The sequence below is a fragment of the Pseudomonas sp. NPDC087697 genome, assembly GCF_044743155.1.
In the GTDB taxonomy this organism is placed as follows: Bacteria; Pseudomonadota; Gammaproteobacteria; order Pseudomonadales; family Pseudomonadaceae; genus Aquipseudomonas.
In genome coordinates, this window is the sequence record NZ_JBIUVW010000015.1 from 1 (window position 1) to 105,155 (window position 105,155).

Consider the following 105,155-nt stretch of genomic DNA (forward strand, 5'->3'; position numbering starts at 1 on the left):
GAAAGTATGCTCGCGGATTTTAAAGCCGATGTTTTCATTTCTCAAGTCAGACTTGGCACGAAAACCGCTTTGATTGAGAGTTTTTTCAACTTCGGCGGCAAAATCTGCCTGTTTATCAGTGATATTCATGATCACTGCCTGAGTCGGAGCCAGCCACGCAGGGAACGCACCCTCGTAGTGCTCGATCAGAATCCCGACGAAACGCTCGAAGGAACCGAGAATCGCCCGGTGCAACATAACCGGATGCTTGCGACTGTTGTCTTCGGAGACGTATTCGGCTCCCAGACGGATCGGCAGGTTAAAATCGAGCTGCAAGGTACCACATTGCCAGACACGACCGAGGCAATCTTTTAGCGAGAACTCGATTTTCGGACCATAGAAAGCCCCCTCGCCTGGCTGCAGATCGTACGGCAGGCCTGCATTATCAAGGGCTGCGGCCAGCGCCGATTCTGCGCGATCCCACAACTCATCGGAGCCAACACGTTTTTCCGGACGAGTGGACAGCTTCATTTCGACGTCTGTAAAGCCGAAATCGGCGTAGACATCCATGGTCAGCTTGATGAACGCGGCGGATTCGGCCTGCATCTGGTCTTCAGTGCAGAAGATGTGAGCATCGTCCTGAGTGAACGCACGCACACGCATGATGCCGTGCAACGCACCGGACGGCTCGTTACGGTGGCAAGCACCGAACTCGGCCAGACGCATCGGCAGTTCACGGTAGCTTTTCAGGCCTTGATTGAACACTTGCACGTGGCAAGGGCAGTTCATCGGCTTGATCGCATAGTCGCGGTTTTCCGACTGCGTGGTGAACATGTTCTCGGCGTAGTTGGCCCAGTGCCCGGATTTCTCCCACAAGCCACGGTCAACCACTTGCGGAGTCTTGATCTCCAGGTAGCCGTTTTCACGCTGAACCCGGCGCATGTACTGCTCGAGCACCTGGTACAGGGTCCAGCCGTTCGGGTGCCAGAAAACCATGCCCGGCGCTTCTTCCTGAGTATGGAACAGGCCCAGACGCTTGCCGATCTTGCGATGGTCGCGCTTTTCAGCTTCTTCGATACGCTGGATGTAAGCTGCCAGTTGCTTCTTGTCAGCCCAGGCTGTGCCGTAAACGCGCTGCAATTGCTCGTTTTTCGCATCGCCGCGCCAGTAGGCGCCGGACAGCTTGGTCAACTTGAAGGATTTCAGGAAGCGGGTGTTCGGCACGTGCGGACCGCGGCACATGTCGACGTATTCTTCGTGATAGTACAGACCCATGGCCTGCTCGTTCGGCATGTCTTCGACCAAACGCAGCTTGTAGTCTTCGCCACGGCTGGTGAACACGTCGATCACTTCGGCGCGCGGAGTGACTTTCTTGATGACGTCGTAATCTTTTTCGATCAGCAGGTGCATGCGCTGTTCGATGGCCGCCAGGTCGTCCGGAGTGAAAGGACGCTCGTAGGCGATGTCGTAATAGAAGCCTTCATCGATGACCGGACCGATCACCATTTTCGCCGTCGGGTACAGCTGCTTGACCGCGTGGCCAATCAGGTGGGCGCAAGAGTGGCGAATGATCTCCAGCCCCTCTTCATCCTTTGGCGTGATGATTTGCAGGGACGCGTCGCTGTCGATGACATCGCTGGCGTCAACCAGTTTGCCATTGACCTTGCCTGCCACGGTGGCCTTGGCCAGACCGGCACCAATGGATGCGGCGACCTCGGCTACGGAAACCGGATGATCGAAGGAACGTTGACTGCCGTCGGGAAGAGTAATAGTGGGCATGGCGCCTCCTCTCCTAGTGGTGACCCCTACCAAAGGTCACGTGGGTTGGGATGAGCAGCCAGTACGCGATTCAGTCCAGGCCATTCAATAATGAACGCCTGCCTTACAGCGGCAGGAGCCTTGCGGGCCAACCGGAAACCGAACCAGAGTGACTGGAGATCAAATCAGGGTTATTCGGGTATTGGCCGCCGCTGGAGAACAGATCGTCCAGAGCCTGAAAATACCCAAGCGCTGGATCCTAGCACAGATGAACGGTCATCGCCGCGACCTTGTTTCGGCAACGCCGAATTCAGCGTTTTTGCATCAAAAAGTGAACTTGAGATGTACGGCCAACCTCAAATAGGCTGAGAATCGCCACAAATTATCGACCTCCCGGAGTTTCAGTCATGCGTCTTATCCGCCTTATCGCCCTTGCCTCCCCACTGGTAATGCTGCTCCCGCTGAGCGCGCAGGCCGCATGGCCCGCCGGCGCCAAAGAAAATTACATGAAAGATTGCATTGGCGCGGCCAGCCAGAGCGTCAACCAGACCGTCGCCAAGCAACACTGCACCTGCGGCGCCGATGTCCTGGAGAAGAAGTTCACTACCCAGGAAATCACCCAGCTGATGAACCCCAAGACGCTGCCGCCTGCGGACCTGCGGACCCGAGCCCTGAACGAAATCGCCGCCTGCAAGGTGCAGAAGTAACCCGCGGCCACGAGCCTTTTGGGCCTCAAGCAGGGTGAAAACCGCTCGAAAGCATGATTTTTATCAATATTTACGCAGCTTTTATGGGTTTTTTTAGGGGCTGTCGTTTCGACTGAAAGCCTTTAAAACCGGGGCTCACAGCCAATCAGACGGCTAAAAAAAGCGCGACTGATGGGCAATCCGCCGCCAGAGGGGGCTCCCAAGTCGAACATTTCGACTATGATACTCCGGTGTGCCCAGTTGGCCTGAGCAGCACAGTACTACTGAAAATATATGTTTCTTGGAGATACACCATGTCTAATCGCCAAACCGGCACCGTAAAATGGTTCAACGATGAAAAAGGCTTCGGCTTCATCACTCCTCAAGGTGGCGGTGACGACCTGTTCGTACACTTCAAAGCTATCGAAAGCGACGGTTTCAAAAGCCTGAAAGAAGGCCAAACCGTTTCCTTCGTGGCTGAGAAAGGCCAAAAGGGTATGCAAGCTGCTCAAGTTCGCCCAGAGTAACTTCCAGGCGCACTAAAAAAACCCCGTCCATGTGACGGGGTTTTTTATGGGCGCAACAAAAGCCTGATGCGATCAGCCGCAGTTGACGCGGGTAATCACCAGGTTGGAGTCGGTATTGAGGTTCAAACGATCTGAGCGGTATTCCAGAGTGATCATGTCGTTTGGCCCGAGGACTCGTGCAGTCTGCGACCCAGAGCGCGTGCGGGCCTGCTCCAGCAACTCTGGCGAAGCCTTTTTGCCAATGGCGAATTCGGCAGCCTTTGCCTCACAGCGGCCGTGACCGGCCTCGGCTACCACAGGGTCTTTCGCCGACTCGGAGGTACTGCTGCAACCCGCCAACATGACGGCGGCCAGCAAAGTACCCAATGACGCGAGCTTCCAAGGCATGACGCCTCCTTTTCTATAGTTGAGCTGAATTTGTGCGACAGCCGTTTTGGCGTTTGGTTTCATGGTCACTGCCATCACCCTGCCTTCAAAACCGTCAAGCGCGCAAGTCTGCCTGAGCTATCACGTGCTGTTCAGCGCGCAATCGTGACTGAATATGAGCAGGCTCAGTAGATATCGATGTAATCGAAAGGTGGTTTCGGCCAGTTCTGCTTCAACGCGTTGAATATCTGCATGACCCAGACCTCATCACTGGCGGCAACCATGCCTACATACCCGGAGCCTTTGGCCCACGTCTCAAGGCGAAACAGCAACCCGTCGATATCCGTTCCGCCAACGACACCCGACGAAATATAGGTAATACCTGACTTGGTAACCCGCAACTGGGTGTGCGTATCGTCGCTGGCAGACGCCAGCAACTGGCGCACAGCCTCAAGCGTCAAGCCGTCCGGGGTATTCAAATCGATCTGCACAGCACTTTCCTTGAAATCTACAAAGCCCAAGTGTCGCATAGCGCTCCGTTCATGCCTAAGTCAGAGTGCCAAAAGCTGCGCAAGGTGGTTAACTCAACACACAGACTTCCCGACCTCGCGAGACCATCATGACCACCGTGACCATCGACGCCGATATCAAAGTCAGCTGGCCCCAAGGCCACAGTTCTTACAGCCCCAGCAGCCCGGAAGAGTTGGCGATTATTGGCATAGACCTGCTGGTCAAGGACCTGGGCACAAAAGCCGCGCAACGGTTCATCGAGCAGATATTCGAGAAGTACCCCATCGACGACATGGGCGCACCCCACACGGAAAGGGAGTAAAACCCCGCAGGCTGGCACCTGCGGGGGCAGACTTACTTAAGACGAGCGAGTCGCGCCGTCAGCAAGTCGAAGAAGCCCTGAGCATCGCCGTTCGCGATCCAGAATGCATTTTTCGGGGCTTTCAGGCCGTCGTACCAGTCAACGATGGTCTGGCCGAAGGTTGGCCCTTCGCGACTGTCGACCACCACATTCACTGCACGCCCGGTAAACAGTTCAGGCTTGAGCAGGTACGCGATCACCGTGGCGTCATGCACCGGGCCACCGGGAATACCGTAGTGCTCCATGTCGCCTTTGATGTATTCGTTGAGAATGTCGCCCACCAGTTTGCTGGCGTTGTTGTTCAGCGCGGCAATCTGCTTCAAGCGGGCGTCACTGGTCAGAATCTTGTGGGTGACGTCCAGCGGCAGATAGGTCAGCTTGACGCCGCTCTTGAGGACAACTTCAGCTGCCTGCGGGTCAGCGAACAGGTTGAATTCAGCGACCGGAGTAATGTTGCCGCCGTTGAAGTGCGCGCCCCCCATGATCACCACCTCCTTGATGCCTTGGGTGATTTCCGGATCCTGAATCAGCGCCAACGCCAGGTTGGTCTGCGGCCCAAGCATCGCAATGGTGATGCTGTGAGGTTTAGCCGCGCGTAAAGTCTCGATCAGGTAACTGACCGCATCGCCTTTGGCCAGCCCTTTCTTCGGCTCATGCACAGTGACACCCGACAGACCTTCCTTGCCGTGAATATTCTCGGCATAGATCGGCGTGCGCATCAGTGGTTTCGGTGCACCCGCATAAACCGGCACCTCTTCGCGTCCTGCCCACTCACGGGCCAAGCGCGCGTTACGCGAGGTTTTGTCCAGCCGCACGTTACCGGCAACGGTGGTGAGTGCGCGGATGTTCAGTTCTTCGGGCGACGCCAGGGCAAACAGCAGCGCCACCACATCGTCGGCACCCGGATCGGTGTCGATGATCAGATCAATCTTTTCCGCCGCGTGGGCGCCTGTAGCGGTGAGCAAGGACAAGAGCAGCAGACTCCGGATCAGGTGATGCAGTCTTTGAGCATAGCGGTGCATGGCACACTCCTTGTGCATGGGTAAATCGAACCTGGATAAATCGAATCGGGATATAGCGGAATTAGAACGTTACACCGGCGACCAGCACGACATTGCAGTACGGCTGACATTCTCCCGTACGAACAATCGCCCGCGCCTGTCGGCTGAGGAGCTTGAATTCTTCATGACTCAGCAACCGCCGCTGGCCCATTGCGGCATTAGCCGTCAGCTCGTCGATCGCCTGCAGCGCCGGCGGCTGCTTGAGCAGGATTTCTTCGGCCAGCACATGGCTCTCCACCTGCATTTCACTGAGCACGACGTTCAAGGTACTGACAAAGTCCGGAATGCCTTGGGTCAACGCCAGGTCGATCAACTCAACCCCGGGCGGCACGGGCAGACCAGCATCGCCAATCACCAGCATGTCGCCATGGCCCAGAGAAGCAATTAGCCGCGACAACGCGATATTGAGCAAAGGTGTTTTTTTCATGATGCTTTAAAGGCCTGTACGTCTGACAAGGAAGGAATCGAGGGTTGCGCACCGGCCCGCGTCACCGACAAGGCTGCCGCGACCTGACCAAAACGAATCGCATCGGCTTCGCTTTTGCCAGAGGCCAACGCCGCTGCAAATCCGCCGACAAAGGTGTCACCGGCCGCCGTGGTGTCGACTGCCTTGACCTTGGGCGCCGGAAAATGCTCAACGCTCTGCCCATTGGCGAACAATGAGCCCTGGGCACCCAAGGTGATAATAACCTTGCCTGCACCGGCGGCGATCAATCGGCTCGCGGCCAGCTCGGCGCTCTCCAGAGAGTCCACCGGCAAACCGCTCAGGGCCGACGCTTCGCTTTCATTGGGGATCAGGTAATCGATTGACGAGTACCAGTCGGCCGGCAATGGGCCGGTAGCCGGCGCCGGATTCAGGATCACCGTTTTGCCCAGCTCACGACCGCGCTTGAGGACATAACCGACAGTCTGCATCGGCACTTCAAGCTGACAAATGATCACGTCGGCTGCCGTAAGCACCGCATCGAACCCGGCAACCACGTCAGGTGTCAGCAGACCGTTAGCGCCCGCAACGATGACAATCGCATTCTGGCTGTTGTCATCGACCACGATCAGCGCCACACCGCTGGAACCCTCGACCGATGTCAGCGCCTGGCAATCGATCTGTTCTGCCAGCAGCGCAGCACGCAACTGCTCGCCATAAGCATCGTCACCCACGCAACCGATCATCGACACCTGCGCACCAAGCCGGGCAGACGCGACCGCCTGATTAGCGCCCTTGCCGCCCGACACGGTGGCAAACGACTCACCCTGCAGCGTTTCTCCGGCATGCGGCAACCGCTGGGCGCGGGTCACCAGGTCCATGTTCAGACTGCCTACAACCACTACTTTTGCTGGCATACATCACTACTCATCAATTCACTTCAGCGGTATTGGTCGAATGCGCCGGCCAGCGGCGCGGTCGACTCTCGCATGACAATGCTGGGCGTCACGATCCGCTGATCGGTCGCCAGTTCAGGTGTCGCGATCCGTCGCAGCAGTACTTCCGCAGCCATTTCGCCAAGCTGCAGGATCGACTGGCCGACCGTGGTCAGCGCCGGATGGACATAACGGCTCATCTGAATATCGTCGAAACCGATGACTGAAAGCTCGCTCGGCACCCGGATATTGCGCTCGGCAGCCGCCCGCAGTACGCCGATACCGATCATGTCGTTACCGGCAAAGATCGCGCTGGGCGGGTTCTTTTCCAGCAAGATGGCCGCCGCGTTGTAACCGCCGGTGCTGGTGAAGTCGCTTTCGAGCATCCGCTCTCTCGACACTTCGACGCCCGCCTCTTTCAAGGCCCGGCAGTAACCTGCCAGACGCATCTGCGCCACACTGGTATGCGCCGGCCCGCCGATGTGGGCAATGTCCAGGTGACCCAGCTCCAGCAGATGCCGGGTCGCCAGGTAAGCACCATATTCATGGTCGATGCGCACCAGGTCGGCATCGAGCCCTTCCAGCCCACGGTCGACGATCACCATCGGCGTACGCACGCCAGCCAGCCCTTGCGCCAATCCGCTATCGCCCCCTGCGGACGCGACAATCAGCCCGTCGATGCGTTTTTCCAGCAGCACGCGCAGGTAACTGCGCTGCTTGTCCGGGTTGTCGTCGGAGTTGCAGAGGATCACGCAATAGCCATTACGCTCACAGTAATCCTCAATGCCACGGGCCAACTCCGCGAAGTACGGGTTGAGGCTATTGGGCACCAGCAGGCCGATGGTCGCGGTGGTCTTCGCTTTCAGCGAGCGCGCCACGGCGCTGGGCACGTAGTCCAGGCTTTTGATCGCGGCCTCGACCTTGAGCCGAACCTCTTCACTGACCGGCCGGGTCTTGTTCACCACATGGGAAACCGTGGTGTAGGAAATCCCCGCGAGCGCTGCCACATCCTTGATCGTTGCCATGATTCAGCTCCGTCGACTTGCACGTTGGCTACGGTAGGTGTCCAGCACCACCGCGACCACGATCACCGCGCCGGTGATGATGCGTTTGGTCGGTTCGGTCGCACCGATCTGCGCCAGCCCGGCAGCCAGTACAGAAATGATCAGGACGCCGAAGAAGGTGCTGATCACCGAGCCACGACCGCCCATCAGGCTGGTGCCTCCGATCACCACGGCAGCAATGACTTGCAGCTCCAGGCCGGAACCGGCATTCGGGTCCGCGGCTTCCAGACGCGAGATCTGGAACAGTGCGGCAACACCCGCCAGCAACCCCATCAGACTGAACACCAGAATTTTGTAGGGTTTTGGGTTGATGCCTGCCAGACGCACGGCCTCTTCGTTGGTGCCGATACCGATCAGGTAGCGACCGAATACGGTGCGGGTCAACACTGACTGAGCGATGAAGATGACCAGCAACGCGATGATGAACGATGGCGAAATACCAAAGGCAATCGGATTGGACAGCCAGGCAAAGGCATCACCAATGTAGGCCGTGCGTGAGCCGGTCATCTGGTAGGCAACACCGCGAGCCATTTCCAGCACGCCCAGCGAAACGATGAACGACGGAATACGCCAGGCCACGGTAATCGAACCGGTGATGGTCCCCACCACTGCTGCGGCGGCCATACCCAACAGCGCTGCCGGCAAGACACTCCAGCCCCAGCCAAGGATCGCCACACTGACAGTCGAGGCCGCCAATGCCAGCACCGAACCCACCGAAAGGTCGATGCCGCCGATGATCAACACGAATGTCATGCCGACCGCCAGCACCATAAGGTCCGGAATCTGGTTGGCCAGGGTGCTGAAAGTGTCATAAGAAAGGAAATGGCTGCTCAATACCGAGAACAGCGCAATCATCGCCAGCAAGGCACCGGCCAGGCCCAGGTAGGTGCCGAGGCCGTAAAAATTGCCACTACGTTTGCCAGCAGACAGTGCAGTTATCATGGGAGATCCCTAGGCGCCGCTTCATGGAGCAACGCATCACGTTTTTGGTAGCCGGCAAAAGCGGCGGCAAGCAAATCATCCTGAGTCCAGCTGTCGCGCTCGAAGGTGTCGATCAAGCGCCCGGCCGACAACACGCCGATACGGTCGCAGATCAACATCAGTTCGCGCAGATCGCTGGAAACCACAACCAGCGCCTTGCCCTGACGCGTCAGCTCGCCGAGCAACCCATAAATATCGAACTTGGCACCGACATCGATGCCGCGAGTCGGCTCATCGAACAACAGCACCGAACACTCACGCTCAAGCCAGCGACCTATCACGACCTTCTGCTGATTGCCGCCCGACAGCTCGGAAACCAACTGCGCAGGACTGGAACTGCGAATGCGCATGGCGTCGATCTGACGCTGCGCCAGCGCCATCTCATCACCCGGATTAACGATGCCGCCACTGGAGATCACCGGCATATTGCCCAGGGCAATATTGGCGCTGATCGACTGAGTCAGCAGCAGGCCCTCGCCTTTGCGATCTTCGGTGATCAGGGCAATGCCGTGACCGACCGCGTCGGCGGGCGAACGGATGCTCACCACTTGCGCCGGTGAACCGAGAGCGACCGTGCCGCTGTCTGCTGCATCGGCGCCGAAGATCAGGCGCAGCAGTTCCGTACGCCCTGCCCCGATCAAACCGGAAATCCCGAAAATTTCCCCGCTGCGCACCTCGAAAGACACATCGCGAACCTTGTCCGAACGGCTCAACCCTTTGACCGTCAGGGCTGGCGCACCGATTTGCCGTGGGCCGAGATCAATGTGCTCGCCCAGTTCACGCCCCACCATCAGATTGACCAGTTGCTCGCTGTTGTAATTGGCCATTGGCTCGACGCAGACCAGATTGCCGTCACGCAACACGGCAATCCGCTGAGCAACCCGCGCCAGCTCTTCCAGTCGATGGGAAATGTAAATGATCGCCACGCCGCGGGCTTGCAGGCGGGTGATTTGCTCAAAGAGCATCTCGACTTCACGGGCCGTCAGCATCGCGGTCGGCTCATCGAGAATCAGTACATGACAGTCGCCGATCAGGTTGCGGGCGATCTCGACCATTTGCTGATGACCGATCCCCAACTCACCGACCAGCGTGTCCGGATCGATCGCATCAAGCCCGACCTGAGCCATCGCTGCGATTGCCGCTTTGCGCAGTTGCTTGCGGCTGATCCATCCGCCATTGCTGGGCAGGTTATCGAGAAACAGGTTTTCCGCGACGGACAAGGTTGGCAGCAGATTGAGTTCCTGCATGACCATGCGAATGCCCAGCTCTTCAGCCTGGGTTCGGCTGCCAGGACGGTAATCGCGCCCCTGGAATTGCATCTGGCCGGTGGTCGGAGTGACCAGCCCGCCAATGATTTTCGACAGTGTGCTTTTGCCAGCACCGTTCTCGCCGGTCAACGCCAGCACTTCACCACGCATCAGCGTCAGATCAATGCCGGTCAACACCGGTTGCGCGTACGTCTTGCCGATACCGCTGACCGAAAGGACCGCGTTCGGGGCACAAACTGACATAAAAAACTCTCCATGCGCTCGCCCTTGCGAGCGAGCGCCGTTGTGTCGCCAGAATGATTACTTGGTAACCAGCTCAACTGGAGTTTCGATTACGCCGTTGGTGCCGCCGTCGATCTTTTCACCCTTGAGCATTTTCAGCGCGGTTTCAATGCCGAACACCGCTTGCCTGGCAGCGAACTGATCGGCAGTCGCCAATACACGACCGTCCTTGAGCATTGGTTTGATGGCATTGATGTTGTCGTAACCCACCACTTGCACCTTGCCCGCCTTGCCTGCTGCGCGCACCGCCGAAACGGCACCGACTGCCATGCTGTCGTTACCCGCCAACAGCGCCTTGATTTGCGGGTATTCGCTCAGCATCGACGAGGCAACCTGGTTGCCCTTGTTGATTTCCCAGTCGCCGGATTGCAGGGACACGACCTTGATCTGCGCCGCCTCCATCGCATCCTTGAAACCCGCGGTGCGTGCCTGGGCGTTAGTGGTCGTGGAAACGCCTTCGATGATGCCGACTTCGTCGCCGGCTTTCAGTTGCCTGGCCAGGTACTCACCGACCAGACGCGCACCTTTGCGGTTATCCGGACCTACGAAGGGCACACTGAGGTTTTTGCTTTTGAGCACAGCCGGGTCGAGCTGGTTATCGATGTTGATGACTGTGATACCCGCGTCGACGGCTTTCTTGATCACCGGCACCATCGCTTTCGAATCAGCGGGGGCGATCACCAGCGCATTGACCTTGGAGACGATCATCTGCTCGACAATGCGGATCTGGTTGGCGGTATCGGTTTCGTCCTTGATCCCGTTGGAGATCAGCTCGAAATCGGCAGGATGTTCTTTCTGGTAAGCCTTGGCGCCATCTTCCATGGTCAGGAAGAATTCGTTGGCCAGAGACTTCATGACCAACGCGACTTTAGGTTTTTCAGTGTCGGCGAAAGCCGAAGAGAGGGGCAAAGCAGCGGATGCGGCAGCCAGCATAGCGACAGCGAGAACACGTCCAGCGAATGGCAGCTTCATGAGTTCACTCCGATCTTATGATTATTGTGAGCAACGCTTGCACTGCATACGCTTCAGATCCGTTCGCCAGCGCTTTGATACGCCGGAACGAGGATCGCCATGCCAACTGAATCAAACCGCCGGCATGACCGCGCAAACGTTTGCGTAGACCGAACTATGCGAACCCTGCTGACATTTGTCAACGGTCAGAAAAAGCCGTTTTGTGGTCTGGCTGGCAAAAAACGGCAATACCTATTATGCCGTCGTGTTGACCACCGATCCGCTGCTGGAGCCCTTGGCCAGCTCCTTGACCAGATTGCCAGCCACCTCCATTAGCGCGCCGTTGGTGCTAGCGATCTGCGCCTGAATCGCCATGACCACAGTGGTCTTGGCTTCCGGCGTCGGGTATGACGCTGCCTGGGCCGCAGCCAGCTGCTGCTGTTGTTGACGCAGTTGCTCTTGCAGTTCTTTCATGCGCTTGAGCAGGGTCTTCACCGTGATGCTGGCGTTACCGCCGTCATCCGCGTTGGTCTCCGAACCCTGACTTTGCCCGACCGGGCCTGTCCTGACTTGCTTGCTGTCACCCTCCTTGCCACCCCCCAGTTGCGTCGCGGCTTCTGCCGTGGCGTCGTTCAATGCTTTGAGGGTAGCGAGCGACTTGCCGCCGATGGTGATGCCGCCAGCGTTTGGAATACCGACAGTTATGGACATATGAGCTCCTGCACAAAAAAAGATCCTTAAAAGACCATCGACCTCCGAGCGGTTTTCTTTAGCGTTAATGCCCTGTCAAAAATGCGGGAATCTTCGGCTCGTGCTGTAGGCATTTTCGGACAGCCGAACACTCCCTTTGCACATGTTCGGAAACCCGGACGGCGATCGCCTTGAGCGCAACCATCACTCAACAATAAATTGATATAAATCATAAGGTTAAAAAATTTTTTAATCCAAAGTATGACTGGTACAGATCCTGCTCTTACCTGGATACCCCGGCATACAGATCTGTTTGGGGTGTTTCTAGATGAACCTGCATCAGCACCGTCATCACTATTAGAGAGAAAATAATGAAATCTGCCTTCAACACCTTTGTTCCGGGCGCTTTGGCCCTCCTGCTGCTCCTCCCGACTGCACTGCAAGCAAAAGAAGTCGAAACCCAACAGAAACTGGCGAACGTGGTAATCCTCGCTACAGGCGGCACCATTGCCGGTGCTGGCGCCAGTTCAGCCAACAGCGCTACGTACAAGGCTGCAAAAGTCGGGATCGACCAATTGATCGCCGGCGTCCCTGAACTGAGCCAATTGGCCAACGTTCGCGGCGAGCAAGTGATGCAAATCGCTTCCGAGAGCATCACCAACGAAAACCTGCTGCAACTGGGCCGCCGCGTAGCCGAATTGGCCGACAGCAAGGACGTCGATGGCATCGTTATCACTCACGGCACCGATACCCTGGAAGAAACCGCCTACTTCCTGAACCTGGTGGAAAAAACCGACAAGCCCATCATCGTGGTTGGCTCGATGCGCCCAGGCACCGCGATGTCGGCTGATGGCATGCTCAACCTGTACAACGCCGTTGCCGTAGCCAGCAGCAAAGACGCTCGCGGCAAAGGTGTGCTGGTGACCATGAACGACGAGATTCAGTCGGGCCGCGATGTCAGCAAAATGATCAACATCAAGACCGAGGCGTTCAAAAGCCCTTGGGGTCCATTGGGCATGGTGGTCGAAGGCAAATCCTACTGGTTCCGCTTGCCAGCCAAGCGCCACACCATGGATTCGGAATTCGACATCAAAACCATCAAGAGCCTGCCTGACGTCGAAATCGCCTACTCCTACGGCAATGTCGACGGCACTGCTTACAAGGCCCTGGCCCAATCTGGCGCCAAAGCCATCATCCATGCCGGTACCGGCAATGGCTCGGTGTCTTCGCGTGTCGTTCCAGAATTGCAGGCGCTACGCAAGGATGGCGTGCAGATCATTCGCTCGTCTCACGTCAATGCCGGCGGTTTTGTCTTGCGCAACGCCGAACAGCCAGACGACAAGTATGACTGGGTCGTTGCGCATGACCTGAACCCGCAAAAAGCTCGCATTCTGGCGATGGTTGCGCTGACCAAGACTTCGGACAGCAAAGAACTGCAACGGATGTTCTGGGAATACTGATGCATTGCGTCTGACCTGATCAGGTCAGACGCTCTCCACACTCACTCGCCCGCTCGGGCGAGTGATCTACCCTCCCGTCCTCCTCGCAACTTCCTCGGAAAAACTTCCAATCGGTTTACACCAAGCGGAAAAACTCGCTGTCAGACGATCCTCTTGAATTTTAAGCAGTTGCGAAATTGCTTACAGTTAAATACTGTATGCACGTACAGCTTAATAAGGATTACTCCGTGGCCACGACCTCTTCAGCAGCGACTAACCCTCCAGGCTCTTACGAACGACTCGGTTTGCGCGTTCAAAAAATCATCAATTCCCCGACCGCCCAAAAAGCCAAAGCCGCATTGATCTTCCGCCTCCCCGACGAGCCGGTAGATGAATGGGAACGCTTGCTCGAGGAAATCGCCGAAAACGACAACGTCACCCTTGCTTATCGCGACGATGGCGGCGTGCAGATTTTCTGGGTTGTGCCGAAGGAAGACTGAGTCAATGATTGTTCGTTGTTTGGCTTTGCTGTTGCTCTTCGTTGTCGCGGGCGCTCAGGCCGATGCACCACGTACCTTCAACGAAGCAAAAAAGGTCGCCTGGAAACTGTACGCCCCACAGTCCACCGAGTTCTATTGTGGCTGCAAATACACGGGTAATCGGGTCGATCTGAAAGCCTGCGGTTACGTGCCACGAAAAAACGCCAATCGCGCCGCACGCATCGAGTGGGAGCACATCGTTCCCGCATGGCAAATCGGTCACCAACGCCAGTGCTGGCAACAAGGTGGGCGCCAGAACTGCACACGTCACGATCCGACCTACCAACGTGCCGAGGCCGATCTGCACAACCTCGTGCCAAGTGTCGGCGAGGTGAACGGGGACCGCAGCAATTTCAGCTTCGGCTGGCTCCCCGTGCAATCAGGCCAATACGGTTCGTGCCTGACCCAAATCGACTTCAAGGCAAAGAAGGTCATGCCCCGCCCTTCCATTCGCGGGATGATCGCTCGTACCTATTTCTATATGAGCAAGCAATACGGTTTGCGACTGTCCAAACAGGATCTGCAACTCTTCGAAGCCTGGAACAAGACTTACCCGGTGCAAAGCTGGGAGCGCCAACGCAATCAGAACGTGGCGTGCGTGATGGGACGCGGTAATGAGTTCGTCGGCCCCGTCGACATGAAGGCCTGCGGCTAGCAGGCACCAGAATCAGTTATTGAGCCGCGCTGTGCTCAACGACCATTGATTCGATATTCATCTTCTTCGCCTTGGCCAGGGCTGCGATCAGCTCGACCTGCCTTGCCTCGGCTTCGGCTTTTGAGTTGAACGGCCCGACCAGCACGCGCTGTTTGCCGTCTTGCGTTACCACGTAGGAAACAAAACTGTGCTCGATCAGCCAGCCGGTGAGATCACTGATCGCCTGCATGGTCTCGCCCTGAACCAGAACATCCCATTGTGGTGCAGCAGCCGCTGCGGGTGCAGAGACAACCGGCACCTGAGGTTTTTTCGACTCCCCGGTCTGTTCCTGGCCACATCCAGTCAATACCAATACCGCAACCACCAACGCCATTTTGCGCACAACTTTTCCCTCAGAATGCCAAAGCCAGGATTTTATCACCCAAAAATGCCTCACGACCCAGTAAACAGGCGTCAAAACAACGAGAATGATGTTTCTCGCCTCTGTATAGTCGCACCTTGGGAATTAATGCAGCGTCTGCACGTCAGAAAGAGGCACCCAAACCGTGACACTTCGCACTAATCTATAGGTACTACCGACATCTGCATTGTCTGAGTCAGGTGCCCTACAAAGCTATCAAGGAGAAGATCATGCTGATACTCACCCGCAAAGTCGGTGAAAGCATAAACATCGGTGATGACATTACAATCACCATTCTGGGCGTTAGCGGCCAGCAAGTCAGAATCGGCATCAATGCCCCGAAAGACGTTGCGGTGCATCGCGAAGAAATCTACCAGCGTATTCAGGCCGGTCTTACTGCGCCGGACAAGCGCGAAACCCCCTGAGCCCCGTCAGCAATCAGTAGCCAGCCCTTTCTCTTACAGCAACGGCTGGCTAAAGATTCTGTGCACTACCGCTCCGCTCTCCTTTCTCCATGGCAACCACGCACGCCCAATCGGCCTCAGACTGTCGCTGAAAAGGTGAAGCCGATATTAACGACATCACCATGAGCCTTGCTGTCAGACAATTCGGATTCAGCCCGGTGAAAACCTCACAATCGGCCTGGGCACTTCAGTCCATTGCGCAACGACAGCCGACTATCCGAACGCCACACCTCGCGCCATGCCTGTCGCAGCCACGACTATCAAGATAATCAACAGCGCCTCGATATGACTGATGCGCGCAAAAAGCCTGGACCTCCCGACATCAATCGGCGCACCTCGGCTCAAAGCGATCCGCCATTTGATCAAGGCCACCATCGGCGCAATCTCGAGCAACAGGATGATGACGAACAAGGTCATTTTCAGATGGAACAGCGGCTGATGCAGGTAATAGTCCGAACCCTTTTCGTACCCGCCAAAGGCACGGATCCCACCGGTAATCAGAAGAATCGCTGCGGAGATTCCCCAGAAGTTATCTGCCAGCAGGACGCTACGAGCCCCCGTGCCATCCGAGGCAACTCGACGAAAAGCCATACCGCGCGTTAGCACTCCCCAGAGTGCCAGGGCATAGGCCAAGAGATGAACCGCTGCAAGAAACCAGTGAACCAGCATCGATTTGCTCCCCATTCAAGACGAAAAAATATCGGCCTGTCAGTAGTAGCCCAAAACGCCCGGCTTCGCTCACAAGACAAACCAGCATCCCGCTCCTGACTTCAATTGGTCGCGATCAAACCGGCACACAACTGCTTTTTATTCTGGCGTTTCGTCGCCATTCGATTGATTGGGCTTGAGCCTCGGAGCACACTTCAACGAGTTGAAGGATCAACGCCCCCATCGATAAAAAGCCCGCCCACACGCGGGTTTTTTTTCGTCCGTGCAATGGTCGTGACCCGAAGCATATGAAGAACCCAGCGCGATGGCTGGGCTCTGTTTATTGCCTGTGTTCCATCATCTTTTCAGCAAGAAGTTCAGCCCTATCGACCAACAGGTTTTGCCTGTCTTCGTGATTCGATTTTGCTCCCCTACCGTCGGTGCCGTGAGATTGCTTTGCGCTATCAGCGCACGACGAGACACGTGCCCGATCAGGCGTTGCTCACACCCTTTCCTCCCATTTTGGATTGACCGGTGGGAAGCACTCGAGAGTGGCCAGATCAATCAGCGTGAAGTGGCCGCCCATCCCGCCGCCAGTGTCGATGTGGTAGACGTTGCCCAGCACCGCCGGCTGATAGACCACCGTGTGGCCAACGATCACCGCCCTGATGCCACTGACGCCGGTGTCGTTTTCGTTGGTAATGCGAGTGCGCGACCACTGGCAGATTGTTTGGACACTACGCTGCATCGCGCCTTGCTCGAGCTCAAGGGCGCCAAGCATTTGCGCCCAATCATCGAACGGGCAATCGGCATGCACGATCCCCACCAGGCCAATAGGTGTCATCACCTCAATTGCGATAGGCAGTTCGGCGAACAGATCGACATAGAAGGCCTGTTCAGCGGTGGACAGACCATACAGCCAGGCGCCACCGTTGATAATGTGCAGGTAACTGGCCTGGCCTTTATGGCTGAGCCGATGGGCATCGACCGCCATTTGCTCATGATTGCCCTGCACGGCAAAGAACCATGGCTTGGCCAGCCACACGTCAACGTCAGTAGATTCGGGACCGCGGTCGACCATATCGCCAACACTGAAGAGGCGGTCGGTCGCGGGGTTGAAGCCGACAGCATCAAGCGCAGCTTGAAGCTTGGTGAAATGGCCGTGAATATCACCAACGGCAAAGTCGCGGCCGGCGGTGTTGATTGTGAAACGCTGAACCTGGGTCATGCTGCCACCCCCGGTACCTTCATAAGGCCCTTTTCAATCCAGTGCATTCGGGTTTCGGCCAGTGCTCGGATCAAATCGCGGTCGGTGTATTCGCCTCGCTTACGGCTCTTATGCTAACTCCTTGAACGCTTCGAACTCAGTCATTTCCGAAGGTAAATGGCCGGCCTGACGATGTAACGCAATGGTGGCTTTGCAGAAGTTTTTAAATCGCAGACACAAAAAAGGGCCAACCTTTCGGTTGACCCTTCTAGACCGCCCAGCAGAGCGGATTTTGTTTGGTAGGCGCGATTGGACTCGAACCAACGACCCCCACCATGTCAAGGTGGTGCTCTAACCAACTGAGCTACGTGCCTGCTGTGAGGCGGCATTCTACGGAATTCCGAAGGGGTGTCAACACCTTTTTTTCACCTAACCCTATGAATATGCAAAATATTTAATTTTGGTACCGCAAAGAAGGTATTCGGGTCGCTGGCAGTCGATTTTTAACTCAGGTAGGATCGGAGCACTCGTAAAATATATTAAACAGAGGCTGCAGGATGGCGAACACCCCCTACCCGGAATCCTATTACGCCGCGTCGGCCAACGCCGCCCCGTCGCGCCCTTCGCTACAGGATGACGTAGAGACCGATGTCTGTGTAATTGGCGCAGGCTACACCGGCCTGTCCAGCGCACTGTTTCTGCTGGAGAACGGATTTCGGGTGACGGTCCTGGAGGCAGCCAAAGTCGGCTTTGGCGCCTCGGGCCGCAATGGCGGTCAGATCGTTAACAGTTACAGCCGCGATATCGATGTCATCGAGCGCAGCGTTGACCCGAAGCAAGCGCAAATGCTCGGGCAAATGGCGTTCGAAGGCGGCAAGATCATTCGCGACCGCGTGGCCAGATACCAGATCCAGTGCGACTTGAAGGACGGCGGCGTGTTTGCAGCCATCACCAGCAAGCAGATGGGCCATCTGGAGTCGCAGAAGCGCCTGTGGGAACGCTACGGCCACACTCAACTGGAACTCATGGACAAGCGCCGCATTCGCGAAGTCGTCGCCTGCGATCAATACGTGGGCGGCATGCTCGACATGAGTGGCGGCCATATCCACCCGCTCAACCTCGCCCTGGGCGAAGCTGCGGCTGTCGAGTCGCTGGGCGGGACCATTTATGAGCAGTCGCCGGCGGTACGGATCGAGCGTGGCGCCAATCCGGTAGTACACACACCTCAAGGCAAGGTCAGAGCCAAGTTCATCATCGTCGCCGGCAACGCCTACCTGGGTAATCTGGTTCCAGAGCTGGCCGCCAAATCGATGCCGTGCGGCACACAGGTGATTACCACCGAACCCTTGAGCGAAGAACTGGCGAAGAGCCTGCTGCCACAGGATTACTGCGTCGAGGACTGCAACTACTTGCTCGACTACTACCGCCTTTCTGGCGACAAGCGTCTGATCTTCGGTGGTGGCGTCGTGTACGGCGCTCGGGATCCGGCAAACATTGAAGCGATTATTCGACCGAAGATGCTAAAGGCCTTCCCGCAGCTTAAGGATGTGAAGATTGATTACGCCTGGACCGGCAATTTCTTGCTGACTCTGTCGCGTTTGCCGCAAGTCGGACGCCTGGGCGACAACATCTATTACTCTCAAGGCTGTAGCGGCCACGGGGTGACTTACACGCATCTGGCAGGCAAAGTCCTGGCCGAAGCCTTGCGTGGCCAGGCAGAGCGCTTTGATGCCTTTGCGGACCTGCCGCACTACCCTTTCCCGGGCGGCCAACTGCTGCGTACGCCATTCGCCGCGCTAGGCGCCTGGTATTACGGCCTGCGAGACAAGTTCGACTTCTGACTTATCGCGCCCACAAAAAACCGCCTGTTCAGGCGGTTTTTTGTGGAAGAGCAATTGAGCACCACCTTGACATGGTGGGAGCCAAAATTCGGATTCCGAAATCCAGAAACAAAAAACCCCGGTCTTTCGACCAGGGTCTTTGCTATCGACTCGAAGTAGCCAGTGGCTTTCTTCGTAGCTTCAAGGCGTTCAGTGGGCCTTGAGGCAGATATGGCGCAGCGGACGGGACTCGAACCCGCGACCCCCGGCGTGACAGGCCGGTATTCTAACCGACTGAACTACCGCTGCGTATCGCTCAGACTTGCGTCTGTGTGAACCTTTGTCGGACTGAAGAGCTTGTAAGCTTTTCAATCTCAAACCGGGAAAACCCGATCTGGAAAATATGGCGCAGCGGACGGGACTCGAACCCGCGACCCCCGGCGTGACAGGCCGGTATTCTAACCGACTGAACTACCGCTGCGCGTCGGTGGAGGCTTTTTACAGCTTCCTTCCTGCTTTCGCAAGACTCTCAAAGTGGTGGGTGATGACGGGATCGAACCGCCGACATTCTGCTTGTAAGGCAGACGCTCTCCCAGCTGAGCTAATCACCCTTTGCATCTCTGAGGCCGCGAAATTTACGCAGATACCGAAGCTAAGTCAATAGCAGCGTTAGAGTTTTTTCAAAAACAGTTTTTAGTGGCAAGCTTGAAGCAGCAAGCAAAAGCAGTTACGCGCAGACAGGCACAACACTGATCCGCTTTTACTTGCCGCTTGTAGCTTAAAGCTGCCTTTCACTGCTGGTAGACCATTTTCTTGGTCATGCCACCGTCGACCACAAACTCCTGGCCCGTGACAAACCCGGCATTCTTTGACAGCAGCCAGGCCACCATCGCCGCCACGTCCTCGACCGTCCCTACCCGGCCCGCCGGATGCTGGGCATGATCAGCGTCGCTCAACGGTTCGGCACGCCGCGCCACTGGATCACGCGCATCAATCCAGCCGGGGCTGACCGCATTGACCCGAATTTCCGGTCCCAGACTGATGGCCAAAGCATGAGTCAATGCCAGCAAGCCACCTTTGCTCGCCGCGTAAGCCTCAGTATCCGGCTCCGACTGCGCGGCTCGGGTTGAGACCAGATTGACGATCGCCCCGCTGTGAGCACGCAAATAAGGCGCGCAGTGCTTGGCCAGTAACATGGGCCCACTAAGGTTCACCGCCAACACACGATTCCAGTAAGTCAGATCGAGACTTTCCAGGGTGATGTTGTGCGGATCAGCGACCGCCGCATTACACACCAGCGCATCGATACGACCGAATTGCCCAAGCACCTCGGCAACACCTTGAGCCACTTGCTGCTCGTCGGCCACGTCCATGGTGATGAACCAGGCGTTTTCACCCAGCACCCTGGCAACCTTTGAGCCGCGCACCCGATCAAGATCGGTCAGCACCACCTGCCAGCCCTCACTGATCAGCCAGGCGGCAATCCCCAGGCCAATGCCACGCGCGGCACCAGTGACCAGTGCAACCCGGCCATTAATGCCACTTGCAGGCGTGGACAACTCGATCACAAGGCAGCCAGCCCGCGCGCCAGATCCGCCTGCAGGTCAGCCACATCTTCCAGGCCGACCGCAATGCGGATCAAGCTGTCACGGATCCCGGCCGCCTCACGTTCTTGCGGCGCCAGGCGACCGTGAGAGGTGGTGCTCGGATGGGTAATAGTGGTCTTGCTGTCACCGAGGTTGGCGGTGATCGAAATCAAACGCGTGGCATCGATAAAGCGCCAGGCGCCCTCTTTACCACCCTTGACCTCGAAACTCACCACTGCACCAAAACCCTTCTGCTGACGCTGAGCCAACTCATGCTGCGGATGGCTCTTGAGACCGGCGTAATGGACTTTCTCAATACCGTCCTGCTGCTCCAGCCACTCGGCCAACTGCTGGGCATTGGCGCAGTGCGCCTTCATGCGCAGGCTCAACGTTTCCAGGCCCTTGAGGAAGATCCAGGCGTTGAACGGACTCAAGGTCGGCCCGGCAGTGCGCAGGAAGCCAACGATTTCTTTCATCTGCTCGCTGCGACCGGCCACTACGCCGCCCATGCAACGGCCCTGGCCGTCGATGAACTTGGTAGCAGAATGCACGACCACGTCCGCACCGAGCTTCAGCGGCTGCTGCAAGGCAGGCGTGCAGAAACAGTTGTCGACTACCAGCATCGCGCCTTTGGCGTGAGCGATTTTGGACAACGCAGCGATGTCCACCAGCTCGGCCAAAGGGTTGGAAGGCGACTCGACAAACAGCAATTTGGTGTTGGCCTTGATCGCCGCGTCCCAGCCGGACAGCTCCGCCAGAGGCACGTAGTCGACTTCTATACCAAAACGCTTGAAGTACTTTTCGAACAGGCTGATGGTCGAACCGAACACGCTACGCGACACCAGCACATGATCGCCAGCACTGCACAGACTCATCACCACCGCGAGAATCGCCGCCATGCCAGTGGCCGTCGCCACTGCCTGCTCAGCACCTTCGAGGGCGGCAATACGCTCTTCGAACGAGCGAACGGTTGGGTTGGTGTAACGCGAGTAAACGTTGCCCGGCACTTCGCCAGCGAAGCGCGCCGCCGCATCGGCAGCGGTACGGAACACGTAGCTTGAAGTGAAGAACATCGGATCACCGTGTTCGCCTTCCGGCGTGCGGTGCTGACCGGCGCGTACGGCCAGGGTATCGAACGCTACGCCATCGAGGTCGCTGTCCAGCCGACCGGCATCCCAATCCTGACTCATGCTGTCACTCCTTGCCCCGTGCTTGATAGATACAAATTCTTTGATAGATACAAAACCGGCCCCTCAGGGCCGGTAGAAACTCAGTTGTTGTACAGATCGATGATCGCACTGACTGCCTGCGTCTTGACCTTGGAGGCATCGTTGCGCGCCTGCTCGATCTTGTTCAGGTAAGCCTCGTCAATGTCGCCGGTGACGTACTTGCCGTCGAACACTGCGCAGTCGAAGTTCTCGATCTTGATCTTGCCGCCACCGACCGCTTCGATCAAGTCAGGCAGGTCCTGATAGATGAGCCAATCAGCGCCGATCAAATCAGCTACGTCCTGGGTCGAACGGTTGTGGGCGATCAGCTCATGAGCGCTCGGCATGTCGATGCCGTAGACGTTAGGGTAACGCACGGCTGGAGCTGCCGAGCAGAAGTAGACGTTTTTGGCGCCGGCTTCGCGGGCCATCTGAATGATCTGCTTGCAGGTGGTGCCGCGCACGATGGAGTCGTCCACCAGCATCACGTTTTTGCCGCGGAATTCCAGCTCGATGGCGTTGAGCTTCTGGCGTACGGACTTTTTCCGTGCAGCCTGGCCCGGCATGATGAAGGTCCGGCCGATATAGCGGTTCTTCACGAAGCCTTCGCGGAACTTGACACCCAGATGGTTCGCCAGCTCCAGCGCTGCAGTACGGCTGGTGTCCGGAATCGGGATGACCACGTCGATGTCGTGCTCTGGACGCTCGCGCAGGATCTTCTCGGCGAGTTTCTCACCCATGCGCAGGCGAGCCTTGTAGACCGAAACGCCGTCGATGATCGAGTCCGGACGCGCCAGGTAGACGTGTTCGAAGATGCACGGAGTCAGCGATGGGTTGGTCGCGCACTGACGGGTGTGCAGCTTGCCGTCTTCAGTGATGTAGACCGCTTCGCCCGGTGCCAGGTCGCGAATCAGGGTGAAACCGAGCACGTCCAGGGAAACGCTTTCGGAGGCGATCATGTACTCGACGCCTTCGTCGGTATGACGCTGACCGAAGACGATCGGACGAATACCGTGCGGGTCACGGAAACCGACGATGCCGTAACCGGTCACCATTGCCACGACCGCATAACCACCCACGCAACGGTTGTGCACGTCGGTGACGGCCGCAAACACGTCTTCTTCGGTTGGCTGCAACTTGCCGCGCTGGGCCAGTTCGTGAGCGAACACGTTGAGCAGCACTTCCGAATCGGAGTTGGTGTTGACGTGGCGCAGGTCGGATTCGTAAATCTCCTTGGCCAACTGTTCAACATTGGTCAGGTTACCGTTGTGCGCCAGGGTGATGCCATATGGCGAGTTGACGTAAAACGGTTGAGCTTCGGCCGAAGTCGAGCTGCCTGCAGTCGGATAACGCACATGGCCAATACCCATGTGACCGACCAGACGCTGCATGTGACGCTGATGAAACACGTCACGAACCAGGCCGTTGTCCTTGCGCAGGAATAACCGGCCATCATGGCTGGTCACGATACCGGCAGCGTCCTGGCCGCGGTGCTGGAGGACGGTTAGCGCGTCATACAGCGCCTGATTGACGTTCGACTTACCGACGATACCGACGATGCCACACATGCGACGCAACCCCTACTTAATGAAACTGAACTGAACACATCTCACTGCGGCGTTTTGGCCGTCGGCAAGAGGTGCTCCTTGAACGGTATGTCAGCGGGTACGCTGATACCGCTGGCCAGCCACTGACTACTCCACCCTAATATGAGGTTTTTGGACCAGTCTGCAACCAATAGAAATTGTGGCACGAGCCTTGACTCCTGCCACCACTTATCCTGCTGTACCGGGCCCAGACTCAAGAGCCCGACGGCGGTGACCACCAGCAGCGCGCCACGCGCCGCGCCGAAGGCCATGCCGAGAAAACGATCGGTCCCGGACAGGCCGGTGACACGAACCAGTTCGCTGATAAGATAATTGATCATTGCGCCTACCATTAAGGTGGCGACAAACATGATGGCACAGCCCGCGATCACGCGAGCCGACGGTGTTTCGATGTATCCGGCGAGGTACTCGGACAGTGAGCCGCCGAACATCCAGGCAACAGCTCCTGCGATGATCCAGGTCAGCAGCGATAGTGCTTCTTTAACGAAGCCGCGGCTCAGACTGATCAATGCGGAGATGGCGACGATTGCAACGATCGCCCAATCAACCCAGGTAAATGGCACAGTGCAGCCTACAGACGGATAAGGCGGCGCATTTTAGCAGAGCCCATGGCTGTCGGTAAGCTGCGATTGCGAGTGCATTTGAAATCAGTCAGTTAGCGTCAGCCGCGCTCAGGCTGGAAGCGAACGACAAAGCCCTTGAGGTTCTGCTGACGACCCAGCAGGTCACGCAGGCGATCGGCTTCTGCACGCTCGATCAACGGCCCGACAAACACCCGATTCTTGCCATCGGCAGTACGGATATAGGCGTTGTACCCTTGGCTACGCAGGGTTTTCTGCAAGCTTTCAGCGCTTTCACGGCTCGACAGGCTGGCCAACTGCACCGACCAACTGACCGACAGGCCATTGGCGTCGACACGACTCTGGTTGGTGTCAGGCTTGCTCGGCGCCGCAGCGATCGGTTGCGTGGGAGCAGGTGCCGGCTTGGGCGCAGGCGGCGTTACCGGCTTGGCGACAACCGGGGCCGGCGCGATGGGAGCGCCAGGAGCAACCGGCTTGGACGGCGCTTGCTGCGCAGCAATCTCTTCATCGGTTGGAACCGGCTCCTGAGGCAGCGCTTGCGGCTCCGGCACCACCACGGGCTCGACCTGTACTTTTGGCATTGCCGCGGCCTGAGGTGCAGCCGGGGCCTGAACCACCACCTGACGCTGCTCATCTTCCCGGGAAAACAGCATCGGCAAGAAAATCACCGCCAATGCCACCAGAACCAGAGCCCCAACCATCCGCTGCTTGTACGCGTTATCCAGCAAAGCCATGTGCAGCTTCCTCCGTGGAGCGCCGAGCCAACCATTCGAGGGCCTCGGCAACACAATAAAATGATCCGAACAGCAGAATTTCATCTTCCGCCGTTGCCAGCGCGCACTGCCCTTCCAGGGCATCCGCGACACTTGCATAGGATGTAACCGACGCCCCAAGGTTCTGCAACGCAACCTGCAAATCCGCTACCGGACGTGCGCGCACAGAATCGAGCGGGGCGACAGCCCAATGCTGGACACTACCACTCAATTCGCCGACAACTCCATCGAGATCCTTGTCAGCCAACAAACCAAATACCGCCAAACGTCGACCCGCCACCGGCCGGCGAGCCAAACGCTGAGCCAGGTACTCGGCCGCATGCGGGTTATGCCCCACATCCAGCATCAGGTTCAGACGCTTGCCGTGCCAGTTGAACTGGCGGCGATCCAAACGTCCAACCACTGATGTTGCTTTCAATGCCGCGACAATCTGCTCGGCCTGCCATGGCAAACCCAACAGCGCATAAGCCTGCAACGCCAGCGCGGCGTTTTCCATCGGCAGATCGAGCAGCGGCAAATCGTGCAGCTCAATCGCACGCCCCTGGGCATCGACGCCCCGCCACTGCCAGTTCTGCTCGGTGACGCCCAAATCAAAATCACGACCACGCAGGAAGAACGGGCAATTGAGCTCGCGCACTTTATCCAGCAGGGGTTGAGGCGGATTGAGATCACCGCAGAGCGCAGGCGCGCCCTGACGGAAAATGCCGGCCTTTTCGAAGGCGACGGATTCGCGGGTATTGCCGAGGTAATCTGCGTGATCAACGCCAATACTGGTGACCAGCGCGACGTCGGCATCCACCAGATTGACGGTATCCAGACGTCCGCCGAGGCCGACTTCCAGCACCACCGCATCAAGACCTGCACGCTGAAACAGCCAGAACGCCGCCAGGGTGCCCATCTCGAAATACGTCAGGGAAATTTCACCGCGACCGGCTTCGAGCGCGATAAAGGCTTCGCACAACTCGGCATCAGTGGCTTCAACACCATTGACCTGCACCCGCTCGTTGTAACGCAGCAGGTGCGGAGAATTGTAGACACCGACCGCAAGCCCTTGCGCCCGCAGCAATGAAGCCACGAACGCACAGGTAGAACCCTTGCCGTTGGTGCCGGTGACCGTGATCACCCGAGGTGCCGGCTTGCCCAATCCCATCCGGGACGCTACCTCTTGCGAGCGCGCAAGCCCCATGTCGATGGCTGACGGATGCAACTGCTCAAGGTAGGCGAGCCAGTCGCCAAGGGTACGTTCGGTCATAGGTTTGCAGGCACCGGCGGAACCACGACTGGCTCGACTGGCGCGGCCACGAACTCAGGCGTCGGCAAGCCCATCAGTTGTGCCAGCAGATTACCCAGGCGTGGACGCAGTTCCTGACGGGCAATGATCATGTCGATGGCGCCGTGCTCCAGCAGGAACTCGCTGCGCTGGAAGCCTTCCGGCAGTTTTTCACGCACGGTCTGCTCGATAACGCGCGGACCGGCAAAGCCGATCAGGGCTTTCGGCTCACCGACGATGACGTCGCCGAGCATCGCCAGACTGGCGGAAACACCGCCGTAGACCGGATCGGTCAGCACGGAAATGAACGGAATGCCTTCTTCGCGCAGACGCGCCAGTACCGCCGAGGTCTTGGCCATTTGCATCAGCGAGATCAGCGCTTCCTGCATCCGCGCACCGCCGGAAGCGGCGAAGCAGATCATCGGGCAACGATTTTCCAGCGCGTAGTTGGCCGCACGCACGAAGCGCTCGCCGACGATCGCGCCCATCGAACCGCCCATGAAGGAGAATTCGAACGCCGACACCACCACCGGCATGCCCAGCAGGGTACCGCTCATGGAGATCAGCGCGTCTTTTTCACCGGTCTGCTTCTGTGCAGCGGTCAGACGGTCCTTGTACTTCTTGCCGTCACGGAATTTCAGACGGTCAACCGGCTCCAGGTCAGCCCCCAGTTCGGCACGACCTTCGGCATCAAGGAAGATGTCAATCCGCGCACGTGCGCCGATGCGCATGTGGTGATTGCACTTGGGGCAAACATCCAGGGTCTTTTCCAGCTCCGGACGATACAGCACCGCCTCGCAGGATGGGCACTTGTGCCACAGACCTTCAGGCACCGAGCTTTTCTTCACCTCGGAACGCATGATCGAAGGGATCAGTTTGTCTACTAACCAGTTGCTCATGCTTTCTTTCTCCAGTACCGGCGGCCCGAACGCTTTGGTTCGCAGCCCCGCGTATGCCCTTGAGCTAAATTCATGTGTGCGGCGATGATCGGTGGATGGCCGGGTCAGCAGGACTGACCTTCGTACAACCCAAAAACCCTCAGCCATACCTGCCTTATGCAGTACACCTGTTTGTACAGTGCAGTGGACGGCGGCAGTCTGCCAGCCGTCACATCGAGCTACTGCGTACAGCCTTGATAAATGCGCGAATCTTCGCGTGATCCTTGATGCCCTTGCTCTGCTCTACCCCACCGCTGACGTCCACCGCGTAAGGGTGAACCCGGGCAATGGCCTCGGCCACATTGGCCGCCGACAACCCACCTGCGAGGATGATCGGTTTGCTCAATCCTTGCGGTATCAATGACCAGTCAAAGGCCTCGCCGGTTCCGCCGGGAACACCTTCAACATAGGTATCGAGCAAAATGCCGCTGGCTTTAGCGTAGGCATCGCAGCTGGCAGCAATGTCGTCGCCCGCCTTGACCCGCAACGCCTTGATGTACGGCCGATGGTAACCCTCGCAATCGGCCGGGGTCTCGTCGCCGTGAAACTGCAACAGATCCAGCGGCACCGCATCGAGAATCTCACCCAGCTCGCAGCGGCTGGCGTTGACGAACAAACCCACCGTGGTCACGAATGGCGGCAACGCGGCGATGATCGCCCGGGCCTGCTGCACCGTCACCGCCCGTGGGCTTTTGGCATAGAACACAAAACCAATCGCGTCTGCCCCGGCATCGACCGCCGCCAACGCATCTTCAATGCGGGTAATCCCACAAATTTTGCTGCGAACGGCTGACATGTCGTTTAAACCTCAGGGCAAATCCGGGGAAGTCCCGGATGGTAGCAAATGCATTCGAGGGCGTCAGCCGTCAAGTTCCGAGAAACCGGTCAGGAAATGCGGACCAATGTAACGCTCGGGCAATTGGAACTCATCGCGATACTCGACCTGCACCAGATACAGCCCGAATGGATGGGCCGTGACACCACCAGTACGGCGAATCCGGCTTTCCAGCACTTCCCGAACCCACTCCACCGGACGCTCGCCAGCGCCGATGGTCATCAGCACGCCGGCGATATTGCGCACCATGTGGTGCAGGAACGCGCTGGCGCGGATATCCAGCACGATCATCTTGCCGTGCTGGGTGACTCGCAGGTGATGGATTTCCTTGATCGGCGACTTGGCCTGACACTGACCGGCACGGAAGGCGCTGAAATCGTGGGTGCCGACCAGATGCTGCGCCGCCTCGGCCATGCGCTGGACATCCAGTGGCCGATGATTCCAGGTGACCTCTTCGTTGAGGTGCGCCGGACGGATCTGATCGTTGTAGATCACATACCGATAACGACGGGCAATCGCCTTGAAGCGCGCATGAAAATGCGCCGGCATGACCTTGGCCCAACTGACACTGATGTCGTGGGGCAAGTTGATATTGGCGCCCATGACCCAGGCTTTCAACGAGCGGTCGACTTGAGTATCGAAATGCACCACCTGGCCACAAGCGTGCACGCCGGCGTCGGTGCGACCCGCGCAGTGCAGGGACACCGGCGAATCCGCGACCTTTGACAGAGCCGTTTCAAGGGTTTGCTGCACGGTAGCCACACCGGACGCCTGACGCTGCCAGCCGCGATAGCGCGAGCCTTTGTATTCAACGCCCAACGCGATCCGGAAAAAGCCGTCGGCCGCCATTTCGGCGGCCGGGTTATCTATATTTGCCAAGGAGTGACAGCCTGCTGATGTACGCAAAGGCGGGCATTATAAGGCCGTCGGGGCGGGACGCCATGTTCACGGTGTTTTTTGTTCGCGCCCTGGCAAACCAATGAGTATTTGCAACAGCCTTCGCTGTTTCGCTATATAGATAAATACATAACGAAGATCGACCACCCGATGAGAACTGATCAATGAGCGCCATACAAAAGGAAGCCGTTGGCTTGGCCTACAGCCTGGAGGGAATGCTCCACGCCAAACGCAAGACGTGGGAAGCTATCGATGAAATGGCCCGCCGGATCAAACCCGGCATGCTGGAGTCCGAAGCCCTGCTGATGGGGCTTGAAGTACTGACCGAACTGGGCATGGACCGCATTTGGCACCCGACCAAAATCCGCTTCGGCGAAAACACCTTGAAAACCTTCAAGCAGCCCTCCAGTGGCGATCCGGTGCTGGGCGAAAACGATATTTACTTCATTGACCTCGGCGTCGTGTGGGATCGCCACGAGGGTGACTCCGGCGCCACATTCACCACTGGCAACGACCCTGAAATGATCGCCTGCGCAGCGGCCGCAAAAACCCTGTTTGACCAGGTTCAAGACTATTGGCGAACCCATCAGGTCGCCGGCCCAGAGCTGTATCGCTACGCAGAAGAACAGGCGGCCGCGATGGGTTGGGTGTTGAATCTGGACATCAAGGGCCACAGGGTCAGCGACTTCCCCCATGCGATCTATCGCGCCGGCGACCTGGGCAATTTCGAAGCCTGCCCGAATGTCGGACTGTGGATTCTGGAAATCCAGCTGGCCCACCCTACCCGGACATTTGGCGCGTTTTACGAGGATTTGCTGGCTTAAGATCAAAAGATCGCATCACATCACCGCCAAAACAAAACGGCAGCCTCAATGGGCTGCCGTTTTGTTTACAGCTTATCGATCACTCAAGCTATACGCGCCAACATTTCCTTGGCTTCGCTTTTCTGACCGTCATTACCTTCACTGATTACTTCACCGAGGATGTCCCGCGCGCCATCGTTGTCGCCCATATCGATGTACGCCTGCGCCAGATCCAGCTTGGTCGCGACTTCGTCAGTACCCGAAAGAAAATCAAATTCAGGTTCATCCATCCCTACCGCAGCATCTTCAGCAGTGAAGCTTGGCTCGGCAATGGCCGGATGTTCCAGGCTACCGGACAAACGATCCAGCTCAGCATTGACGTCATCCAGCTCGGACATGAAGTCATCCGGCTCAGGCTTGGCTTGAGTATCGATTTCATCCTCCAGGGACAGGTCGAAATCAGCCGGCAACTCCAGATCATCAAGCGCCGCTTCTGTAACCGCAGGCGACTCGGCCGCTGGCAGATCTTTCAGATCGTCGTCGAGGTTAAGCAGAAACTCGTCGTCAGCCAGGATCGAATCCGGCACATCGCCACCCAGATCAAGGTCGAAATCCGACAGGTCATCCAGGCTGTCCTTGGCTTCGGCCTGCTGTTGCAAAACGGATTCGAAGCTCAGATCGTCGTCGAGCGGGAAAGCGTCCAGTTCCAGCGCGGGCTCTGGAGCGACTACCGCCGGCGATGCAGCTTCCAGATCATCCAGACTCAGGTCGAAGGCGCTGTCGAAGTCATCATCGGCAGGTGCCGGGGCTGGTGCAGCTTCAGGTGCCTTAGGCTCCTCGTGCAGCAGGTCCTTGACGTACTGCGCATCCAGTTCGGCGGCAACCGCGGCGGCGGCGATACCACCAACGGCTGCCACGGCTACCATTGCCGGGAAGCGGCTTTTCAGCTGCTCGACGTCAGCATGATTTTTGCCATTGGCAACCAGCTGACGCTCTTGCGCCACGAACGCACTGCGATCGCCCTGCTGGCCGTAGACTTCCATCAGCTTCAAGCGCAGGTCGCTGCGTTGCGGCTCTTGCTTGATACCGTCCTCAAGCAGGCTGGCTGCCTGATTCAGACGCCCTGCACTGATGTGCGACTGGGCTTGCACCAGAACATCGTCCGAGCGCTCGGCCGCAGGCGCTATCAATGGCGCAGCAATCGGTGGCGTCACCACCACTGGCGCCACGACTGGAGCTGGAGGCGTTGCAAGCTTGACGACTGGCGGCGGCACTTCAAGGCCTTCAAAGCTGCTTTCCGGCAGATCGAGGTCTTCAGTCAAGTCCGACTCTTCAGCCAAGGCCTTCGCCATGCGCTTGTGCTTCTCGGCTTCCTGTTGAGCCTTGCGACGACGCGCCAGCAACAGCAGAAGCAACAACAGCACTACAGCACCACCGCCCACCAGCCCCAACAACACCGGATTGGTCAGCAGTTCGTTGTACTTTTGCTCGTCACTCGCCGCTGGGGCTGCCTGAACCGGCGCCTCGGCTGGCACTGCAGCCGGCGTTGCGTCTGGCACTACCGCGGGCGTTGCTGGCGCCGCAGCAGGCTGGGCGACCAGATCGACCGACATCGCCGCCGAAGGTTGAGCAGCAGCACCTGCCCCCGCGCCTTCTGCCTGCATCTTGGCCAGTTGATTATTCTTCAGCTCGATCAAGCGTTGGAGCTTGTCCAGCTGACTCTGCAAGTCAGTCATGCGGCTTTTCAGCTCGGCATTGTCGCGACGCGTCGTATCGAGGCTTTCCTGGGTCACCGCCAGCTTGTTGCTGATGACCTTGCTATCGCCGGCAGCGCCCTTGCCACCTTTCTTGCCGGACTCCGCCGACACCAGGCTCAGATTGTCCTTGGCGTTACCTTGCGGCGCGACAACATCACGTCCGTGCCTGGTTGCGTCGAGCTGTTGCGCCTGCGCCCGATGAACCGAGCGACGCCCATGACGCCAGGCAGTGTTCTGCGCGGCGACTTCGGCAATAGCTTTAGGCTGCGGCAGGCTGGCGCTTTGTGCGGCGTCCGGCAGGCGCAAGACCTGACCGGTTTTCAGTCGGTTGATGTTGCCATCGATAAAGGCGTCCGGGTTCAGTGCCTGAATCGCCAGCATGGTTTGCTGGATCGAGCCGCCATTGCGCGCCTTCGCGGCGATTTCCCACAAGGTGTCGCGTGGCGTGGTGATGTGCTGCGCAGGCTTGCTTGCGCCAGTCACGGGGGCGCTGACTGCTGGCGCTTGAGACGGCGCAGGTTGCGCGGCAGCGTTAGCCGTCTGCGGCGAGAATTTGGACGGATCGAGCAGCACGCTGTAGTCGCGCAGCAGTCGGCCGTTTGGCCACATCACCTGAACCAGGAATTTCACCATAGGCTCGGAGAGTGGTCGACTTGAAGTCACCCGCAGGATGCTTTTACCACTGGCATTGAGCACTGGCGTGAATGTCAGGTCATTGAGGAACGCCTGACGATCAACCCCGGCCTTGGCGAAGTCGTCTGCCGACGCCAGACTCGGCACCACTTCGGCAGCGGTGAGGTCCTTGACGTCGAGCAGCTCGATTTCTGCCACCAGAGGCTGGTTCAGGGTCGACTTCAGGGTCAATTCCCCAAGCCCGAGGGCATGCGCCATACCGGAGGACAGCGCTGAGGCGGCCGCTATTGCTAACACCAGTTTGCGAACTTGAACCATAGCCTCATCCTTTGTTGAACTTTCCTCGGCAAGCGAGAAGGTGTTGATACCGCTGCCGGAAGGCATTGCGCGCAGCCTCGAAGAGTCCCTGCGCGCGCTTATTTCACTTATGCCCTTGGAAGCCCCTGATGGTGGCTCGCCTCCAGCATTCGGGCCAAGCATAACGCTCGACTGGAATCATTCTGCAAATTGTTGCCAAGTATCTTTTACACAAGGTCTTTTATCAACAACTCAGCCACCTGCACCGCGTTGAGTGCAGCGCCTTTGCGTACGTTATCTGACGTCAGCCACAAATTAAGTTCCGCCGGATCGTCGACACCGCCGCGAACCCGACCAACGTAGACCACATCCTGCCCTACCGCATCGCCTACCGGCGTCGGGTAATCACCCGCCTCGACCAGCTCGACACCAGGCGCCGCCTCAAGCGCAGCATTCACCGCCGCCAGGTCGACAGCCTTGGCTGACTGCAAGGTCACGCTAAAGCTATCGCCGAAAAACACCGGGGCTTGAACGCAAGTGACAGAAATCTTTAATAAAGGCTGCGCCATGACCTCGCGCAGCTCTCGAACCAGGCGCTTTTCCAGCAGCGTATGGCCCTGAGCATCCGGTGTGCCGACTTGTGCCAGCAGGTTGAAGGCCATTTGCCGATCAAAGAAACGCGGCTCCAGCGGGCGAACATTCAGCAGTTCAGCCGTTTGCCGGGCCAGCTCGGTGACCGCTTCGCGGCCTTGGGCGGAAACGGCCAGGCTTGCGGTGAGGGTCACTCGCTGCAAGTCGAGCAAATCGCGCAACGGCGCCAACACCACGGCCAGGGTCGTGGCCGATGCACTTGGGCTGCTCACCTGAAACGGCTTTTTCAAACCGGCGAGCACCTGAGCATTGGCTTCCGGTACCACCTGCGGTGCCTGTGCGGCCGGCAAGGCGCCGGACAAATCAATCAGCGCGCAACCGGCGGCCGTCGCACGCGGCGCAAAGCTCAGGGTGACCGCCGGGCCGGCGGCGAAGAACACCAGTTGCACCTTGCTGAAATCAAACTCGTCGACTTCCCGCACCCGTACATTCTTGCCACGAAACGGCACCGAATGCCCGGCCGATTCACTGCTGGCCAGCAGGTGTAGATTGGCAACCGGGAAGTCGCGCTCTTCAAGAATCTGGACGAGGGTTTCGCCGACAGTACCGGTGGCGCCGACAACGGCGATATCAAAGGACTGGCTCATGGATCTACCTCAGGCGAAACGGGGGGAGCGGCACTTTACCGGGCGCATTGAACGCAGGCAATTGATAGACGATATCCGTAGCAGCTGGCGAAGCCTGCGTTCGGCTGCGCAGCAGTCGTAAATTATAAGCGCACGGTCTGCCAGAGTAATCCGCGTGATCGCATTGGCGAGGACTTCGTCCTCGAACGCAGCCTTCGGCAGCTGCTACGGGAACCGATCGGCCCCAAATAAAAAACCCGCAGCTCTTTCGAGATGCGGGTTGTTTCATTGCATCAGCAGATCAACGTTCCAGCAGAATCCGCAGCATGCGACGCAGCGGTTCGGCCGCGCCCCACAGCAGTTGGTCGCCGACGGTGAAAGCACCGACGAACTGCGACCCCATGTTCAGCTTGCGCAGACGGCCAACCGGTACGTTCAGGGTGCCGGTGACCTTGGTCGGGCTCAGCTCCTGCATGCTGATCTCGCGCTGGTTCGGCACCAGTTTGACCCACGGGTTGTGCTGGCTGATCAGCCCTTCGATATCGGCGATCGGCACGTCTTTGTTCAGCTTGATGGTCAGCGCCTGGCTGTGGCAACGCATGGCGCCGATGCGTACGCAGATGCCGTCCACCGGGATCGGGCTCTTGAAGCGACCAAGGATCTTGTTGGTCTCGGCCTGGGCCTTCCACTCTTCACGGCTCTGACCGTTCGGCAGCTCTTTGTCGATCCACGGGATCAGGCTACCGGCCAATGGCACGCCGAAGTTTTCGGTCGGGTAGGCATCGCTGCGCATGGCTTCGGCAACACGACGGTCGATGTCGAGGATCGCACTGGCCGGATCAGCCAGTTGATCAGCGACAGCGGCGTGGGTCGCGCCCATTTGCTTGATCAGTTCACGCATGTTCTGCGCGCCGGCACCCGAGGCTGCCTGATAGGTCATGGCGCTCATCCACTCCACCAGACCGGCTTCAAACAGACCGCCCAGCCCCATCAGCATCAAGCTGACGGTGCAGTTGCCGCCGATGTAGTTTTTGGTGCCAGCGTCGAGTTGCTGGTCGATAACCTTGCGGTTCACCGGGTCCAGAACGATAACCGCATCATCCTGCATACGCAGGCTGGAAGCGGCGTCGATCCAGTAACCCTGCCAACCGGCTTCGCGCAGTTTCGGGAAGACTTCGCTGGTGTAGTCGCCACCCTGGCAGGTCAGAATCACGTCGAGGGTTTTCAGCTCTTCAATGCTGTAAGCGTCCTTGAGCGGAGCAATATCCTTACCCACGGACGGGCCTTGGCCACCCACATTGGAAGTGGTGAAAAACACCGGCTCAATAAGATCGAAATCCTGCTCTTCCAGCATCCGCTGCATGAGCACGGAACCGACCATACCGCGCCAACCGATCAGACCTACACGTTTCATCGCAACTACACCTTTACAAAAAGTGGGCTCGCTTGCCGGCATCAGCGACAAGCGGGACCCGAGAGATTACAGATTCCGCAGCGCTGCGACTACTGCGTCGCCCATTTCCTGCGTACCCACTTTCGCGCAACCCGGCGACCAGATGTCACCTGTGCGCAGCCCTTGGTCCAATACCAGGCTGACGGCCTTTTCGATGGCATCAGCGGCCGCAACCTGATTGAAGCTGTAACGCAGCATCATCGACACCGACAGAATCGTCGCCAGCGGGTTGGCGATGCCTTTGCCCGCGATGTCCGGCGCCGAACCGTGGCACGGCTCGTACATGCCTTTATTGTTGGCATCCAGCGAGGCCGACGGCAACATGCCGATGGAACCGGTGAGCATCGAGGCTTCGTCGGACAGGATATCGCCGAACAGGTTGTCGGTGACGATCACGTCGAACTGCTTCGGTGCACGCACCAGCTGCATGGCGGCGTTGTCGACGTACATGTGGCTCAGCTCGACATCCGGGTAATCCTTGGCCACTTGCTCGACGATTTCGCGCCACAGTTGACTGGAAGCCAGAACGTTGGCCTTGTCCACCGAACACAGCTTCTTGCCACGTACGCGCGCCATGTCGAAACCGACACGGGCGATACGGCGGATTTCGCTTTCGCTGTATGGCAGGGTGTCGTACGCCTGACGCTCGCCATTTTCCAGTTCGCGCACGCCGCGTGGCGCGCCGAAGTAGATACCGCCGGTCAGTTCACGGACGATCAGGATGTCCAGACCCGCGACGATTTCCGCTTTCAGGCTCGAAGCTTCAGCCAGTTGCGGATACAGAATTGCAGGACGCAGGTTGCCGAACAGACCCAGTTGCGCACGAATCTTCAACAAGCCGCGCTCTGGACGAATGTCTCGCTCGATGGTGTCCCATTTCGGACCACCTACCGCACCCAGCAGCACCGCATCGGCAGCGCGAGCACGAGCCAGTGTTTCGTCGGCCAACGGCACACCGTGCTTGTCGATGGCTGCGCCGCCTATGACGTCGTGGCTCAGTTCAAAATCCAGCGCGAACTTGTCGTTGGCCAGCTCCAGCACCTTGACCGCTTCGGTCATGATTTCCGGGCCAATACCGTCACCTGGGAGAATCAGAATCTGCTTGCTCATGCGTTCCTCATGTCATCAGTCGGCGCGCCCTAAGGCACGCCCGGAAAAATTCTAGCGTTCGGCGCTTATCGTTCAGCCATCAGCACCAGTACATCGGTACTGAACGAACCATCGGCTTCAATCTCGAAATACTCGCGCACTTCATTGCCCATCGCCTGCTGCAACTCACGGATCGCCACGCGCAATGCTTGCGGTGTGCGCATGCGTTCGACCCAGGAGTTGTACTCCAGACGCAGCCGCTGGCGCGTAGTGCTACGGGTGTGCAGCCCCGCCTCGCTGACCTGACGCAACCACTCGCCGGCGGAATAATCACGCACGTGGCTGGTGTCGCGCAGCACTTCAACGCTTTGCAGGTAAGTGTCGAACAACGGACTGCCCGGCGACAAGACGTCAATGAACGCTGCCACCCCACCCGGCTTGAGTACTCGGCGCACTTCGCGCAAAGCCTGCCCGAGATCGCTCCAATGGTGCGCCGAATAACGGCTGAAGACGAAATCGAATTCACCATCGGCGAATGGCAGGCGTTCCGCCGCACCGAGTACGGTGGTCACGTTGCTCAGACCGCGATCAACCGCAGCACCTGCCACCACGTCGAGCATCTGCTGCGACAGGTCGTAGGCCACTACTTCCTTGACCAGCGAAGCCACATGAAAACTCACATGACCGGCGCCGCAGCCCAGGTCCAGCACTCGCGCATCACCGCGACCTGCCAGTTCGGCCTGTAGCAGTGCGAATTCGGTGCCTTGGGCGTGCACGGCACTGCTCAGATAGGCCGAGGCCTGTTCACCGAATTGTTTTTGTACTACGTCGCTGTGCTGGGCAGTGCTGGTCATGGTGATTTCCTTAAGGGGTGAGTCTTGTGTTGTCTGGGCTGCCGCCTTCGCGAGCAAGCCCGCTCCCACACTGGATTTCCGTCGCTCACAAAACCCCTGTGGGAGCGGGCTTGCTCGCGAAGAGGCCGGAACTGTCTACAACAATTTCGGATCAATCACGCGTCGCGGAACAACCATGGCTGGCTGGCGCGGTGCTTGGCTTCGAACGTGGCAATCGCATCACCGTCCTGCAAGGTCAGGCCGATATCGTCCAGACCGTTGAGCAGGCAGTGTTTGCGGAAAGCGTCGATTTCAAAGCTCAGGACCTTGCCGTCAGGACGGGTTACGGTCTGGGCCTGCAAGTCGATCTGCAACTGGTAGCCAGGATTGGCTTCCACTTGCGCAAACAACTCGTCGACTTCAGCGTCGCTCAGGATGATCGGCAGCAAGCCGTTCTTGAAGCTGTTGTTGAAGAAAATATCGGCGTAGCTCGGCGCGATGATGCTGCGAAAGCCGTACTCTTCCAGGGCCCATGGCGCGTGCTCACGGCTGGAGCCGCAGCCGAAGTTTTCTCGGGCGAGCAATACGCTGGCGCCCTGATAACGCTCGGCGTTGAGCACGAAATCCTTGTTCAACGGACGCTTGGAGTTGTCCTGATACGGTTGACCCACGTCCAGGTAACGCCACTCATCGAACAGGTTCGGGCCGAAACCGGTGCGTTTGATCGACTTCAAGAACTGCTTGGGAATGATCTGGTCGGTGTCGACGTTGGCACGATCCAAAGGCGCGACAAGACCAGTGTGCTGGGTAAAAGCTTTCATGCTGCGCTCCTTTAGATCAATTCACGGACGTCGACGAAACGACCGTTGACAGCGGCGGCGGCGGCCATCGCCGGGCTCACCAGATGCGTACGGCCACCGGCGCCCTGACGACCTTCGAAGTTACGGTTGGAGGTCGATGCGCAATGCTCGCCGGACTCCAAACGGTCCGGGTTCATCGCCAGGCACATCGAGCACCCTGGCTCGCGCCATTCGAAACCGGCTTCGAGGAAAATCTTGTCCAGCCCTTCCAGCTCGGCCTGCGCCTTCACCAGACCCGAACCCGGCACCACAATGGCTTGCTTGATGGTCGAAGCCACTTTACGGCCCTTGGCGATCACCGCAGCAGCGCGCAAATCTTCGATCCGCGAGTTGGTGCAAGAACCAATGAACACGCGATCCAGCTGAATGTCGGTGATCGCCTGATTGGCGGTCAAACCCATGTATTTCAAGGCGCGGACGATGGAGTCGCGCTTGACCAGATCCATCTCTTTAGCCGGATCCGGCACGTGCTGATCGACGGCGAGGACCATTTCCGGGGAAGTACCCCAGCTGACTTGCGGCTTGATTTGCGCAGCATCGAGTTCAACGATGGTGTCGAATTTCGCGTCCGCATCGGAAACCAGATCTTTCCAGGCTTCGACAGCCAAATCCCACTCCGCGCCTTTCGGTGCGAACGGACGACCCTTGACGTAGGCAACAGTCTTTTCGTCGGCGGCGACCAAACCTACACGCGCACCGGCTTCGATGGACATGTTGCAGATGGTCATGCGGCCTTCGACCGACAACTCACGAATTGCGCTACCGGCAAATTCGATTGCATGGCCGTTACCGCCAGCGGTGCCGATCTTGCCGATGACAGCCAGAACGATGTCCTTGGCGGTCACGCCGAACGGCAAGGTGCCTTCGACGGAAACCAGCATGTTTTTCATTTTCTTGGCGACCAGGCACTGGGTGGCGAGCACGTGCTCGACCTCGGAAGTGCCGATACCGTGAGCCAAAGCGCCGAAAGCGCCGTGGGTCGAGGTATGGGAGTCACCGCAGACCACGGTCATGCCCGGCAAGGTTGCGCCCTGCTCCGGGCCGATAACGTGGACGATGCCTTGACGCACATCATTCATCTTGAATTCGACGATGCCATATTCGTCACAGTTGTCATCGAGGGTCTGAACCTGCAAACGCGAGACTTCGTCAGCGATGGCTGCAATGCCGCCCTTGCGCTCTGGAGTCGTCGGTACGTTGTGGTCCGGGGTCGCGATGTTGGCATCGATGCGCCACGGCTTGCGCCCGGCCAGACGCAGACCTTCGAAGGCTTGCGGCGAGGTCACTTCGTGAATGATGTGACGATCGATGTAGATCAGCGCCGAACCATCGTCGCGCTGCTTGACCAAATGCGAATCCCAGAGCTTGTCGTAGAGCGTTTTGCCGGCCATCAGACGTTTCCTCATCAGCTTGTTTCTATGCCCTGGGCTTGAAGCGATTCAATAACCCCTTGGCTTGTGAGGTCGATCCTATGGGGTTACATTAAATAACTCAAATTCATATTTTTCATGCTTTGGATAACCAACTGGAATACAACCATGGACCTGGCCAACCTCAATGCCTTTATAGCCATCGCCGAGATCGGCAGCTTCTCCGGCGCAGGTGAGCGCCTGCACCTGACCCAGCCAGCCATCAGCAAACGCATCGCCGGGCTGGAGCAACAGCTCAAGGTGCGGCTGTTTGATCGACTGGGCCGGGAAGTCAGCCTGACCGAGGCCGGACGCGCCCTGTTGCCCCGCGCTTATCAGATTCTTAATGTGCTGGATGACACGCGCCGGGCGCTGACCAACCTGACCGGCGAAGTGACCGGTCGTTTGACGCTGGCGACCAGTCATCACATCGGCCTGCACCGCCTGCCGCCCTTGCTGCGGGCGTTCACCCGGCGTTATCCCGAGGTCGCGCTGGATATTCAGTTCCTCGATTCGGAAGTTGCCTACGAGGAAATTCTTCACGGCCGCGCCGAACTGGCGGTCATTACCCTGGCACCCGAGCCTCACACACTGGTGAAGGCCACGCCGGTATGGGACGACCCGCTGGACTTCGTGGTGGCTCCGGAACACTCGCTGATCAGCAACGGTGCGGTCAGCCTGGCCGATATTGCCCGCCATCCGGCGGTTTTTCCCGGCGGCAACACCTTTACCCACCACATCGTGCAACGACTTTTCGAAGCCCAGGGACTGACGCCGAACATCGCGATGAGCACTAACTATCTGGAAACTATCAAGATGATGGTTTCCATTGGCCTGGCCTGGAGCGTATTGCCGCGCACCATGCTCGATGATCAAGTGGCGCGCATTCCTTTACCGGGCATACAGCTCACTCGCCAGCTAGGCTATATCGTGCACACCGAACGGACGCTGTCGAATGCTGCACGGGCTTTCATGGCCTTGCTGGACGCACAAATCGATTTGCCAGGGACTCACGGCTAACTTGTGCTAATCCTTTAAGGTTAACAATCCCGGCGCCAAACACCCAATTCAGCCCAAGGCCTGTTGCCAATGCCCAAATCTGCTGACCGCACTCGCTCACGCACGCCCCCAATGCCGCGCATTCAGGCGCTCGACCCGCGTACCTCGGAGCAGAGCTGGGAAAGCGCACCACAACTGCTCGCCGCCTTGAACGGCGCACGCCTGGGCGCCTGGTACTGGGACATTGAACGCGGGCTGATCAGTTGGTCACGGGGAACTCAAGCCCTGTTCGGGTTTGACCCAAAGCAGCCGCTGCCGGCCGATCTGGAATACCTGGATTTATTGCCGGTCGAGGATCGCGCGAAAGCGCTGCGGGCCTTTCACGCCGTGGTGGCCGGCGCGCCGCTGGAACAGGCGATGCATCACCGGATCCGTTGGCCCGATGGCAGCCTGCACTGGCTGGAGATCAACGGCAGCCTGCTGCCGGACAAACACGGCCGGCCACGGATGATCGGGGTGATCCGCGAGATCACCCATCAACGCCAGCGTGAACAGGCCCTGAGCAGTTCTGAGAAACGTTTCGCAACACTATTTCATCTGTGCCCGAACATGGTACTGCTGACCCGCCAGGAAGACGGCCTGATCAGCGAAGCCAATCAATACTTTGAAAGCCTGTTCGGCTGGCCCGTACAAAGCGTGATCGGCCGCACGACGCTAGAGCTGGGCCTTTGGGTGCACCCGGAACAACGCGCCAAACTGATCAAGGCGACCAAGGCCAAAGGCGAGCTGGTCAGCATGGAAGTGCAGTTTCGCGCCAGCAACGGCCAGATCCACGATGGCATTCTCAGCGCGCAAAAGGTTGAACTCGAAGGCCAGGCCTACCTGCTGAGCACGTTCCTCGACACCAGCGAACGCAAACTCGCCGAGCAAGCGCTCAAAGACAGTCAGGAGCGCCTGGACTTGGCCCTCGATTCGGCGCAGCTCGGCACCTGGGACTGGCACATTCCCAGTGGCATGCTCTATGGCTCGGCCCGCGCCGCGCAGTTGCATGGCCTTGACCCGGTACCCTTTCACGAGCCCTTCGATGCGTTTTTCGAAGGCGTGCCCGACGATGAGCGCGGCAGCATGCGCGACGCCTATCGCAGCTTGCGCGAAGGCCCGGCCGGCAATTATCAACTGACCTACCGTGTGCAATTGGCCGACGGCAGTTCGCGCTACCTGGAAAGCCGCGCCCGGCTCTATCGCGATGAGTCCGGGGCGCCACTGCGCATGGCCGGCACCCTGCTTGACATCACCGATCAAGTGGAGCGCGAGCAACGCCTGATCACCTCTGAAGAAAAATTCGCCAGCCTGTTCCAGGTCAGCCCGGACCCGATCTGCGTGACGCGTCAGGACACCGGCCAGTTCATCGAGATCAACTCCGCCTTCACTCAGACCTTCGGCTGGAGTGCCAGCGACGTCATCGACCGCAGCGCCGACGAAATCGGCCTCTGGGACGCCTCAGTGAAGCGTCAGCAACGCATCGAACAGGTGATTCGCGAACAAGCGCTGAACAACGTCGCGATCATCGTTCACCACAAGGACGGGCAATCCCTGACCTGCGTGATTTCCAGCCGCCAGATCAGCGTCGGCAACGAGCCATGCATCGTTACCACCTTGCGCGACATCACCCAGCAGCAACGTTCCGAGGCAGCGCTCAAGGCCAGCGAAGAAAAATTCGCCAAGGCGTTTCACTCCAGCCCCGATGCCATCACCATCACCGAACGCGACAGCGGACGTTATCTGGAGGTCAACGACGGTTTCTGCCGTTTGACCGGCTACCGCTCTGATGAAGTGATTGGCAAAACCGTGTATCAGGTCGGCATCTGGGCCGAAGAAAAACAACGCTCGGCGCTGCTGGCCGAATTGAAGATCAAAGGCCGGGTGCATCACCAGGAAATGCTCGGCCGCAATAAACGCGGCGAGATTCTCACGGTCGAGGTGTCGGTCGAACCCATCACCCTGAACGAAACCGCCTGCCTGCTGCTGACCGCCCGGGATGTCAGCCTGCTGAAAAATGCCGAAGCGCAGATCCGTCACCTGGCCTACCACGACCCGCTGACCAACCTGCCCAACCGCGCCCTGCTGATGGATCGCCTGAGCCAGCAGATCGCCCTGCTCAAACGCCACAACCTGCGCGGCGCCCTGCTGTTCCTCGATCTCGACCACTTCAAGCACATCAACGACTCGCTGGGTCACCCGGTGGGCGACACGGTGCTGAAAATCATCACCGCACGACTCGAAGCCAGCGTGCGCATGGAAGACACCGTGGCGCGGCTGGGTGGCGATGAGTTCGTGGTGCTATTGAGCGGACTGGAAGGTACGCGCAGCGAAGTCAGCGAACAGGTTCGCGAGCTGGCCGACACGTTGCGCGAGCTGCTGTCCGAGCCGATGTTCCTCGACGGTCAGCGCCTGCAAGTCACACCGAGCATCGGCGTGGCCTTGATCCCCGATCACGGCTCAACCCCGACCGACCTGCTCAAGCGCGCCGACATCGCGCTATACCGGGCCAAGGACTCGGGGCGCAATACCACGCAGATGTTCCACACCACCATGCAAAAAGCCGCCAGTGAACGCTTGCGGATGGAAACCGACCTGCGCCTGGCCCTATCGCGAGGCGAATTCAGCGTGCATTACCAGTCTCAGGTGGACGCGCAAGACGATCGAATCATCGGCGCTGAAGCCCTGGTACGCTGGCACCACCCACAGTTGGGCGCGCAATCGCCCAACGAATTCATCAAGGTGCTGGAGGACAGCGGACTGATTCTGAAAGTGGGTACCTGGATCCTCGATGAAGCCTGCCAGGCCTTCAGGCAACTGATCGATAGAGGCCTGATCGACCCGCTTAACTTCAGTCTCTGCGTGAACATCAGTCCACGGCAATTCCGCCAGAACGACTTCGTCGAGCGGATTGAACAGAGCCTGAGCAGCCACGGGTTGCCGTACTCGCTGCTCAAGCTGGAGATAACCGAAGGCATCGTGATCCAGAACCTGGACGACACCATCAGCAAGATGCGCCGCCTGAAGAAACTCGGCGTCAGCTTCGCCATGGACGACTTTGGCACTGGCTACTCCTCACTGACTTACCTCAAGCGCCTGCCGGTGGACACTCTGAAAATCGACCAATCCTTTATCCGCGATGCGACCAGCGATCCGAACGACGCGGAAATCATCCGCGCCATCGTCGCCATGGCTCGCAGCCTTGAATTGACGGTGATTGCCGAAGGCGTCGAAACCCCCGAACAGCTTGAGTTTTTGCAGGGCCTGGGCTGCCACTTGTATCAAGGCTACCTGCACAGCCAGCCGCTGCCGCTGGAGGGCTTCCTGAAACTGCTCAAATGACAAGCACAAAAAAGGGCGCCAGTGGCGCTAATGTCAGTCAGTTAAGAGATTCCGGGCGCAACGCATGACCCGTAGCAGCTGGCGAAGCCTGCGTCCGGCCGCGAAGCGGTCGTAAAATCACGCCACGCGGTCTTTCAGGTTAATCGTGCAAGCGGGATTTACGGGTGCTACGCACCCGAACGCAGCCTTCGGCAGCTGCTACGGATTGCGTACTGGCTTAACTGACTGGCATTAGCCAGTGGCGTCCTTGTTCATTTTCAGGCCGCGTCACTGACCTGAACACCCAGCAAACGCGACACCTGATCCAGTTCGGTTTCACGACGCAGGACGGTGAACAGCTCCACCGCTTCAGGGTAATTGCGGGTCAGCATCGCCAGCCACTGCTTCAAGCGACCCGGCGACTGGCGCGGCGTCATCTGCGCCTTGGCTTGCAGCCAGAAGTCCTGAAGCAGGGGCAGCAACTCAGCCCAGGTCATCTCGACCACTTCCTCACCCGCCCGTGCGGCAGCGATTTGCCGCGCCAGGTCGGGGCGCGACACCAGGCCACGACCGAGCATGATGTCTTCCACACCGCTGATCTCGCGGCAACGGCGCCAGTCCTCAACGCTCCAGATATCACCATTGGCGAACACCGGAACCTTGACCACTTCCTGCACCCGCGGGATCCATTCCCAGTGTGCTGGCGGCTTGTAGCCGTCCGTCTTGGTGCGTGCATGCACGACGATGTGCGCGGCGCCGCCCTCGGCCAATGCCGTGGCACACACCAGCGCGCCGTCGGGACTGTCAAAACCCAAACGCATCTTGGCGGTTACCGGGATATGCGCCGGCACTGCGCGACGCACGTGTTCGACGATTTCGTTGAGCAACTCTGGTTCTTTGAGCAGCACCGCACCGCCGCGTGATTTGTTCACGGTCTTGGCCGGGCAACCGAAGTTCAGATCGATCACCTCCGAGCCCAGCTCACAGGCCAACGCCGCGTTTTCCGCCAGGCACACCGGGTCGGAGCCGAGCAATTGCACGCGCAACGGCACGCCGGCGGCGGTCTTGGCGCCGTTCAGCAGTTCAGGGCCGAACTTGTGGAAATAGGCAGGCGTGAGCAACTGATCGTTGATCCGGATGAACTCGGTCACGCACCAATCGATACCGCCGACACGAGTCAACACGTCCCGCAGGATGTTGTCGACCAACCCTTCCATGGGCGCCAAAGCAATTTGCATGGAAAACACTCAACGAAAAACGTGCGGCAGTTTACTGGATTTGCGCGAGGAATCTGCAGAACATCGCTTATCGAGTGTGGGAGCGGGCTTGCTCGCGAAAGCGGTGGGTCGGCCAGCATCAATGTTGAATGTGCAGCCGCCTTCGCGAGCAAGCCCGCTCCCACATTAGGCCAATGCTGGACCATAACCTTCGATAAATTCCGCCGGCATACGCTTGGGCTTGCCGCTGGACAGCTCGATGCAGACAAACGTGGTTTGCGCCCGCAACAGCGTGGCGTTGTCGCTGGGGCGGATCAATTGAAAGTGCCGGGTCATCTTCAGGCGTTGATCCCAGTCGACGATCCAGGTCGCCAACTGCAACTCATCATCCTCATAGGCGGCGGCCAGGTAATCGATTTCGTGGCGCACCACGGCCATCGCCCGATCCAGCCGCCGATATTCGGTCAGATCCAGTCCAAGGCGCTGCGAGTGGCGCCAGGCGCAGCGCTCGAGCCAGGTGACGTACACCGCGTTATTGGCGTGCCCCAGCCCATCGATGTCCTCGGCAGCCACCTGCAGGTCAATGATAAACGGCGTTGCCCGATCCCAGCCCATGCCCCACTCCCGGTCAGATTATTCGACCGAGGCAGTGTAACGGATGATCAGGCAGATTGGCGCGCCTGCAAGCTACGACCGGACAGCAGCGACAGCACGCCTTCGATCAATCGCGGATCAGCCAGCACCCGCTGATGACCACCCTCTTCCAGGCGCAACAGGCGACTGTCGAACCAGGCGTCGTGAATCAGCTGCGACTCCTTGACCGAGACAAAGCAATCGTCTTCAGCGTGCACAATCAGCCCCGGCATATCCAGTTGGTAATGGGCGACATCAAGTCGTGAGGCCAGGATACCCACATCCTGTTCGACCTTGCGGATAAACGCCGAGCGCGCCTTGGGCGGCATGCGGACATGACGGGCAAAACCGCGCAACACAGCGAGAATCCGCGCCGGTGCGGCGATGCTGACTAGAGTTTCAGTACGCAAACCCAGTTGAACGGCAAGCATCGCACTGGCGCCGCCCATGGAGTGACCGATGACCGCTTGCAAAGGTGGCAGCTCCGCCGCCGCTTCAAGCATGGCTCGAGCAAAAAGCACTACGTTGGCCTCGCGACCAGGAGAACGACCATGAGCCGGGCCATCCAGCGCAACCACGGTGTAGCCGGCGTCTACCAGCGCCGTGATCAGGCTGGCAAATTGCGTCGGCCGACCTTCCCAGCCGTGCATCAACAGCACCGTCGGGCCCTGCCCCCAGCGCAACGCTGAAAGACCGAAGCGCAAGGTAATCCGCTCGGAGTTCGCCAGCAGCGGCATTTCCCAATCACGCGGTGGCAGCTCACGCGGCGTCATGAACGCAGAACGCATCTTGCTCGCCACCAACTGTGGTGCAACCCAGCCTAAAGTGCCATTAACGCCACGAATCCAACTTAACGTGCTCATCGCTCATCTCCAAAGGCTTGCGCTTCAGGTCATAGCACCGCCGACTTGGCGGCACGCAGTAATCGATCGGACAACTCACCGGTGCCCAGCGCCCGCGCCAGGGCCAAACCACCGACCATCAGCGCCAAGTCAGCCAGCGCTTTGTCGATGTCTTCCGGGCTGGCGGCCAACTGCGCGACCATCAGCTCGACGTGTTCATTCAGGGCCAGGCGGAAATCGTCCGGCAGACGCCCCAACTCCCCTACCGAGGCCGGAATCGGACAGGCGTGCTCGGTGGAATCGCGGTGTTTGCGTGACAGGTAAAATGCAGCGACCAGCGCCCGGCGTTCCTCGCCGGTCAGCTCGGCGTCCATATCGGCAATCATGGCCCGACGCTGGCCGAGCAATTGAGTGAAGGCCTCCAGCATCATGGCGTCCTTGCTTTCAAAGTGTGCGTAGAAGCCGCCGACGGTAAGGCCGGCAGCACCCATCACTTCACCCACGCTAGGTTCTGCCGGGCCACGCTGAATCAGCGCAGAACTGGCGGCCTGGAGAATGCGTTCACGGGTTTGAGCTTTTTTGTCGTTCATCGTTGCCTCCGAATATTACGTTTAAAATATTATTCTCATAATAATTTTACGCAAGTCGTTGATGTGACCGTTGGTCAGAAGAACAGTTTTGGGAGAATGAGGGGATTGGCCAAACGCCAGACAAACAAAAGGGCCATTCAATAATTGAATGACCCTTATAAATCCCGCAGAGCGGGTAATCGTGGCGTCCCCTAGGGGACTCGAACCCCTGTTACCGCCGTGAAAGGGCGGTGTCCTAGGCCACTAGACGAAGGGGACACAAACCCTTCTATACAACTGACCAGTGCTGAGTACTGATCGATTCAAGGCCGGTGTGGCCAGACCTTGAACTGTAAAATTGGTGGAGCTAGACGGGATCGAACCGTCGACCTCTTGCATGCCATGCAAGCGCTCTCCCAGCTGAGCTATAGCCCCGGATTTTTCGCCTCGCGGCGGAGTGACATTTTGCAACATCACTTCTGTAAAACTGGCGTCCCCTAGGGGACTCGAACCCCTGTTACCGCCGTGAAAGGGCGGTGTCCTAGGCCACTAGACGAAGGGGACGCAAACCCTTCTATACAACTGATCAACGCTGAGTGCTGATCGCTTCAAGGCCGGTGTGGCCAGACCTTGAAGTGTAAATTGGTGGAGCTAGACGGGATCGAACCGTCGACCTCTTGCATGCCATGCAAGCGCTCTCCCAGCTGAGCTATAGCCCCTCATCGCTGAGGACGGGGCGAATCTTAATGGCGCTTCGGAAAGCTGTCAAACTTATTTTTAACAATTTCCAAAGTTTTTTGCCGCCATAACAATCACTTACCGCCCCCCCCCGAAAAATGGGGGTGGCGCCGAAGAGCAAGATCAAAAGATCGCAGCCTTCGGCAGCTCCTACGCGATAGCGCCCAGGAGCTTTTCCCACTCTTTGTTTTCTTTCTTCGACACACCACCGAGCAAGTCGATGGCCTGACGCAGACGGAAACGCGTCAGGTCCGGGCCGAGGATTTCCATGGCATCCAGCACCGACACCGAGCTGGCCTGACCGGTGATTGCAGCGAACATCAGCGGCATGGCATCACGCAGCTTCAGCTCCAGGGATTCGACCACCGCCTGTATGGTTGCGGTGATGCTGTCTTTCTCCCACTGACGCAGGCTTTCAAGCTTCCACAGGATCAACTGCATCAACTGGCGAACCTGATCGCCGGACAGCTTCTTGGACTCGAACAGCTTGGCATCCGGGGTCACGCCGCCAGCGAAGAAGAACCCGGCCAACGGTGCGATCTGGCTGAAGGTTTCGACCCGACCTTGCACATGCGGCGCGATCTTCATCATGTACTCGGGGTTCAGCGCCCAGGTCTGCACACGGCTGGCGAACTCTTCCACCGGCAGATCACGCAACCATTGGCCGTTGAGCCACGACAGCTTCTCGATGTCGAAAATCGGCCCGCCGAGGGAAACGCGTTTCAGGTCGAAGTTGTCGACCATTTCCTGCAGCGAGAACTTCTCGCGCTCATCCGGCATCGACCAGCCCATGCGACCGAGGTAGTTGAGCATCGCTTCCGGCATGAAGCCCATGCGTTCGTAGAAGGTCACGGAGGTCGGGTTCTTGCGCTTGGACAGCTTGCTCTTGTCCGGGTTACGCAGCAGCGGCATGTAGCACAGTGCTGGTTGCTCCCAGCCGAAGTACTCGTAAAGCAGAATCAGCTTCGGTGCCGATGGCAGCCACTCTTCACCACGCAATACGTGGGTGATGCCCATCAGGTGGTCATCGACCACGTTGGCGAGGAAGTACGTCGGCAGGCCGTCGGTCTTCATCAACACTTGCATGTCCATGCGATCCCACGGGATCTCGACGTCACCACGGAGCATGTCTGGCACCACGCAAACGCCTTCGGTCGGCACCTTCATGCGGATGACGTGCGGCTCACCGGCGGCCAGACGACGCGCGACTTCTTCCTTGGAAAGCAACAGCGCACGGCCGTCGTAACGCGGGGTTTCGCCGCGGGCCATTTGCTCGGCGCGCATCTGGTCCAGCTCTTCAGCCGTGCAGAAGCACGGGAACGCGTGACCCAGTTCGACCAACTGCTGGCAGTACTTCTGATAGATATCGCCGCGCTCGCTCTGGCGATACGGACCGTGCGGGCCGCCCACATCCGGGCCTTCGCTCCAGTTGATGCCCAACCAGCGCAAGGCATCGAAAATCTGCTGTTCGGACTCGCGGGTCGAACGCAATTGGTCAGTGTCTTCAATCCGCAGGATGAACTCACCGCCATGCTGCTTGGCAAAGCAGTAGTTGAACAAAGCGATGTAAGCGGTGCCGACATGGGGATCGCCGGTAGGCGATGGCGCGATGCGAGTGCGGACGGTGGTCATGGCATGTCTCGAAAGAATATAAAAAGCGGAGATGAAACAGGGGGCGAATGGTAACAGGCGTTGCCCGCCCGGCTCCAGTGAGCAGGGCATTTAAGCCAACCTTGAGGCTACAAAAGGCTCTAACAGCGCTCAATGGCTGATTATCAATAAGTGGCATTTACCGCTTATCGGCTATATGACAGATTCGAGTACTGATAAATCTCCTTACACTTTCTCGACTACAGTCTGCCCATGCCTGCCCAACTCAAGCGTCGCCTGTTTATTTTCCTGTTTATCGTCCTGCTGATTGCCGGGGGCTTCTTTGCTCAATGGTTCTTCAAGGGACGTTTTTATGAAAGTACCGATAACGCTTATGTCCAGGGTGAAATTACCCGCGTCTCCAGCCAGTTGGGCGCACGCATTGAGGAAGTGCTGGTTCAGGACAACCAGCACGTCGAAAAAGGCCAGTTGCTGATCCGACTTGAAGGCGATGACTTTCATCTTGCCGTCGACCGCGCTAACGCGACCCTCGCCACTCGCGAAGCCGAGCGCCTGCAAGCTCAAAGTAAACTGACCCAACAAGCCAGCCTGATTGCCGCCAGCGAAGCTCAGGTCGCCTCCAGCCAGGCGACCCTCGGCCGCTCGCAAATCGATTTGTCCCGCGCGCAAACCCTGCGCAAACCGGGTTACGTTTCGGAAGAACGCGTGACCACCCTCTCCGCCGACACCCACATCGCCCGCTCGCAAGTCGCCAAGGCCCAGGCTGATGCCCAAAGCCAGCGCCAGCAGGTCAACGCCTTGACGGCCGAGATCAAGCGTCTCGACGCGCAGATCGCCAACGCCAAAACCGATCTGGCGCAGGCCCAGTTGAACCTGACCCGCAGCGAGATTCACGCACCGATCAGCGGCCTGATCGGCCAGCGTGCAGCACGCAATGGCCAATACGTGCAGGCCGGCGCTTACCTGCTGTCAATCGTCCCGGACCAGGACATCTGGATTCAGGCCAACTTCAAGGAAACCCAGATTGGCCACATGCAACCAGGACAGAAAGCCGAACTGACCTTCGATGCCTACAGTGACACGCCGATCGAAGCCCGGGTCGACAGCCTGTTCGCCGCCTCAGGCGCGCAGTTCAGCCTGCTGCCACCCGACAATGCCACCGGCAACTTCACCAAAGTCGTCCAACGGATTCCGGTGAAACTGACCTTTGCCGCCGACAATCCGCTGCACGGCAAGATCCGTCCAGGCATGTCGGTCACCGTCAAAGTGAACATCAAAGACCCTGTCGATGGCCGGTGATCAACTGATCCGCCCGGTCGGCGAGCCAACCCGGCAGGACTGGATTGCGGTCATGAGTGCGATGCTCGGCGCCTTTATGGCGGTGCTCGACATCCAGATCACCAACTCCTCGCTCAAGGATATTCAAGGCGCGCTGTCAGCGACCCTGGAAGAAGGCTCGTGGATTTCCACCTCGTACCTGGTGGCGGAAATCATCATGATCCCGCTCACCGCCTGGCTGGTGCAACTGCTCTCGGCACGACGCCTGGCGGTGTGGGTTTCGCTGGGTTTTCTTGCCGCGTCCCTGCTCTGCTCGATGGCCTGGAGCCTGGAGAGCATGATCGTCTTCCGCGCTTTACAAGGCTTCACCGGCGGCGCGCTGATCCCGCTGGCGTTCACCCTGACGCTGATCAAACTGCCCGAGCACCATCGCGCCAAAGGCATGGCAATGTTCGCCATGACCGCGACCTTCGCGCCCTCCATCGGCCCGACCATTGGCGGCTGGCTGACGGAGAACTGGGGCTGGAAGTACATTTTCTACATCAACGTCCCGCCGGGACTGATCATGATCGCCGGCCTGCTTTATGGTCTAGAGAAGAAAGAGGCGCACTGGGAGCTGCTGAAAAGCACCGACTACATGGGCATCCTCACGCTGGGGGTTGGCCTCGGTTGCTTGCAGGTGTTTCTTGAGGAAGGCCATCGCAAGGACTGGCTGGAATCGAACCTGATCGTGACGCTGGGCAGCATAGCCCTGCTGAGCCTGATCACCTTTGTGATCGTGCAGGTCTCCAAACCCAATCCGCTGATTAACCTGGGCATCCTGCGTAACCGCAACTTTGGCTTATCGAGTACTTCCAGTCTGGGTATGGGCGTTGGGCTGTATGGCTCGATCTATCTGTTACCGCTGTACCTGGCGCAGATCCAGAACTACAACGCCTTGCAGATCGGCGAAGTGATCATGTGGATGGGCGTGCCGCAACTGTTCCTGATTCCGCTGGTGCCGAAGCTGATGAAGTTCGTTTCGCCAAAGTGGCTGTGCACCCTCGGTTTTGGCCTGTTTGGCTTGGCGAGTTTTCTCTCAGGCGCACTCAACCCGGACTTCGCCGGACCACAGTTCAATCAGATCCAGCTCATCCGGGCTATGGGCCAGCCGCTGATCATGGTGACCATTTCGCTGATCGCCACCGCCTACATCCAGCCACAGGATGCAGGCTCCGCTTCGAGCCTGTTCAACATCCTGCGCAACCTCGGCGGCGCGATTGGCATCGCCCTGCTCGCGACCCTGCTGGATGCACGAACCAAGACCTACTTCGATTATTTGCGCGAGTCGATCGTGCCCAGCAACCCACAGGTGGCTGAGCGCATGGCGTCAATGACCGACCGATTTGGCAGCGAAACGGCCGCATTGGGCAAGCTCAGTGAAATTGCCCACCAGCAGGCTTCGATCATGGCCTACAACGATGCCTTTCACTTTGTCGGGATTGCGCTGGGGGTGAGCATGCTGGCGATCTTGCTGACCAAGGCGTTGCCGGCGGGGTTGAAGGCTGGCGAAGCCCACTAAGCCCGCGGCGCCCCCATCGCGAGCAGGCTCGCTCCCACATTGGACCGCGCCAGCCTGGACAACGCGATCACCTGTGGGAGCGAGCTTGCTCGCGATGAGGCCATTTCAGGCACCGCAAGTCAGACGGTCAACAACCGCTCGCGCATCTTGGTGATTTCGTCGCGCGTCTGTGCGGCGGCTTCGAACTCCAGGTCGCGGGCGAGTTGGTACATCTTCTCTTCCAGCTGACGAATGCGCTTGGAGATTTCGCTCGGCGAACGCAGTTCGTTTTCGTACCGGGCACTTTCCTCGGCAGCCTTGGCCATGCCCTTGCGCTTCTTGCTGCGCGAGCCCGGCACGACGGCGCCTTCCATGATGTCGGCGACGTCCTTGAATACACCTTTAGGGGTGATGCCATTGGCCAGGTTGAAGGCGATCTGTTTGTCGCGACGACGCTCGGTCTCGCCAATCGCCCGCTCCATCGAACCAGTGATCCGGTCGGCATACAGAATCGCCCGGCCGTTGAGGTTACGCGCCGCACGGCCGATGGTCTGAATCAGTGAGCGCTCGGAGCGCAGGAAGCCCTCCTTGTCCGCATCGAGAATCGCCACCAGCGACACTTCCGGCATGTCCAGACCTTCACGCAGCAGGTTGATCCCCACCAACACATCGAAGGTACCCAGACGCAAATCGCGAATGATCTCGACCCGCTCCACCGTGTCGATGTCCGAGTGCAAATAACGCACGCGCACACCGTGATCGGCGAGGTAGTCGGTCAAGTCTTCGGACATGCGCTTGGTCAGCGTGGTGACCAGCACCCGCTCTTCCAGCGCCACGCGCTTGGTGATTTCCGAGAGCAAGTCGTCGACCTGAGTCAGCGCCGGACGGATTTCGATTTGCGGGTCCACCAGGCCGGTCGGCCGCACCAGTTGCTCGATCACTCGACCGGCGTGTTCCGCCTCGTAGTTGCCGGGAGTCGCCGAGACAAAGATCGTCTGCGGACTGATGCTTTCCCATTCGTCAAAACGCATTGGCCGGTTATCCAGTGCCGACGGCAGGCGGAAACCGTATTCGACCAGCGTCTCTTTGCGCGAACGGTCACCCTTATACATCGCACCGACCTGCGGCACGCTGACGTGGGATTCGTCGATCACCAGCAAGGCATCGGCTGGCAGATAGTCAAACAAGGTCGGCGGCGGCTCGCCGGATTCACGGCCCGACAGGTAGCGCGAGTAGTTTTCGATGCCGTTGCAGTAACCCAGTTCCAGAATCATTTCCAGGTCAAAACGGGTGCGCTGCTCCAGCCTTTGGGCTTCCACCAGTTTATTGTTGGAGCGCAAGTATTCCAGGCGCTCCTGTAGCTCAACCTTGATCCCTTCGATGGCCCCCAGCAGGGTTTCTCGCGGTGTTACATAGTGGCTTTTCGGATAGAAGGTGAAACGCGGCAGCTGGCGAATCACTTCGCCGGTCAACGGATCGAAAGCAGAGATCTTCTCCACTTCATCATCGAAGAGCTCTATACGGATCGCTTCAAAATCGGATTCCGCCGGGTGTATATCAATCACATCGCCACGTACACGGAAGGTCGCGCGGGCAAAATCCATGTCGTTGCGGGTGTATTGCAGGTCCGCCAAACGGCGCAGCAAGGCGCGCTGATCGAGCTTGTCGCCGCGATCGACGTGCAGGACCATTTTCAGATAGGTTTCCGGGCTGCCCAAACCGTAGATGCACGACACCGTGGTGACGATGATCGCGTCCTTGCGCTCCAGCAACGCTTTGGTCGCCGACAGCCGCATCTGTTCGATGTGGTCATTGATCGACGCATCTTTCTCAATGAAAGTATCGGACGACGGCACGTAGGCTTCGGGCTGGTAGTAGTCGTAGTAGGAAACGAAGTACTCCACCGCGTTGTTCGGGAAGAACGCCTTGAACTCGCCGTACAGTTGCGCCGCCAAAGTCTTGTTCGGCGCCAGCACCAGCGTCGGTCGCTGCACCTGGGCGATCACGTTGGCGATGCTGAAGGTCTTGCCCGAACCGGTCACACCGAGCAACGTCTGGTGCGCCAGCCCGGCCTCGATGCCCTCGACCATCAAACGGATGGCTTCCGGCTGATCGCCGGCGGGCTCGAAGCGGGTGACTAGCTGGAATTCAGACATATCGTACCTATTGGTTTCCAAGGAGGGGTTCACTCCAGCGCGGGCTGGCGCGCCAGAACAGTGAAGACCGCTCACGACGAATGTCGCAGGGAAAAATCATGATAACCGTTGATGTGGTGCCGAATACCTCTAGTTTCAAGGCAAACGTCCTACATGCCCCTAAGCCATTGACGTGACAATAAGGCGAACGGCCGAAAAATAATCCGAAAAAACCTGCCCGAAAAGCGGAAACGCCTGTCGCCGCGCCCGGTGTTGGCCTCTATACTAGCTCCCCGTTTGTGCACCGCTCTAGTGCATTCGGCTGGAGCGCTACACGTCCCTCCACTTTCCATTCAGAGCCGCCGCAATAATGAGCCTCTTCTCCGCTGTCGAAATGGCACCACGCGATCCAATCCTGGGCCTCAACGAAGCATTCAACGCTGACACCCGAACCGACAAGGTCAACCTGGGGGTCGGTGTTTATTGCAACGAGGAGGGGCGAATTCCACTCCTGCGAGCCGTTGTCGAAGCCGAGACGATTCGCGCCGCTCAACATGCTTCCCGTGGCTACCTGCCGATCGACGGCATCGCGGCCTACGACCAGGCCGTGCAAAAGCTGCTGTTCGGTAAAGATTCGCCACTGCTGGCGGCTGGCCGGGTTGTCACTACCCAGTCCGTCGGCGGTACCGGCGCCCTGAAAATCGGCGCTGACTTCCTCAAGCAACTGCTGCCGAACGCCGTCGTTGCGATCAGCGACCCGAGCTGGGAAAACCACCGCGCGCTGTTCGAAACCGCCGGTTTCCCGGTTCAGAACTATCGCTACTATGACGCCGCGACTCACGACGTGAACCGCTCCGGTCTACTGGAAGACCTGAACGCCCTGCCGGCCGGCTCGATCGTCGTGCTGCACGCGTGCTGCCACAACCCGACTGGCGTCGACCTGAGCCCGGCGGACTGGAACAACGTGCTGGACGTGGTCAAGGCGAAAAACCTCGTGCCGTTCCTCGACATGGCCTACCAGGGCTTTGGCGACGGCATCGACGAAGACGCCGCCGCTGTGCGCCTGTTCGCCGAATCGGGCCTGAACTTCTTCGTTTCCAGCTCGTTCTCCAAATCGTTCTCGCTGTACGGCGAACGTGTGGGCGCGCTGTCGATCGTCAGCGAATCGAAAGAAGAAAGCGCTCGTGTACTGTCGCAAGTCAAACGCGTGATCCGCACCAACTACTCCAACCCGCCGACCCACGGTGCAGCCATCGTTGCCGCCGTGCTGAACAGCCCTGAGCTGCGCGCCCAGTGGGAACAGGAACTGGCCGAAATGCGTCTGCGCATTCGCGGCATGCGTACGCAGATGGTCGATCTGCTGGCGAAAAACGCGCCTGACCGCGACTTCAGCTTCGTCGGTCGTCAACGCGGCATGTTCTCGTACTCCGGCCTGACGGTTGAGCAAGTGACCCGCCTGCGCAACGAGTTCGGCATCTACGCCCTGGACACCGGCCGCATCTGCGTGGCCGCACTGAACCAGAGCAACATCGACGTAGTGACCAAGGCCATCGTTCAGGTGATCTAAGCCACACGCGCGACAGAAAAGGGGAAGCCGTTTGGCTTCCCCTTTTCGTTGGCGAGCAGATAATTCTGAATACGCAGGCTACGGGCTCTAAACTGATACATCGGTGTCGCCTTGAAAAGATCGCAGCCTGCGGCAGCTCCTACATCAGCGTGTGCACCCGAGAAACCGCGCATTTCACCTATTGAGAGATCTTATGAAAAACGATGATTTACGCGCTGACCGCGATGAAGAACTGGATCACTTCGTGCCACGCAACCAGACCAAACGCAGCAGCGGGCTGGTCTGGCAGGTTGCGCTTGGCGTGTTCCTCGGTGGCCTGGCCCTGTGGCTGGTGCAACTGGCCGCCACGTCGCTGTATGCCAAGTTCTTGCTCGGCACCTTTACCTTCGGCGGTTAAGGTCGATCAACCCGCCAGTTCAGTCGAACGCTGACTGGCGGCGTCGTCATAAGCCACATACAACGACTCGGCGACCTGACTTTTGATCGCCTTGGTGCTTTCCAGCCCCAACACAAAACCTTCAGCCTTGCCGCCAGCGCGATTCAGCTCATCAGCGGTGCTCGCCTGAGCGATCGCATCGAAGAGCTTCTCGGCATGCGGCCCGACGCCTTTGGGCAGGCTGATCTGAGCGATGCTCATACGAACACCTCGCGCAGCATTGACGAAGTGAGCAGTGGTTGGTGAGTCATGACGCGTACCTTTTCGGCTGAGGGCCGGTAGCGCGTGAAACCACTTCCGGGGGGCCATGGTAGACCTCTACCACGATTCTGGTAACCGCCAATGGCTGACAACGCCCTTCTCGCCCCAGAATCATCACCGCTCAACTGAAAATGCACCACTCGAGCAATCCACGCTTGACTTGTCCTTTTTAATCAGTAACATACAGCGCATTCCGCGATAGCTCAGTTGGTAGAGCAAGTGACTGTTAATCACTGGGTCCCTGGTTCGAGTCCAGGTCGTGGAGCCAGACAGCAACATCGAAGAGCCCCTGAATCGAAAGATTCAGGGGCTTTTTTGTGGCTGATGGAAAATCAAAAGATCGCAGCCTGCGGCAGCTCCTACATCTATGGCTGGGGGGCGCGAGGCAGTTCGCGTTTGTGGGCAGTTTTGATGTAGGCACTTTCAATGATGTGCCGCGCCCGTTGCGACACCGTTTCGCCCATCAGATACGCATCGATCTCTTCGTAACTGCAGCCATACGCAGCCTCATCCAGCTTGCCCGGTGCGAGGTCTTCCAGGTCCGCGGTTGGCGCCTTGCGTACCAGTTGCGTCGGCGCGCCCAGGGCATCGGCCAGCAACCGCACCTGGCTTTTGGTCAACCCGGACAGCGGTGCCAGGTCGCAGGCGCCGTCGCCGAATTTGGTGAAGAAGCCCATCAGCGCTTCCGCGCCATGATCGGTGCCGACCACCAACCCGTTGCTGAAGTTGGCGATGGCGTATTGCGCCAGCATCCGAGCCCGGGCCTTGACGTTGCCTTTGGCAAAGTCGGTGAGCTCGGCCGAAGGCTGCAAGCCGTCGATGGCGATATTGGCCATCAAGCCGTCGACACAGTCGGCGATGTTGCTGGTGGTGATCATGTCCGGCTGGATGAAGTCCAGGGAGGCCTGGGCGTCGCGCTCATCGGCCTGGGTCTTGTACGGCAGGCGCACGGCGATAAAGCGCGCCTCATGGTCTTCGGCGCGCAGCTGCTCCACCGCCAGCTGGCACAGGCGGCCGGCGGTCAAGGAGTCGACGCCGCCGCTGATACCGAGCACCAGGGCCTTGCAGCCCGACTCGCGCAGTACCTGTTTAATGAAGTCGACACGACGGACGATTTCAGCGGCCTCGCCGCCCCAGGTGAGTTGCCGGTCGATGCCCAGTTCCCGGGCGATGCGCTCTTGCTGTTGCGTAGTCATATCAGGCTCCCAGTTGTGGATTGATCAGGCTGACGTTGAACACCTGGGCCGCGTACCGCAGGAACGAGGCGTCTTCACAGACGTTCTTGATCGGGTCGTCTGAGAACTTCACCACCGGCTCGCCATGAACCCGCACCAGCTTCATGACGATGCTCAGCGGCTCGACGCCCTCGACATCGCAGGCCAGGCTGGTGCCCATGCCGAAACCGAATTTGGCCTTGCCACGCACGTGGCGCAGGATCGGCAGGCACTTCTCGAAGTTGAGACCGTCGGAGAACATCAGGTCCTTGGTTCTTGGATCGATGCCCAGTTCCCTGTAACGCCCCAGCACCTTGTCGGCCCAGACGATCGGGTCACCGGAGTCCTGACGCAGGCCGTCATAGAGTTTGGCGAAGTACAGATCGAAATCCTTGAGGAAAAAGTCAGTGCTGATGCAGTCGGTGAGCGCGATACCCAGCCTGCCACGGTACTCGCGCACCCAGTTTTCCAGCGCGGCGTTCTGGCTCTCGCGCAACCGCCCGAGTTGCTGGTGCACCATCAGCCATTGGTGGGCCATGGTGCCGATCAGCGGCAGGTCGAACTCGTAGGCCAGGTGAGCGTTGCTGGTACCGACGAACACTCCGGGGAAGTCACTGCGCATGACGTTGACCACTTCGCGCTGGGCCCTGAACGACAGGCGCCGGCGGGTGGAGAAATCCGAGACCCGGAACTCGGTGAGCTCTTCGCGGCTGGCGTTCTTCTCCAGCCATTCGAACTTCTGGTACAGCTTGCGGGTAACGTCGGCCAGCTCGACTTCCGGGTACTTCTCGCGGTTGCGCAGTTCACTGACCATCGCCAGCACCGGCTGCTCGAACATGATGCAGTGCAACATCGGACCACGGACGCGGATGTGCAGTTGGCCGTCGACTTCCGACACGTGGATGTAGCGCAGGTTGAAGCGAAACAGACCGAGGAACTGTTCAAAGTCCGGTGTCAGGTATTCACGGAAACGCTTGTTGAACAGAAACCGCTGCTCACCCTCGCGCAACTGCAAGCCGGCGAGCTTCTCCAGCTCATTCCGAATGTCCGGGATCAGGTGCCCGAGCCGCTCTTTCGAGCGCACGATGAACTGGTATTCCACCTCGACGTTCGGGTGCTGGTGCAGGACCGCCTGCATCATGGTGAAGGTGTAGTAGTCGGTATCCAGAAGACTCTGGATGACGCCGTTGCTGTGATCGAATGCACTTTCCATGTTTTTTTCCTTATGCGCTTGCCAGACTGGCGGTTTCTTCGCGGGTCGCGGCAACCGAGACTCCCGCTTGTTGCATGTCTTGAATGGCTTGAGTGGCGCCCTCTTCACTAATGGCCCGGCAGGCTGGCAAGTGGATGATCACCTTGAAGCCGGCGGCGGCCAGTTGCAGGGCGGTGGTCTTGACGCAGAAATCCAGCGCCAGACCGCCGACGATGACCTGCTTTACACCCAGGCTATTCAGGTACTCGATCACGCCGGTGGACAGCTTGCCGTGCAAGTCGTGGTAGCAGGCGCCGTAGGGGTGCAGGTCCGGCTCGACACCCTTCCAGACGAAGTAGTCGTAGTCGTATGGGGTCGGCAATTCGTCCAGCAGGGTGAAGCCTTCGGTGCCGGGGACGCAGTGGCTGACCCAGGTGATGTCGGCGTGTTCGAGGCCGGTCGACTGGAACATCTGCGAGTGCTCGGCCACCACCCAAGGGGCCTGAGCCGTATGAGCGTCCTTGCTGCCGACACGCAGGCTGGCCAGGGTGGCCATGAAGTTCAGTTCGCTGCCGATCTGCTCGCCGCCCGCCACGGGCAGCTCATCAGGGCACAGCGGCGTGAAGCTCTTTTGCGCATCGACATCGAAGGAAGCGGTTTTCAGGGTCGGGCTGTTCATGCTGGGTCTCTCCTCTGCATGGATCTAAAAGTACATGTCGTGTACTTTTATGACAATACTTGGCGATAAAAATATTTTCGCCGGGCACACTCCCGCCTATACATCACGGATATAAGGGTCAGGGGCGATAGTTTCGTCTGAATGAATTTGGTGATAAGGTACACGTCATGTACCAACAGGAAGATCAGCCATGTTTGAAATAGCCCTCTATGGCGGCGCCTTCAATCCTCCTCACGCCGGGCACGCCCAGGTGATGATCGAGGCCTCACGCCAGGCCAGGCGTCTGCTGGTAGCCCCCAGTTTCAGGCACCCTTACGGCAAACGAATGGCCGACTATGAACTGCGCCTGAACTGGCTGGAATCGATCGTCGAGCACGTACAGCCCCTGTGCTGCGCCGAAGTGCGTGTCAGCCGGGTCGAGCAGATCGTGGCGCGCGGCGTCGAAGGTCCGATCTACAGCTACACCCTGCTCGCCCATCTCGCCGACAGCCTGGCCATGGCCGGCAAACAGATTGCCCTGGTGGTCGGCCAGGATGTGGCGGACCTGTTGCCGACCTTCTATCGCGGCCCGGAGTTGCTGGAGCGCTTTTCCATCATCTGCGTCGAGGAACAGATCCACGTGCGCAGCACGGTGGTGCGTGAACGACTGGCCTTGGGCGAGCCGCTGCCCACCCACTGGATGGCACCCGGCATGGACCCGGTAAACTACGACCTCTACGCTGCCCACGGAAGCTGACATGCCAGACCGCACCCCCCATCCAAGCGCCTACCTGCACACCATCGACCTCTGTGTACTGCGCTATTGCCGGGAAACCCAGGCGCTGGAAATCCTCCTGAACCGGCGCAAAGCAGAGCCGTTCGCCGGCCATTGGGCGCTGCCCGGGATCGTGGTCAATGGCGGGGTCGAAGACCTCACGCTGAACGACGCCGTGGAGCGTCTGCGCGCCTCGAAAAAGGTTGGCATGCGACTGGCATGGATCGAGCAGGTCGGCACCGTCGGCGACGCGTTCCGCGATCCGCGCTGCTGGTCGTCGTCGACCTATTACCTCGCCATCGTCAGCGATGCGGTCCAGCCGGCCGAACACCAGGGATTTTTCCCGCTCAAGGACGTGGCCGAAGCCTCGACCAGGCTGCCCTTCGATCACAACAGTCTGGTGGCCTCCGTGCAGGAGCGCCTGTTCTCCAAGTCGCTGTACAGCAGCCTGCCGCTGATGTTCCTCGGCAACGAGTTCAGCGCGCCTGAAGCGGTGAGCATTTTCTCCCTGGTGCTTGAGCGACCGGTGCTCAAGACCAGCATCCGCCAGCGCCTGCTGAAGATGATCGAGGCCGGCTACCTGCAAGAGACCGGGCGCAAGAAAAGCGGCGACGGCGGCCGCCCGCAAGCCACGCTGGAAAACCTCAAGCCCGCCAGCCTCTACCTTTTCGATCGCTGCTTTCTGGAGTAATACCGCGCATGAAGCCTGTCACCGAATCCCAGTGTCTGCTGGAAACCCCGTACTTCAAAGTGGTCCGCGAGAACGGCTACTTCATCATCAAGGAAGCCCAGGCCATCAATGGCGTGGTGGCCGTGCCGACCCTCGAAGACGGCCGGTTGATGCTGGTCAACCTCAAGCGCCGGGCCATTGGCGGGATGTCCATCGAGTTCCCGCGGGGCGCCATCGACGAGAGCGAAACCGCCAGCGACGCGGCGGCCCGCGAGCTGCTGGAGGAAACGGGCTGGCAGGCGCTGAAGGTCAAGAATTTGGGCTTGCTGCACAGCAACACATCACTGATTGCCAGTGCGGTTGCGGTGTGCCAGGTCTACCTCGACACACAAACCACCGACGAAACCGATGGCGAGGTGGATGATCTTTTGTTCATCACCCGCCAGGAACTGATGGCAATGATCGCCGCCGGCCAGATCACCGATGGCCACACGCTCTCGGCGGCAATGATGCTGATCGCCAGCGAGGCCGGTCGCCCCTAGCGCACTACTTCTCCAAGGCAAATTCGACAAAGCTGCGCAGCTTGGGCAGGCGTTTGGGTTTGCGCAACGACTTAAGGCCACTGGGGGTTATCGCAACGCCCCATGCAAAAAGGGCAGAGGGGATGTGATCCCCTCTGCCCTTCTGTTTATTGGTTGTGAGCGTGCCGTCGGTCAGGCGCCGCTCTGCGCAGTGTCGTCAGACATGCTCATTGCTTTTGGCATGCTCCGCACGATGTTCCGTCGGGCCGTGGGACGAATCCACCACCACCGGAATCTCTTTCCCGTCGCAGTCGTGCAGTTTGCCGTCGGCGAAGTAATCCCCTTCGCGCAACGCCGCCAGATCCTGGAAACGCAGGGTCCGTTCGGTACCGGCGGCGAAGACCGATTGTTGATCGGAGTTGCCGGCGGTGAAGTGGTTGAACGTCAGGTTGAGCACGATCGCCATGATCGCCGACGAGCTGATACCGGAATGGAAGATGGTTGCGAACCAGCTTGGGAAGTGATCGTAGAAGTTGGGTGCGGCGATGGGGATCATGCCGAAACCGATGGAAGTGGCGACGATGATCAGGTTCACGTTGTTGCGGTAATCGACTTTGGACAGGGTACGAATACCACTCGCCGCCACCGTGCCAAACAACACGATACCGGCACCGCCGAGGACGGAAGTCGGTACAGCGGCAATCACTCGCCCCATCACCGGCAACAGACCCAGCACCACCAGGAACACCCCGCCCGTGGCCACCACGTAACGGCTCTTGATCCCGGTCACCGCCACCAGCCCCACGTTCTGCGCGAAGGCACTTTGAGTGAAAGAACCGAAGATCGGCGCGATCATGCTCGACAGCATGTCGGCCCGCAGTCCATTACCCAGACGCTTGGAGTCAACCTTGGTGCCGATGATTTCACCGACCGCCAGGATGTCCGCCGAGGTTTCCACCAGCGTCACCATGATCACGATGCACATCGACAGGATCGCCGCAAAGTGGAAGGTTGGCATGCCGAAGTGGAACGGTGTCGGGAAGCCGAACATCGGCCCTTGAGTGACCGTCGAAAAGTCTGCCATGCCGAGGAATACCGCGATCACTGTACCGATCACCATGGCCAACAGGATCGACAAACGGGAGATCGTGGCGCTGCCGATCTTGCTCAGCATCAGCACCAGTACCAACGTCAATCCCGCCAGACCGATATTCGCCATGCTGCCGAAGCTCTCGGCGTGGCTGTTACCGCCCATGGCCCAGCGTGCCGCCACCGGCATCAGCGTCAGGCCGATGGTGGTGATCACAATGCCGGTGACCAACGGCGGGAAGAACTTGGTAATTCGAGAGAACACCGGCGTGATCAGCAGCCCGATCAACGAGGCTGCAATCACCGCCCCCAGAATCGACTGAAAACCACCTTCGCCACCGCTGCTGACAATCGCCACCATGGTCGCGACACCCGAGAACGAAACGCCCTGTACCAGCGGCAACTGACAGCCAAAAAACGGTAATCCGAGGGTTTGCAGTAATGTCGCCAAGCCCCCCGCAAACAGTGACGCCGCAATCAACAGACCAATGTCTGCCGGAGAAAGCCCGGCCGCCTGGCCGATGATCAGTGGTACCGCAACGATACCGCCATACATGGTCAGAACGTGTTGCAGGCCGTAAGCCATATTCGCGCCGACCCCGAGGTTTTCATCCTCAGGCCGTTGGTGTGAAGCAGAGGGCGTTTTCATCGTGGGGGGTTCCCTGGTTTTTTGTTATGCGCACACTGTATGCAACAGTCAGGACAAATGTCTATAGAATTGTATACAGCTATTTCACCAAAGCGTTGGCGCAATTGCCGCCACTCCTCCCTCACTCCCCCGCAACCTGCATCAGCCACCCACAATGCAGCAAAGTGCCACTACTCCTGATAGAATCCCGCGCCCCGGAAACATCGCACGGATTGCAACGCTTTTCCCCGACATGGACGCTCCTCCTTGAACCACCGCGACGCACTGAATCACCTCTGGTACATCTTCATCCTGGCGTATGGCAGCTTTCGCAAGATCCTCATTGTTCAAGCCGTTCTCTTTGGAGTAGGCACTGCGCTCGTATCGGCCGGTCACTGGCATGGCTTGCTGTACGGCATCCTGGCTTTTTTCTGCGTGATGGCGGGTGGTTTGCTGTTTGGCTTTCTACCCATGGCGTTGGTCTTTACCCCGCTGTACGCATTGATCAGCGCCAAGGGTTATGCGAACTGGATCACCGGCGTACTGGCAGGGCTGGCGATGGCCGGCGCGCTGTGCCTGCATCCCGAATTGCGCAAGACGGCGCCGCTGTGGCTGCTCGAGGGCGCACTGGTGGGAGCCGTGACCCATTGGGCCTACCTCAAGCACCTCAAAACGCCCAAGGCTGATGAGGTCGGGGCCAACATCCAGCAAGCGCTATCGCGACCCTAAACCCCGTCGAGCGCTTCACTCTCCTGTAGCACCAGAACCCTACGCAGGCTGGCCGGCGAAAAAGCCGGTTGTCGTCGATGGCCAGCCATGCGCACCAAACAACCCGCTGATCAACCTTCCAGAGCCAGTCCATTGTCCATCAAACACCTGCTACTGATCGCCGCACTCCTCTCGCCCATCGTGCCTTACCCCACAGCACTGGCCAGCCCATCCGCGCATGAGGCGGCAGTCAATTTTGTCGCTCAACAACATCTGGGCAAATACTTGCGCAGCATGGCCGTGCAGGTCATCCAGATGACCCAGTCCTATATCACGATGACGGTCAGAATCGGACCGATTGATGCGTACAGCGCCGTAGACCGTGAACTCGACCAACTCCTGCCCGCCTATCAGCCGCAATGGGACGAGAACCTTGCCAACGCTTATGAGAAATTCTATACCGCCGAAGAGCTGTCCTCTCTGGCGACAGAAGGCAAGGCGTCTAAGTACTTCGCGCAGATGGCCATCCGACAGAATGCAGTGGCCGAAGAAATGCGCAGTCACTCCGATAAAATTCTATCGGGCCTGGCAGGGGCTGCCTTGGGCAAAGCCGTGAGGTTTTCGTTTCAGCCACAGGCGGAGTAAATCGGCTGGCCGGCAGATTGACCGTCAGGCCAGCAGCCTGACGATAACCTGCCGCAACTGAGGATGCTCTGGCACACGAATGGCAAATTCCGTTTGCAGCAGATCGAAAAGCTCATCGACGTCGGTGATCTCCCGCCGCTCACTTTCAAAACCCATCCGATGCAACGCATAGCTGCTGTTGTTCAACGTTCGCCGTACGCCCTCCCCGGTACGTGCCACCATCAGCCGCTGGAGAAACGGCGACTCGGGATGGGTTGAGACGTACCAGTTGCCGATCTCGTAATCGACGTCCTCCTGGCGCTGCAAGTCGAACACATACATCGCCCGCCATTCACCGGCGACCTCGGCGCGCAGGGTGTAGCTGCCGTCGCCGAGGGTGATGCGATAACGTTCGTGAGGCGTGGCCTGCTCTTCTTCGGTGTCGAGCCTGAGCGGCGCAGTCGGCACCATGCCGCCGAAGCCCACGTCGGTAATGTAGCGGACACCGTTCAGGGTCAGCAGGGTCAAGCGATGGGTACGTGCCGCCCAGGTGCCTTCCGGAGCGTTCATCACCACGCGACCGGTAATGCCGCGCACCTCAAAGCCCAAGTGCTGCAGCAACGTCATGTACAGGTTGTTGAGTTCGTAACAGTAGCCGCCCCGGCCATCATGCAGCAGCTTGCGCTGAATCGAATCAAGGTCGATGGACACCGGAACACCGGACAGCGGTGAGAGATTTTCGAAAGCGAAGGTGCTGGTGTGGCGCAGTTGCAATTCGCGCAGGGTATCGAGGGTGGGCGACGGCGGTGTGTCGTAGCCCAGGCGTTGCAGGTAGAGATCGACTTCGTTGAGAACGGGTTGGCTCATGACTGATTCCTTGTGCAGGCAAAGCGCACCGGGCGCTTTGCAATGAACAGCGCCCGGCCGATGGGCGCAAGGTATACGTCAAAACCCCAGGAGCCCGACAATTGATTTAGCCAATCAGGACAAGTGCGCCATCACCAAACGGGTGGCAGAAGCCAGAACATCACGACGCGCTTCGGCGTCCTTTTGATGTTGGGTGAAGTAAACCGCGAGCACCACGGGCGCGCCCGTCTGTGGCCAAAGCACCGCCACATCGTTCGTGGTGCCGTAGTCGCCGCTACCGGTTTTATCGCCGACGACCCAACCCGTTGGTGTCCCGGCCCGAATGCTCGCATCGCCGGTGGTATTGCCCTTGAGCCAGGTCGCCAACTGCTCACGCTGCGCTGTTGCCAACGCGTCACCCAGCACGACTTTCTGCACACTGGCGGCCATCGCGGCGGGTGTGGTGGTGTCACGCGGATCATCAGGAATGGCGGTGTTCAACTCTGGCTCCTTGCGATCAAGTCGGAACGCCGGATCACCCAGGCTTTTGGCGAACTGGTTAACCGCTGCCACTCCACCTAACTCCTTGATCAACAAGTTGGCGGCGGTGTTATCACTGTATTGCAACGTGGCGGCGCACAACTGCGCAACGCTCATACCCTGTTTCAAGTTCTGTTTGGCAATGGGCGCGTAAGACAGCAAGTCGGCTTCGCCATAGGCGATATGTTTGTCGAGCAACCCGGGCTCGGCCATGCTTTTGTGCAGCACCGCTGCGGCCAGCATCAACTTGAAGGTACTGCAGAACGGAAAACGCTCCCCGCCCCGATACTGAATGTCGTGGCCTGTCGCAGTGTTGATCAATGCAACGCCCAGCCGACCTTTTGCACTGTTCTCCAACTCGGCGAGCTTCTTGTAAAGCTCGGCCAGTGGTTTATCCGGGGATGAAGCATTAGCCCAGACTGGGCACACCAGAGTGATCAACGGCAGCGTAAGACCTGCCTTCAACAATGAACGTCGCGAGGGTGAATATTTCATACCGTGCCTCGTAAAAAAAATAAAAATGCCAGGCGGACTCGATCTGAGACCGGTGCCCTGCCCCTCAGCAAACTTCTGAAAACACAGCCGCGTCAGGACTGCCTTCCATCGACAACACCATCGTGCGGTTTCGACCAAAATTTTTGGCCTGATACATCGCTGCATCTGCCCGCTCAATGAACACTTCGATGCTGTCCCCGTCGCTGGGTATAAATGCATAACAGCCCAGACTCACCGTCAGGTTCCCCGACGGCGCGCCGGAATGGATGATGTGACTGTCCTTGACGCTGTGGCGGATCTGCTCGGCAATTGTAAAGGCACCGTGAATGTCGGTATCGGGCAACAACACCGCGAACTCTTCACCGCCATAACGCACCGCCAGGTCGGACTTGCGCTGACAACAACTTTTCACCACTCGCGCCACTTCTGCCAGGCACTGATCCCCTGCCACGTGACCGTAGGTGTCGTTGTAACGTTTGAAGAAATCGATATCGAGCATGATCAGGCTCAACGAACTCTGCTGACGGGCACCCCGTGCGAACTCGATGTCCAGCGCCCGCTCGAACAGTCGACGATTGGCCAACCCGGTCAGACTGTCGTGAGTCGCGATCACTTCCAGCCGCTCTTGCGCGGTACGCAAGTCCGCCTCGATGAGTTCACCGTTGCGAACCTGCAGTACAAACACCCAGCCGAACAAACCAACGCCGAGCACCACCAGGGCGACGATGACACTGGATTGATAGGCGTTGGCGTACCACCCCTGAAGAATGATTTTCTCCGGAGTCGCCGCCATAACCACCAGCGGGTAAGCGTCCAGCCGACGATAGCTATAGAGGCGAACCACACCGTCCACCACCGAACGGATCATTGCATTGCCGGAGGTGGTATGGGGCAGGTACTGCTGGAAGATTTCCCCATGCGCCACTGACTCGCCTATTCGTGACTCATCAAACGGCCGCCTGGCCAGCAACGTCCCGTCCGACAACACCAGAGACATCACGCCATTGTCATCGAGGCTGAAGCTTTTGAAGAACTGGTCGAAGTACGCCAGCTTGATCCCGGCCATCAGCACGCCCTGGAACTCGCCGTTCTGGTCATTCACCCGCCGGGAAATCGGAATGATCCACTCGCCGTTCTGCCGGCTGCGAATCGCCGGTCCAATGTGCGCGAGCAACGAAGGATTTTGCTGATGGAACGTGAAGTAGTCGCGATCAGCCACGCCCTCGCCACGCGGTAAATTAGCAAACGACGTCACCACCCAGTGCCCGTTTTTGTCGAACAGAAACAGCCCGTGCAACTGCTCAAGCGCCTGCACCCGCCGCGCGAAGGTCCGCTGCAACCGTGGGTTTTGAAAGACGCCAAAACCTTCTGCCTGAATCCAGTCGACCAGGCTGGTCATCACCAGATCCGCGCTCAAAAACGTGTCCTGCGCCTGCTGCGCCATCGCCCGCGTCAGGTTCGCCGACGCCACCTCCGCCAGCGACAAATCGTGGCGCCGGGACTGCTCCAGTTGCAGGTAAAGCAAGCCACACAAACACAGGCAAACCGCCGCAACAAACATCACCGCGGCTTTGCGCAGAGGCAAGCGTTTAAGAGGGCCGCCGGGGGCGTAATGAGGGTCGTGAATGGGGGTAGGCAAAAGCGTCATCCTTGAAGGGTAAGGCATGAGCAAAAGCCCAGATCCCTTAATGCCGGGGAGCTTAGCTTACGGGGTGATGAGGGGCAAATGTGGTGCGAGTCATAAACTCACTCCCCTTTTCTCCTGTAATGTTCAACGCATTCGTTGATGCTCACTTCAAACATCAATGCCCCCACCGATACAGCCCTGTGAATCTCCACGTCCAATGAAATATAAAGACAGCGCCGCATCGCTGGACACCGCCAAAAAGATTCTCAAGGTGAACCACGCCGGGGAATTCGGCGCCATCAACATTTACCGATCGCAGATCTTTGTATCCCGGCTGCTGCGCAGGGACTACGTGCCTCTTCTGGAAAGCTTCATGGAAGACGAAAAACGTCACATGAACCGGTTCTGGGAGGAGATCCAGCGCCGCAACGGCATCAAGTGCAAGAGCTACTGGCTTTGCGGCGCCGGGGGCTGGTTCATGGGTTTTATCTCGGCGTTACTGGGGAAAAGCGGCGTCATGGCCTGCACCTGGGCCGTGGAATCGGTCGTGGTGAGCCATCTGAAAAGCCAGCTCTTATACCTCGAAAGCCGGAACGATTCGGCGGCCTATGAAACAGTCCAGTCGATTCTGGAAGATGAGGAAAACCACCGCGATACCGGTCGAATCGAAGGTGGCAGCGCGCTGCTGTATGGGCCGTTCAGATGGATGATCAGTTTGTTTACGGAAGGTGTTATTCGGTTTGGGATGCGGTAAAACAGGGGCACCCTAAAACCGCCTACACAAGCCAATCCATGGAGGAAAAGCATGAGTCCCCTGAACCACCCGACAACCATCGACACCGTTGTGTTCGACCTCGGTAACGTCCTCATTCACTGGAATCCAAGAAACCTTTACCGAAAGATCTTCGGTAATGACGTACAGGCCATGGAGACGTTTCTTTCCGAGGTGTCCCCTCCCGAGTGGAACGAGCGCCAGGACGCAGGACGGTCCTGGCAGGAAGGGATCAACGAAGCCATCGCACGGCACCCGTCACAAGAGGCGCTGATTCGTGCGTACCGCGAACGCTGGGAGGAAACACTTGGCGGTGCGCTGGAAGAGACCGTGCTGATCCTCGATGAACTGCACGCCAAGGGTGTCCGCTTGCTGGCCCTGACCAACTGGTCCGCCGAAACCTTCCCGATTGCCCTTGAGCGCTTTCCCTTTTTGCACACGTTCGAGGGCATCCTCGTCTCCGGCGAAGAAGGCATCATCAAGCCCGCCCCGGCGATCTTCCAACTGCTGAAATCGCGCTACCGGCTCGAAGGCCACCATGCGGTGTTTATCGATGATCACGCGCCGAACGTCGAAGGTGCACGTCGGGAAGGCTTCAATGCGCTGCAGTTCACCAGTGCGGCACAACTGCGCAAAGACCTGGTGGCACTGGGGTTGCCCGTGCATGTGCAGAATGAACCGGCATGACCAACTACCCCCCATTAAGCCCTGAGGATAAAACCAAAATCCGCTGTGCACTGGCCGACGCTTTCGTTGACACCGCGGTGGACTATGCCTACATCGCACGGCAAATCCAGGGTTACGACATCGCGCTGGTCGAAGATATTTTCTTCTCGGAAGTGACTGCGGTCTGCCACTGGAATGCGCAAACACCGATTCCTCCGATCTGGACAGGGTTTGATGATGAGTGGCTGGAAGCCGAAATCGAAGAAACCCTCCGCGCTCGTAGAGAAAACTGGCTCAAGCGAAATATCGATAAGCTGCTGGTCGTTTGGTGGCGATTCAGATTCAAGAGCTTCTGGCTGGAAATCAAGAATACCGCGCTCGATTAAGCGGCTTGCCAAGCTAAATGGGCGACCGAAGTCGCCCATTTTTATGCCAATAAATCTACAACGATCCCCATCAACGCATTGGCGGAACCCGAATATCTCCCGCCCGGCACTGACTCTTCACGCCCTTGCCACAAGATCCGAACGACAAGTCCTTGCCCAGGCACACTCGTACTTCCGACAACTCAGGTCCGCTGCAGACAATCGCAATGCCATCCTCCGGAATTCCGGGATTGCTCTGACGAAACATCTGCGCAATTTCCTGCGCCGGGAAGTAAATCTCGGTGCTCAAGGGTTTCAGCTTGTCCGGGATTTTCACCGCGCCAACAGCCTTGTCCGCCACATTCAGATAACCCGAGGCGCCGAGGCCGCTGCAAGTACCGTGCTTGGACCATTCATGCTGAAGCAATTTTGGCGTCACAAACAACGTCAGCCCTTGTTTCTGCTCCGCTGACGTCAACGGCACCATCGGCGGACAAGACTCCGGCCAGCCGCCCTTGGCGTACTGCGGCCAGAGACCGTGGAGCACAAAGCCGTAGCCTTTGCCCGAGCATTGCGGGTTGTTCTGGTGGGTCAGGCAAAACGTCGGCGACCAGGACAGCGTCAGCAAGTAGTAATCAAACACTCCCGCCACCGACTCGGTCTGCTGCTTATCGCGATGGGACCGAGCGTCGCTCATGCCGACGCTGCCAATCGTCAGCGCAAACAACGCGACCAGAACATACAGTTTTTTCATTAACCCTCTCCTTTGGGACAGATCGGATGATCTTTCTCAGCGTGGTGAACCTGTCATTGCAGCGGATTCTAACTGGCCATTACCCGCCAAGGTGAAGTACCTTGAAATCGCTACGATCAAACTTACGTCACGATAGGAAATCGAAATGAGTAAGGCAGATGAGCTCGCCGCGAAACTGAAGCAGAAACAGCAAACCCGTGCTGACGCTGAAGCCTGCGCAGATACGGCGATTGAGCATTGGCCGATACAGGTCTATGACATGTACCACCAGCTTGAGGCATGGCTGGAGCCACTGACTGAAGCCGGCTTGAACATTCGCCGCGTCCCCACACACGTTATCGAAAACCTCCCTTCCGGCGAGACCTTCAACTACGCCATCGACAAACTGCTGATCGATGGTAACCACCACAGCATCACCCTCGACCCCATTGCTCGCTTCATCATTGGCGGTATGGGCCGTGTCGATGTCCTCGCCAAAGGCAAAGAGCTGTATTTGTGCCGGACCGAGACCGAACACGGCGAAGCGCAATGGCAGATCCAGAGCATTTCGCGCAATGGACAACCACAGCCGGAGCCGGTCGAACTCAGTGAAGACAACTTTCTCTCGGTGATACAGGAAGGCCTGGATCTCTAAAGCCGAGAGTAACGCGGGGAAGAAGCGTGGTGTGTCACCCTTCCCTGCCAATCCCGAAAAAATGCTCGATATAAACAAGGGGCGGCCGCAATGGTCGTCCCTACACACTACCTACAACTTCTGTAACACTTTAATTATCCCCCCGCCTCCGATCACATTCTTTTACATCTCACGTACATATTGCTAACAACTGCATTCCTTTCGTTGATTAGCATGGACAAACCTTATGCGAATTCAGGGACGTCGCTATTCCAACGGATGCCTTATGAAGGAAAGCAAATGCCTACTGAACAAATCATCATCTTTGTTGCCGTTACAATCATTGGCCTTGTTTGGGCTGCCAGGAGAGATTTAAAAAATCGGAAAAAAGAGCAGGCCATGAAAGACGCTAACGAGAGCGCCGATTGACTGCCAGTTATTTTCCGAGATAAGTAAACAGATATATTTGATCACTTCAAAAAGCCAATCTACCCCGCTGACTGCGCCGATACCCGTATCTCCTTACGCAACATTGAAATACGGTAAAGGACTATGTCCGTAGCAGCTGCCGAGCCCGCGAGGCTGCGTTCGAGGACGTAGTCCTCGCAAATCCTGCATACACGGTTTGCTTGAAGGAACGCATTGCCTGATTTACAACCGCCTCATCCGAACACAGCCCGGGTCTGACGCAGCCTCGCAGGCTCGACAGCTGCTACAGGAAGGGACACACCCAACCAACAAGGGGCGACCTCAACGGTCGCCCCTTTTCGTTTACCGCTGCAATCGTCGCCCGATCACATCCATCACATCACACCCATCGCGCAGCGGAATCGCCAACACCCGCGCGAAGTCCTGCAACAGCAATGCATCACGACCGATCCCCTCGCCCTGGGAAAGCGTTTCCAGCAGTTGCGTCACGCTGCGAATGCGGTACGCCGCCGTGTCGTGCAACACATCGACCGGCGCTTCGGTATCGATCAGCAGCGACGGGATTGTGCAGTCAATACCGGTGATCGGCATATATCGAGCCATGGCAGAACCTCCATTGAATGAACCAGCGTGAACACTCAGTGACGAGCCGCGGACGAAACCCCGGACGCCGCATCCGGCGTGTCGAAGTGCTCCAGGGCTCGGTTCACCAACAACTCGCTGAGAACAACCAACTGCTGCATCGCTAACGCTACATTGCGGCGCGAACCTTCGAGCTCGAAGGCCAGGTCGGTGGTCATGGCGTTTAGGGATGCCAAGGTTTCGGAGGTGTGGATTAGCAGGGTTTCGGTGTCGATGTTTGGGGCGATGGTGAAGAGGTGGGTGGTGGGGTCGGAAACGGCTGGGGTTTCGGGGGGATTGGGGGTGATCTTTTTCATGAGTGAAGCTCCTTTAGCAATTCAGTGAACTGCCAATCTCACTTCCACATGAGGGTGGCAGCTGTACGCAGGTGTGGAAGACCGGGGCTAAAGGATCCCGGCGCACTCGGGAGTGCCCCGCGCACAGCCGCCATAACACGACAATGTTGGCATAAAAAAACGCCGACATGTGTTTATGGGCGCTTGGGCGCCTTTAGCTATAGAACGGACTTCCACATCCGGCCGCTGATTTTGCAGCGACGGGGGAAGGCTATACGGTGAGGTGAATGGCGGTAAAGCGACTGAAACCGATGCAGGTTGCGGGAAATGTCCGATGCAGGTGTGGTGTGTTGGAAGCTGAATTCAATCGTAAAAATTTGCTCTGCTTGTTCGCCGTCACCTCGATGATGGATTGGACCGACTTATTTCAGAGCCGTTGATTTACAAGACCTGTAGTACTAATAGTTTTTTCTCGTACCATTTCTGTACCACTTCGAACTCCTACTGCGTGCACCCTGCCTTTCTGCCGTTGATACCCCCTCGAATGATTTCTAGTCATATCCACATGAGCTAAGCCCCTTTACTCTGAGGCCGCCTTGGGGAGGGCCAATTTTAGCTAAGCTCGCTTCCTATGTCGCCCATGCAGAAATGCACAGCGTTTCTTAAGGTTTTCGACGAAAATGGCTTCATTTTCCTACTAGAGCAATCACTAGTAGCCAACCTTGCTTGATGAAACTTGATTAAATATGACAAAATCCCTATGAAGACATACAGTGTATTAAATGAAGTAAAAGGCCACATGTATTCAAATGGAGAATCTCTATGATTGATTTTGACACAGCCATCGCAGTCGCTCTTGAGAACATAACAAAGCTGGTAAAGGGAGCAAAAAATCCTGTATTAGAAGGGATTATCATCTCTGAAGATGAGAAGCTTTATGAAATCACCTATAGCTACGACCTTGATAGGACTCCAACAAAAATACCAACAGCCGGTGAATCATCAGCAATGCTGGCACTTGCAGGATTATTGGGAAGGAGAAGAGAGTACAAAGTATTTTTGGTAGACGCGCACACCGGAAAATTTAGAGGCTTCAAAAACTATAAGGAGTAATAATTTTTGGCTAAAGGGCAGTTGATAATCGACACCAATCTTCTCCTCCTTCTTATTATTGGAGGCATTGAAGATGGCAGACATATAAAAAATTCGAATCGCCTGAATAAATTCAACATCCAAGATTACGACAATATTGTTGCCGTCATGGAACAATACGATTGTATTTGCATTACGCCATACATAGCAACTGAAGTATCCAACCTCATAGACCTGAATGGATACGTTTCCGATCTAGCCTATGAAATAGCCAGAAACTTGTTTTCCATATTTCATCAAGTTGATTCAGACATAAATAAGGATTGTGGTACTGAAAATTTTCTAACGTATGGAATTACAGACAACTCACTTATAAAGCTTGCCCCTAAATACATAATACTCACGGATGACACAAGGCTTTTGACGCCACTATTTGCGGCCAACCCAAACAACATTCTTCCCTACGCAGCTGTGAAAGCGGCTATTTCCAATTGAACATTAAGCTTTACTTTATTCTCTGACCTACAATCGGCTGCTGCGTTCGGAAGGTGAAGGCTGCTCTATGGGTAGGGATTCGAACCCCTTCTGTATGCACCTCGTACCGTATTAGGCCGCTGAAATAGCGGTAAATCAACAACCCACGGAAGCCTATAACGGGAAACAGAGGTCTCCAATTTTCCCTAAATTTGCCCTAAAACTTTTCCACCTGAGCCGGGCAGACTGGGGGGGCTCGGACAGGTATTCCTGGTCGCAACCGAAAACCCAAGTGGTGTCGCGTAAAAATAATCAATCCTGCAATAGGCAGCTATCGGCCCAAGCGGTGTAAAACGCATGCGCCATTTTGAAGTCTGCGTTGCTACGTAAAATCTGCTGGCGCTTGGTTAATCGGCAGACCAAAAAATTGCGTAGGAGCGCGATTTTCGTTCTGGTTTTGACTGTCAAACCAATTCTAAAACGTTTTTACACAACCTCTCGGCCAAAAGCGGACCGTGGACGCGGAATGACAAATGGATAGCGCCACCATTGCTGCTTTCAACTCAAGAAGGCAGCAGGGCTTACCGTCATCCATGTCGCGTTTCTCCCTGAGCAATGTTGCGTTTGCCGCGACCTCCACTAAGCTAGACAAGGACTTACAGGGCGACAAGGAACGTTATACAACACGCCATCGCGACAAGAAACGCAACATGGCATGTCGCCTAGTAGTAGTTAGCCACATCCATCAACCGCCAAGGAAGATTAGGAAATGAATGGTTTTGACATTGAAAGCGAAGCACAGGATGCCATAACAAACCCTGGAAACTACACTACATTAGGGCCGAACGAGTGGCCTATTGGTACAGTCCTTCCTGTATATTACCCGCATAAAATACAACTCCCAACAGGGTGGTGCATTTGTGCCGGGCAAGTCATTACTGATTCCACATCCCCATTCTTTAATTTGCCAGCCCCTAACCTAATAGATGAACGCTTCCCAATGGGAACCATTCTTACTAGATCCTATGGAAAGTCTGGCGGTAATAATGCTTTAGCGCCAAGTGGTAACCATTCTCACAGATACACCATACAAAAAAATGCTCCTCAGCCATCTATGGCTGGATATGAAGGCAGAGGACCTGATTGCTATGTTTCCACTTTGGATACCAGTAGTACCGGTGATCACAATCATGGCGGCGAAAACAGGCCAAACTGGTTTGGGGTACTGTATATAATTAAATATAAATAATTGCTAACAAGTCATTCAAGGGTTGGCATTTTCGGCGTGCGCCGCAAATGCACCCTTAATCCCAACGTTAGGTGAAGATGCTCACACCGGGCGCAAAGAAAACCCATCGTGCTTATGTCTGGACCTACGCCAGCAGCCGGTTCGCGGACTTGAGCGCTGTCGCTTACGACTTCAGCCCAAACGCGCCGATGAGCTCGCTCGCAACTTCCTGCAAGGCGGGTCCATGTAGTGGAAGGTGTGGGCACGGTCGTAGCGTTCGGCGCATTCGAGCCAGAGCAGGTTTTCGACGTAGGTACCGGACAGACGTTGCCAGGCGGCCGAGAGGTTTTCCTCGATCCGCAGCAGGTTAATGGCCGGGCCAGTGGTAGCGGTGCCGAAGGTCTGCCCTGTGACCTTGCCGGCGAAGGCATGGTGCTGCAGGTAGAAGGGAGAATCAGGGACAGACCACGATTAATTAAGCCAAAAATCGTGGTATTGCAACAATGGGTGTCTCCTTTACTGCTCAAGAAAGACCACCCACTTGCCGAGAGTGTGGAGGTCTTTTTTATTACCTTCGACAAACGGCCGCTGGACTGGACGACCGGTCAGCGTGAACGCTATTTTTTTCTTGGATCGTCTGCTGGGTTGACGTAGTCAATCCCGCTTGGGCCGGGGCCCTCCACCTGAAGGATTACCTCTGTGCCTTTGCTTGCCCCAAAGTGCCTCACGTGCCCCTCGCCATAAATACTTCCGGCCGGAAATTCATGCAATTTTTTCGCATCGAATTTATCCCCATCGCCGTGATACCACGTACCCGAGATCACGGTGACTGTACGCTCGTCCGGATGAGTGTGGGCGGGAATAATATAGTTCGGCGGGAGTTTTACTCGCACGATATATGGGCCAACTTTGGGGTCGCCCTGGAGGACGGCGGTTTTTGCCCCCTTTGGTAAAGCAGGGTTATCGGCCCACTTGATGTCTTTTGGGGTAACCATGATGTAATCGCCAGGCTCAGCCCAACCCGTTGATGCCCCAAGGCAACCCATCGCAAAGACAACAGATAACGCCGCGAGTTTGTTGTTCATCGTATTCTCCTCAGAGTGGTTTGAACGAGGTCGGGGATATTGAGCACGCAGGCATTGTCCTACCAAGACTGCCCCTCTAACTGATCATAATAGTCTAGAGCTGAAGACACACCGACACAGCTCACCCCTTTCAGCCATCCCACCCCATTCCTGATAAACTGCCGTATCGCCCCACCCATCCAGATACCCATGCCCTTACTCACCACGCCAGCCACACCCCAATCCCTCTCCCGCCGCTTCTCCGTCGCACCCATGATGGATTGGACCGACCGCCATTGCCGTTTCTTCCTGCGCCTGCTCTCCAAGCACGCTCTCCTCTACACAGAAATGGTCACCACCGGCGCTCTTCTCAACGGCGATCACGACCGTTTCCTGCGCCACAACGAAGCCGAGCACCCGCTCGCTCTTCAACTCGGCGGTAGCGTCCCAGCCGACCTGGCCGCGTGCGCGCGCATGGCTCAGGAACACGGTTACGACGAGGTGAATCTCAACGTCGGCTGTCCGAGTGATCGGGTGCAGAACAATATGATTGGTGCGTGCCTGATGGCGCATCCGGTGTTGGTGGCGGACTGTGTGAAGGCGATGCGCGATGCGGTGTCGATTCCGGTGACGGTGAAGCATCGGATCGGGATCAATGGGCGGGACAGTTACGCTGAGTTGTGTGATTTCGTCGGGACGGTTCGGGATGCCGGGTGCACGAGTTTTACCGTGCATGCGCGGATTGCGATTCTGGAGGGGTTGTCGCCGAAGGAGAATCGGGACATTCCGCCGCTGCGCTATGACGTGGCGGCGCAGTTGAAGGCGGATTTTCCAGAGCTGGAGATTATTCTCAACGGCGGGATCAAGACGCTGGAAGCCTGTCACGAGCATTTGCAGATCTTTGACGGCGTGATGCTGGGCCGTGAGGCGTATCATAATCCTTATGTGATGGCTGAGGTCGATCAGCAGCTGTTCGGCAGCACGGCGCCGGTGATTTCGAGGGCCGAGGCGTTGGCGCAGTTGCGGCCTTATATAGCCGCGCACCTGGACGCTGGCGGTGCGATGCACCATATCACTCGGCATGTGCTGGGTTTGGGCACTGGGTTTCCGGGGGCGCGCAAGTTTCGGCAGTTGTTGTCGGTGGATATTCACAAGGCCAAGGAGCCTTTGGCGTTGCTGGATCAGGCGGCGGAGTTGCTGGAGGGGCGCTGACAGGCAGGTTTTACTATTTCGCCGGTTGAAGCAGCCCTTCCTTGTTGTGCAGGCGAAAAGTGTGGATCATTGCGCCGCATCGGAGTCTCGCTAGCACCAGCGGGCTGGCAGGTAACCAAGAAGTGTTGCCTGCTTGTGAAATTACGCCGATGCACTGTCGACAGGACGTCCTTCTCGCTATGCCCGTGTTCAATTCTGTTGTTTTCAAGCGCTGCGCCCTCTTGGCCCTACTCTCTGCAACTTCTGCCACGGCTTACGCCCACTGCGATGGCCTGTGTGTAGGTAACACAGACAGCCCGCTGCAAGTCACCCAACTCAGCGGTTTTACCCTCGCCAGCGTACTGCTCTCGCCTTTCTCTGCCAGCCAGGAGACGACCGAGAACCGCAAGCTCGTCTACTCCGCACAAGAGCAAGAAGCGGCACAGCTCTACCTCGCCAGCGACGGCACGCTTGAAGTGGCCTATTTCACCTCAGCCTTGAATCGCTTCAGACAGGAAACACCCGACGCAGAGCTGAATAACCTTGCCGTGGCTGCGCTGATCAGTAGCCAGTAGTCGTGTCACTCGACACGAGCGATACGCATTGAAAGCATGGATCAAGCAGCGAAGCTGATTGAAGGCCGTTAGCCCCCAATTGCCAAATCATACGTCAAAGACGTATGATCATCAGCAAGCTGACAATCATCGAATCCCCGCTGTTTACTAAGCTCTGGCCAGACTACTGGACTGAAGAAGAACGTGGTGCCTTCATGTCCTATCTGGCTAACAACCCGGATGCCGGCGCCGTAATCGCAGGCTCCGATGGATGCCGAAAAGTGCGCTGGAGCATGGATGGTCGCGGCAAAAGCGGCGCGGTTAGAATTATCTATACCGCGCAACTTGCCAGCGGCGCATTGGTCACATTGCTGATCTACGGCAAAGGCGCCACAGAGAACATCCCTGCGCACATCCTGCGCAAAATCGCAAAGGAGCTGAATCATGCCCCTGACTGAAAAAGAACTGATGGAACGGGATGCCAAACGCAATATTGGCGAAGAGCTGTTGGCGTCCATTCTTGAAGTCAAAGCTGGCCACCACGGCGACGTTCATAAGGTTGAGGTGACTGAGGCTGCAGAGGCTCGAAGCAAAACCGGGCTTTCCCAGCCGAAATTTGCCGAGTTACTGGGCGTATCCGTACGCACTCTGCAAGAGTGGGAACAAGGACGGCGATCACCTTCGGGTGCTGCTCGGTCGTTGCTGCACATCGCAGCGCTACGACCAGACGTTTTCCGAGATGTATTAGCGAACTGAAGATACGGCTGTAGGTTCTCATGGGCGTTAACCGTCACTCCGGTTGAACCTGTAGCCTGTTTCGGCATCGTATTTACCGGATAGCACCAGGCCTTTCAAACGCCTGTTCTCAGGTTGTCGCCGCCCTGGCCGTTGTTACGCATTTGCGCCCTTGAGTGACCGTCAACGCTCGGGTAATGTCAACAGACCCACAGGATAGAGCACGCTCATGACTTCCAAGCTGGAACAACTCAAACAAATCACCACCGTGGTGGCCGATACCGGCGACTTCGAGGCAATCGCTCGCGTTAAACCGGTGGATGCCACCACCAACCCTTCCCTGCTGCTTAAAGCGGCGGCCATTCCTGCATACGCCGATTTGCTGAACGCCTGTGTCAGCGACTGCAAGGGCGACGTGGGCCTGGCCAGCGACCGTTTTGGTGTTGCGGTCGGTCAAGAGATTCTGAAAGTGATTCCGGGGCGTATTTCCACTGAAGTGGATGCGCGCCTGTCGTTCGACACTGACGCGGTATTGAAGCGCGCGCACCGTCTGATCGAGCTGTACGACAAGTCTGGTATTGGCCGCGACCGTGTGCTGATCAAGGTCGCCTCCACCTGGGAAGGCATCCGCGCCGCCGAGAAGCTGGAACGCGAAGGTATTCAGACCAACCTGACGTTGCTGTTCTCTTTCGCTCAGGCGGTTGCCTGTGCCGAGGCCGGGGTGTTCCTGATTTCGCCGTTCGTGGGCCGCATCTACGACTGGTACAAGAAGGCCAACGGCAACGACTACACCGGTGCCGATGATCCGGGTGTGCAGTCGGTGACGCGCATCTACAACTACTACAAGGCCAATGACTACAAGACCGTGGTCATGGGCGCGAGCTTCCGCAATCTCAATCAGATCGAGCAACTGGCCGGCTGTGATCGCCTGACCATCAGCCCGGACCTGATCGAGAAACTGGCCGCCGACACCGGCAAGCTGGAACGCAAACTGACACCAAGCCACGCTGGCGAAGCGCGTCAGAGCCTGACTGAAGCACAGTTCCGCTGGGCGTCGAACGAAGACGCCATGGCCACCGAGAAACTGGCTGAAGGTATTCGTCAGTTCGCTCGCGACCAGGAAAAGCTTGAGGCGCTGCTGCAAGCCAAGCTCTGATCTAATCCGGGCAAGCGCAAAAAGGGCGAACCCTCACAGGTTCGCCCTTTTTTATGCGGTTGGCGGCGGGAATTGAATGAGCTTCGCGCCAGAGCAACTGGCGGCAGTTCTGGCCCCATCGCGAGCAGGCTCGCTCCCACAGGGGATCGGTGTCAGACCACACAAGTGTAATCGACGTAAGACTAGTGTGGGAGCGGGCTTGCTCGCGAAGGGGCCGCAGCGACACACGCGGCCTCAGGAAATCAGTGACGCTCCAGAGCATTCACCAAGTCATGGAAGGCTTCGCGGTTGGAGTCGTTCAGGCCCATGAGGATCTTGTGCGCTTCGAGCACCTTGATCCGCACCACTTCTTCGGACTGATCCTGATCTGGCAGGTCGGTCAGGCATTCCGGGCAGGGAATCGGACGGTCAACGATGTTGAACACCTGCTCAAAGCCCATCGACTCCAACAGACGGGTGATGTCTTCGTGGGTGGTGACGACGGTCGGCAGCAGGCCGACCTTTTGCCGCGACATAATCGACAGCTTGGCCAACAGGCCCAGCGTGGTGCTGTCGATGCTGCGGGTTTCGGTCAGATCGATCACGATTGCGTTGAAGTTCAACGCCGTGAAGATCCGCTCAATAGTCGCATCCAACGCCGAACACAGGGTCAGGCGAACTTCACCGACGAACTTCAAGACGAAGGTGCCGTCCTGCTCGGCGAACTGGATTCTACCGGTACTCATTAAAGATTCCTGCTCAACACCAACAGGGCGATATCATCCGGCATCTCCCCTAGCGTGGCCAATCCAAAAACCTGCCGCAAGCCATCCAGGCTGCCGCCCGCCGTTCTTACCCGTTGCGGTAAGGCAGCTTCTTTCTCTTTGAGTGTAGGTTCTGGCAAAAGGTCCAGAATGCCATCGGACATCAGCGTCAGGCTGAACACCGGCGGCAGCTCGATGACGTGGTCTTCGTAGGTGGCTTCGTTGAACAAGCCCACCGGCAGACCGCGTCCTTCGAGATAACCCACACTCTCTGGCGTGTATAACACTGGCAACGGCAGGTGTCCGCCGATGCTATAGGTCAACAAACCCGTCTCCTCGTCGATGACTCCACCGACCATCGTGACATGTTTGCCCAGCTTACAGCTGATCAGGCCCCGGTTGATATGGCCGAGGACTTCCGAAGGGGTGAATTCTGGCAAGGTGCCATTGCGCTTGGATTCGAACAGCAAGCGCGTGGTCATGAACTTCAGCAGCACGGTCACGAATGCCGATGAAGCGCCATGCCCTGAAACGTCCGCCAGGTAGAAGGCTACCCGACGCTCGTCGACCCGAAAGTAGTCAACGAAGTCGCCCGACAGGTACAGCGACGGGATGATCTGGTGCGCAAACTTGAATTCGTCGATCGTCCAGGGACTGACCGGCAGCATGTTCATCTGCACCTGACGCCCGGCGTTCTGGTCTTCCTGCAACAGATTCAGGCTGGCTTCGAGCTCGCGGTTGGCGGTTTCGAGTTTTACCCGATAGCGCTGGTTTTCCAGCAGCAGACGCGCACGATCCAGGGCCCGGCGCACGGAGTGCTCGAGCACGGCCAGATCTTCCAGCGGTTTGATCAGGTAGTCCGCCGCGCCCAGGCGCAAGGCCTCGACGGCATCGTTCATCACGCCGGCACCCGAGACCACGATCACCGGTGTTTGCGGCGAAAGGTCAGTGACCTGACGAATGAGTTCGAGCCCGCCCATCTGCGGCATGCGCAGATCGCAGATCACCAGATCGGGATGGTTTTGCTCGAAGACCTGAAGCCCCTGCTGGCCATTACTGGCCTGAAGGACGCTGAACCCACTGTCTTCCAAATAGGCCGCGAGACTCGCGCGCACTACTTCGTCGTCATCGATTATCAGCAGCGTGGCACTGGTTTTTTGCATGTGGGCAAACGGCGCCAGAATTAGGTTGGCGTAGCTGGCAGGGCATTCGGCCCGGCACACACTACTGGATTCGCTTTCTAGCCTCTCTGTCGCACCGCTTTCGAGCATTTGCCCTACAAGCGTGTTCATCAGAGGTGCCCTTCTAAGGCGCAGACGGTACTCCCATCCGCGAGGCGTTTCAAGCTCACGCCGATGGTCATCAGGCGTCTTTACATCGCAAATCACCGGGAGTTATAAGAACAGCCAAAACCGCAACATTATGGAAGGATCGAGCCCATGAGCCAAACCGATCGTGACTACAGTGAAAAGCGCGATTACATCCGCATGCGAGTCGATGCGGACGTCACATTGATCCACGCCGGCGATTTGATTCCAGCCGTCTGTATCGACCTTTCCAGCAGCGGCATGCAGGTTCAGGCCACCCGCTCGTTCCAGGTGGGCGACAAGCTGAACGTGCGCATCGATTCCGAGCACACCGCGCTCAAAGGCCTGGAAGCCGAGACCGAAGTGGTCTGGGTCACTCAACAGGACGCTGGCGGCCAGAAACTTGGGCTTACAATCCTGAAAATGAATTGAGCACAAACACAAACAAAGAAGGCGGCCAAATGGCCGCCTTCTTGTTGTGCAGGTGACGATTTAAAAATCGTCTTCAACCTTGCCGTCTTTGACCTTGAACTCGCGGTTCTGCAGGTAAGCGTTGCGAATGAAGATGTATTTGTCGCCAGTGATCAGCTTCTCGCTCGACAACAGGCTGGCACGGGTGTCGATTACGCTCATGCCGTACGCCATGTTGCGCGCCGGAATGTCGTTCATGTAGCGGTAGGGTTGGGTGTAAGTGTCAACGTACTTGGACGGTGCATCACGCAATGTGCTTGGGCCGAAGAACGGCAGCATCACGTAAGGACCGCTCGGCACGCCCCAGTGTCCAAGGGTCTGACCGAAGTCTTCGTCGTTGCGTTGCAGGCCCATTTTAGTGCCCACATCGAAGAAACCCGCCAGGCCGATGGTGGTGTTCATCAGCAGACGAGCCGAATCGACGCCGGCGGCGTGTGGCTTGGCCTGCAAGATGTCGTTGGCCAGGTTGCCGACGTCACCGATGTTGCGGAAGATGTTGTGAATGCCGTCCGAGAGAAACGTCGGCGTAATGAACTGATAGCCCTGCGCAATAGGCTTCAAGGCGTAGGTGTCCAGCACGTCATTGAACGTGTAGATCGGACGGTTAACGCTTTCCCAAGGGTCATCTTCCGACGCTGCCTGGGCCGCGAACGGAACCAGCAACACGCCGGCACACACACATAGTCGAGCTAGACGATTGCTCCAGCGCATAGAAAAAACTCCTTGGACCGTACTGGCGCGGGCCTCAATACCCGGGCGATAAGCCCGCTAGTATAAGACGGATAAGTATTTTTAGGCAGCCATCGGGAAACGCCCTACTGCGAACTTACCTTGGCTCGGTCGATTCACCCCGATGTCACTCAACTGTCATGGTCCCTCCATAACCTCTCAGGATATTTCAGGGACGTCGAAATGCCTCACGCCCAAGCCCTTCCCCACAGCATTCCCAACCCGACCGCCGTGCTCTTCGGTCTCAGCGGCTGCCTGGTGGATTTCGGCGCCTGTAGCCGTCAGAACAACAACGACGCGGCCGAACGGGCGCACCTGACACCGGGCGCTCTGGAAGCGCTGCACAGCCTGCAACTTCAAGGCATTCCGTGCGCCTGGCTCGACGAATTGCCGCACGCGCAAAGCCACGCCCTGGCCACTTCACTGCCGGACTGGATCACCGCCAGCCCACACACGCTGAGCCTCGGTCCTTGGCCTTCCCCCGATGCGTGCTGGCAAGCATTGATGGCGCTGAACATTGATCGCCTGGACGGATGTGTACTGGTCAGCGGCGAACCGCGCTTGCTGCAATCTGGCCTCAATGCCGGGCTCTGGACCATCGGCCTGGCATCCTGCGGCTCGCTTTGCGGGCTGGCGCCCAATGAGTGGCAAGCCTTGAGCCAGCAGGAGCGCGAGCTCAAACGCGGCAAGGCGACCATGCAACTGTTCGGCCTTGGCGTGCACTCGGTGATCGATCATCTGGGCGAACTCGATACCTGCCTGTCAGACATCGGCCTGCGCCGACGCAAGGGTGAAAAGCCCTGAGTGGCCGTTCTTGATCAAGATCATGCACTTCGCTCGCCAGTGGATTAATCTAAAGGTCAGATGCAGACCTTTGGCCCATCGCTGCGGTCTATGCCAGTGCCTATCGATAAAAGGAAGAACGCCATGCCTGCCCGCGAACTGCAAGAACAGCTCAACGCTCTGCGCGAGCAACTGGAGCAGAACCCACCGCTCACGCTGGAAGAACGCGAACACCTGCAAGAACTGATGCGCAAGATCGAGGCGCAGATCAAACTGGAAACCGCGACGCAGGACAGCAGCCTGGCGGACGGCGTAAACCTTGCCGTAGAGCGCTTTGAAGTGGACCACCCGGCGCTGGCCACCATTTTGCGCAACATTGTGCAGACCTTGGGCAACATCGGGATCTGACCCCCGGATGCAAAAAAAGCCCCGCTAGCGATAGCGGGGCTTTTTCATTTTTCGGCCTGAAATGCGATCCCCTGTGGGAGCGGGCTTGCTCGCGAAAGCGGAGTGACATTCAGCATCAATGTTGAATGTAATGGCCTCTTCGCGAGCAAGCCCGCTCCCACATTAGATCGTCATTGGCGGACCAACCGCAGGTTAGGCAACTGCACCGCTTCAGTACTGCGATACGGGTTGATGTCCAGCCCGCCGCGACGCACATAACGCGCATACACGGTCAGTTTTTCCGGTTTCAGCAAGCGTTGCAGGTCGAGGAAGATCCGCTCTACGCACTGCTCGTGGAAGTCCGAGTGCTGACGGAAGCTCACCAGATAGGCCAGTAGACTGGCGTGATCCAGCGCCGCGCCACGGTACTCGACCGCTACGCTGCCCCAGTCCGGCTGACTGGTGACCGGGCAATTGGATTTGAGCAGATGGCTGTGCACGCTTTCTTCAACGATGCGCGAATCGTCGCATCGCAGCAATTCCGGGCGCGGATGCTCGTAGTTGCTGACGCTGATGTCCAGATCATCGATGCACACGCCCGGCAGCGCCACGACGCCTTCGGCCTGAACCTCGTTCAAGCTGCGAATGCGCACGCCCACCAGCTTGCCCGCGGCCGCCGACAGGTCATTCACCAGCGTGGCTTCAAGGCTTTGGGTGTCGGCGAACGGCGTCTGGTTCAGCGAGTTCAGGTACAGCTTGAACGACTTCGATTCGATGATGTTCGGCGAGTCCGCCGGGATGCTGAATTCACCGATGGCCACTACCGGCTTACCCGATGGCAACAGCCAGGACAGCTCGAAGCAGTTCCAGAAGTCCACGCCCTTGTACGGCAGGGTTTCAGCCGTCAGGCCCAGCTCGGCCCATTTCGCGGTGCGCGGGATCGGGAACAGCAAGGACGGCGTGTACGTGGCGATGTATTCGCTGGATTTGCCCAGCGGCGAATGTTCGGCTGCGGGATGCATGGCGGAAACCTGACTGAAGAATCAGCGGATTCTAACAGCCTTTGCTCCCGCCTTTGAGTGCTTACTGACTGACAGTCAATTTGCCGACCATGCCAGCCTGATAGTGACCGGGGATGTTGCAGGCGAATTCCAGATTGCCGGCCTTGTTGAAGGTCCAGGTCAGCTCGGCGGTTTTGCCCGGTTCCACCAGCACGCTGTTCGGATCATTGTGCTGCATGCTTGCGCCGTGATCCATGCCCGGCATCGAGCCATGGTCCATAGAAGCGCTTTTCATCCCGGTCGGGGTCAGCATGCCGCTCTGCTGCATTTTCAGCATTTCCTGTTGATGTGCAGCGTGCATCGCCGCATCGCCCAGGTTGAACTCGTGCAGCAACTGGCCTTTATTGATCAGCACAAAACGCACTGTCTCGCCGGCTTTGATTTCCAGCGCCTTGGGCGTGAACGACATATCGCCCATCACGATTTCGACACTGCGCGTAGCCTTGGCCGCCGGGGCTGGCGCACCGAAGTCATAGGTCTGTACCGGCGAAGCCCATACGGGAAAACTCAACACCAGCAAACAGCCCGCAAGCACCAGTCGATGACGCAAAAACATGATCACACTCCAACAAGATGAGGTTCAGCCTGTGGAAAACTCTACGGTTACGCCGCTGCCAGCCAGCTGACGGTTAGATTACAACTTTGTAAGGTTGCGCTGCATCGCCGCCCGCCACGGTATAACGCACTGTTCCATTGACCTCGAGCTGCCCATGAAACTGCTGATCGTCGAAGACCAACCGAAAACCGGCCAATACTTGCGCCAGGGCCTGACCGAGGCCGGGTTCAACGCCGAACTGGTGGCCGACGGCAACACCGGCCAACACCTGGCGCTGACCGGCGATTACGCCTTGTTGATTCTCGATGTGATGCTCCCTGGCCGTGACGGTTGGCAGATTTTGCAAGCGGTGCGCAGCGCCGGTCTGGATATTCCAGTGCTGTTTCTCACGGCTCGCGACGCCGTTGAAGACCGGGTTCATGGCCTGGAACTGGGCGCCGACGATTACCTGGTCAAACCCTTCGCCTTCTCCGAACTCCTCGCCCGCGTGCGCAGCCTGTTGCGGCGCGGCAGCGCGACGCCGCAGGAAACCAGCCTGCAACTGGCGGATTTGCGCATGGACCTGATCCGTCGCCGGGTTGAGCGCAGCGGCCAGCGCATCGACCTGACCGCCAAGGAGTTCGCCCTGCTGGAAATGCTCCTGCGCCGTCAGGGCGAAGTGCTGCCCAAATCACTGATCGCTTCGCAGGTCTGGGACATGAACTTCGACAGCGATACCAACGTCATTGAAGTGGCGATCCGCCGGCTGCGCCTGAAGATCGACGACGACTTCCCGAACAAGTTGATTCATACCGTGCGCGGCATGGGTTACGTGCTTGAAGAGCGTCCCGCCTGATGCGTCGCCTGTCCCTGAGCGGCCGCCTGGCCTTGCTGTTTGCCGCGTGCACGGCGGTGGTTTCGTTGTTCGCCGGCGTACTGTTCAGTCGCGCCAGCGAGACGCACTTTATTGAACTCGACCAGCAACTGCTCGACGGCAAGCTGATCGCCCTGCGCAGCGCCTTGGCGGGTGCCGACAACCCGGTGTTGTTCGCCGAACGCAGAGCCAGGTTGCAGGACGAAATGAGCCATCAACCAGACCTCACATTGCGAGTGCGCAGTGCTGATGGACGCGTGTGGTTCGACAGTGCGGCGAACCTGCCCGCCGATTTGCCAACCCGGCCCGGCCTTCACAGTTTGCACAGCGCCGGCACGGCATATCGGGTCTACAACGCTGCGTTGGAGCCGGACAAAGCCGATTCCGCGCAACTGATCTTGATGCTCGACGTCACCCACCATCAGCACTTTTTGCAGCGCATGCAGCGTTTGATCTGGCTGACCGTCGGCCTGTCGGCGCTGGCCACCGCGCTGCTCGGGGCCTGGGCGGCGCGCAGTGGTTTGCGGCCGTTGCGGCGGATGAGTGAAGTGGCTGCAGGGGTATCCGCCAGCTCGCTGACCCAGCGCCTGCCCGAAGATCAGATGCCCGCCGAGCTCGCCGATCTGGCCCACACTTTTAACGCCATGCTCGGCCGACTCGACGACTCGTTCCAGCGGCTTTCAGCCTTCTCCGCCGACATCGCCCACGAGCTGCGCACGCCGCTGTCGAACCTGCTGACCCACACTCAGGTCACCCTCACCCGCCCACGCGACCTGGAAGATTACCGCGAGGCCCTGCACAGCAACCTCGAAGAACTGCAATGGATGGCGCAACTGGTCAACGACATGCTCTATCTGGCCAAGGCCGATCACGGCTTGCTGATGCCAAAACGCGAACCGCTGCAACTGGCCGAGGAGGCGGATCTGCTGCTGGAATTTTTCGCGCCGCTGGCCGAGGACGCTCAGGTCAAACTGACCCGACTCGGCAGCGCCGGCATCAGTGGTGACCGCAGCATGCTGCGCCGCGCCCTTTCCAATCTGCTGGACAACGCGCTGCGCTTTACCCCGCCACACGGTGAGGTTCAAGTGCGGATTGTCGATAAGCCGAAAGGGTTGAGCCTGAGTATCGAGAACTCCGGAGAAGGCATTCCCGAAGCGTTGCTGCCGCGCTTGTTTGACCGCTTCTACCGCGCAGATCCGACGTGCCGTGAAGGCAGTAGCGAGCATGCGGGATTGGGGTTGGCGATCACTCAGTCGATCATCCGCGCCCACGGTGGAACGATTCATTGCGAATCGGGCCAGGGCTGGACGCGGTTTTTGATGGAGTTGCCGAAAGGGGTTTGAGGCCAGCAACGCTGGCCTGCAGGTCGCTAGACAGCCGTTGCCCCCAGCGCCGCCACCATTTGCCGCAAGGCCGGCGACTCGCCGTCAATGCGTACCTTCAGCCCATCAATCTCTCGACGCTCCGGGTAATGCTTGCGCAGCAAGTCAAATGCCGTGCGCTGTTCGGCACCGCTGACCACCAGGCTGCGGCGGAAATCCGCGTCATCACGACGCGGGTCGTACACTCCACGGCAGACCATCGCCAAGGCCCAGGCCGGATCACAACTGGCGTTCAAGTGGACTTGCGCCAGCCACGGTGCCGGCAACAACTCATCCAGGGAGACTTGGGCTGGCTGCCCGAGGAACTGGCAAAACGCTTGATAGATCTGCGCGGTCCCGCGCTGCTTGCCGTCGAGGCTGTAGCCGGCGATATGCGGGGTGGCGATCACGCACAGTTCGGCCAACGCGATATCGACACTCGGCTCGCCTTCCCACACGTCCAGCACCGCTTGCAGGTCTTCGCGCGCCAGCAACACTTCGCGCAATGCGCTGTTATCCACCACCGGGCCACGGCTGGCGTTGATCAGCCAGGCGCCGGGCTTGAGTTGGTTCAACCGGTTTTCGTCAAACAGGTGCCAGGTCGGTTGCTCAGCAGTTTTGTTCAACGGAGTGTGCAAGCTGATGACGTCGCACTGCTCGACGATCTGCTCCAGGCTGACGAATTCGCCGCCTTCGGCCGCCTGACGCGGCGGATCACACACCAGCACCTTCCAGCCCAGACCTTGCAGAACCTTGACCAGTCGACCGCCCACTTCACCCGCGCCGACGACCCCGTACGTGCGCTCGGCCAAATCGATGCCTTCGATTTCGGCCAGGGTCAGCAGGCTGCCCAGCACGTAGTCGACGACGCCTCGGGCATTGCAACCCGGCGCGCTGGACCAGGTGATGCCGGCCTGCTGAAAGTAGTCCAGATCCAGGTGATCCGTACCAATGGTGCAGGTGCCGACAAACCGTACTTTGCTGCCTTCCAGCAAGTCGCGGTCGACATCGGTCACCGAGCGCACCAGCAGCACATCGGCCTGTTCGACCGTGGCGCGGTCGATGGAGCGTCCCGGTACGCGGCGGATTTCGCCGAAACCTTCAAAGAGCGCATCGAGCAGCGGGATATTTTCGTCGGCAACAATCAGCATGGCAGGCTCCTTTGGCGGATCGGCAGTGTAGCGCACATCTTCGTAGGAGCTGCCGCAGGCTGCGATCTCTTGATCTTCGATTTTTCTTGGGCATTGCTGGAAAGCAACATCAATAGATCGCAGCCTGCGGCAGCTCCTACGGCGGGTACGTGCAAAGGTGCGAGTTTACAAATCCGCAACACAGGATTTTTCCTGACTGGCGCGTCAACGCGTAGAATGCGCCGCCCCGCGCATCAAACCTCTCTGGACGCTTCGCCTGTGAATTCCGTAACTGACAGCCCCGCCGCTATTTCGCTCAACCGCCCGGCCCGGGTTCGCCTGGAGCTTAAAAACCTGCTCGGCCTGGCACTGCCGATCATGATCGCGCAGCTGGCAACCACCGCCATGGGCTTCGTCGATGCGGTGATGGCCGGCCGCGTCGGGCCGCGTGACTTGGCGGCAGTGGCGCTGGGCAACTCGATCTGGGTGCCGGTGTTCCTGCTGATGACCGGCACGCTGCTGGCGACCACGCCAAAAGTGGCTCAGCGCTTCGGCGCCGGCACCCACGCCGAAATCGGCCCTATCGTGCGGCAGGCGTTGTGGCTGGCGTTGGTGGTGGGCCTGATGGCGACCGGCATGCTGTTCAGCGCCGAACCAATCCTGCATATCATGAAGGTCGATCCCCAACTGATCGGCCCGTGCATGCAATACCTGCACGGCATCGCCAGCGGCCTGCCAGCGGTGGCGCTCTACCACGTGCTGCGCTGCTTCAGTGATGGCCTGGGGCGCACCCGGCCGGCAATGGTTTTGGGGCTGTGCGGTCTGGCGCTGAACATCCCGCTGAACTACATCTTCATTTATGGCCACCTCGGCGTACCGGCCATGGGCGGCGTCGGTTGCGGCTGGGCCACCGCGATCGTGATGTGGGTGATGGCGCTGGGCATGGCCGGCTGGGAGCGTTGGGCGCCAGCCTATCAATCGAGTCAGCTGTTCAGCCGTTTCGACTGGCCGCAGTGGGCGGTGATCAAGCGTCTGCTGGGCATCGGCCTGCCGATCGGCATCGCGGTATTCGCCGAGTCGAGCATCTTCGCGGTGATCGCCCTATTGATCGGCAGCCTCGGCGCTACGGTGGTGGCCGGGCACCAGATTGCCCTGAATTTCAGCTCGCTGGTGTTCATGATCCCCTACTCCCTGGGCATGGCCGTGACCGTACGGGTCGGCCAGGCACTCGGTCGCGAGGAACCCCGCGAAGCACGCTTCGCCGCCGGTGTCGGCATGGGCACTGCGCTGGCTTATGCTTGCCTGTCAGCGAGCATGATGCTGTTGATGCGTGAACACATCGCGGCGATTTACACCGCCGACCCGATTGTCATTCAGGTGGCGTCGATGCTGATCGTCTATTCCGCGCTGTTTCAGTTCTCGGATGCGATTCAGGTAACAGCGGCAGGCGCCCTGCGCGGCTATCAGGACACTCGCGTGACGATGATCCTGACCTTGTTCGCCTACTGGGGGATCGGGTTGCCGGTGGGCTACACCCTTGGCCTGACCGATTGGCTCGGCGCGCCAAGTGGCCCGAGCGGGTTGTGGCAGGGTTTGATCGTCGGCTTGAGCTGCGCGGCGCTGATGCTGTCGATCCGACTGACGCGCAGTGCACGCAAGCGGATTCGCATCAGTCGGTCAGCGGGTTAAGCGAGTTTCTTGCGGATCCAATAGAGGTAGGTGCCTGCCTCTTCATGCTGTCCAACCAGTTCATGGTCCAGAAACACGCAGAACTTGGGAATGTCGCGACGGGTCGACGGGTCTGTGGCAATCACCTTGAGCAGGCCGCCAGGCACCAGATCACGAATATGCTGGTGCAGCATCATCACCGGCTCCGGGCAATTGAGGCCGGTGGCGTCGAGGGTGCCGTCTACCGGCGTATTGATCATTTCACTCATGATTCACTCCTGAAACTGGCCGCTATTGTCGCGCAAAAACGGGTGTTCGGTCATCTGTGGCATGCACAGCCTTGCCCCGACCTACCCCTGTAGGAGCAAAGCTTGCTCGCGATGGCCACGCTGCGGCCATTCAGATACACCACTGTGAGGCCATCGCGAGCAAGCTTTGCTCCTACAGGATCGCCGGTCGCGGGGTGTGCGGGATGCGGTCGCAATGGTTCAACGCTTTTTAGGCTTACTCACATCATGCCGGCGTAAATGGCAGGTCACTTCTTCGCGATCGTGGTACAGCTGCTTGCAGCCGATATCGACCCGAATGCCACGCGCCTTGAAGCCCTCTTCAATGCGCTCAAGCAAGCGCTTCACTTCGGCATAACGCTGCTTCATCGGTAGCTTCAGGTTGACCACTGCCTCGCGGCAATGCCCCTCACCAATCCACTCTTCCAGCATCGCGGCGTTGCGCGCCGGTTTCTCGACAATGTCGCAGACCATCCAGTCCACCGGCTGCTTGGGTTTGAAGGTGAAACCGTCGGCCATCAAGTGCTGGACCAGCCCGGTGTCCATCAGGCTTTCAGCCATTGGGCCGTTATCGATAGCGGTCACCAACATGCCACGGTTGACCAGTTGCCAGGTCCAGCCGCCAGGCGCAGCGCCCAGGTCAACGCCGGTCATGTCGCTGTGCAGGCGCTCGTCCCACTGATCACGCGGGATGAAATGGTGCCACGCCTCTTCCAGCTTCAAGGTCGAACGGCTTGGCGCTTCACGCGGGAATTTCAAGCGCGGAATGCCCATCGGCCACATCGCCGAGTTGTTGGCCTCGGCCAGACCGACGAACACTTCTCGGCCGCTTTTGAAGGTCAGCAGCAAACGCGGCTTGTTGGCGTCTTCCACTAGTTTTCCAGCGCCGGTCAGCGCCTTGCGCAGCGGGCCTTCGAATTTCTTGCAGAAGTTCGACAGTTCTTTACCGTCGTTGGTATCGACCACTTCCAGCCACAGACTTCCGCAGGTCGGGAAGCTCGCCAGATGGGCGAGGATCACGCTGATGCGGTCGGTTTCCGGCAGATCAATGAAGATGCCGCGAGCCCATTGGCGCGGGAAGATCAGCTGGGAGAAACGCTGGCCGCGCATCAGGCGCTCGGCGCCGTCTTCTTCGGTGCAAACAAACTCGGCGTAGGCGCTGGCGGTTTTGGCCTTGGCATAACCGGCCACGTTCAACCGTGCGGCGTGTTCGGAAATCTCGGAACAGACTTCGCCTTCGAAGCCTGGCCGGCAATGCATAAAGAGGGTGTTCATTCTTACTCCTGGGCAGATGGCGAGAAATTCAACCACTGCGCGATGCCCAGACTTGCGTTGAAGCAAAGCCTGTCACGAAAACCGGCGCATGATAGCGGAGTTCGCAACCCTGGACCTGTCCATAGAGTCCAGTTATTAGCCTTAATGTCCAAACAGGGCTAGGTTAAGAACTCTGTCTGTCCCGCCAGTCCGTAGCCGTGCGGACCCAAAGGAGTCATTTCAATGCCGTCCCTCGATAGCCTGAAAACCCTTAAAACGCTGAAAATCGACGACAAGACCTACCATTACTTCAGCTTGCCGGAAGCCGCCAAGGCCTTGGGTGATCTGGACAAACTGCCGATGTCGCTGAAAGTCCTGCTGGAAAACCTGCTGCGCTGGGAAGACGAAAAAACCGTCACCGGCGCCGACCTCAAGGCCCTCGCCGCCTGGCTCAAAGAGCGACGCAGCGACCGGGAAATCCAGTACCGCCCCGCGCGCGTATTAATGCAGGACTTCACCGGTGTGCCGGCGGTGGTCGACCTCGCGGCCATGCGCGCCGCCATGGCCAAGGCCGGTGGCGATCCGCAGCGAATCAATCCGCTGTCGCCAGTGGACCTGGTGATCGACCACTCGGTGATGGTCGACAAATTCGCAACGAGCGCTGCCTTCGGTCAAAACGTCGACATCGAGATGCAGCGTAATGGCGAGCGTTACGCCTTTCTGCGCTGGGGCCAGAGCGCCTTCGATAACTTCAGTGTCGTGCCGCCGGGCACCGGCATCTGTCACCAGGTCAACCTCGAATACCTCGGCCGCACCGTGTGGACCAAAGATGAGGACGGCCGCACCTACGCCTTCCCGGACACGTTGGTGGGCACCGATTCCCACACCACCATGATCAACGGTCTCGGCGTACTCGGCTGGGGGGTTGGCGGCATCGAAGCAGAAGCCGCGATGCTCGGCCAACCGGTGTCGATGCTGATCCCGGAAGTGATCGGTTTCAAACTCACCGGAAAACTCAAGGAAGGCATTACCGCCACCGACCTGGTGTTGACCGTCACCCAGATGCTGCGCAAGAAAGGCGTGGTCGGCAAGTTCGTTGAGTTCTATGGCGACGGTCTCGCTGAATTGCCACTGGCGGATCGCGCAACCATCGCCAACATGGCCCCGGAATATGGCGCCACCTGCGGCTTTTTCCCGGTGGACGACGTGACACTGGAGTACCTGCGCCTGTCCGGTCGCCCCGTCGCCGTGGTGAAACTGGTCGAGGCCTATTGCAAAGCCCAGGGCCTGTGGCGCCTGCCCGGTCAAGAACTGGTGTTCACTGACAGCCTGGCGCTGGATATGAGCAGCGTCGAAGCCAGCCTCGCCGGCCCCAAACGCCCACAGGACCGGGTGTCACTGCCGAATGTCGCCCAGGCATTCACTGACTTCCTCGGTCTGCAAGTCAAACCCACCCGCCCCACCAGCAAGGAAGAGGGTCGCCTCGAAAGCGAAGGTGGCGGCGGTGTCGCCGTCGGCAATGCCGACCTCATCGGCGAAACGGACTACGAGTATGAAGGCCAGACCTATCGCCTGAAAAACGGCGCCGTGGTGATTGCCGCCATCACCTCTTGCACCAACACCTCCAACCCGAGCGTGATGATGGCTGCCGGGCTGGTGGCGAAAAAAGCCGTGGAGAAAGGCCTCAAACGCAAACCGTGGGTGAAAAGCTCGCTGGCGCCCGGTTCCAAAGTGGTCACTGACTACTACAAGGCCGCGGGCCTGACCCAATACCTCGATGAACTGGGCTTTTCTCTGGTCGGCTATGGCTGCACCACCTGTATCGGCAACTCTGGACCGTTGCTGGAACCGATTGAAAAAGCCATTCAGAGTTCCGACTTGGCCGTCGCTTCAGTGCTGTCCGGCAACCGCAACTTCGAAGGTCGCGTGCATCCACTGGTGAAAACCAACTGGCTGGCCTCCCCGCCGCTGGTCGTCGCTTATGCCTTGGCCGGCAGCGTGCGCATGGACATCAGCAGCGACTCGCTGGGTGACGGCAAGGATGGCAAGCCGGTGTACCTGCGAGACATCTGGCCGAGCAGCAAGGAAATTGCCGACGCCGTGGCGCAGGTCGACACCGCGATGTTCCACAAGGAATACGCCGAAGTGTTCGCCGGTGACGCGCAGTGGCAAGCCATCGAAGTCCCGAAAGCGGCGACGTACGTCTGGCAGAAGGATTCCACCTACATCCAGCATCCGCCGTTCTTCGATGACATTTCCGGCCCCCTGCCGGTGATTCAGGACATCAGCGGTGCGCGCGTGCTGGCCCTGCTGGGCGATTCGGTGACCACCGACCACATCTCTCCCGCCGGCAACATCAAGGCCGACAGCCCGGCCGGGCGCTACCTGCGTGAACAGGGTGTGGAACCTCGAGACTTCAACTCCTACGGCTCACGTCGCGGTAACCATCAAGTGATGATGCGCGGCACCTTCGCCAACATCCGCATTCGCAACGAAATGCTCGGCGGCGAAGAAGGCGGCAACACGCTCTACATTCCGACCGGTGAAAAACTGCCGATCTACGATGCCGCCATGCGCTATCAAGCGGCGGGCACTCCGCTGGTGGTGATCGCCGGCCAGGAATACGGCACCGGCTCAAGCCGTGACTGGGCGGCCAAGGGCACCAACCTGCTGGGCGTCAAAGCGGTGATCGCCGAGAGTTTCGAACGGATTCACCGTTCCAACCTGGTGGGCATGGGTGTGCTGCCGCTGCAGTTCAAACTCGATCAGAACCGCAAGAGCCTTAACCTGACCGGCAAGGAGACACTCAGCATTCAGGGACTGACAGGCGTCGAGTTGACGCCACGAATGAACCTGACGCTGGTGATCACCCGCGAGGACGGCAGCAGCGAGAAGGTGGACGTGCTGTGCCGGATCGACACGCTGAACGAAGTGGAATACTTCAAGGCGGGAGGGATTTTGCATTACGTGTTGCGGCAGTTGATTGCTTCATAATGTCGCACTGACAAAAACACCGCCTTCGGGCGGTGTTTTTGTTTGTGCCACAAACGTCCCTTTAATCGCACCGCTTCCACAGTGGTGATGTGGCGGGCACAAAAATGTGAACAACACCGATCAAGTGTGGGAGCGGGCTTGCTCGCGAAAGCGCCAGAACAGGCGATATTGATGTTGAGTCTTATGACCCCTTCGCGAGCAAGCCCGCTCCCACATGGACCGAGGTGGCCCGCAGAATCTCAGACACAAGGATTTCACATGATTGCTCTGCCATGGCTCTATCTGGCACTCCTCTCCATCGGCTACGCACTGGCCCTGATCTACAGCCAACTCGGCTGGCTGGCGGCAATTACCGTCGGGTTGTTACTGTTTGCCGGTTTTGCCGTTCGCCAACCGCAGATCCAGGTCGGCCGCGTCCTGGGTCACGGCTTGTTCATTTTCCTGGCACTCGCGCTGGCAATGCACTGGCTTCCCGGTTTCTACAACGGTCGCGGTATCGGCCCGGAACGCTTCACCGCCGATGCAGTGCCGTTTTCCATGTACCTGAATCTGGACAAACCACTGATTGGCTTCTGGCTGTTGCTGGTTTGCCCGTGGATTGTCGGTCGCCGCTCCCTGCGCCTTTCACTTTATGCCACCGCCGTGGCACTGCCCTTGAGCGCGCTGACCGCTCTTGGTGGCGCGCTGCTGCTGGGCATGATCAGTTGGGCGCCGAAGTGGCCCGATCAATCCTGGCTGTGGGTGCTGAACAACCTGCTGCTGGTGACGCTGGTCGAGGAGGCGCTATTTCGCGGTTACATTCAGGGCGGTTTGAGCCGCTGCCTGCAACACCTGCGCTACGGCGAACACCTCGCCCTGCTCGGCACCGCGCTGTTGTTCGGTCTGGCGCACCTGGGCGCTGGCTGGCAATGGGTGCTGCTGGCGAGCCTTGCCGGGATTGGTTACGGTCTGGCGTACCGTTTCGGTGGACTGGGGGCAGCCATCGCCACGCACTTCGGTTTGAATCTGTTGCACTTTGGGCTCTTTACCTACCCGATGCTGGCCGGTTGAAATCAAACAATGTGCGGCACTGCTGAAAATTGAAAAATAATTTCAATTTACTCCTCGCGCTGCCGAAAACCTGTCAAAGCCTTGCGGATTGAAAAAGCCATGCGTAATAACCAGCCCATTACACAACGCGAACGGACCTTCCCGGCTCAGCAACGGTTGATCTCGACCACCGATGCCAAAGGCGTGATCACCTACTGCAACGACGCTTTCGTCGAAATCAGCGGGTTTTCTCGTGAGGAACTGACCCGTGCGCCGCACAACCTGGTCCGTCATCCCGACGTCCCGGCGGCAGTGTTCGCGCACATGTGGGAAACACTGAAACAAGGCTTGCCATGGATGGGCATTGTCAAGAATCGCTGCAAGACCGGTGACCACTACTGGGTTAACGCCTATGTCACACCGGTATTCGACGGCAAGCAGGTGGTCGGTTACGAGTCGGTGCGGGTCAAGCCCACCGCCGAACAGATCCGCCGCGCCGAAGCGCTCTACCAACGCATCAATCAGGGCAAGTCGGCTATTCCTCAAACAGACAAATGGCTGCCAGTGCTACAGGACTGGTTGCCATTCATTCTGGTCAGCCAGCTGAGCTTCATGATCGGCGCCACGCTCAACTCGCATTGGGGTTTCGCCCTGGCCGCCGGGCTTTCGGTGCCGCTGGGCCTGCTGGGTTTGAGCTGGCAACAGCGCGGCCTCAAGCGCTTGCTGCGCCTGGCCGAACAGACCACTTCCGACCCGCTGATTGCGCAGATGTACACCGACAGCCGCGGCGCTCAAGCGCGCCTGGAAATGTCGATCCTCAGCCAGGAAGCCCGTCTGAGAACCTGCCTGACTCGCCTGCAAGACACTGCCGAGCACCTGACCGAGCAAGCACGGCAGTCCGACACCCTGGCGCACAAAAGCTCCAGCGGCCTGGAACGTCAGCGCGTCGAAACCGAGCAAGTGGCCACCGCCGTCAATCAGATGGCCGCCACCACCCAGGAAGTCGCCAGCCACGTGCAACGCACGGCTGACGCTACTCAGGAAGCCAATCGCCTGACCGGTCGCGGTCGCGATATCGCCGGTGAAACCCGCGAAGCTATCCAGCGTCTGTCGGTGGTGGTTGGTGAAACCGGCCTGACCGTGACCCAACTGGCTAAGGACAGCGACGAAATCGGCGGCGTGGTCGACGTGATCAAAGGCATTGCCGACCAGACCAACCTGCTGGCCTTGAACGCCGCCATCGAAGCGGCTCGCGCCGGCGAGATGGGACGTGGTTTTGCGGTGGTGGCCGATGAAGTGCGGCAACTGGCGCAACGTACCAGCGAATCGACCGGGCAGATCCACAGCCTGATCGCCAAGCTGCAACAAACCGCCAGCACGGCGGTGCAAACCATGGAAGCCGGTCACCGTCAGGCCGAAGAAGGCGTGGCGCGGGTACTTGAGGCCGACCAGGCATTGGTGGGCATCAGCGAAGCGGTGGCCAACATCACCGACATGACCACACAAATCGCTGCGGCTACCGAAGAGCAAAGCGCGGTGGCTGAAGAGATCAGCCGCAACATCAGCACCATCGCGCAACTGGCCGACCAGACCTCGGAACAGGCACAGAACTCGGCGTTGCTGAGTGAAGAGCTGACCAAAACCGCGAATACCCAGTATTCGTTGGTGGAGCGGTTTAACCGCTGATTGTTGCTGGCAAATACAAAAACCCGGGAGGTGATACTTCCGGGTTTTTTATTATTCCAAGCGTAAAGCAACACCACTTCAGATATCGCAAACGAACCAATGCACACTTTAGAATAAATATCTACCTGTCATAACTAACAGTAGACGTGCAAATTGGCGCTGGTATCAAATAAGCACTCTCATGCAACCGGCATGTCATTCTCGCTCGCTCATCACTTAGAGAAGGATTATAAAAATGAGTCGCCACGCTATTTTCATCCCGATAGATAACTACGTTCAGTCCCCTGATAACAACTTCAACTGGAACTTCGGCGGCAGTATTATCGAGGCTGACCGCACATTATTTATGTTGCACACATTTCCTGGTACTGGTGAGAGAGAGTGGCTTTTTACCGGGCTTACGGGAACACCTGTACAAGGGAACGTCTTCGAGTTCGGTATAGCGGTGCCCTACATTGACGATGACGTAATGGAGCGAACCTATACTCTTGAAGATGGGTTAAGTTTTTCGCACATGCACTCTATTCCCATACTTCCTGGAGCCGTCAGCTTCGTCTACGCGGACAGCGCCGAACTGACTATCCGACTCGATCCGATCAATGGAACCGTACAAGGCGATTACAAAGCTACGTTCAGAACCCATCGCCTAATGCCAGGTGGCACCTTCAAGTTGAAACGAACCGACCAATAAACCCAAATAGCGACTAGCAGATGTATTTTTGGTTTTTTATTGCCCGGGTAGACGTGATACTGCCTGGAAGATCACCTTCGCGAGCAAACCCCACACACTGGGTTGCGTAACCCTGTGGCAGCGGGGCTGCTCGCGAAGAGCCCTGACCGGCACCAGAACTATCCCAGGATAAATTCGGACACTTTGCTCACCGCAGCCGCCAGATGCTGATCATGGGTAAACCCGGACGCCTTTAACGGCTTCAAGTCATGATCCCCCACCACCAGCCAGAACACCTCGATACCCGGCGCCAACGTATAAGCCTCAACGGCCTCACGATTGCCCAGCGCATCCCTCTCCCCCTGCACAATCAATGTCGGCGTCTTTAGCGAAGCCAGATGCTCGACCCGAGGTTTCTCCGGTTTACCCACCGCATAGAACGGATAGCCCAGACACACCAATCTGTCGGCGCCCAACTCATCGGCCAGCAAACTGGCCATGCGCCCGCCCATGGACTTGCCGCCGATGGCCAGACGCCCAGTGACATGGCGTCGCACCAAAGCATGTACTTCACGCCAGCATTCGAGCAATTTTGGCGCCGGATTCGGCGGGCGCTTGCCGCCATCCAGACGCCGTTGCGCCATATAGGGAAATTCGAAACGCAGTACGTTGACGCCCTGCGCAGCAAGGCGTGCGGCGATGTCGTTCATCCAGTCACTGTCCATCGGTGCGCCGGCGCCATGGGCGAGAATCAGCGTCGCCGATGCCGGCACTGAGGCGGCATCCCACAACCATCCGTGATCCTGCACGCACTGCGCCCATTGATCCCCGTCAATACTGGCCTTGTGGTGTTTGTCCATGCTTGCCTCGCTTTTAATCTGCCTATAACTCCAGGCGAAGGGAGCGTCATTGCCTTGCGCAGACGTCTTCACTTCGGCTGAACCGTGGATGGGGAACCATGAACACTTCTTTAAGTACCGCCTATAACTACAAGGTGGTCCGCCAATTCGCCATTATGACGGTGGTGTGGGGCATCGTCGGCATGGGGCTCGGGGTTTTTCTCGCGGCTCAATTGGTCTGGCCTGAACTCAACTTCAATTTGCCTTGGACCAGCTTCGGCCGCTTGCGCCCGCTGCACACCAACGCGGTGATCTTTGCGTTCGGCGGTTGCGCACTGTTTGCCAGCTCTTTCTACTCGGTGCAGCGCACCTGCCAGACCCAGCTGTTCGCGCCGAAACTCGCGCAGTTCTGCTTCTGGGGCTGGCAGTTGGTGATCGTGCTGGCCGCAATCAGTTTGCCGCTGGGCTACACCACCTCCAAGGAATACGCCGAGCTGGAATGGCCGATCGCCATTCTCATCGCCATTGTCTGGGTGGCCTACGGCGTCGTGTTCTTCGGCACGGTGATGAAGCGCAAAACCAAGCACATCTACGTCGGTAACTGGTTTTTCGGTGCGTTCATCATCACCGTAGCCATCCTGCACATCGTCAACCACGCGTCCCTGCCGGTGAGCTTCGTCAAGTCCTACTCGGCATACGGCGGTGCGACAGATGCCATGGTGCAGTGGTGGTACGGGCATAACGCGGTAGGTTTCTTCCTCACCGCAGGCTTCCTCGGGATGATGTACTACTTCGTGCCGAAACAGGCCGAACGTCCGGTGTACTCGTATCGCCTGTCGATCGTGCACTTCTGGGCACTGATCACCCTGTACATCTGGGCCGGCCCGCATCACCTGCACTACACCGCGCTGCCGGATTGGGCACAGTCGCTGGGCATGGTGATGTCGCTGGTGCTGCTGGCGCCGAGCTGGGGCGGCATGATCAACGGCATGATGACCCTCTCGGGCGCCTGGCATAAGTTGCGCAGCGACCCGATCCTGCGCTTCCTCGTGGTGTCCCTGGCGTTCTACGGCATGTCGACCTTCGAAGGCCCGATGATGGCCATCAAAACGGTCAACGCGCTGTCTCACTACACCGACTGGACCATCGGCCACGTACACGCCGGCGCACTCGGCTGGGTGGCGATGATCTCGATCGGCGCGCTGTACCACATGATCCCGAAAATCTTCGGCCGCACGCAGATGCACAGCCTCGGCCTGATCAACGCGCATTTCTGGCTCGCAACCATCGGCACCGTGCTCTACATCGCCTCGATGTGGGTCAACGGCATCGCCCAGGGCCTGATGTGGCGCGCGGTCAACGAAGACGGCACGCTGACCTACTCCTTCGTCGAAACCCTGGCGGCCAGCCACCCAGGCTACGTCGTGCGACTGGTAGGCGGGGCGATCTTCTTCAGCGGCATGTTGCTGATGGCTTACAACACCTGGCGCACCGTGCGTGCCGCACAGCCAGCCGAAGTCGCCGCCGCGGCGCAGATGGCCTGAGGAGTCCGCCATGAAACACGAAACGATTGAGAAAAACGTCGGCCTGCTGTTGCTGCTGATGGTCTTCGCGGTGAGCATCGGTGGTCTGACCCAGATCGTCCCGCTGTTCTTCCAGGACGTCACCAACAAGCCGGTCGAAGGCATGAAGCCTTACACCGCGCTGCAACTCGAAGGTCGCGACATCTACATCCGCGAAGGCTGTGTGCAGTGTCACTCGCAGATGATTCGCCCGTTCCGCGCCGAGACCGAGCGCTACGGCCACTACTCGGTGGCCGGTGAAAGCGTCTGGGATCACCCGTTCCTGTGGGGCTCCAAGCGTACCGGTCCGGACCTGGCCCGGGTCGGCGGTCGCTACTCGGAAGACTGGCACCGCGCGCACTTGTACAACCCGCGCAACGTCGTGCCGGAGTCAAAAATGCCTACCTACCCATGGCTGGTGGCCAACCCGCTCGACAGCAGCCACACCGAAACCAAGTTGCGGGTCATGCGCACCCTCGGCGTTCCGTACACCGACGAAGACATCGCAGGCGCCACCGAAACGCTCAAGGGCAAGACCGAAATGGACGCACTCGTCGCCTACCTGCAAGTGCTCGGCACTGCCATCAAGAGCAAGAGGTGAGTCATGGTGCTTGAAATGAGTACTGGAATGATCCGCGGCCTGGGCACCGTCGTGGTGTTCGTGGCCTTTGTCGGACTGGCGCTGTGGGTGTTCAACGGCAAACGCAGCTCGGAATTCGCCGAAGCGCGTCTGCTGCCTTTCGCCGATGAACCGCAACCCGACGACGCCAATAGCCCGGAAACTGCAACAACAAGGAGTACCCAGCCATGACGACCTTTTGGAGTACGTGGATCTGCGTACTGACCATTGGTAGCCTGATCGGCCTGACCTGGCTACTGATCGGCACCCGCAAGGGCGAAACCAAGGGCAGCGTCGATCAGACCATGGGCCACAGCTTCGACGGCATCGAGGAGTACGACAATCCGTTGCCGCAATGGTGGTTCATGCTCTTCGCCGGCACCCTGGTGTTTGCCGTCGGCTACCTGATCCTTTATCCGGGCCTGGGCAACTGGAAAGGCATTCTGCCGGGCTATGAAGACGGCTGGACCCAGACCAAGGAATGGGAAAAAGAAATGGCCAAGGCCGACACCAAGTTCGGACCGATCTTCGCCAAATTCGCAGCCATGCCCGTGGAAGAAGTCGCCAAAGACCCGCAAGCGCTGAAAATGGGCGGTCGCCTGTTTGCCTCCAACTGCGCGGTCTGCCACGGCTCGGATGCCAAGGGCGCCTTCGGCTTCCCCAACCTCGCCGACAACATCTGGCGTTGGGGCGGCAGCGCCGAAACCATCAAGACCACGATCATGGGTGGACGCATGGCGGCCATGCCAGCCTGGGGCGAAGTATTGGGTGAGACCGGGGTGAAAAACGTTGCGGCCTATGTTCGTCACAAACTCGCCGGCCTGCCACTGCCAGCCGACAGCGGCGCTGACCTGCAAGCCGGACAGCAAACATTCAGCACCACCTGCGTAGCCTGTCATGGTGCAAACGGCCAGGGCACGGAACTGATGGGGGCGCCAAACCTGACGCAACCGGCAGGTTTCATCTACGGCACCAGCCTGGCGCAACTGCAACAGACCATCCGCCATGGTCGCCAGGGTCACATGCCGGCGCAGAACGAACTGCTCGGCAACGACAAGGTGCAATTGCTGGCCGCGTATGTGTACAGCTTGTCTCACGCTGCCCGCACCGAGCGTTTGCAGGCTGAAAGCAAAAGTCAGTAAATGTTGACTGCTCTACTGCCGCATTCACCCGGATGCGGCAGTTCCCTGCCCCTTTGCGACGCATTGTCGCACCCCTCCATGGGTCCGCCTTTCGGTTCGACGGATTCACGTCTAAGCTTGCTCCGAAGCGGACTGGCGACAGCCGGTCAAGGGTCAACCGTACACGATGCGTTCGACGAATCTGTTCGATGACAGGCCGCAAAGGCTGGTAGATACCGGCTATCGCGCAAATTGCCGTCTGTCACCTGCCCGCCTCGTTTGAACACGCCCAGTTACAACTGACCCGACCCCCTCGCCTTTTTCGTCCGCCGAGACATTTTGCCCATGGGCAATTTTGTCCCTACGCGGAGCATGGAAAGGCCGCAGAATCAGCTTTTGAAAGCATTGACACGGGTCATGGCGCGTTGCAATGACCCCCCGCTTTCTACATACTTGCGACCGATTTTTATCCCTAATAAAACACCTAAACCGTGGAACCTTAGAATGAGCACAGCAATCAGTCCGACTGCTTATAACTATAAGGTAGTCCGCCAGTTCGCCATCATGACGGTGGTCTGGGGGATCCTTGGCATGGGGCTCGGTGTCTTCATCGCCTCACAGCTCGTATGGCCAGAACTCAACTTTGGCCTGCCGTGGACGACGTTTGGACGCCTACGCCCGTTGCACACCAACCTGGTGATTTTCGCCTTCGGTGGTTGCGCACTGTTTGCCACCTCTTATTACGTCGTGCAGCGAACCTGCCAAACGCGACTGATTTCCGACAGCATGGCCGCCTTCCACTTCTGGGGATGGCAGGCTGTAATCGTCGGCGCGATCGTTACCTTGCCGCTGGGTTACACCACCACCAAGGAATACGCGGAACTGGAATGGCCTCTGGCTATCCTGCTGGCTATCGTCTGGGTCACCTACGGTGCGGTGTTCTTCGGAACCATCGTCAAGCGCAAGACCAAGCACATCTATGTCGGTAACTGGTTCTACGGTGCCTTCATCGTCGTGACGGCGATGCTGCACATCGTCAACCACGCCTCCTTGCCGGTCAGCTTCTTCAAGTCCTACTCGGCGTACGCCGGCGCGACTGACGCCATGATCCAGTGGTGGTACGGCCACAACGCGGTAGGCTTCTTCCTGACCACCGGCTTTCTGGGGATGATGTACTACTTCGTGCCTAAACAGGCCGAGCGTCCGATCTACTCGTATCGCCTGTCGATCGTGCACTTCTGGGCACTGATCACCCTGTACATCTGGGCTGGCCCGCACCACCTGCATTACACCGCACTGCCGGACTGGGCTCAGTCCCTGGGCATGGCGATGTCGATCATCCTGCTGGCGCCAAGCTGGGGCGGCATGATCAACGGCATGATGACCCTGTCGGGTGCCTGGCATAAGCTGCGTACCGACCCGATCCTGCGCTTCCTGGTCGTGTCCCTGGCGTTCTACGGCATGTCGACCTTCGAAGGCCCGATGATGGCCATCAAGACCGTCAACTCGCTGTCTCACTACACGGACTGGACCATCGGCCACGTACACGCCGGTGCCTTGGGCTGGGTAGCGATGATTTCGATCGGTGCGCTGTACCACATGATCCCGAAAATCTTCGGTCGTCCGCAGATGCACAGCATCGGCCTGATCAACACTCACTTCTGGCTCGCGACCATCGGTACCGTGCTCTACATCGCCTCGATGTGGGTCAACGGCATCACCCAGGGTCTGATGTGGCGTGCAATCAACGATGACGGCACCCTCACCTACTCCTTCGTCGAAGCCCTGCAAGCCAGTCACCCTGGCTACATCGTTCGCGCCCTTGGCGGTGCGTTCTTCGCCAGCGGCATGCTGTTCATGGCGTACAACGTGTTCCGTACCGTACGCGCCTCGAACCCGGCTGAAGCCGAAGCCGCCGCTCAGATCGCTGTAGTTGGAGCTCACTGATGAAGCATGAAGCAGTCGAGAAGAATATTGGCCTGCTGGCCTTCTTCATGGTTATCGCCGTCAGCGTCGGCGGCCTGACCCAGATCGTCCCCTTGTTTTTTCAGGACGTGACCAACAAGCCGGTTGAAGGCATGAAGCCACGCCCGGCGCTGGAACTTGAAGGCCGGGCGGACATCACGGTGTTTTCCGGCATCGGCCTGATGGGCGGCGCCATGCTGCGGGACTTCGCGATTGTCGCCACGGCCTTCGAAGTG

General features: G+C 58.4%; 106 protein-coding genes, 9 tRNA genes and 2 pseudogenes. 51 read left to right on the forward strand and 66 right to left on the reverse strand.

The genetic code is table 11. From position 1 onward, the window contains the following. On the reverse strand, window positions 1–1,758 hold a 1,758-nt coding region (gene thrS, locus ACIPIN_RS13035; protein ID WP_401119166.1), incomplete at its 3' end, for a threonine--tRNA ligase. Window positions 1,759–2,144: 386 nt separating this feature from the next. Here thrS and ACIPIN_RS13040 point away from each other — a divergent pair. Continuing rightward, window positions 2,145–2,444: a hypothetical protein gene (locus ACIPIN_RS13040; RefSeq protein ID WP_401119168.1), complete on the forward strand. Its 300-nt coding sequence runs from the start codon at window positions 2,145–2,147 to the stop codon at window positions 2,442–2,444. Window positions 2,445–2,737: 293 nt separating this feature from the next. Then, window positions 2,738–2,950: a cold-shock protein gene (locus ACIPIN_RS13045; protein WP_003179963.1), complete on the forward strand. Its 213-nt coding sequence runs from the start codon at window positions 2,738–2,740 to the stop codon at window positions 2,948–2,950. 72 nt (window positions 2,951–3,022) lie between these two features. Here ACIPIN_RS13045 and ACIPIN_RS13050 read toward each other — a convergent pair whose 3' ends face one another. Further along, window positions 3,023–3,337, reverse strand: coding sequence for an I78 family peptidase inhibitor (locus ACIPIN_RS13050; protein WP_401119170.1), 315 nt, complete (start codon window positions 3,335–3,337; stop codon window positions 3,023–3,025). A 164-nt stretch (window positions 3,338–3,501) separates the two neighbouring features. Next, window positions 3,502–3,807 (reverse strand): hypothetical protein, encoded by a 306-nt coding sequence (locus ACIPIN_RS13055; RefSeq protein ID WP_401119172.1) that lies wholly within the window; start codon window positions 3,805–3,807, stop codon window positions 3,502–3,504. Window positions 3,808–3,935: 128 nt separating this feature from the next. Here ACIPIN_RS13055 and ACIPIN_RS13060 point away from each other — a divergent pair, with 128 nt between their 5' ends. Next, window positions 3,936–4,148 (forward strand): hypothetical protein, encoded by a 213-nt coding sequence (locus ACIPIN_RS13060; RefSeq protein ID WP_401119175.1) that lies wholly within the window; start codon window positions 3,936–3,938, stop codon window positions 4,146–4,148. A gap of 32 nt (window positions 4,149–4,180) precedes the next feature. Here ACIPIN_RS13060 and ACIPIN_RS13065 read toward each other — a convergent pair whose 3' ends face one another. The 8 genes from ACIPIN_RS13065 to ACIPIN_RS13100 form a co-directional block, all read right to left on the reverse strand. Then, window positions 4,181–5,209: a nucleoside hydrolase gene (locus ACIPIN_RS13065; RefSeq protein ID WP_401119177.1), complete on the reverse strand. Its 1,029-nt coding sequence runs from the start codon at window positions 5,207–5,209 to the stop codon at window positions 4,181–4,183. 61 nt (window positions 5,210–5,270) lie between these two features. After that, window positions 5,271–5,675, reverse strand: coding sequence for a D-ribose pyranase (gene rbsD, locus ACIPIN_RS13070; protein WP_401119179.1), 405 nt, complete (start codon window positions 5,673–5,675; stop codon window positions 5,271–5,273). Next, window positions 5,672–6,589: a ribokinase gene (gene rbsK, locus ACIPIN_RS13075; RefSeq protein ID WP_401119182.1), complete on the reverse strand. Its 918-nt coding sequence runs from the start codon at window positions 6,587–6,589 to the stop codon at window positions 5,672–5,674. Before rbsK ends, rbsD begins: the two co-directional genes overlap by 4 nt. A gap of 23 nt (window positions 6,590–6,612) precedes the next feature. After that, window positions 6,613–7,632 carry a LacI family DNA-binding transcriptional regulator gene (locus ACIPIN_RS13080; protein ID WP_401119185.1) on the reverse strand — a complete coding sequence of 340 codons (1,020 nt, stop codon included), beginning with the start codon at window positions 7,630–7,632 and terminating at the stop codon, window positions 6,613–6,615. A gap of 3 nt (window positions 7,633–7,635) precedes the next feature. Next, entirely contained in the window at window positions 7,636–8,613 is a 978-nt protein-coding gene (locus ACIPIN_RS13085; protein WP_401119188.1) for an ABC transporter permease, read from the reverse strand. Next, window positions 8,610–10,163, reverse strand: coding sequence for a sugar ABC transporter ATP-binding protein (locus tag ACIPIN_RS13090; RefSeq protein WP_401119190.1), 1,554 nt, complete (start codon window positions 10,161–10,163; stop codon window positions 8,610–8,612). Before ACIPIN_RS13090 ends, ACIPIN_RS13085 begins: the two co-directional genes overlap by 4 nt. 57 nt (window positions 10,164–10,220) lie before the next feature. Continuing rightward, the gene (locus ACIPIN_RS13095) at window positions 10,221–11,174 is read right to left on the reverse strand and encodes a sugar ABC transporter substrate-binding protein (protein WP_401119192.1); all 954 of its coding nucleotides are present in this window, start codon (window positions 11,172–11,174) and stop codon (window positions 10,221–10,223) included. 234 nt (window positions 11,175–11,408) lie between these two features. After that, the gene (locus ACIPIN_RS13100; RefSeq protein ID WP_401119194.1) at window positions 11,409–11,864 is read right to left on the reverse strand and encodes a hypothetical protein; all 456 of its coding nucleotides are present in this window, start codon (window positions 11,862–11,864) and stop codon (window positions 11,409–11,411) included. Between the two features lie 350 nt (window positions 11,865–12,214). Here ACIPIN_RS13100 and ACIPIN_RS13105 point away from each other — a divergent pair, with 350 nt between their 5' ends. The 3 genes from ACIPIN_RS13105 (at window position 12,215) to ACIPIN_RS13115 (ending at window position 14,476) form a co-directional block, all read left to right on the forward strand. Then, on the forward strand, window positions 12,215–13,303 hold the full coding sequence (locus ACIPIN_RS13105) for an asparaginase (RefSeq protein ID WP_401119197.1): 1,089 nt from the start codon (window positions 12,215–12,217) through the stop codon (window positions 13,301–13,303). A gap of 197 nt (window positions 13,304–13,500) precedes the next feature. After that, window positions 13,501–13,782, forward strand: a complete 282-nt coding sequence (locus ACIPIN_RS13110) for a DUF1654 domain-containing protein (protein WP_123425762.1) — start codon at window positions 13,501–13,503, stop codon at window positions 13,780–13,782. Between the two features lie 4 nt (window positions 13,783–13,786). After that, the gene (locus ACIPIN_RS13115; protein ID WP_401119200.1) at window positions 13,787–14,476 is read left to right on the forward strand and encodes an endonuclease; all 690 of its coding nucleotides are present in this window, start codon (window positions 13,787–13,789) and stop codon (window positions 14,474–14,476) included. 16 nt (window positions 14,477–14,492) lie between these two features. Here the strand turns inward: ACIPIN_RS13115 and ACIPIN_RS13120 are convergent, their stop codons facing one another. Next, window positions 14,493–14,858 carry an SPOR domain-containing protein gene (locus tag ACIPIN_RS13120; RefSeq protein WP_401119203.1) on the reverse strand — a complete coding sequence of 122 codons (366 nt, stop codon included), beginning with the start codon at window positions 14,856–14,858 and terminating at the stop codon, window positions 14,493–14,495. Window positions 14,859–15,106: 248 nt separating this feature from the next. Between ACIPIN_RS13120 and csrA the strand changes: the two genes are divergently transcribed. Then, the gene (gene csrA / locus ACIPIN_RS13125) at window positions 15,107–15,301 is read left to right on the forward strand and encodes a carbon storage regulator CsrA (protein WP_007920550.1); all 195 of its coding nucleotides are present in this window, start codon (window positions 15,107–15,109) and stop codon (window positions 15,299–15,301) included. A 252-nt stretch (window positions 15,302–15,553) separates the two neighbouring features. Here the strand turns inward: csrA and ACIPIN_RS13130 are convergent, their stop codons facing one another. From ACIPIN_RS13130 to ACIPIN_RS13140, 3 genes are all read right to left on the reverse strand, one after another. After that, complete coding sequence (locus ACIPIN_RS13130) at window positions 15,554–16,009, reverse strand: DUF2214 family protein (RefSeq protein WP_401119206.1); 456 nt, start codon at window positions 16,007–16,009, stop codon at window positions 15,554–15,556. 481 nt (window positions 16,010–16,490) lie between these two features. Then, window positions 16,491–17,216 (reverse strand): metallophosphoesterase, encoded by a 726-nt coding sequence (locus ACIPIN_RS13135; RefSeq protein ID WP_401119208.1) that lies wholly within the window; start codon window positions 17,214–17,216, stop codon window positions 16,491–16,493. 276 nt (window positions 17,217–17,492) lie between these two features. After that, a tRNA-Val gene (locus ACIPIN_RS13140) sits at window positions 17,493–17,569 on the reverse strand. A gap of 183 nt (window positions 17,570–17,752) precedes the next feature. On the opposite strand from ACIPIN_RS13140, the gene ACIPIN_RS13145 reads away from it, so the two are divergent. Continuing rightward, entirely contained in the window at window positions 17,753–19,036 is a 1,284-nt protein-coding gene (locus ACIPIN_RS13145) for an NAD(P)/FAD-dependent oxidoreductase (protein WP_401119210.1), read from the forward strand. 211 nt (window positions 19,037–19,247) lie between these two features. On the opposite strand, the gene ACIPIN_RS13150 is transcribed toward ACIPIN_RS13145, so the two are convergent. The 12 genes from ACIPIN_RS13150 to truA all read right to left on the reverse strand — a co-directional run bounded on the left by ACIPIN_RS13150 (window position 19,248) and on the right by truA (window position 28,662). Further along, window positions 19,248–19,324 (reverse strand) — tRNA-Asp (locus ACIPIN_RS13150). Window positions 19,325–19,419: 95 nt separating this feature from the next. Continuing rightward, window positions 19,420–19,496 (reverse strand) — tRNA-Asp (locus ACIPIN_RS13155). Window positions 19,497–19,550: 54 nt separating this feature from the next. Continuing rightward, window positions 19,551–19,626, reverse strand: a tRNA-Val gene (locus ACIPIN_RS13160). Between the two features lie 180 nt (window positions 19,627–19,806). Further along, window positions 19,807–20,583, reverse strand: coding sequence for an SDR family oxidoreductase (locus ACIPIN_RS13165; protein WP_401119212.1), 777 nt, complete (start codon window positions 20,581–20,583; stop codon window positions 19,807–19,809). Continuing rightward, a complete protein-coding gene (locus ACIPIN_RS13170) occupies window positions 20,580–21,791 on the reverse strand; it encodes an O-succinylhomoserine sulfhydrylase (RefSeq protein WP_401119214.1) in 1,212 nt (403 codons plus the stop codon). The genes ACIPIN_RS13165 and ACIPIN_RS13170 overlap by 4 nt, the downstream gene beginning before the upstream one ends. A gap of 80 nt (window positions 21,792–21,871) precedes the next feature. Continuing rightward, entirely contained in the window at window positions 21,872–23,377 is a 1,506-nt protein-coding gene (gene purF, locus ACIPIN_RS13175) for an amidophosphoribosyltransferase (protein WP_401119217.1), read from the reverse strand. 41 nt (window positions 23,378–23,418) lie between these two features. Next, window positions 23,419–23,979 carry a CvpA family protein gene (locus ACIPIN_RS13180; RefSeq protein WP_123425737.1) on the reverse strand — a complete coding sequence of 187 codons (561 nt, stop codon included), beginning with the start codon at window positions 23,977–23,979 and terminating at the stop codon, window positions 23,419–23,421. A 98-nt stretch (window positions 23,980–24,077) separates the two neighbouring features. After that, window positions 24,078–24,731, reverse strand: a complete 654-nt coding sequence (locus tag ACIPIN_RS13185) for an SPOR domain-containing protein (protein ID WP_401119220.1) — start codon at window positions 24,729–24,731, stop codon at window positions 24,078–24,080. Continuing rightward, complete coding sequence (folC, locus tag ACIPIN_RS13190; RefSeq protein WP_401119223.1) at window positions 24,715–26,022, reverse strand: bifunctional tetrahydrofolate synthase/dihydrofolate synthase; 1,308 nt, start codon at window positions 26,020–26,022, stop codon at window positions 24,715–24,717. Before folC ends, ACIPIN_RS13185 begins: the two co-directional genes overlap by 17 nt. Further along, the gene (gene accD / locus ACIPIN_RS13195; RefSeq protein WP_401119225.1) at window positions 26,019–26,939 is read right to left on the reverse strand and encodes an acetyl-CoA carboxylase, carboxyltransferase subunit beta; all 921 of its coding nucleotides are present in this window, start codon (window positions 26,937–26,939) and stop codon (window positions 26,019–26,021) included. The genes folC and accD overlap by 4 nt, the downstream gene beginning before the upstream one ends. Before the next feature lie 208 nt (window positions 26,940–27,147). Next, a complete protein-coding gene (locus ACIPIN_RS13200) occupies window positions 27,148–27,774 on the reverse strand; it encodes a phosphoribosylanthranilate isomerase (protein ID WP_401119228.1) in 627 nt (208 codons plus the stop codon). A 63-nt stretch (window positions 27,775–27,837) separates the two neighbouring features. Beyond that, window positions 27,838–28,662 carry a tRNA pseudouridine(38-40) synthase TruA gene (gene truA, locus ACIPIN_RS13205; protein WP_401119399.1) on the reverse strand — a complete coding sequence of 275 codons (825 nt, stop codon included), beginning with the start codon at window positions 28,660–28,662 and terminating at the stop codon, window positions 27,838–27,840. A gap of 212 nt (window positions 28,663–28,874) precedes the next feature. Between truA and ACIPIN_RS13210 the strand changes: the two genes are divergently transcribed. After that, window positions 28,875–29,534 carry a M24 family metallopeptidase gene (locus ACIPIN_RS13210; protein WP_401119230.1) on the forward strand — a complete coding sequence of 220 codons (660 nt, stop codon included), beginning with the start codon at window positions 28,875–28,877 and terminating at the stop codon, window positions 29,532–29,534. Between the two features lie 83 nt (window positions 29,535–29,617). On the opposite strand, the gene ACIPIN_RS13215 is transcribed toward ACIPIN_RS13210, so the two are convergent. The 7 genes from ACIPIN_RS13215 to leuC all read right to left on the reverse strand — a co-directional run bounded on the left by ACIPIN_RS13215 (window position 29,618) and on the right by leuC (window position 39,043). After that, the gene (locus ACIPIN_RS13215) at window positions 29,618–32,221 is read right to left on the reverse strand and encodes a FimV/HubP family polar landmark protein (RefSeq protein ID WP_401119232.1); all 2,604 of its coding nucleotides are present in this window, start codon (window positions 32,219–32,221) and stop codon (window positions 29,618–29,620) included. A 206-nt stretch (window positions 32,222–32,427) separates the two neighbouring features. Then, complete coding sequence (locus tag ACIPIN_RS13220; RefSeq protein ID WP_401119234.1) at window positions 32,428–33,438, reverse strand: aspartate-semialdehyde dehydrogenase; 1,011 nt, start codon at window positions 33,436–33,438, stop codon at window positions 32,428–32,430. A 280-nt stretch (window positions 33,439–33,718) separates the two neighbouring features. Further along, window positions 33,719–34,831: an aspartate-semialdehyde dehydrogenase gene (asd, locus tag ACIPIN_RS13225; protein WP_123425727.1), complete on the reverse strand. Its 1,113-nt coding sequence runs from the start codon at window positions 34,829–34,831 to the stop codon at window positions 33,719–33,721. Between the two features lie 66 nt (window positions 34,832–34,897). Beyond that, entirely contained in the window at window positions 34,898–35,980 is a 1,083-nt protein-coding gene (gene leuB / locus ACIPIN_RS13230) for a 3-isopropylmalate dehydrogenase (protein WP_401119237.1), read from the reverse strand. A gap of 65 nt (window positions 35,981–36,045) precedes the next feature. Next, window positions 36,046–36,813, reverse strand: a complete 768-nt coding sequence (locus ACIPIN_RS13235) for a class I SAM-dependent methyltransferase (RefSeq protein ID WP_401119240.1) — start codon at window positions 36,811–36,813, stop codon at window positions 36,046–36,048. A 155-nt stretch (window positions 36,814–36,968) separates the two neighbouring features. After that, a complete protein-coding gene (gene leuD, locus ACIPIN_RS13240; RefSeq protein WP_071550854.1) occupies window positions 36,969–37,613 on the reverse strand; it encodes a 3-isopropylmalate dehydratase small subunit in 645 nt (214 codons plus the stop codon). 11 nt (window positions 37,614–37,624) lie between these two features. After that, the gene (leuC, locus tag ACIPIN_RS13245; protein WP_401119400.1) at window positions 37,625–39,043 is read right to left on the reverse strand and encodes a 3-isopropylmalate dehydratase large subunit; all 1,419 of its coding nucleotides are present in this window, start codon (window positions 39,041–39,043) and stop codon (window positions 37,625–37,627) included. A gap of 147 nt (window positions 39,044–39,190) precedes the next feature. On the opposite strand from leuC, the gene ACIPIN_RS13250 reads away from it, so the two are divergent. Both ACIPIN_RS13250 and ACIPIN_RS13255 read left to right on the forward strand, forming a co-directional pair. After that, window positions 39,191–40,081, forward strand: coding sequence for a LysR family transcriptional regulator (locus tag ACIPIN_RS13250; RefSeq protein WP_401119242.1), 891 nt, complete (start codon window positions 39,191–39,193; stop codon window positions 40,079–40,081). 69 nt (window positions 40,082–40,150) lie between these two features. After that, window positions 40,151–43,441 carry a PAS domain S-box protein gene (locus tag ACIPIN_RS13255; RefSeq protein ID WP_401119244.1) on the forward strand — a complete coding sequence of 1,097 codons (3,291 nt, stop codon included), beginning with the start codon at window positions 40,151–40,153 and terminating at the stop codon, window positions 43,439–43,441. A 257-nt stretch (window positions 43,442–43,698) separates the two neighbouring features. Here ACIPIN_RS13255 and ACIPIN_RS13260 read toward each other — a convergent pair whose 3' ends face one another. The 9 genes from ACIPIN_RS13260 to gltX form a co-directional block, all read right to left on the reverse strand. Continuing rightward, window positions 43,699–44,658 carry a tRNA dihydrouridine synthase gene (locus ACIPIN_RS13260; RefSeq protein WP_401119246.1) on the reverse strand — a complete coding sequence of 320 codons (960 nt, stop codon included), beginning with the start codon at window positions 44,656–44,658 and terminating at the stop codon, window positions 43,699–43,701. A gap of 165 nt (window positions 44,659–44,823) precedes the next feature. After that, window positions 44,824–45,252 carry an acyl-CoA thioesterase gene (locus ACIPIN_RS13265; RefSeq protein ID WP_401119249.1) on the reverse strand — a complete coding sequence of 143 codons (429 nt, stop codon included), beginning with the start codon at window positions 45,250–45,252 and terminating at the stop codon, window positions 44,824–44,826. 47 nt (window positions 45,253–45,299) lie between these two features. After that, window positions 45,300–46,133, reverse strand: a complete 834-nt coding sequence (locus ACIPIN_RS13270) for an alpha/beta fold hydrolase (RefSeq protein WP_401119252.1) — start codon at window positions 46,131–46,133, stop codon at window positions 45,300–45,302. A 29-nt stretch (window positions 46,134–46,162) separates the two neighbouring features. Next, entirely contained in the window at window positions 46,163–46,702 is a 540-nt protein-coding gene (locus tag ACIPIN_RS13275; RefSeq protein ID WP_401119254.1) for a TetR/AcrR family transcriptional regulator, read from the reverse strand. A gap of 182 nt (window positions 46,703–46,884) precedes the next feature. Further along, a tRNA-Glu gene (locus ACIPIN_RS13280) sits at window positions 46,885–46,960 on the reverse strand. Between the two features lie 80 nt (window positions 46,961–47,040). After that, window positions 47,041–47,116, reverse strand: a tRNA-Ala gene (locus ACIPIN_RS13285). 53 nt (window positions 47,117–47,169) lie between these two features. Further along, window positions 47,170–47,245, reverse strand: a tRNA-Glu gene (locus tag ACIPIN_RS13290). A gap of 79 nt (window positions 47,246–47,324) precedes the next feature. After that, window positions 47,325–47,400 (reverse strand) — tRNA-Ala (locus tag ACIPIN_RS13295). A 169-nt stretch (window positions 47,401–47,569) separates the two neighbouring features. After that, window positions 47,570–49,051 carry a glutamate--tRNA ligase gene (gene gltX / locus ACIPIN_RS13300; RefSeq protein ID WP_401119257.1) on the reverse strand — a complete coding sequence of 494 codons (1,482 nt, stop codon included), beginning with the start codon at window positions 49,049–49,051 and terminating at the stop codon, window positions 47,570–47,572. A gap of 231 nt (window positions 49,052–49,282) precedes the next feature. Here gltX and ACIPIN_RS13305 point away from each other — a divergent pair, with 231 nt between their 5' ends. Both ACIPIN_RS13305 and ACIPIN_RS13310 read left to right on the forward strand, forming a co-directional pair. Beyond that, entirely contained in the window at window positions 49,283–50,329 is a 1,047-nt protein-coding gene (locus ACIPIN_RS13305) for an HlyD family secretion protein (RefSeq protein ID WP_401119259.1), read from the forward strand. Continuing rightward, window positions 50,319–51,869, forward strand: coding sequence for an MDR family MFS transporter (locus ACIPIN_RS13310; protein ID WP_401119261.1), 1,551 nt, complete (start codon window positions 50,319–50,321; stop codon window positions 51,867–51,869). The genes ACIPIN_RS13305 and ACIPIN_RS13310 overlap by 11 nt, the downstream gene beginning before the upstream one ends. 119 nt (window positions 51,870–51,988) lie before the next feature. Here the strand turns inward: ACIPIN_RS13310 and uvrB are convergent, their stop codons facing one another. After that, window positions 51,989–54,004: an excinuclease ABC subunit UvrB gene (gene uvrB, locus ACIPIN_RS13315; protein ID WP_401119263.1), complete on the reverse strand. Its 2,016-nt coding sequence runs from the start codon at window positions 54,002–54,004 to the stop codon at window positions 51,989–51,991. Window positions 54,005–54,353: 349 nt separating this feature from the next. Here uvrB and ACIPIN_RS13320 point away from each other — a divergent pair, with 349 nt between their 5' ends. Together ACIPIN_RS13320 and ACIPIN_RS13325 are read left to right on the forward strand one after the other, a co-directional pair. Beyond that, window positions 54,354–55,550: an amino acid aminotransferase gene (locus tag ACIPIN_RS13320; protein WP_401119265.1), complete on the forward strand. Its 1,197-nt coding sequence runs from the start codon at window positions 54,354–54,356 to the stop codon at window positions 55,548–55,550. Between the two features lie 193 nt (window positions 55,551–55,743). Further along, window positions 55,744–55,947 (forward strand): hypothetical protein, encoded by a 204-nt coding sequence (locus tag ACIPIN_RS13325; protein ID WP_401119268.1) that lies wholly within the window; start codon window positions 55,744–55,746, stop codon window positions 55,945–55,947. A 6-nt stretch (window positions 55,948–55,953) separates the two neighbouring features. On the opposite strand, the gene ACIPIN_RS13330 is transcribed toward ACIPIN_RS13325, so the two are convergent. After that, a complete protein-coding gene (locus tag ACIPIN_RS13330; protein WP_401119271.1) occupies window positions 55,954–56,187 on the reverse strand; it encodes a hypothetical protein in 234 nt (77 codons plus the stop codon). 252 nt (window positions 56,188–56,439) lie between these two features. On the opposite strand from ACIPIN_RS13330, the gene ACIPIN_RS13335 reads away from it, so the two are divergent. Next, window positions 56,440–56,515: transfer RNA gene (locus ACIPIN_RS13335), tRNA-Asn, on the forward strand. Window positions 56,516–56,612: 97 nt separating this feature from the next. On the opposite strand, the gene nadE is transcribed toward ACIPIN_RS13335, so the two are convergent. Genes nadE through ACIPIN_RS13350 form a run of 3 tightly spaced genes read right to left on the reverse strand, consistent with a single transcriptional unit; the run spans window position 56,613 to window position 59,332 of the window. Beyond that, the gene (gene nadE / locus ACIPIN_RS13340; protein WP_401119274.1) at window positions 56,613–57,443 is read right to left on the reverse strand and encodes an ammonia-dependent NAD(+) synthetase; all 831 of its coding nucleotides are present in this window, start codon (window positions 57,441–57,443) and stop codon (window positions 56,613–56,615) included. A gap of 1 nt (window position 57,444) precedes the next feature. Beyond that, entirely contained in the window at window positions 57,445–58,674 is a 1,230-nt protein-coding gene (pncB, locus tag ACIPIN_RS13345; protein ID WP_401119277.1) for a nicotinate phosphoribosyltransferase, read from the reverse strand. Window positions 58,675–58,684: 10 nt separating this feature from the next. Beyond that, complete coding sequence (locus ACIPIN_RS13350; RefSeq protein ID WP_401119280.1) at window positions 58,685–59,332, reverse strand: isochorismatase family protein; 648 nt, start codon at window positions 59,330–59,332, stop codon at window positions 58,685–58,687. A 190-nt stretch (window positions 59,333–59,522) separates the two neighbouring features. Between ACIPIN_RS13350 and ACIPIN_RS13355 the strand changes: the two genes are divergently transcribed. The 3 genes from ACIPIN_RS13355 to ACIPIN_RS13365 are packed head-to-tail and all read left to right on the forward strand — an operon-like array spanning window position 59,523 to window position 61,298. Then, complete coding sequence (locus ACIPIN_RS13355; protein WP_401119283.1) at window positions 59,523–60,068, forward strand: adenylyltransferase/cytidyltransferase family protein; 546 nt, start codon at window positions 59,523–59,525, stop codon at window positions 60,066–60,068. Window position 60,069: 1 nt separating this feature from the next. Next, window positions 60,070–60,777, forward strand: a complete 708-nt coding sequence (locus ACIPIN_RS13360; protein ID WP_401119286.1) for an NUDIX hydrolase — start codon at window positions 60,070–60,072, stop codon at window positions 60,775–60,777. An 8-nt stretch (window positions 60,778–60,785) separates the two neighbouring features. After that, entirely contained in the window at window positions 60,786–61,298 is a 513-nt protein-coding gene (locus ACIPIN_RS13365) for an NUDIX hydrolase (protein WP_401119288.1), read from the forward strand. A 196-nt stretch (window positions 61,299–61,494) separates the two neighbouring features. Here the strand turns inward: ACIPIN_RS13365 and ACIPIN_RS13370 are convergent, their stop codons facing one another. Further along, on the reverse strand, window positions 61,495–63,015 hold the full coding sequence (locus ACIPIN_RS13370) for a nucleobase:cation symporter-2 family protein (RefSeq protein ID WP_401119291.1): 1,521 nt from the start codon (window positions 63,013–63,015) through the stop codon (window positions 61,495–61,497). A 246-nt stretch (window positions 63,016–63,261) separates the two neighbouring features. Here ACIPIN_RS13370 and ACIPIN_RS13375 point away from each other — a divergent pair, with 246 nt between their 5' ends. After that, window positions 63,262–63,723, forward strand: coding sequence for a hypothetical protein (locus ACIPIN_RS13375; RefSeq protein ID WP_401119294.1), 462 nt, complete (start codon window positions 63,262–63,264; stop codon window positions 63,721–63,723). An 87-nt stretch (window positions 63,724–63,810) separates the two neighbouring features. Then, window positions 63,811–64,347, forward strand: a complete 537-nt coding sequence (locus ACIPIN_RS13380) for a hypothetical protein (RefSeq protein ID WP_401119297.1) — start codon at window positions 63,811–63,813, stop codon at window positions 64,345–64,347. Window positions 64,348–64,371: 24 nt separating this feature from the next. Here the strand turns inward: ACIPIN_RS13380 and ACIPIN_RS13385 are convergent, their stop codons facing one another. From ACIPIN_RS13385 to ACIPIN_RS13395, 3 genes are all read right to left on the reverse strand, one after another. Then, window positions 64,372–65,193, reverse strand: a complete 822-nt coding sequence (locus ACIPIN_RS13385; protein WP_401119300.1) for an arylamine N-acetyltransferase — start codon at window positions 65,191–65,193, stop codon at window positions 64,372–64,374. A 114-nt stretch (window positions 65,194–65,307) separates the two neighbouring features. Beyond that, the gene (gene bla / locus ACIPIN_RS13390) at window positions 65,308–66,207 is read right to left on the reverse strand and encodes a class A beta-lactamase (RefSeq protein WP_401119301.1); all 900 of its coding nucleotides are present in this window, start codon (window positions 66,205–66,207) and stop codon (window positions 65,308–65,310) included. A 64-nt stretch (window positions 66,208–66,271) separates the two neighbouring features. After that, window positions 66,272–67,846: a diguanylate cyclase gene (locus ACIPIN_RS13395; protein WP_401119304.1), complete on the reverse strand. Its 1,575-nt coding sequence runs from the start codon at window positions 67,844–67,846 to the stop codon at window positions 66,272–66,274. Window positions 67,847–68,051: 205 nt separating this feature from the next. On the opposite strand from ACIPIN_RS13395, the gene ACIPIN_RS13400 reads away from it, so the two are divergent. Genes ACIPIN_RS13400 through ACIPIN_RS13410 form a run of 3 tightly spaced genes read left to right on the forward strand, consistent with a single transcriptional unit; the run spans window position 68,052 to window position 69,658 of the window. After that, window positions 68,052–68,588: a demethoxyubiquinone hydroxylase family protein gene (locus ACIPIN_RS13400; RefSeq protein ID WP_401119307.1), complete on the forward strand. Its 537-nt coding sequence runs from the start codon at window positions 68,052–68,054 to the stop codon at window positions 68,586–68,588. A gap of 51 nt (window positions 68,589–68,639) precedes the next feature. Further along, window positions 68,640–69,293, forward strand: a complete 654-nt coding sequence (locus ACIPIN_RS13405; protein WP_401119309.1) for an HAD family hydrolase — start codon at window positions 68,640–68,642, stop codon at window positions 69,291–69,293. Continuing rightward, window positions 69,290–69,658 (forward strand): hypothetical protein, encoded by a 369-nt coding sequence (locus tag ACIPIN_RS13410; RefSeq protein ID WP_401119311.1) that lies wholly within the window; start codon window positions 69,290–69,292, stop codon window positions 69,656–69,658. The genes ACIPIN_RS13405 and ACIPIN_RS13410 overlap by 4 nt, the downstream gene beginning before the upstream one ends. A 70-nt stretch (window positions 69,659–69,728) precedes the next feature. Here the strand turns inward: ACIPIN_RS13410 and ACIPIN_RS13415 are convergent, their stop codons facing one another. Beyond that, window positions 69,729–70,391, reverse strand: a complete 663-nt coding sequence (locus ACIPIN_RS13415) for a ribonuclease (RefSeq protein ID WP_401119313.1) — start codon at window positions 70,389–70,391, stop codon at window positions 69,729–69,731. 145 nt (window positions 70,392–70,536) lie between these two features. Between ACIPIN_RS13415 and ACIPIN_RS13420 the strand changes: the two genes are divergently transcribed. Together ACIPIN_RS13420 and ACIPIN_RS13425 are read left to right on the forward strand one after the other, a co-directional pair. Continuing rightward, entirely contained in the window at window positions 70,537–71,025 is a 489-nt protein-coding gene (locus ACIPIN_RS13420) for a hypothetical protein (protein WP_401119314.1), read from the forward strand. A gap of 279 nt (window positions 71,026–71,304) precedes the next feature. Then, a complete protein-coding gene (locus ACIPIN_RS13425) occupies window positions 71,305–71,433 on the forward strand; it encodes a hypothetical protein (protein WP_401119316.1) in 129 nt (42 codons plus the stop codon). Between the two features lie 342 nt (window positions 71,434–71,775). Here the strand turns inward: ACIPIN_RS13425 and ACIPIN_RS13430 are convergent, their stop codons facing one another. Continuing rightward, window positions 71,776–72,036, reverse strand: coding sequence for a hypothetical protein (locus tag ACIPIN_RS13430; RefSeq protein WP_401119318.1), 261 nt, complete (start codon window positions 72,034–72,036; stop codon window positions 71,776–71,778). Window positions 72,037–72,071: 35 nt separating this feature from the next. Beyond that, window positions 72,072–72,371, reverse strand: coding sequence for a DUF6124 family protein (locus tag ACIPIN_RS13435; RefSeq protein WP_401119321.1), 300 nt, complete (start codon window positions 72,369–72,371; stop codon window positions 72,072–72,074). A gap of 801 nt (window positions 72,372–73,172) precedes the next feature. On the opposite strand from ACIPIN_RS13435, the gene ACIPIN_RS13440 reads away from it, so the two are divergent. The 4 genes and pseudogenes from ACIPIN_RS13440 to ACIPIN_RS13455 form a co-directional block, all read left to right on the forward strand. Continuing rightward, window positions 73,173–73,463, forward strand: a complete 291-nt coding sequence (locus tag ACIPIN_RS13440) for a hypothetical protein (protein ID WP_401119323.1) — start codon at window positions 73,173–73,175, stop codon at window positions 73,461–73,463. A 6-nt stretch (window positions 73,464–73,469) separates the two neighbouring features. Next, window positions 73,470–73,937 (forward strand): hypothetical protein, encoded by a 468-nt coding sequence (locus ACIPIN_RS13445; RefSeq protein WP_401119326.1) that lies wholly within the window; start codon window positions 73,470–73,472, stop codon window positions 73,935–73,937. 748 nt (window positions 73,938–74,685) lie between these two features. After that, entirely contained in the window at window positions 74,686–75,165 is a 480-nt protein-coding gene (locus ACIPIN_RS13450) for a hypothetical protein (RefSeq protein ID WP_401119328.1), read from the forward strand. Between the two features lie 71 nt (window positions 75,166–75,236). Beyond that, window positions 75,237–75,376 (forward strand): annotated as a pseudogene (locus tag ACIPIN_RS13455) (transposase); the annotation flags it as partial. 2 nt (window positions 75,377–75,378) lie between these two features. On the opposite strand, the pseudogene ACIPIN_RS13460 reads toward ACIPIN_RS13455, so the two are convergent. Both ACIPIN_RS13460 and ACIPIN_RS13465 read right to left on the reverse strand, forming a co-directional pair. Further along, a pseudogene (locus ACIPIN_RS13460) lies at window positions 75,379–75,591 on the reverse strand (DNA adenine methylase); the annotation flags it as partial. A gap of 170 nt (window positions 75,592–75,761) precedes the next feature. Then, complete coding sequence (locus ACIPIN_RS13465; RefSeq protein ID WP_401119330.1) at window positions 75,762–76,229, reverse strand: cupin domain-containing protein; 468 nt, start codon at window positions 76,227–76,229, stop codon at window positions 75,762–75,764. 189 nt (window positions 76,230–76,418) lie between these two features. On the opposite strand from ACIPIN_RS13465, the gene dusA reads away from it, so the two are divergent. The 5 genes from dusA to tal all read left to right on the forward strand — a co-directional run bounded on the left by dusA (window position 76,419) and on the right by tal (window position 79,844). Further along, window positions 76,419–77,420, forward strand: a complete 1,002-nt coding sequence (gene dusA, locus ACIPIN_RS13470) for a tRNA dihydrouridine(20/20a) synthase DusA (RefSeq protein WP_401119333.1) — start codon at window positions 76,419–76,421, stop codon at window positions 77,418–77,420. Window positions 77,421–77,599: 179 nt separating this feature from the next. Further along, a complete protein-coding gene (locus ACIPIN_RS13475; RefSeq protein WP_401119336.1) occupies window positions 77,600–77,974 on the forward strand; it encodes a DUF2388 domain-containing protein in 375 nt (124 codons plus the stop codon). Window positions 77,975–78,078: 104 nt separating this feature from the next. Then, window positions 78,079–78,411: a transcriptional regulator gene (locus ACIPIN_RS13480; RefSeq protein WP_401119338.1), complete on the forward strand. Its 333-nt coding sequence runs from the start codon at window positions 78,079–78,081 to the stop codon at window positions 78,409–78,411. Next, complete coding sequence (locus ACIPIN_RS13485; RefSeq protein WP_401119340.1) at window positions 78,398–78,709, forward strand: helix-turn-helix domain-containing protein; 312 nt, start codon at window positions 78,398–78,400, stop codon at window positions 78,707–78,709. Before ACIPIN_RS13480 ends, ACIPIN_RS13485 begins: the two co-directional genes overlap by 14 nt. A gap of 208 nt (window positions 78,710–78,917) precedes the next feature. Further along, window positions 78,918–79,844 (forward strand): transaldolase, encoded by a 927-nt coding sequence (tal, locus tag ACIPIN_RS13490; protein ID WP_401119343.1) that lies wholly within the window; start codon window positions 78,918–78,920, stop codon window positions 79,842–79,844. A 242-nt stretch (window positions 79,845–80,086) separates the two neighbouring features. On the opposite strand, the gene rssC is transcribed toward tal, so the two are convergent. Both rssC and rssB read right to left on the reverse strand, forming a co-directional pair. Then, window positions 80,087–80,569, reverse strand: a complete 483-nt coding sequence (gene rssC, locus ACIPIN_RS13495; RefSeq protein ID WP_123425689.1) for an anti-sigma factor antagonist RssC — start codon at window positions 80,567–80,569, stop codon at window positions 80,087–80,089. Next, on the reverse strand, window positions 80,569–81,750 hold the full coding sequence (gene rssB, locus ACIPIN_RS13500; RefSeq protein WP_401119403.1) for a two-component system response regulator RssB: 1,182 nt from the start codon (window positions 81,748–81,750) through the stop codon (window positions 80,569–80,571). Before rssB ends, rssC begins: the two co-directional genes overlap by 1 nt. A gap of 276 nt (window positions 81,751–82,026) precedes the next feature. Here rssB and ACIPIN_RS13505 point away from each other — a divergent pair, with 276 nt between their 5' ends. Continuing rightward, the gene (locus tag ACIPIN_RS13505; RefSeq protein ID WP_401119346.1) at window positions 82,027–82,326 is read left to right on the forward strand and encodes a PilZ domain-containing protein; all 300 of its coding nucleotides are present in this window, start codon (window positions 82,027–82,029) and stop codon (window positions 82,324–82,326) included. 60 nt (window positions 82,327–82,386) lie between these two features. On the opposite strand, the gene ACIPIN_RS13510 is transcribed toward ACIPIN_RS13505, so the two are convergent. Continuing rightward, on the reverse strand, window positions 82,387–83,076 hold the full coding sequence (locus ACIPIN_RS13510) for a VacJ family lipoprotein (RefSeq protein ID WP_401119348.1): 690 nt from the start codon (window positions 83,074–83,076) through the stop codon (window positions 82,387–82,389). A gap of 201 nt (window positions 83,077–83,277) precedes the next feature. On the opposite strand from ACIPIN_RS13510, the gene ACIPIN_RS13515 reads away from it, so the two are divergent. Both ACIPIN_RS13515 and ACIPIN_RS13520 read left to right on the forward strand, forming a co-directional pair. After that, window positions 83,278–83,898 carry an HAD family phosphatase gene (locus ACIPIN_RS13515; RefSeq protein WP_401119351.1) on the forward strand — a complete coding sequence of 207 codons (621 nt, stop codon included), beginning with the start codon at window positions 83,278–83,280 and terminating at the stop codon, window positions 83,896–83,898. 123 nt (window positions 83,899–84,021) lie between these two features. After that, on the forward strand, window positions 84,022–84,285 hold the full coding sequence (locus ACIPIN_RS13520; RefSeq protein ID WP_401119353.1) for a DUF4404 family protein: 264 nt from the start codon (window positions 84,022–84,024) through the stop codon (window positions 84,283–84,285). 170 nt (window positions 84,286–84,455) lie between these two features. Here the strand turns inward: ACIPIN_RS13520 and queF are convergent, their stop codons facing one another. Both queF and ACIPIN_RS13530 read right to left on the reverse strand, forming a co-directional pair. Further along, the gene (queF, locus tag ACIPIN_RS13525; RefSeq protein WP_401119355.1) at window positions 84,456–85,286 is read right to left on the reverse strand and encodes an NADPH-dependent 7-cyano-7-deazaguanine reductase QueF; all 831 of its coding nucleotides are present in this window, start codon (window positions 85,284–85,286) and stop codon (window positions 84,456–84,458) included. 61 nt (window positions 85,287–85,347) lie between these two features. Then, complete coding sequence (locus tag ACIPIN_RS13530; RefSeq protein WP_401119357.1) at window positions 85,348–85,881, reverse strand: plastocyanin/azurin family copper-binding protein; 534 nt, start codon at window positions 85,879–85,881, stop codon at window positions 85,348–85,350. A gap of 154 nt (window positions 85,882–86,035) precedes the next feature. Here ACIPIN_RS13530 and ACIPIN_RS13535 point away from each other — a divergent pair, with 154 nt between their 5' ends. After that, the gene (locus ACIPIN_RS13535; protein ID WP_401119359.1) at window positions 86,036–86,716 is read left to right on the forward strand and encodes a heavy metal response regulator transcription factor; all 681 of its coding nucleotides are present in this window, start codon (window positions 86,036–86,038) and stop codon (window positions 86,714–86,716) included. Then, window positions 86,716–88,077 (forward strand): heavy metal sensor histidine kinase, encoded by a 1,362-nt coding sequence (locus ACIPIN_RS13540; RefSeq protein WP_401119361.1) that lies wholly within the window; start codon window positions 86,716–86,718, stop codon window positions 88,075–88,077. The genes ACIPIN_RS13535 and ACIPIN_RS13540 overlap by 1 nt, the downstream gene beginning before the upstream one ends. Before the next feature lie 26 nt (window positions 88,078–88,103). Here ACIPIN_RS13540 and pdxB read toward each other — a convergent pair whose 3' ends face one another. Next, window positions 88,104–89,246, reverse strand: a complete 1,143-nt coding sequence (pdxB, locus tag ACIPIN_RS13545; RefSeq protein WP_401119364.1) for a 4-phosphoerythronate dehydrogenase PdxB — start codon at window positions 89,244–89,246, stop codon at window positions 88,104–88,106. Between the two features lie 258 nt (window positions 89,247–89,504). On the opposite strand from pdxB, the gene ACIPIN_RS13550 reads away from it, so the two are divergent. Further along, window positions 89,505–90,914: an MATE family efflux transporter gene (locus ACIPIN_RS13550; RefSeq protein WP_401119367.1), complete on the forward strand. Its 1,410-nt coding sequence runs from the start codon at window positions 89,505–89,507 to the stop codon at window positions 90,912–90,914. On the opposite strand, the gene tusA is transcribed toward ACIPIN_RS13550, so the two are convergent. Further along, window positions 90,911–91,162, reverse strand: a complete 252-nt coding sequence (gene tusA, locus ACIPIN_RS13555; RefSeq protein WP_071550969.1) for a sulfurtransferase TusA — start codon at window positions 91,160–91,162, stop codon at window positions 90,911–90,913. The genes ACIPIN_RS13550 and tusA overlap by 4 nt on opposite strands. 219 nt (window positions 91,163–91,381) lie before the next feature. Continuing rightward, entirely contained in the window at window positions 91,382–92,455 is a 1,074-nt protein-coding gene (gene rlmM, locus ACIPIN_RS13560; RefSeq protein ID WP_401119369.1) for a 23S rRNA (cytidine(2498)-2'-O)-methyltransferase RlmM, read from the reverse strand. A gap of 222 nt (window positions 92,456–92,677) precedes the next feature. Between rlmM and acnA the strand changes: the two genes are divergently transcribed. The 4 genes from acnA to ACIPIN_RS13580 all read left to right on the forward strand — a co-directional run bounded on the left by acnA (window position 92,678) and on the right by ACIPIN_RS13580 (window position 98,834). Then, window positions 92,678–95,428 carry an aconitate hydratase AcnA gene (gene acnA / locus ACIPIN_RS13565; RefSeq protein ID WP_401119372.1) on the forward strand — a complete coding sequence of 917 codons (2,751 nt, stop codon included), beginning with the start codon at window positions 92,678–92,680 and terminating at the stop codon, window positions 95,426–95,428. A 258-nt stretch (window positions 95,429–95,686) separates the two neighbouring features. Then, window positions 95,687–96,478, forward strand: coding sequence for a lysostaphin resistance A-like protein (locus tag ACIPIN_RS13570; protein ID WP_401119375.1), 792 nt, complete (start codon window positions 95,687–95,689; stop codon window positions 96,476–96,478). Window positions 96,479–96,577: 99 nt separating this feature from the next. Then, complete coding sequence (locus ACIPIN_RS13575) at window positions 96,578–98,143, forward strand: methyl-accepting chemotaxis protein (protein ID WP_401119378.1); 1,566 nt, start codon at window positions 96,578–96,580, stop codon at window positions 98,141–98,143. 235 nt (window positions 98,144–98,378) lie between these two features. Next, a complete protein-coding gene (locus ACIPIN_RS13580; RefSeq protein ID WP_401119380.1) occupies window positions 98,379–98,834 on the forward strand; it encodes a hypothetical protein in 456 nt (151 codons plus the stop codon). 158 nt (window positions 98,835–98,992) lie between these two features. Here ACIPIN_RS13580 and ACIPIN_RS13585 read toward each other — a convergent pair whose 3' ends face one another. Further along, window positions 98,993–99,673, reverse strand: a complete 681-nt coding sequence (locus ACIPIN_RS13585) for an alpha/beta family hydrolase (RefSeq protein WP_401119382.1) — start codon at window positions 99,671–99,673, stop codon at window positions 98,993–98,995. Window positions 99,674–99,771: 98 nt separating this feature from the next. Here ACIPIN_RS13585 and ccoN (ACIPIN_RS13590) point away from each other — a divergent pair, with 98 nt between their 5' ends. From ccoN (ACIPIN_RS13590) to ACIPIN_RS13615, 6 genes are all read left to right on the forward strand, one after another. Then, complete coding sequence (gene ccoN / locus ACIPIN_RS13590) at window positions 99,772–101,196, forward strand: cytochrome-c oxidase, cbb3-type subunit I (RefSeq protein ID WP_401119385.1); 1,425 nt, start codon at window positions 99,772–99,774, stop codon at window positions 101,194–101,196. 10 nt (window positions 101,197–101,206) lie between these two features. Continuing rightward, window positions 101,207–101,815 carry a cytochrome-c oxidase, cbb3-type subunit II gene (ccoO, locus tag ACIPIN_RS13595; protein ID WP_401119387.1) on the forward strand — a complete coding sequence of 203 codons (609 nt, stop codon included), beginning with the start codon at window positions 101,207–101,209 and terminating at the stop codon, window positions 101,813–101,815. A gap of 3 nt (window positions 101,816–101,818) precedes the next feature. After that, window positions 101,819–102,025 (forward strand): cbb3-type cytochrome oxidase subunit 3, encoded by a 207-nt coding sequence (locus ACIPIN_RS13600; RefSeq protein WP_401119390.1) that lies wholly within the window; start codon window positions 101,819–101,821, stop codon window positions 102,023–102,025. Next, window positions 102,022–102,975 carry a cytochrome-c oxidase, cbb3-type subunit III gene (gene ccoP, locus ACIPIN_RS13605; RefSeq protein WP_401119392.1) on the forward strand — a complete coding sequence of 318 codons (954 nt, stop codon included), beginning with the start codon at window positions 102,022–102,024 and terminating at the stop codon, window positions 102,973–102,975. The genes ACIPIN_RS13600 and ccoP overlap by 4 nt, the downstream gene beginning before the upstream one ends. A 483-nt stretch (window positions 102,976–103,458) precedes the next feature. Further along, entirely contained in the window at window positions 103,459–104,901 is a 1,443-nt protein-coding gene (gene ccoN, locus ACIPIN_RS13610) for a cytochrome-c oxidase, cbb3-type subunit I (RefSeq protein WP_401119395.1), read from the forward strand. Continuing rightward, window positions 104,901–105,155: cbb3-type cytochrome c oxidase subunit II (locus tag ACIPIN_RS13615; protein ID WP_401119397.1), on the forward strand; the 255-nt coding region annotated here is incomplete at its 3' end. The genes ccoN (ACIPIN_RS13610) and ACIPIN_RS13615, both read left to right, overlap by 1 nt.

Coding starts and splice junctions, on each gene's coding strand:
- csrA (WP_007920550.1), top strand. CDS start 15,107: ATGCTGATACTCACCCGCAAAGTCGGTGAAAGCATAAACATCGGTGAT.
- truA (WP_401119399.1), bottom strand. CDS start 28,662: ATGGCGGCCGACGGCTTTTTCCGGATCGCGTTGGGCGTTGAATACAAA.
- dusA (WP_401119333.1), top strand. CDS start 76,419: ATGCCCTTACTCACCACGCCAGCCACACCCCAATCCCTCTCCCGCCGC.
- ACIPIN_RS13465 (WP_401119330.1), bottom strand. CDS start 76,229: ATGAACAACAAACTCGCGGCGTTATCTGTTGTCTTTGCGATGGGTTGC.
- ACIPIN_RS13505 (WP_401119346.1), top strand. CDS start 82,027: ATGAGCCAAACCGATCGTGACTACAGTGAAAAGCGCGATTACATCCGC.
- ACIPIN_RS13260 (WP_401119246.1), bottom strand. CDS start 44,658: ATGCAAATTGCTTTGGCGCCCATGGAAGGGTTGGTCGACAACATCCTG.
- ACIPIN_RS13425 (WP_401119316.1), top strand. CDS start 71,305: ATGCCTACTGAACAAATCATCATCTTTGTTGCCGTTACAATCATTGGC.
- ACIPIN_RS13325 (WP_401119268.1), top strand. CDS start 55,744: ATGAAAAACGATGATTTACGCGCTGACCGCGATGAAGAACTGGATCAC.
- pdxB (WP_401119364.1), bottom strand. CDS start 89,246: ATGCTGATTGTTGCCGACGAAAATATCCCGCTGCTCGATGCGCTCTTT.
- ACIPIN_RS13210 (WP_401119230.1), top strand. CDS start 28,875: ATGAGCGCCATACAAAAGGAAGCCGTTGGCTTGGCCTACAGCCTGGAG.
- ACIPIN_RS13415 (WP_401119313.1), bottom strand. CDS start 70,391: ATGAAAAAACTGTATGTTCTGGTCGCGTTGTTTGCGCTGACGATTGGC.
- ACIPIN_RS13430 (WP_401119318.1), bottom strand. CDS start 72,036: ATGGCTCGATATATGCCGATCACCGGTATTGACTGCACAATCCCGTCG.
- ACIPIN_RS13575 (WP_401119378.1), top strand. CDS start 96,578: ATGCGTAATAACCAGCCCATTACACAACGCGAACGGACCTTCCCGGCT.
- ACIPIN_RS13040 (WP_401119168.1), top strand. CDS start 2,145: ATGCGTCTTATCCGCCTTATCGCCCTTGCCTCCCCACTGGTAATGCTG.
- ACIPIN_RS13320 (WP_401119265.1), top strand. CDS start 54,354: ATGAGCCTCTTCTCCGCTGTCGAAATGGCACCACGCGATCCAATCCTG.
- ACIPIN_RS13510 (WP_401119348.1), bottom strand. CDS start 83,076: ATGCGCTGGAGCAATCGTCTAGCTCGACTATGTGTGTGTGCCGGCGTG.
- accD (WP_401119225.1), bottom strand. CDS start 26,939: ATGAGCAACTGGTTAGTAGACAAACTGATCCCTTCGATCATGCGTTCC.
- ACIPIN_RS13600 (WP_401119390.1), top strand. CDS start 101,819: ATGGTGCTTGAAATGAGTACTGGAATGATCCGCGGCCTGGGCACCGTC.
- rlmM (WP_401119369.1), bottom strand. CDS start 92,455: ATGAACACCCTCTTTATGCATTGCCGGCCAGGCTTCGAAGGCGAAGTC.
- ACIPIN_RS13105 (WP_401119197.1), top strand. CDS start 12,215: ATGAAATCTGCCTTCAACACCTTTGTTCCGGGCGCTTTGGCCCTCCTG.
- ACIPIN_RS13110 (WP_123425762.1), top strand. CDS start 13,501: ATGCACGTACAGCTTAATAAGGATTACTCCGTGGCCACGACCTCTTCA.
- ACIPIN_RS13400 (WP_401119307.1), top strand. CDS start 68,052: ATGAAATATAAAGACAGCGCCGCATCGCTGGACACCGCCAAAAAGATT.
- ACIPIN_RS13485 (WP_401119340.1), top strand. CDS start 78,398: ATGCCCCTGACTGAAAAAGAACTGATGGAACGGGATGCCAAACGCAAT.
- ACIPIN_RS13185 (WP_401119220.1), bottom strand. CDS start 24,731: ATGGCTTTGCTGGATAACGCGTACAAGCAGCGGATGGTTGGGGCTCTG.
- ACIPIN_RS13270 (WP_401119252.1), bottom strand. CDS start 46,133: ATGAGCACGTTAAGTTGGATTCGTGGCGTTAATGGCACTTTAGGCTGG.
- ACIPIN_RS13250 (WP_401119242.1), top strand. CDS start 39,191: ATGGACCTGGCCAACCTCAATGCCTTTATAGCCATCGCCGAGATCGGC.
- leuC (WP_401119400.1), bottom strand. CDS start 39,043: ATGGCCGGCAAAACGCTCTACGACAAGCTCTGGGATTCGCATTTGGTC.
- ACIPIN_RS13520 (WP_401119353.1), top strand. CDS start 84,022: ATGCCTGCCCGCGAACTGCAAGAACAGCTCAACGCTCTGCGCGAGCAA.
- leuB (WP_401119237.1), bottom strand. CDS start 35,980: ATGAGCAAGCAGATTCTGATTCTCCCAGGTGACGGTATTGGCCCGGAA.
- ACIPIN_RS13450 (WP_401119328.1), top strand. CDS start 74,686: ATGAATGGTTTTGACATTGAAAGCGAAGCACAGGATGCCATAACAAAC.
- ACIPIN_RS13085 (WP_401119188.1), bottom strand. CDS start 8,613: ATGATAACTGCACTGTCTGCTGGCAAACGTAGTGGCAATTTTTACGGC.
- ACIPIN_RS13145 (WP_401119210.1), top strand. CDS start 17,753: ATGGCGAACACCCCCTACCCGGAATCCTATTACGCCGCGTCGGCCAAC.
- rbsD (WP_401119179.1), bottom strand. CDS start 5,675: ATGAAAAAAACACCTTTGCTCAATATCGCGTTGTCGCGGCTAATTGCT.
- ACIPIN_RS13585 (WP_401119382.1), bottom strand. CDS start 99,673: ATGGACAAACACCACAAGGCCAGTATTGACGGGGATCAATGGGCGCAG.
- ACIPIN_RS13305 (WP_401119259.1), top strand. CDS start 49,283: ATGCCTGCCCAACTCAAGCGTCGCCTGTTTATTTTCCTGTTTATCGTC.
- ACIPIN_RS13090 (WP_401119190.1), bottom strand. CDS start 10,163: ATGTCAGTTTGTGCCCCGAACGCGGTCCTTTCGGTCAGCGGTATCGGC.
- ccoP (WP_401119392.1), top strand. CDS start 102,022: ATGACGACCTTTTGGAGTACGTGGATCTGCGTACTGACCATTGGTAGC.
- ACIPIN_RS13570 (WP_401119375.1), top strand. CDS start 95,687: ATGATTGCTCTGCCATGGCTCTATCTGGCACTCCTCTCCATCGGCTAC.
- leuD (WP_071550854.1), bottom strand. CDS start 37,613: ATGAAAGCTTTTACCCAGCACACTGGTCTTGTCGCGCCTTTGGATCGT.
- ACIPIN_RS13045 (WP_003179963.1), top strand. CDS start 2,738: ATGTCTAATCGCCAAACCGGCACCGTAAAATGGTTCAACGATGAAAAA.
- ACIPIN_RS13310 (WP_401119261.1), top strand. CDS start 50,319: ATGGCCGGTGATCAACTGATCCGCCCGGTCGGCGAGCCAACCCGGCAG.
- ACIPIN_RS13360 (WP_401119286.1), top strand. CDS start 60,070: ATGCCAGACCGCACCCCCCATCCAAGCGCCTACCTGCACACCATCGAC.
- ACIPIN_RS13060 (WP_401119175.1), top strand. CDS start 3,936: ATGACCACCGTGACCATCGACGCCGATATCAAAGTCAGCTGGCCCCAA.
- ACIPIN_RS13275 (WP_401119254.1), bottom strand. CDS start 46,702: ATGAACGACAAAAAAGCTCAAACCCGTGAACGCATTCTCCAGGCCGCC.
- queF (WP_401119355.1), bottom strand. CDS start 85,286: ATGCATCCCGCAGCCGAACATTCGCCGCTGGGCAAATCCAGCGAATAC.
- pncB (WP_401119277.1), bottom strand. CDS start 58,674: ATGGAAAGTGCATTCGATCACAGCAACGGCGTCATCCAGAGTCTTCTG.
- ACIPIN_RS13135 (WP_401119208.1), bottom strand. CDS start 17,216: ATGACCCAGGTTCAGCGTTTCACAATCAACACCGCCGGCCGCGACTTT.
- ACIPIN_RS13255 (WP_401119244.1), top strand. CDS start 40,151: ATGCCCAAATCTGCTGACCGCACTCGCTCACGCACGCCCCCAATGCCG.
- ACIPIN_RS13435 (WP_401119321.1), bottom strand. CDS start 72,371: ATGAAAAAGATCACCCCCAATCCCCCCGAAACCCCAGCCGTTTCCGAC.
- purF (WP_401119217.1), bottom strand. CDS start 23,377: ATGTGTGGCATCGTCGGTATCGTCGGTAAGTCGAACGTCAATCAGGCG.
- ACIPIN_RS13220 (WP_401119234.1), bottom strand. CDS start 33,438: ATGAGCCAGTCCTTTGATATCGCCGTTGTCGGCGCCACCGGTACTGTC.
- ACIPIN_RS13095 (WP_401119192.1), bottom strand. CDS start 11,174: ATGAAGCTGCCATTCGCTGGACGTGTTCTCGCTGTCGCTATGCTGGCT.
- ACIPIN_RS13130 (WP_401119206.1), bottom strand. CDS start 16,009: ATGCTGGTTCACTGGTTTCTTGCAGCGGTTCATCTCTTGGCCTATGCC.
- uvrB (WP_401119263.1), bottom strand. CDS start 54,004: ATGTCTGAATTCCAGCTAGTCACCCGCTTCGAGCCCGCCGGCGATCAG.
- ACIPIN_RS13365 (WP_401119288.1), top strand. CDS start 60,786: ATGAAGCCTGTCACCGAATCCCAGTGTCTGCTGGAAACCCCGTACTTC.
- ACIPIN_RS13355 (WP_401119283.1), top strand. CDS start 59,523: ATGTTTGAAATAGCCCTCTATGGCGGCGCCTTCAATCCTCCTCACGCC.
- ACIPIN_RS13405 (WP_401119309.1), top strand. CDS start 68,640: ATGAGTCCCCTGAACCACCCGACAACCATCGACACCGTTGTGTTCGAC.
- tal (WP_401119343.1), top strand. CDS start 78,918: ATGACTTCCAAGCTGGAACAACTCAAACAAATCACCACCGTGGTGGCC.
- ACIPIN_RS13385 (WP_401119300.1), bottom strand. CDS start 65,193: ATGAGCCAACCCGTTCTCAACGAAGTCGATCTCTACCTGCAACGCCTG.
- ACIPIN_RS13440 (WP_401119323.1), top strand. CDS start 73,173: ATGATTGATTTTGACACAGCCATCGCAGTCGCTCTTGAGAACATAACA.
- ACIPIN_RS13530 (WP_401119357.1), bottom strand. CDS start 85,881: ATGTTTTTGCGTCATCGACTGGTGCTTGCGGGCTGTTTGCTGGTGTTG.
- ACIPIN_RS13540 (WP_401119361.1), top strand. CDS start 86,716: ATGCGTCGCCTGTCCCTGAGCGGCCGCCTGGCCTTGCTGTTTGCCGCG.
- ccoN (WP_401119385.1), top strand. CDS start 99,772: ATGAACACTTCTTTAAGTACCGCCTATAACTACAAGGTGGTCCGCCAA.
- ACIPIN_RS13200 (WP_401119228.1), bottom strand. CDS start 27,774: ATGTCAGCCGTTCGCAGCAAAATTTGTGGGATTACCCGCATTGAAGAT.
- tusA (WP_071550969.1), bottom strand. CDS start 91,162: ATGAGTGAAATGATCAATACGCCGGTAGACGGCACCCTCGACGCCACC.
- ACIPIN_RS13115 (WP_401119200.1), top strand. CDS start 13,787: ATGATTGTTCGTTGTTTGGCTTTGCTGTTGCTCTTCGTTGTCGCGGGC.
- ACIPIN_RS13410 (WP_401119311.1), top strand. CDS start 69,290: ATGACCAACTACCCCCCATTAAGCCCTGAGGATAAAACCAAAATCCGC.
- ACIPIN_RS13265 (WP_401119249.1), bottom strand. CDS start 45,252: ATGGGCTGGGATCGGGCAACGCCGTTTATCATTGACCTGCAGGTGGCT.
- ACIPIN_RS13475 (WP_401119336.1), top strand. CDS start 77,600: ATGCCCGTGTTCAATTCTGTTGTTTTCAAGCGCTGCGCCCTCTTGGCC.
- ccoN (WP_401119395.1), top strand. CDS start 103,459: ATGAGCACAGCAATCAGTCCGACTGCTTATAACTATAAGGTAGTCCGC.
- acnA (WP_401119372.1), top strand. CDS start 92,678: ATGCCGTCCCTCGATAGCCTGAAAACCCTTAAAACGCTGAAAATCGAC.
- rbsK (WP_401119182.1), bottom strand. CDS start 6,589: ATGCCAGCAAAAGTAGTGGTTGTAGGCAGTCTGAACATGGACCTGGTG.
- ccoO (WP_401119387.1), top strand. CDS start 101,207: ATGAAACACGAAACGATTGAGAAAAACGTCGGCCTGCTGTTGCTGCTG.
- folC (WP_401119223.1), bottom strand. CDS start 26,022: ATGACCGAACGTACCCTTGGCGACTGGCTCGCCTACCTTGAGCAGTTG.
- ACIPIN_RS13235 (WP_401119240.1), bottom strand. CDS start 36,813: ATGACCAGCACTGCCCAGCACAGCGACGTAGTACAAAAACAATTCGGT.
- ACIPIN_RS13080 (WP_401119185.1), bottom strand. CDS start 7,632: ATGGCAACGATCAAGGATGTGGCAGCGCTCGCGGGGATTTCCTACACC.
- gltX (WP_401119257.1), bottom strand. CDS start 49,051: ATGACCACCGTCCGCACTCGCATCGCGCCATCGCCTACCGGCGATCCC.
- ACIPIN_RS13515 (WP_401119351.1), top strand. CDS start 83,278: ATGCCTCACGCCCAAGCCCTTCCCCACAGCATTCCCAACCCGACCGCC.
- rssC (WP_123425689.1), bottom strand. CDS start 80,569: ATGAGTACCGGTAGAATCCAGTTCGCCGAGCAGGACGGCACCTTCGTC.
- asd (WP_123425727.1), bottom strand. CDS start 34,831: ATGAAACGTGTAGGTCTGATCGGTTGGCGCGGTATGGTCGGTTCCGTG.
- ACIPIN_RS13350 (WP_401119280.1), bottom strand. CDS start 59,332: ATGAACAGCCCGACCCTGAAAACCGCTTCCTTCGATGTCGATGCGCAA.
- ACIPIN_RS13380 (WP_401119297.1), top strand. CDS start 63,811: ATGCGCACCAAACAACCCGCTGATCAACCTTCCAGAGCCAGTCCATTG.
- ACIPIN_RS13100 (WP_401119194.1), bottom strand. CDS start 11,864: ATGTCCATAACTGTCGGTATTCCAAACGCTGGCGGCATCACCATCGGC.
- ACIPIN_RS13580 (WP_401119380.1), top strand. CDS start 98,379: ATGAGTCGCCACGCTATTTTCATCCCGATAGATAACTACGTTCAGTCC.
- ACIPIN_RS13215 (WP_401119232.1), bottom strand. CDS start 32,221: ATGGTTCAAGTTCGCAAACTGGTGTTAGCAATAGCGGCCGCCTCAGCG.
- ACIPIN_RS13330 (WP_401119271.1), bottom strand. CDS start 56,187: ATGAGCATCGCTCAGATCAGCCTGCCCAAAGGCGTCGGGCCGCATGCC.
- ACIPIN_RS13065 (WP_401119177.1), bottom strand. CDS start 5,209: ATGCACCGCTATGCTCAAAGACTGCATCACCTGATCCGGAGTCTGCTG.
- ACIPIN_RS13370 (WP_401119291.1), bottom strand. CDS start 63,015: ATGAAAACGCCCTCTGCTTCACACCAACGGCCTGAGGATGAAAACCTC.
- ACIPIN_RS13535 (WP_401119359.1), top strand. CDS start 86,036: ATGAAACTGCTGATCGTCGAAGACCAACCGAAAACCGGCCAATACTTG.
- nadE (WP_401119274.1), bottom strand. CDS start 57,443: ATGACTACGCAACAGCAAGAGCGCATCGCCCGGGAACTGGGCATCGAC.
- ACIPIN_RS13480 (WP_401119338.1), top strand. CDS start 78,079: ATGATCATCAGCAAGCTGACAATCATCGAATCCCCGCTGTTTACTAAG.
- ACIPIN_RS13050 (WP_401119170.1), bottom strand. CDS start 3,337: ATGCCTTGGAAGCTCGCGTCATTGGGTACTTTGCTGGCCGCCGTCATG.
- ACIPIN_RS13170 (WP_401119214.1), bottom strand. CDS start 21,791: ATGAGTCAGGATTGGGATGCCGGTCGGCTGGACAGCGACCTCGATGGC.
- rssB (WP_401119403.1), bottom strand. CDS start 81,750: ATGCAAAAAACCAGTGCCACGCTGCTGATAATCGATGACGACGAAGTA.
- ACIPIN_RS13420 (WP_401119314.1), top strand. CDS start 70,537: ATGAGTAAGGCAGATGAGCTCGCCGCGAAACTGAAGCAGAAACAGCAA.
- bla (WP_401119301.1), bottom strand. CDS start 66,207: ATGAAATATTCACCCTCGCGACGTTCATTGTTGAAGGCAGGTCTTACG.